Origin of the sequence: Shinella oryzae (assembly GCF_023038235.1) — a bacterium.
Classification (GTDB): domain Bacteria; phylum Pseudomonadota; class Alphaproteobacteria; order Rhizobiales; family Rhizobiaceae; genus Shinella; species Shinella sumterensis.
Window position 1 is genome coordinate 1,660,014 of sequence record NZ_CP081988.1, and the last position, 115,343, is coordinate 1,775,356.

The window sequence follows — 115,343 nt, forward strand, 5'->3', positions numbered from 1 at the left end:
CATTTCCTGGTAGATCTGCCGGCCCTCCGGTACGAGCGCTATGCCTCTGCGCGAAATCCGATTGGTGGGAAGCCTGGAAATGTCCTCGCCCTTGTGCAGGATCTTGCCGGCGGAGGCACGCGGTGCGCCGAAGATCGACGAAAGCAGCGTCGTCTTGCCAGCGCCGTTGGCGCCGATCAGGCTGACGATCTCGCCCTTGAAGATGTGGACATCCACATTCTTCAGGGCCTCGACAGGCCCGTAATGGGCGCGAACGCCAGAAAATTCGAGCAAGGGGGCTTCGCTCATGCCTCAACCTCTTCTTCGCTGACGCCGAGATAGGCGGCGATGACGGCAGGATCATTCGCCACATGCTCCGGAGTGCCCTCGGATATTACCTCGCCGTGGTCGAGCACGACGACGTGGTCGGAAATTCGCATGACCAACCCCATGTCGTGCTCGATGACGAGCACCGTCTGACCATGCTGCTTGCACAGCCGCTGAATGACCTCGGAAAGATCATGGGTTTCCGACGGGTTGAGCCCGGCGGCCGGTTCGTCAAGGCAGATGAGGCGCGGTCCCGTGCACATGGCGCGCGCGATCTCGAGACGGCGTTGACGCCCATAGGGCAATTCGCCCGCAAGCCGGTTGGCATCATCGATAAGGTTCATCTCGCCAAGCCAGTGGTAGGCGCGGTCGACGGCCTCGCGCTCGGCCCGGCGGAAGGCCGGCGTTCGGAAGACACCGTTGACGAGGTTGTTGGACGTCACGAGATGCTGGGCGACCAGCAGGTTTTCGACGACCGACATTTCCTTGAAAAGACGGATATTCTGGAAGGTGCGGGCGATTCCGGCGCGGGTCACGAGATGCGAGCCGCCGGTGACCGGTCTGGTAATCAGCGTACCGATATCCTGCTGTCCCGCGGGCCCATCGAGCAGTATCTGGCCCTCGCTGGCGCGATAGAAGCCGGTGATGCAGTTGAACATCGTAGTTTTGCCGGCGCCGTTCGGGCCGATCAGGGCCGTGACACTGCCCAGCGCGACGGAGAAGCTGACATTGCGGTTTGCGACGATGCCGCCGAAGCGCATGGTCACGTTGCGAACATCCAGGACCGGCGCGTTCATCGTGCAACCTCCGGGCTCACGGACAGTGGCGCCGTGTCGCCCCTCGGCGCGGTGCTCGGGAAGAAGGCCGGGCGCCTGACGCGGACAAGACCACGGGGCTTCCAGATCATCATCACCACCATCAGCACGCCGAAGATCAGTACGCGGTACTCGGCAAAATCGCGCAACAATTCCGGCAGAATGGTGAGGACGAGGGCTGCAGCGATGACGCCGACCGTCGAACCCAGGCCGCCGAGCACGACGATCGCAAGGATCAGCGCGGATTCGAAGAAGGTGAAGGATGTGGGGTTCACGAACCCCTGGTGAACGGCGAAGAAGACGCCGGCCAACCCGCCCGTCGATGCGCCAAGCATGAAGGCGGTGAGTTTTGTGAAGACGTGGTTCACGCCCAGCGAGCGACAAGCGATCTCGTCCTCGCGCAGCGCTTCCCACATGCGGCCCAGCGGCATTACGCGCAGGCGCTCAACGGCGTAGATGACGAGGCAGACGACGACAAACAGGACGAGATAAATGAACGAGAACTTGTAGTCGGCGCTGTAGGCTATACCGAAATAATCATGCAGCGGCACGCCGCCTTGCTTGGCCGTACGGGTAAACTCCAGGCCGAGGACGGTCGGGGGCGGGACCGATGCGCCGTTCGGGCCACCGGTGAACTCCAGCCAATTGTTGAGAACGAGGCGGATGATCTCGCCGAAACCGAGCGTGACGATGGCGAGATAGTCGCCGTGCATCTTCAGGACCGGGAAGGCGAGGATCATGCCGCAGAGGCCGGCCAGGAAGGGGGCGATGATCAGCGCGCTCCAAAAGCCGATGCCGAGATACTGGTAGCCCAGCGCAAGCAGGTAAGCGCCGACGGCATAAAAGGCGACGAAACCCAGATCGAGCAGGCCGGCAAGCCCGACGACGATGTTGAGACCAAGGCCGAGCAGGCAATAGATCAGAGCAAGGATTGCGATCCCCAGGAAGTACTTGTCGGCGAAGAAGGGGAGTGCAAGACCGGCCGCGAAAAGCAGCGCGAGAATCAGGACTGGCGATTTTTCGTTGCCGGTCATGACGGTCACACCGCCGCCGTTGCGGGCTGCGCTGCCGGCAAGCTTGCGGCCGAAAGATGTGATTCCCACGATGGAGAGCACAACGCGCCCAACCGTAACAAGAGCGGCAAGCAGGACGGCGCGCACAAGCTCGTTGCGGAAGCCGAACCCTTCCAGCACGAGACCTGAGATCGGCGCGAAGAGTATCAACGAAACGGTGAAGGTTAGAAGCGCTTGTTTGGCGAGGGTGAGGATGCGGTTCGTTTCCATCTTCGTGTCCTCACACTTTCTGGATTTCCGGCCGGCCAAGCAGGCCATAGGGGCGGAAGAACAGGAGAACGATGAGGAGTGCGAAGGCGAAGACGTCCTTGTAATCTGTGCTGACATAGCCGGCGAACAGCGCTTCCGTCAGGCCAAGCAGCACGCCGCCGAGCACGGCGCCTGGCAACGAGCCGATGCCGCCCAGCACAGCCGCAGTGAAGGCCTTGATCCCCATGACAAAGCCGATGAAGAAATTGAAAGAACCGTAGTTGAACGTAACAAGCACACCGCCGACGGCAGCCGTCGCGGCGCCGATGACGAAGACGGTGGAGATGATGCGATCTGTGTTGACGCCGAGCACGGCCGAGATGCGGATGTTCTGCTGGACCGCACGGCACTCGCGGCCGATCCGCGTGTAATTGATGACATAGGTCAGGATCCCCATGGCGATCAGTGAGGCGAAGAGGATTACGGTCTGCATGTAGGTGATCTGGGCGAAGTGGACGCCGTCACCGAAGCGGAACACGCCGCTGATAAGCGTAGGAACGCCCTGATCGCGCGCTCCTTGAGCAATCTGCACATAGCTTTGCAGCATCAGCGAGATGCCGATAGCCGAGATCAAGGGTGCGAGCTTGGTGGATCCGCGTAACGGCCGATAGGCGACGCGCTCGATGGCCCAGCCGTACACAGCGGTGATGGCGCAGGTGATGACCAGCACCGAGATCAGTGCGAAGGGCACGGACTGCACGCCGAAGAAGGTGAGGACGGCAAGCGCGATCGCGGCGATGTAGGCCGAGACCATGTAGACGTCACCATGGGCGAAGTTAATCATGCGGATAACGCCATAGACCATGGTGTAACCGACGGCGATCAGGCCATATATTGTGCCGAGCGTGATGCCGTTGAACAATTGCTGGACGAGGATGTAGGCATCCATACGCGGACCCCCTGAAAATAGGCGCGGAGAGCCGACCGGACGATAGCCCGGCCGGTATGAGCGGATCGCCCTTACTTCACAAGAACGGGGGTTCCCTTGTCGTCGAAGTTATAGAAGACGAACTTGAAGTCCTTGATATCGCCCTTCTCGTCCCAGCTGATCTTGCCGATGGCGGAATCGACCGTGTTGGCGCGCAGCCAGGAGGCCTGGGCATCGAGGTCTTCGCCGGCCTTCAGCGCTGCGACGACAGCCTGGGCATTGGCATAGCCGTAGAGCACATAGTTGGCGGGCGTGACACCGGCCTTGGTCAGTGCGTCCTGCACGCCCTTGGTCGAAGGGTCGGCGAGCGGGTCCGGGGTCGCGGAGTAATAGACATCCTTCAGGTTGGCCGGTCCGCCGGCGGCCGCGACCAGTTCGGCCTGGGCGAAGGCATCGCCGGTCACGAAGACCACGTCGACGCCCTGTTCCTTCAACTGGCGTACCAGCGGGCCGCCCTCCGGAATGAGGCCACCGAAATAGACGGCATTCGCGCCGGTGCTCTTGATCTTGGTAACGAGTGCGTTGAAATCGCGTTCGCCGCGCGTCAGGCCTTCATAAAGGACCGGCTCTACGCCGCGCTCTTCCATGGTCTTCTTGACGGCGTCGACGAGGCCCTGACCATAGGTGTCCTTGTCATGGATGAGGGCGATCTTGTCGCGCTTCAGCGTGTCGAGGATGAAACCGGCAGCGACGACGGCCTGCTGGTCGTCACGGCCGCAGCCACGGAACAGGTTGCCGAAGCCGCGGTCGGTCACGGTGGGATTGGTCGAGGACGGCGTCATTTCGAGGATGCCGGCGTCGTTGTAGATTTCGGAGGCCGGGATCGTGCTTGACGAGCAGAAATGGCCGATCACCGCCTGTACCTTGTCCTGGTCAACGAAGCGGTTTGCGACGGCCACAGCCTGTTTGGGTTCGCAGGCGTCGTCGCCCTTCACAAGCTCGACCTGCTTGCCGTTGATGCCGCCTGCGGCGTTCACCTCGTTCACATAGGTGGAAACGCCATTATAGACCTGCTCACCAAAAGTGGCGTTGGCGCCCGTATAAGGACCGGCGACGCCGATCTTGATGGTGTCGGCTGCAAAGGCCGGCGCAAGGAACAGGGAGGAGGCGATGGCGGTCGCCGCCAGGAACGTCGAAATCCGTGTCATGTGTGGGCTTCCCTCTGGTTAAGCCATGATCTCTTCACTGGGATGCGGTTCGTTCCGCATATCTTGTGATTGCAGGGGCAAATGCCGGCTTTCGGCCTGCGTCACCCCTGGAGGGCGGGATAACAGGAGACAGTGATGTGCCCATCCCGGTCTGCGCTCCACGCGCTTGTCGTGTGGAGACCGCTTTCAAGTTTCTTCGCCACTGCGGAGAGTATATGGCTGCCCCGCAGGCGGACCTGCGTAAGAAATTCCGTCAATCGACAAGCTGTCCTTGACGAAGTGGGGGCAATCAGGAGGCCGGAACGGCGCACAGAAATGCGGGTGATCCCGCGACGGCGAGCCGTGCGGCGGGATGGTTCGTCAAAGGACGTCTTGTCCTTTGATCGGCAGGGAAGGGGTCATGCCTTGGCCGTGGCGCCCGCAGGCTCTGCGAGCCGGGCCCGGTAGCGGTTGAGGCTTTCTTCCAGGTGGGCAGAGAGCGCCTGTTTCGCCGTCTTGGCGTCGCCTTGCGTTATCGCCGCGAGGATCGCGGCATGCTCCTTGTTGATCTTCTTCAGATAGGCATTGTAGGAGCGGCCGGACTGGCTGTGCTTGAGAACGAGATCGAAATTGATCTCGCCCATGACCGCCTCCAGAAAACGCGGGAAATGCGGGTTGCGCGTTGCTTTGGCGATGGCGAGGTGGAATTCGAAATCGGCGCGCGCCTCGACCTCGGCATCATCCGTATCGAGGTTTTCGATATTGTCAAAGGCGCGGGCGATCTCGGCCAGCGCCTCGGGCGTACGGCGCTGGGCGGCAAGCGCCACCGATTGCATCTCCACGCCGAGCCGCAGCTCCAGGATCTGCATGGCCGAGCGGATATCGTCGATGCGGCTGATTTCGAAATTCAGTGTTCTGGCGTCCTTCTCCGTCACGTAGGCGCCGGCGCCCTGGCGGGTGATGACGCGGCCCGCGACCTTCAGCGAGGTCAGGGCCTCTCGGATGACGGTGCGCGAAACGCCAAATTCCTCGCAGAGCTGCGCGCTTGACGGGATTTTTTCGCCCGGAGCATACAGTCCGGAATCGATACGCTCGGTCAGCTTGGCGACGACGATTTCACCGAGATTGCCGCGCTGCGTGATAACCGACATTCCGATACAGCCTCTGCCCTTAATCTTCTAATTTGTCACACATCATACGTCCCATCTCTCTTCAGGGGAAGGGTTCGGGGCCTGGAGGGCGGTGAGGATGGTCTGAAGGGGATGGGGAAGCTTCACCCCGTCCATCAGCTTAACCTGCGACCGGCAGGAATATCCCGTCGCCATCACCAGATCGACCCGACCTGGTGCGGCCAGCGCGGGCTTCCAGCTCATGGCATAGAGAGTTTCGGAAAGCGCGCGGTTGCGGACCTCGTGGCCGAAGGTGCCCGCCATGCCACAGCAGCCGACGTCGTCCACAACGAGCTCGATGCCGAGTTTATCGAAAATCGTCTTCCACTGGCCAACGGCCGCCGGTGCATTGGTGCGCTCCGTGCAATGGGCCATCAGGTGGATGCGCCTGCGCTGCCCGACCGCACCAGAGGGAAGGCGGTCGAGGATGGTGGTCAGCCATTCCTGCGGCAGCAGGACACGTCCCTTCATTCCGGTGCCGGAATACTCGCTGCGAAAGGTGAGGGTCATCGACGGATCAATGCCGACCAGCGGCACGCCGGCTTCCGCCAGCCCGTCAATGGCCGCAGCGGTGCGGCGGGCCACTTTCTCGAAGGCGCCGAGATAGCCATGCACATGCAGCGCCTTGCCATTGACCAGCGGCGGCGCGATGAGGGGAGCCAGTCCGAGCAGCCGCGCCACTTCCAAAGCATCGAGAAGCACCTGTGGGTCGAAATGCTCGGTGAAGGCATCCGGCACGAAGATGACGGTCTTGGCCCGCTCCCTTTCACCGAGGCGTGCGAGCAGGCCCCGCGTAGCGACGGGCACGTTTTGGGCCGCAAGTTTTCGGCGCAGCGATAGGGGTGGAAGAAGGGGCAGTGCGGTGAGGCCTGCGCGCCGCATAACGGCCTGGCCTATCTGGGATCCGGTAACGGCATTGTAGAATGGCCGCATCCGCGCCATCAGCGGCAGAGTGCTTTCGATGCCGGCGACCAGCGGGTCCTTTAGTGGCCGCAGGTAGCGCCCATAATAGAGCGCGAGGAACTTGGAGCGGAAGGCTGGAACACTCACTTTGACGGGACATTGCCCCGCACATGCCTTGCAAGCGAGGCAGTTGTCCATTGCCGCGCGCACTTCGTGGGAAAAATCCTCGCGATTGGCGGGACTGATGCTGTTCCACAGGCGGCGTACGATGCCAAACGGGTGTCGCCGAGTGGCCTCGCGGCGCGCGTCGACACCCTTTTCGGCAAGGCGCCGCAGCCATTCGCGCATCAGAGAGGCGCGTCCTTTCGGCGAGAATCGCCGGTCGCGCGTCCCCTTGTAGGACGGGCACATAAGGCTGTCCGCGTCGAAATCGAAGCAGGCGCCGTTACCATTGCAATAGGCCGCATTGTCGAAGGCCGCGCGGATGTCGTTGCCGATGTCACGGTCAAGCGAGCCCCGCAGTTGGACGGCGTCAATCTTCGGCAGACTGCGGCCGGCGAGCGCGACGATCTTGCCAGGATTGAGCTGCCCGAGCGGATCGAAGGCCGCCTTGATCTCCTGCAGGCGCGGATAAAGAGGTCCGAAGAATTCAGGCACATATTCCGAGCGCATGCCCTTGCCGTGTTCCCCCCAAAGCACGCCACCATATTTGCGCGTCAACGCCACGACGGTATCGCTGATGCGGCGCACCAGCACGGTGTGTTCGGGGCGGGTGAGATCAAGCGCCGGGCGCACATGAAGCACCCCGGCATCGACATGGCCGAACATGCCATAGGTGAGGCCGTCTTGATCGAGCGCCGCCCGGAACTCGCGGATATAGGCGGCGAGGTTTTCCGGTGGAACAGCGGTATCCTCGACGAAGGGCACCGGCCGCACCGGCCCCTCGACATTGCCGAGCAGGCCGACCGACCGCTTTCGCATCGTCCAAACTGCCTCGATTTCGGTTTTTCCTTGAGTAACCGTAAAACCTCTACGGCCAGCAAAGGGACGGTCTTGGAGGGCTGCCGTCACGCCGGAAAGCTTTTCGGCAAGTTCCTCGGACGTATCTGCCAGGATCTCCGTGATGTTGATGCCGTTGGCCGGTCCGTCAGCATCGTCGGGGAAAAAGGCGGCGATGTGCGGCCAGACGATATCGCCCTTGGCCAGCCGCAGCAATGTTTCATCGATCGTCTCAACCGAGGCGACACCGAGTGTGACGAGATTGCGGGCATCCTCCAGTGCCGCGTTGAAATTGTCGTATCTGATGTTGACGAGCGCGGCATGCGCCGGGATCGGCAGCAGGTTTAGTTCCGCCTCGGCGATCATCGCCAGCGTGCCCTCCGACCCGCAGAGCACCGCGTTCAGATCGAAAAGGCCGTCGTCGCGCCACAGATGGGCGAGGTCGTAGCCCGTCATGAAGCGATTGAGTTTCGGGAAGGTGCGCTCGATCTCGGCGCGATCGTCGTTGGCGATCCGAGCGAGGGTGCGGTGGATATCGCCAATCCGGTCACGCCGCGCCTGGAGCGCGCGCAATTCCTCTTCGCGTACCGGTCGGGAGAGGAAGTCGGTTCCGTCGGCCAGCACCACGCGCAGGCCAAGTACATGATTGCTGGTCTTGCCATAAAGGCAGGAGCCCTGGCCACAGGCATCGGTCGAGATCATGCCGCCGATCGTCGCCCGGTTGGAGGTCGAAAGCTCGGGTGCGAAGAACAAGCCATGCGGCGCCAGCGCCTTGTTGAGCTGGTCCTTGACGACGCCTGCCTCCACCCTTGCGATGCGGCGTACCGGGTCGATCTCCAGGATACGGTTCATATGCCGCGAACAATCGACAATGATGCCCGATGTCAGTGACTGGCCGTTCGTTCCGGTTCCGCCGCCGCGCGGGGCGATGCTGATATCGGCGAATTCCGGTCGGGCGAGAGACTTGGCTATGCTCTTGAGATCGTTGGTATTCCTTGGGAAAATGATGGCTGCCGGCTCCACCTGATAGATGGAATTGTCTGTAGCGAAGACCGTGCGCTCCGCCGGCGTTCGGCCGATCTCACCTTCGAGGCCCATGCCCGCGAGATGCGCGAGGAAGGCAGCAGCGGGTGAAGCGTCAGGGCGGGCTGCGGCAAGGCGAGGGATCATCTCGACATCCAAAAGGGGCTTGTGCTTCGTCTGAGTTGGCATATAAGTGATAACATGCCAATACGGCCACGCAACCCAAATCCCTGAGGTCCGAACATGAAGAGCCAGTCTGTTGTCATCGTCGGTGGCGCCTCGGGGCTCGGGCTCGTGACTGCCAGGTTGATGGTCGACCGCGGTGCTGCGAAGATCGGGCTCATCGATCGCAACGAGGCACTACTTGCCTCGTCTGCTGCGGAACTTGAAGCGATGGGTGCAGAGGTTGCGACCGCGGTCGCCGACATTTCCCGCGCCGAGACGGCGCATGGGGGCTTCGACGCGGTGGCGAAGAAGCTCGGCCGCATCCATGCGCTGGTCAACAGCGCGGCGATCTATCCGCGCAAGCCGATCCTCGAGATTTCCGACGACGACTGGGATCTCGAAAACGCCATCAACGTCAAGGGAACCTATCACATGATGGTGGCAGCGGTGCGCCATATGCGCCAATTCGTCAATGCGCCCGAGGTGACCGGTCGCATCGTCAATGTAACCTCGGTCGATGCCTTCAAGGCCCATCCGCAGAACGCCCATTACGCGGCCACCAAGGCTGCCGTCGTCAGCCTCACTAAATCCTTCGCGCAGGAATGTGCCGCAGACCAGATCCTGGTGAACTCGGTAGCGCCGGCCGGCTTCGCGACCGATCGCGCCAAGGAGCTCGGTTTCCTGCCGGAACTCGCCAAGGCGAGCGCGCTCGGCCGTGCCGCGGAACCCGTTGAGATGGCCGAGTGGATCGTCATGATGGCTTCCAGCCGCAACACCTATGCCACCGGCGAGAATGTCGTGATCAGCGGGGGCTACATCTATGTCTGACGCCTATCGTGTCGCCGTCGTCACCGGCGCCACCAGTGGCATCGGCAAGGCCATTGTGCCCATGCTGCGTGCTCGTGGCCTCACCGTCTATGCCGTCGGCCGTAATGAAGCGCAGCTTGCTGCGCTGGCAGCGGCAACCGGTGCTGTTCCCATTCAGGCCGATGTGCGCGACACCGCGCAAATCGCAGAAGCACTCAATGGCGTCGACGTCGACATCCTCGTCAACAATGCTGGGATTCTTTCGACCCGCGCGGCGTTCCAGGAGATTGATCCCGCCGAGATCGACGCGATGATCGACGTCAACTTGAAGGCGCCGCTGCATCTGACGCGCATCATGCTGCCGGATATGGTGGCGCGCAGGCGCGGCCACCTCATCTATATCGGCTCAAGCGGAGGCCAGGCGCCCTATCCGGGCATGGGTGCCTATGGCGCCTCGAAGGCCGGACTCAGCCTGTTCTGCGACAACCTGCGTTGCGACCTGCTCGGCACCTCCGTACGGGTAAGCGAGATCGTGCCGGGCCGCGTTCAGACCGACCTCTACCGAACATCGATTGCCGACAACCAGGCGCAGGCCCAGCTTTATGACGGCTACCGACCGATCCAGCCGGAACATATCGCGCGCATCGTCAATGATGTTATTGACCTTCCGGTCTATGTCGATGTCGCCCGCGTCGAAGTCTTCCCTACGGACCAAGCGACAGGCGGTGGTACAATGGTTAAATTTGAGGCACAGTGATGTCAGCGGGAGGAGCGGGCATGACCAGCAGGGCGTCTGAGGAACAGTGTCGGCCGGACCTCTTGCGGAACTATCGTCCCGTAGCTATCCGCTCTGTCGTCGCGGCGCATGCGATGATCCCGAAGCCGCGGCCGGAGGTTCATGCGGAACCGCCGGCATCCACGTCTGGCTTCAACCTTCCGCCCGGCTTTCATAATCCCGCCGAGGACTGACGTTTCATGGCATTCCCAAAGCCCCGGCTTGGCTTCATTGGTACCGGAACGATCACCGAAGCAATTGTGACGGGGCTCGTCTCAGGCGAGGAGCCGGCACCCGAAATTATCGTATCGCCTCGCTCCGCAAAAACCGCCGCGCATCTCGCAACGCTCTCGTCGCAGGTAAACGTGGCTGCCGACAACCAGCATGTGCTTGATGCCGCGGATATGCTCTTCCTTGCGGTCCGGCCTGATGTCGCCGAGGAGGTCGTGCGCGCCCTCCGCTTCCGTCCCAGCCAGCAAGTCGTCAGCCTGATTGCGACGATCGATCATGCAACCCTGCGCGAGATGATCGGCGTTCCCGTCAATCTCGTGCGTGCGGTGCCGCTGCCGTTCGTTGCGAGCCGCAGCGGCGTCACGACGATATTCCCGCCAGACCCGGACGTCGAAGCCTTCTTTTCTTCATTGGGAACGGCCGTCGCCTGCAAGACCATCGAGGAGTTCGACGTGCTCGCCGCGGCAAGCGCGCTGATGGGCTCTTATTTCGGCATCATGGACCACGTGGTCGGTTGGATGCAGTCAAACGGCCTGCCGCAGGAAAGTGCGCGAAAATATCTCGCACAGCATTTTCTGAGCCTCTCAACGGTCGCGTTTCGCGATCCATTGACGCCTCTGGTAGATCTCCGCCACGAGTATTCCACCAAGGGCGGACTGAATGAGCAAATGTTCGCGCAGTTCCGGGATAGTGGTGGTCTCGCTGCCCTGTCACGCGCGCTCGATGTAGTCTTGACCCGAATCCAAGCGCGCTGAGATTGGTTCGCCAAATTTCAAGCGATGAACGGCGGGCGCGGAACCGAAGTGCTTCACGTGCATCGGAAGGTTGGATAGGCGGGCACTCGGCCGCCATTGCCGTCGGGCCTGTTCGCTCTAACTCGAGATGGCGCAAACAGCGACAGCGCTGGTCGCGGGATCACTTGCCAATCGGCACCGCGATGAAACGCCGGTCCGTGCCCTCAAAGCCCATTGAATAAACCGAAACGATAGCGACCATACCAGCCGTCAAATCGGGAGAGAAGGAGGCGAGGCTATCGAATGGCGTAACGACCGCATAAAGCCTATACCCACGCGGGCAGCCACGGCTCTCTGGCACCGCTGAGTCGCGATAAACCTCGCTGGCCTTACCATTGACGGTCAAGGAAAGTGAAAAACCCGATACATGCTCCTCGCCCCATGCCGCGCATTTGGGCGGATCGACACCGTCCTCGATTGCCGACAGCGTGAGCTCATAGTCCTGCTCGGGATCAGCCATTTCGTGCCCGGGTCTGCCAAAGCGCAAACTGCGCACGTTGACGCCGAGTGCGCCATCCGCATTGAGGGCGGCAATATCGACAGGCTCGCCAATGTCGAGCTCGTTGAGTAGCGGCTGGGCTTGCGCGCGCACAGCGCCCAATGTCGAGGCAATGGTGCTCGCATCATTCTCGCCTACCACATGGAACGGCGCGCCCTTTACCCAGCTTTTCGTGTTGAGGTCGAGTACGTACAAATTGGCATACGCAAACCCCGAACCATCCTGGATGCCGAATTCCTCGTAGGCAAAATAGGAGCCGTTGGTAGAATAACCGATAAAGTCGATCCCGGCCCTGTCTCCGGCTGTGGCTGGCGCCATGAACAAGACCAGCAAAATGCCGGCAAGCTTGCAAATGTTGAACATCAATCCTGTACTCTACCGGACCACGAGCGGAAAATTAGGATGAAAACTGGAAACGGGCAAGCGGCAACACGCACCGGCGGCCGATAGCCGGCATTGTCGCGGCGGTGCCTTGCATGCGGAACCGGAAGAAATGCCTATGGGCCACTTCCGGTGGGCGGATTACGCCGGTCACCGGGCATGCGGATAGAGGGGATCTTTCAATTTGCTCCGCACGGTCGATATAAGCGATTCTCTCACGGTGGACGTCGCCGCAAACGGAATATCCAGATTAAGACTGTGGTCGATACGGCTTAGAATCAGCTCGTAATCTTGGTCCTGCCTACCGTTCACGATAAACCAGCTTACCCATTCCTGTATGGCTTCAAGATCGCTGCCGACCCCGTGGTCGCGAAGAACGAGCGCGCCGCTTATCGACCATTCCTGCTGGAGGTAGCCGATATAGTCATCGGTAGGCTCCATCCATAATCTCCTGTCTTCAGTTGCCCTGCGAGAAAGCTTGGTCCCCAGGGGATTGTCAATTATTGGCCAATTACTTTGTCTCCAGGCATTGAGATCATTTCCGTCGGCCGCTTTTGGTCACGAGGTACCCCAGGTTTCGCGGGTTGTCGTCTGGATCATAGCTTTCGCGGCCGCCAAGCCAATATACCTTACGGACTGTTCGGGACGCGGTCTTCTTTCAGCGGTTTTGCGCGGGACGTAAACCCAAACCTGCGAGCGGGTTGGTTATGACACGTTGCGGCAAGAGGATATTGAACAATGTATATTTTATGGTAATGGTGCGATGCCCGCTCGCAGAATGCGATCGGGAACTGGCCCTGACCGTTGGAAACGAAGATGATGTCCCGTATTGGAAAAGCCGCATTTCTTGGTTCTGTTATGCTTGTCTCGATTTTTGGCACGGCACATGCCGCGTCGAATTCCGGCGCGGTTAACATCCCCGATCCGGCTCCCGGATATGTGCTCGCAGACATCTGGGGGGAAAAGGGTGACGGCTCGGCGTCCTATGCGCTCGCGAACGCGAATGGCAGCAGCGATATCGTCAGTCTCTGGTACAACTATCACTTCGAGATTGCGGGCACGCCGTACTATACCGGCTTTACTGTTCTCGAACCGGGGGAGGGCAGTTCCGAGGAGGGATTGCTGTTTGGCCAGGCGACATATCGGCTCGACACGGATGGCGGAAAGTCCTTTTGGACGCTTTTCCATGGTCAGAACGACGTTGGTGAACTGCCCGGAGTGACGAAGGCGGAACAGGTCGACGACACCCGCGATCCGGTCCAGTACGTGACATCCAATCAGCACGTGGTGCTGGCCATCCCGACGACAATTTTTGAAGCCGGTGAAACGATCAACAATTTCACCATCTTCTCGTTCGACCCCGAGAAGAACGATCGCGGAGATTACAAGGGATGGGAGTATCTCGGTTCTGTGGCAGCCGGGGGAGAAAACAGCGCAAATTGCGGCGATGATCTCCCAACCCCTTGCGTCTCCAGTACCGGGAAGCTTTCCTTCGCTCCGCCGGTGTCCGGGACCATGCCGGTCATCCGCGTGGATATGAGCGGGACGCAGGTGGAGGGGCCCGGCAAGACCAAGACGCTGGGTGCCAACGATGCCGTGGACTATACATTCGATGAGAATACCCGGCAGTATCAACAGCCCGCCGGAAACTGAGTGACCGGGAACGCATCGCCAATCATCAGAACTGGTTCCGGGGCATTTGTTCCAGCCAATTTACGACATGTGACATGCGGTTCGTCGAGGTGCCACGTGTCAAGACCGCTTCCATGCCCGGACATGGTCAGGGCATGTCGGCTGGATCTCTGCATTCAGACGGGGCGAAGACGATGATTCCGTCAGATGTTGAAGGTGGGAGCAAATGGTGAACTCTGACGGTCCTCTGCAAAAATTCGCTGGAGTGAAGCTTGCCGGGACGGGAAGAGCCTTGCCGACGCGAGCAGTCTCGTCAGCGGAACTCGACCGATTGCACGGTTTCGATCCCGGTTATCTGCAGTCGGTCACAGGCGTGGCGAAGCGCTATGTTTGCGAGGCTGAAGACCAGATCGAGCTCGGCAGGCAGGCTGCGGTCAAGGCGCTGGATGCGGCCGGCTTGCGCCCGCAAGATCTCGACATGATCATTTGCGCTAGCGCCGTTCCCTACCAACCCATTCCAGCGACTGCACCTGCAATCCAGCGAGCGCTCGGCATTGACGACGGAACGTGCTTTGCCACCGATGTGAACAGCACCTGTCTCAGTTTTCCGGTCGCCTTGAACTTCGCATCCGGCCTGCTTCAGGGTGGGGTCTACAACAACATTCTGATCGTTTCATCCGAGATCGCCTCGCGGGCACTTCCCTGGAAGGAGGCCCCCGCCGTGGCAGGATTGTTTGGAGACGGCGCGGCGGCGGCGGTCCTAAAGCGTGATGACAAGGCAGGCATCGTGGCGTCGCGTTTCACCACGCTGTCGTCCGGCTTCGAGGCCTGCGGCCTTGCATCCGGCGGCACGCGGTTTGATTTTCATAAGGAATTCGAACTCTTTTCAAAGCACAGTCTGTTCATGATGGACGGAAAGGAGCTTTTTCGCCTGACGGCAAGGGATTTCGGGGCTTTTGTCGATCGGCTTCTGGCGACTGCAGACACAGGCAAGGATGAGATCGATCGCGTGATCGCCCATCAGGCAAGTCCAGGCGCCCTCGCACATATGACGCGGCTATGCGCGTTCAGGCAGGAGCAGGTCATCGATATCTCTGCGGAGGTCGGCAACCAGGTCGCGGCATCCATTCCGTTCGTTCTGGACTACGCTTTTGAGCACGATCTGGTGCGCGAGGGAGACAGGATAATGATGCTTGGAACCTCCGCCGGAGTCTCTTTCGGCGGCCTTGTGATGGATCTCTAGTTCATGAGCCGCTACCTCGTCACGGGAGCCACCGGATTTCTCGGCGGAGCGATCGTCCGTCGCCTGCGCGAGGACAGAGAACACGTCATCGCCATGGGACGGAACAGGAACAAGCTCGACGCGCTTCCGCTTGAAAACCAAAAACGCAGGGTTTCGCTGGACCTTGCGACCATGGACCCGATCGAACTCGCAGCGACGATAGGCGGCCTGGATTGCATCATTCATTGCGCCGGGCTGTCCTCTCCGTGGGGACGCAGATCCGAATTCGAATATTCCAATATTCGCGCGACCGAAAAGATCATTGCGGTGGCGAAAGCGTGCGGCGTTCGCCATTTTATTCATGTCTCAACGCCGGCGATTTATTTTCGCTTTCGAGATCAATGGAACGTCGCCGAAGACTGCACATTGCCGCGGCCCGTGAATGAATATGCCCGCAGTAAAGCCCTTGCGGAGCGTCTCGTCCTCGAAAGCGGTATCCCCTCTACAATTGTCCGTCCTCGCGGATTTTACGGCCGAGGCGACACCTCTTTGCTTCCAAGGCTGATAAGCGCGGCGAAAGCGGCTCCCTTGCCTCGGTTCCGCGATGGTCGGGCGGCAACCGATATCACCCATGTCGATGACGTCGTAGATGCCATCATGACGATCGCCAGAAGAAGAGAAGACGCGGTCGGGGAAATCTTCAACGTGTCAGGTGGTGAAGCAATCTCCATCGAACACATTGTCGAGCGGGCCGCCCGCGCGAGTGGCGTGGTGCCCGTCTGGCGGAACTTGCCGCTCGTTCCCGCCCGGTTGGCTGTGCGAACGGGTGAATTTCTTGCGAGCCTGAAGCCAACACGACCCGAGCCTCGCGTCACATCCTACTCCTTAGGGATTTTTGCGTTCTCGCAGACGCTGGACCTATCCAGGATCAATCGGCGTTTGCAGTGGAGGCCGGGCATCTCGTGGGAGGAGGGCTTTGCCCGGACGTTCCCCGGCAAAGCGATGGATCGGAGGAAAGGGTGATGTCGCCACTGTCTCCACGGTTTTTTACCACATCGTTTCTGCCCGTCCGTGAGCGCCTCGTCCTGAAAGGAGGCCGATGGCGTAAGACCGATCTGCGTGTGCGTGTGGGTTACTTCCACCATGAAACAACGGGGCACAGCCTGATTGACACCGGCTATTTCAACGCCGGGACCCTGCAAGGATTAAAAAAATCGGCGTTCCTTGAGATTTATCGGGCGCTGCTGAGTCCTTCCACGCTTGCCAACGACCGTTTGTCTATCGGCCTGGCGCGCTTTGGCGTTACCACAAAACAGATACAAACGATCCTCATCACTCATTTTCACGCGGATCACATCGGTCGGCTGCATGATTTTCCGGACGCGAAGATCATGTGCTCCCGAAAAGCCTGGACCATCTACAGGAGCAATTCACGCATCAAGAATGCCTTGTCAGGTGTTTTCGATGTTCTCGTCCCGGACGATATCGACAAACGCCTTGCCTTCTTCGAGGATCACCCCGTTGCCAATGCACCGGGGGCGCTTGGGAACGGCTATGACCTTCTCGAAGATGGTTCGCTGCTTGCGATCGATCTTCCGGGGCATGCGGCGGGCCATGTGGGGTTTTGCTTTCCACGACTGCCGGTTCCTCTCTTCTACGCGACGGATAGCCAGTGGCTTATCAAGGCAATCCTTGAAAACCGTGCGCCCGGATTTCCTGCAAGTCTTGTCGGTGCTGACCGCGAAGCCCTCCGATCAAGCATGAGGAAAGTCGAGGCCTTCGTCAAAGATGGCGGGGAGGTGATGCTGTGTCACGACCCGAATGGCCACCCCTATGATCTCGACGCGGAACTGGAGGCGCGATCATGAGCCTTGCCGCCGCACTGCAATCTTACCTTAGGACAAGATCTATCAGCCGATTTATCGGCAGGCGTTCCGACTTCCGAGCCTGGCAGGCAAGACGGCTTGAGCAATGGCTGCGGAACGACATCCACAGGGTCGAAGCATTTCGGGCCTTCGCCGGCAGCACTCCAACTCTTGAAGACATACCGCTTATGGAAAAGTCAGTCCTCATGGCGGACTTTTCCCGATACAACGTTCCCCGGATTACCAATGAGCAGGGCTGGCGCGCTTTCGAGGGAGATCGTCGGATCGGCGATCTCATTGCCGGCGCCAGCACCGGAACGAGTGGCAACCGTGGCCTGTTCGTTATCTCGCAGGCGGAGCGTTTTGCCTGGCTGGGTGCGATCCTGGCGAAGGCGTTGCCGGATTTTTGGCGTCATCGGGACCGGATAGCGGTTTTGCTGCCAATCGATACACCTCTCTATACGAGCGCCAATCGCACCCGCATCCTCACATTGCGCTTCTTCAATACCAGCGCGCCTCTCGCCGAACATCGATCCGATTTGCTCGCGTTTGATCCCACGGTTTTGATCGCACCGCCGCGGGTCCTCAGGCAGATCGCCGAGATGGATATGGGTATGGCTCCACGACGGGTCTTTTCCTGCGCTGAGAAGCTTGAGAGCTTCGACCGAGGGCTCATTGAAACGGCATTTCGCGTTCCCCTTCGGGAAATCTACATGGCGACCGAAGGGTTGCTCGCCGTCACATGCGCGCACGGCAGGCTTCATCTCGCCGAAGACTGCATGCACTTTGACTTCGAGGAGAAAGCGGGCGGTCTCTCTGTGCCGATCATCAGCGATTTCAGCCGGAGAACGCAGATCATGGCCCGATATCGGTTGAACGACCTGGTGCGCCTGAGCTCTCATGCATGTCCGTGCGGATCTCCGCTTCAGGTGGTCGATGAAATAGTCGGCCGCGAAGATGATATCTTTTATCTGGGTGGCGATGGTGAGCGCCTGGTTGAGCTCACGCCGGATATCCTGCGGAACGCCATTGTCGATTCGGACCGATGCATTCTCGATTTCAAACTTGTGCAAACAGGTCGAAACAATCTGATATTGCATCTGCCAGCCGCCGTGCCTGCGTTGGTGCGTGAAATGGCGCACGAGAATCTGGGCTTGCTGCTCCAAAGGCACATGATCGCGCGGACCGATATCCAAATGACGGATCTGATTCCTGAGCCGGGCAAAAAACTCAGGCGCGTTACGCGGCAATGGCGTCCGAGCGACGGCGACCCGCGGCGCTGGTCTTAAAAAGAAAGGCATGGAAGCCATGGGATTTTTTCAAAATCTCAATTTCTCATCTGCAAACGAAGACGGTGAAACGGAACTCAGGGCCCTCGCCGGCGCGAGAAGGATCGTATGCCTGACGGGGTCTGGCACACGGCCTCTCGACATGCTGCTATCGTCGGCAGAGGAGGTGGTGGCGCTCGATATCAACCCGGTCCAGAATGCGCTGCTGGAGTTGAAAATCGTGGCGATCCGCAGCCTCGAGTACGAAGATCTTCTGGCATTTCTCGGCATTGCAAAGAGTACGTCGCGCCTTTCGGTCTATCATGAGCTAAGGCTAGCGTTGTCGTCCGCTAGCCAGATGATCTGGGACCAGAAACGGCAGATGATCAAAGCGGGCATATGGCATGCGGGCAAGTGGGAAAAGCTGTTGCTTTGGAACTCACGTTTTCTCAAACTCTTGCGAGGACGCGATATTCAGCAACTGATGCGGGCCCCGGATTTGGAAACACAGGCCCGTCTGTGGGAGGCGAAGTTCGCCAATAGCAAATTGCAAACCGCGCTGGAAATGATCGGTCGCGACTGGATATGGCGATGGGTGATGCGCGAGCCCGCCGGCGAATTTCTGCCGCCGCCGCAAGAAGTGGGCAAGCGGCTGAATGACGACTTCAGCAGAGCAGCCCGAACCTTCCTTTTTCGTGAAAGCGATTTCGCGGCGCTCATTTTCAATGGCCGGCATGATGCCGATGGTGCCTTGCCCGTTCATTTACGCCGAGAAAACTACGACTTGCTCAGAAGTCGGCTCGGGAGCCTGCGGATCGTCGAAGGCGGCTTGGCGGATCTTCCGAATTTGCACCTTGGGCAGTTTGATGGTTTTTCTCTTTCCGATTTCGGCTCATACAGCAATCGCGAATTTTATGAGAAATGCTGGAAAGGGATCCTGGCTGTTGCAGCGCCGGAGGCCCGATACTGTGAGCGGATTTTCATGAACGATCTGCCGCTGCCATTCGAGACGGTAAGCATCGACGGGCCGTTTTCAGCCGCGTTGTCTTCGTCCGACAAGGCCATCATCTATCGCATCCGCACCGGACAGATTCATGGTGCCGGCGATGGTTGACGAGTGCCGAAACGAGATGGCGCGGCGTTACGTTTCGGCATTCGCAGGGGCCGGCTCCGGCGCCTATATCCGCAATCTGAGGACAATTGTCACATGTCATCAGTGGGGCGGTGCCTTGCTGCCGATGACGATCAACGACGGTGAACCTCAGGACACGTTCGTTTGCTCGCCTTGGGTCGGCTACATCGATTACACGAGGGAGGAGCTTTCACGCTTTCCGAACCCAGCGCTCGTTCCGGCACTGAAAGCGGTTATCGCTTGCGTCGCCAAAGTGCTGAAGTTTGCCGAGATCGACAAGATCGTTCATATCAACAACTGGATGATGTCGACGAACCTTCTGCCCAGTCTCGACTGTAATCTTGTCTCAGCTGAGACAAGGGAACTCACCTTGCGGTTCCCGAACCATTTTCTTGCAATCCGGTCATTGACCGGGCGGCGGCATCGACCGCTCATGATGTCGCTTGAGGCTGAAGGCTGGGTGCTTCTTCCCAGCCGCCAGATTTTCATCGCCGACGATATCGGTTACCAGATGACGCGGCGGCGTGACCTGAAGCGGGATGAAGCGTTGTGGAAACGTTCTTCGTTCCGTTACGAGGAGTTGGAGACCATCGGTCAACGGGATGCCGAACGCGTCGCAGAGCTCTACGCGATGCTGTATCTTGAGAAATACTCCTTTCTGAACCCAGCCTACACGGCCGATTTCATCATGATGAGCCACGAGATCGGTATGATCCGATATCTTGTCCATAGGGATCAGGATGGCCTGATCCAGAGTTTTGTCGGTCTTCACAGGCTTGGCGGCGACGCAACTGTGCCACTGATGGGCTACAACACCGCGCGTGAACAAGAGGCCGGCCTCTATCGGTTGGGCTTTCACGCCGGCACCCGGTGCGCTGCGCAGCAGGGGCTGAGTCTCAACATGTCGTCGGGCGCCACGGGCTTCAAGATGTCTCGGGGAGCGTCAGCCGAAATAGAGTATACCGCTTTCTATTTCAGGCACCTGCCTTGGGTCCGTCGTATTCCGATGCGGGTTCTGGCCGCGGTTGCGCACGGCATTGGTATACCTATGCTGAAGAAGTATCAGTTATAACAGCGTCGACGGAGCGCTGACGTGGCTGGCCGCCAGCGACCGGCGCCAACGAAAAGCATGAGCATGATTGTGCTCGTTTGTCGGCCGCAATCGGACGGCTGTTCGAAGCGGATCAACGCTCGCACAACCGTCGCATTCAGCGAAATGATCTTGAAAATCCTGCGAGCGGACGCGCCGTTTCGCCGGATGTGTAAGCAGGGGCAATTCGCGCATCCGCCAACCTGTTGCGATCCTATCGGCGGCCTATTTTCTAGTCTGAAAATACACCCCGGAAAATCGCCCGTTGAACCCGCAATAAGGTGGGCTAGCGGCATCCTTCGATGGCGGGATCTCGTCGAGGCCCAGTGTTGCCCCGCCGCGCGAAGCAGTAATGGTCCATGCGCCATCGTCGGTTTCAACAGCGATTTTAGCCTCACCATTGACAAGAGGGCCTTCACCTCCGGCTTCGCAGAGCCAGCGGGCGCTTTGCGGATCGGCAGCATTGCCATCGAATGTCACACGGTTTTCAGGCGATTCGTCGAGGGTGACGGTGCCGGCAGCGTTCTCCCACCGGCCGGATAGTCCCGAAGCGGGACGAGCGACGATGGATTCGAGAAACTTCGCACGGAACTGAAGTGAGTCGGATATGTCGTCCTTCTCGACCCTACCATCCCTCGCTTCCGTCGCAAGTTCTTGAGCAGTGTTAAACCAGCGTTGATCGCTTCTGAGTGCCTTGGCGCTTTCGGGATCCAACTCCTTTAGCAGACGGCTGTAGGCCGTCGCGACGCGCGTATCTAAAGCATGCAAATCGGGATCGGCGCAGATCGCTTTTTCGATCGGGGTTTGCGCCTTTTTACAGTTGATCCCTTCCGCGCTGGCCGAGGATGCGAGGCCTCCGGCGGCGATCATCAAAATAACAGGAAAATAAATCCGCTTCCCCATACTCGTTGCGTCTCCTTGAAACGACCCACCGTGATTTTCGTCATGCCGGGCGCGATATTTCGCGGTCGGCCCGGCCCATATCTTCATCTTCGGCCAACTGGCGTAACGTTGCGTGTGGTCGAAGGCGAGCGCCTCCTTGTGTCAGTCTTTGCCCTTGCTTTCGTCGTTTGGCATATCTTCATATGTTTCGAGGGTGAAACCCTGCGTGCTGGTCCCCGTCAGCTGTCCACCCTTGCAAACATAACGGCGGCGATCATAGCTGTAGTCGTTCCTGATCTTCCGCTCCTGGGGAAGCTCGGTTTTAGATAGCCAGCCGTACTGGACGTCATAGGTGACCAGCTGAGGGCCTTCCACGACCGGTTTATGTGTGAGCACGACTTGCTGCCGATCGGCGGACGCTTGCGGCTTTGCGGCTTCGGCGAGATCGTTCCGATAGATGCTGTCCAGAAGGTTATGGCACGCGTCGATGTTGGGAAGCGTCTTTTCCATAAAAATTGTGGGCGGCAACTGCCCGCTGGCATGGGCGGCTTCCGCACCGAGCATCGCGAGCCAAAAAATGAGAATGGCTGATCTGAAAGAGCCCGGCGATATCGCTGCTGAAAACTTCATATCGCAGGCGATTAGCACGATTGTGAACGGCGTTCAATTGTCGTCTTGGTTTTCTCGTGCTATGAGTGCTTATGGGAAGACGTTCTGATCATTCTAGGTCGGAAATCGCGCAGATGTTGATTTCCGAAGGACACAAACACATGGCCGAAGTCGGTTTCATGCGGTTTTCCGCGCGCGAGGTTTCGAAGCGCATCGGCTATTCGATAGGCACACTCTACAATGTCTTCGGCACCTATGATCATTTCATAGCGGCCGTGAATACACGGACTTTCGAGCAGTGGGCGAATGAACTGCGATACGCGCTCGCAGACTGCGAGGGCGACAGGATCCAGTGTCTGGTGGAGAACTACTTTTCCTTTGCAAGGAATAACCGAAACTTGTGGCGCGCGATCTATGAGCATCACATTCCCGATGATTTCGTGATGCCGGAGGAGCAGGGTGCACAACGCGCCAAGCTGACGGAGGTTGTGGTGCAGGAAGTTGCCAACGCCTTGCCTCCGGCGAGGAAGAACATGGCGCCGCGCCTGGCGCGTTCATTGATCGCCACGGTCCACGGCCACTGTACCTTCGATCTCAGCGGTAGTTTTTCGTTGATGGGGTTGGATGGGGCGGTCGAAATGGCACTGGAACGAGTGCGTGATTCCTTGAAGATGGCGGATGGCGTGAACAACGGTCACTGAGCTAAGATCTGGATTGAATGCCAAACAGATAATATCAACGCCGCTCTGCGTGTCGACGATTGGAAAAGGCGAAGGAAATGCTGCGTAGAATTTTTATCCTGATCTCACTTGTCAGTTTGGTCGGAACGGCGCATGCCAACGACGTGTATATATATGAACTCCTAAAGGAACCTGGTTACGCCCAAACGTGGAAGCGATTGTTGAAATCGGAAAGAAAGGTTCCGGGATGGTTGAGTGACGAAAACCGCTTCGTGGCCAATCCCGAAAAAAAGCAAACCGTAGGCTCCACGCAATACTCCATCAGCGTTGTTGCCAAGCAACATGCAACGAACGAAGGCGTGGCGGCGATCCTCTTCACTGAAGACGGACAGAAGGCATGGGCGAAGATTGTGGAAGAAGGAAGAAAGCCCCGCTACCTTGGTGCTCCGTCAAAAGAGCAGATCGACTTGCTGGATAAGGCTCTTGATGAATAGGTGGCCTGACGGACTGTAGCAATGATGACCGGCCCGGGACAGCGCAGAAGAGGAAGCGTCGCGGCAACAGTCCTGTGGAACGCTGACAAGACCCGTAGCGAACAGGAAATCTCTGATTTGTCTATTGCGTCCGAGCCTCTTGGACGGAAGCATGACGTTACGAAGCGGTTGTAATAAAATCCACCGATATCCAGATATCGGGCAGACAAGCCGACTTTTACTGACCTGAAGCTCTCGGTCGGAACCGAGACATCGCAAACTTCGTCCGCAAAGACTCGCGCCAGGACGCTGTTCTGCCCCTAAGAAGCCTCGGTGTTGCCGATCACAGTGTCAATCGGCTCGGAATGTTGACCCCTTATCGGCGTCCTGTATTCCGCGCCGAAACACAAGCAGCGGGCTGTTCCGTGCTTCCCGTGAATGCGCCTACGTGCTGGCGAAGGGACGACCGCCGCTCCCTGCGCAACCTATCTCTGATGCATCTCCCGAATGGGTCTATACCGGCAACAAGCTGCATCCGACGCAAAAGCCGGTCGAGGTGCTGGAGCCGCTTATCCGCACCTATTGCCCTGCGGGCGGGCTGGTACTTGATCCGTTCTGCGAGTCGGTTTCGACTTTGGTTGCGGCGAATGCGTGTCGGCGCGATTATCTCGGCATCGAGCTTGACGCCGGTCACGCTGCCATGGCGCGGGCGCGCATCCGCTATCCGTCGTGGCTACCTTGGGCCTACTCTTGCCCCTTGGCATCAAGAGCTGCAAGGTCGTCCTTGAGGCGTACCGGCAAATCCATTCTGTCATGGAGAAGGCTCATGACACCGAGATCGCCGTTATCCAGTTCCCGAAAGAAGATGTAATGGCGCTCGTACCGGCTGAAGTACGCCTTGCGCGTGATGTCGGACGGAACCGCCAGCTTTTGCGGGAGGCGACGCCAGATAAGGCGGTTTTCGCAGAGGCGCTGCAAATGTGCATGAAGTCCACGGATGTAGGTCTCCGCCTGCGCCTCGCCCCATGTGTCCAGGGTGTCGCGCCAGATTTTGTCTTGCGCGGCGTCGGCGCGGGGATAGAAGCGATAACCGGCCACAGTTAGCTGCGCTTGTTGCGGCGGATGACATCCTCGGCGGAAACGGCGATGAACTCGCTGTCATCCGCGCGCATGGCAGGAGCCAGTTCCCTTTGAAGGGCGTCCCATGCTTCATCGCGGGTTTGCAGGTCACGGCGGATCAGCGCGCGGATGTATTCGCTCGCGTTCTCATAGAGACCTTCATCCCCGATCTGCTGCTGGATGTGATCTTGCAGCGCGCCGCTGACCTTCACATGAATGCTGCCTGATGGCATGGCGCATACCCTTTCCTTGTCCATTAATTATGGGTACCGTGACAAATATTGTCAATATTCATCACGGCATGTGGCCCGTGTTGGGCCGATGAGCCTCCCACTCAAGCAGTCAGGCTTGAATGCGCAGCCGCTTTTTCACCGTCCTAAGGGCAGCCGCCGCTGCGTGCGTAACCGACGTCCGATGTATCATCCGAATGGAATCTATACCGAAAACAAGCTGCATCCCACGCAAAAAACGGTGGAGGTGCTGGAGCAGCTATCCGCACCTATTGCGCGGCTGTCGGACTGGTGCTTGACGCGTTCTGCGGGCTGGCGTCTTGAAGTTCTTGCAAAAAAATGTGCTATTTTCAGGAAGTGGCGTGCCACGGGGGTGAAATGCTTCCAGACCCCGGCGCAGTCCGCCGCTATTTGTGCCACAGACATTTCCCCAGGCGGCTCGTAGAAACTGCGTTCCACCGCGCGGTCGCTCTTTTAGCTTCTAATAAATGACAACCTCGGCTCTAGAAGTCGTAATGTCCTCACTCCTATAGTGTAAACTGGAAAAACGGCTCTGAACGCTATTCCGCTTAGATGACGCTGAAACCTTAGGGGTCAGCCCCTCGGCGCGCGGAAAAGACAACCCCTCCAGCCGAGGCTCCGCGCTGCGCTCGTGCGCCCGCACCAACCGGACCATTCCACGGCGGCGACATTCGTTCCCCATGTCATCGCCAGCGAGATAGGCAGGATGAGATAGAAGCGATGCGCCAGCACCGCTCCGAACTTCCATCCACGTTTCAGCAACGTCTTGGAGGTAATAGTGATCAGCACCGCGCCAACGCCGGCAGCGACGCTTGCCAACAGTCCGATCCATGCGTTTCGGCCGAATGATGCAAAGCCGCTTCCCTGCAGGGCGGCAAAGCCCAAAATGGCGCAGCCAACCAAAATACCGAAGCACACCACCACCCGCAGCGCTGGCGGCCGCTCGCCGGTCAGCGCCAGCGAGATCACGACGGCCAGGATAGGGCCGATACCGATCTCGATAGCGCCGACGATGGCCGGCTCTATCAGCTTCAGGGCTTAGAAGAAGCTCAGGAAGGTAAACGCCGTGGCAGCGTTGAGCAGTAGCAGCGGCGTCCATGCCTGTTCTCCGACGCCTTGGCGCGATAGGGTAAGGAAAAGTGCTGCGGTGAGCGAGAAGCTAATCAGGACGAAGAGAGGTGACGGAATATCCGAAAGCCATGTGCCGAACATCACCTTGCCTATTGCTTGTAGCAGGACGGCCAGAACGATCACGATACGGCCGAAGTTCGCTGAAAATGCTGTATTCATTCAAATCTCACCTTTGAGGGGTAGCCCTTACATGCAAAGGTGAGGCTTGTCTCGTCGTGTAAACCCTAAACGTCACGCGACATCCTCGTGAAGCCATGCTTAACTCGGTTTCAGCCGCCTAGTGATCAGAAGGGAGTTTTCCACCCTGCACACCCTTTCCATCGATGATGTTCTAGCCCTTCGAGACTTTCCGATTATCTGCGGGCCCCAGTTCGAGTTCGACCCGCATGGGACGAGACTGGCTTTTTGCGTTCCCAAGAGCCTCAAGGATGCCACCCGGTTCTTTCTGAGTGCCCTTGGCCGTGGCGAAGGCGAGCTCGGTATCCTCGACTTGGATACTTCCGAATATCGGTCCCTACCTGCCCCGGACAAACTCGGTGTCCTATCGCCAGTATGGTCTCCAGATGGATCAACAATTGCCGTAGCGGCTACTGACGGTTCGTTTATTCGGCCGGCCGTCATCGATGTGGCGTCTGGAAAGATGCGCGTATTGATCGAGCGCAACCTCCCTTTACCTGGCACCCGCACTTTCTTCCAATGGCTCGACAACAGCACACTTGCTTGTGAGCTAACGGGCAAGAACAGGCCTACCTTGTGGCTGGACATCGAAAAACGCGGCGCTGTCGCCAGCGCCAAGGCATGGGAAAAAGCGTGGGCAGGGCGAGAACCGACGGCAAGTCGACTCACCAGCGATCAACCGGCAGCCGAGTTCGAAACGATAGAGCTATGCTCCCTAAACGTTGAGACGGGTCAGTATGAAATCTTCTCGCGCGACAGTGACCTGCCGGCACGAATGGAGAGTTTCCGCGATCGTCCTGAACGAGAATTTCCCCCACGCTGCGTTGGTTTCGGAAAAATCGTTCCCCCCGAGAGCGTTCTCGTCGCCAGCCATCCCGAGACGGATCAGTCCATCTACCTCGTGCGATCCGATGATGCGACGCGTGTAATCAGACTCACCGCGGGGGAGGCGAGCACCGTCTTTGAGACGGACACGCATATGGGCGAAGTCATCCCCTCCCGAACACAGGTTCTGCCGTTTAAAACCTCGGCAGGGCAGGATGCAAAACTTCGATGTATTCTTCCGCCCGACTACAAGGAAGGGGAAAGGCGGCCTGCCGTTCTCTGGGTATATCCAGGTTTCACCGTTGGCGATGACCTCGCTCATCGGCAGCACCTCATCAATGAGCCTGGCTGCTTCAACCTGCATCTCCTTGCTGCGCATGGCTTCGTCGTCATCATTCCCAGTATGCCGGTCGAAGACGAGCGTCGTGGCGGCCGCGAACTGGCCGACTGTCTGATGGACTCTGCTCTTCCCGCTTGCGAAGCAGCCATCGACGCCGGTTACGTCGATCGCAAGCATGTCCATGTCGCGGGGCATAGTCTCGGTGGCTGGGCTGCGTTGATGCTTTTGACCAAGACGCCGTTTTTTCGATCTGGCATCGCCATGGCCGGCACAAGCAACCTGTTGTCTCTGACCGATGATGTTCGGTTTCGCTACGACTCAATACCGGACGACAGCCGACAAGCAGGGACGGCGGAAAACTACTATCTCACGGAGCCGCCGTGGAGAACGCCTGACCGGTACATCCGCAACAGCCCGCTGTTTTCGGTCGAGAACATTTCGGCGCCGGTACTCATGCTTCATGGCGATCAGGATTACGTGGAGATTGGCCAATCCGAACAGATGTTTGCCGCTTTAAGATTACTCGGGAGAAAAGCGGAGCTCGTGCGATATTGGGGAGAAGCGCACGTTTTCGAAAGCCCGGCCAATATCGAGGATGCATGGCGCCGTATATTGAGTTGGCTGGACCAGTCCAGTCCCGCACTGTCACTCTAGCTGATCGGACTCCGTTCAGCGCCGCGTAGTTTATTGCCAAGGAAATCCTACAGTCCGTCTGACAACCCTCGAAGCGGTTCCTGACAAGGTTTTTAAACCGACTGCGGGATTTCGCGACAAGGAGTATGCGCAATTTGAGATCAAAGAAGAAAATTCTCGATACTCACATTTCGGAGTTGATGAAGTCCGCTAGCGTACCGGGCCTGTCGATTTTCATTGCCGAAGGCGGATCGGAGGAGATTCGCGCCTTTGGAGTTCGAAGTATAGAGACGGGCGCGCTAGTTAACAGCGCCACCGTTTTCGAAGCCGCGTCCCTGAGCAAACCGGTCGTCGCACACGTTGCGCTCCAACTCGCGGATGATGGCAAGCTTGACCTGGATGAGCCGCTATCCCGACTTGCTGGCCCACTGGTGCCTCTCGATCCCGCTTCGGCAACCATCACAGCGCGGCATGTCCTCTCCCATACCACCGGACTACCAAACTGGCGTCACAGCGATGTTCCTCTGCGAACCTATTTCCCTCCCGGCTCTCGGTTCAGCTATTCCGGCGAGGGATTCGTGTACCTTCAGTCGGCTCTCGAAAGCCTGGCTGGCGATCCTCTCGACGTCATCGTTCGGAGGCGTGTTTTCGAGCCGCTTGGGATGAGAAGCTCAAGCTTCATCTGGCGAGACAGCTTCAATGACAATGCCGCCTTCGGCCACGATCGGGAGGGAAACATTGAAGACAAGTTCAAACCGGATCGGGCGAACGCGGCCTTCTCCCTCCACACGACAGCTGGAGACTATGGAAAGTTCGTCGTTGCAGCGATGGACGGGGCTTTGTTGTCGGAGAGGGCGGCTCGTCTATGGATGGAGCCACAGGTTCCAACACCAAATGGGCGGTTTGAAGCGTTGGAGAGCACCCCGCCGGACACGGAGACCGGAGTGTACTGGGGCTTAGGTTGGGGCTTGGAACCAGACGTGAAGACATTCTTCCACTGGGGCGCGAACCCAGGGATGACTTCTTTCGTTCTGGCGACGCCTGCAGGGCGGAACGCCTTCGTAGCATTCATGAACAGCGACCTGGGACTGAATATCGTTCCCGGCATCGTCGAACGCATCATGCCAGGTCAGCACCCTGCGCTTTCGTGGCTCGGGTTATCGCGGTAGCCCTCCAGAAAGATCTGAAATATCTTGCGGACAGCTCCGGCTTGTTTCGGAAAACCCGGCTGGCCATAGGGAGACATCCTTTCCCGGTTCGGATTGGAGCCGACCGGTACCGTGTCGCCCGATGGCCGTCAGCCGATTCCGATGCCGTAATCACGGGCCGGCGTCGATCTGAAGTCCGGAATTTTTTGTCCGTTCCGGTACCCGAGCGGTGCCAGCAGGTTTTCGCGGGCGGACGAAGCTGTTATCGCGACCATTGCAGTCAGCTCCCAACGTTAGGTTCGCTGTGTTACAACGGGTTTTTGCTCAGGCGCTTAAACGGGCAAATGCATTGCGGCACGCAAGGTATCGTTGATGCGCTCTTGCCAGCCCGGCCCGTCGGCCTGAAAATGGGCGAGAACATCGGCGTCGATTTTTAATGATACAAGCTCTTTAGTGTTAGGGATGGCTGGCCGCTCAACGGCCGGCGCTGCGGCCTTTCTTGCCGGTTTGAACAGGGCCTCGGCCGCATCTTTCGCACTGGACGGTCGCCGGGGTATTGCCATGGTCATATCCTCTTCGGTCATCGGTTTGAACAGTACAGCCCGTCAATTTCTTGTCTCCAGCCCAGCGAAAAGCACGTAGTTGCGACTGATAAACTGTTCGGGCACGCAATAAAGAGAGATTGCACATCGCAAAGAGGAATACCACCTAGTACCGAAATTCCGCAGTTGGGCAGACCGATCCGGAGCCTGCTCTGCCTTGGACAGGTTGGGGCGTGCCGTCATAGAGCGGCCGGTCGTGAGAGCGAATACCGCAGCAGCAAGATTCGAGTGGCAGGATTAACGACGCGACCATTCCGACTCTGCAGTCTGGTGCTTTGATCGATGCGAAACTAATAAATTCTCTCCAATGACCTGAAAATAGCAAACTCGGCTCCAACAATCGGGACCGGGTAATCTTCCCAACTGGCCCCTAACCACTGAGCGCGGCCGCGCAGCAATCCTGTGAAATGGGAAGTGGCCGCACAATAGAAGAGTTATCCCCCGAATTGAAGCAGCAGGCTCCTGACGCCACTTTGACATGCTCTTCACCATTTCTTGACAAGGCGGTGACAAATCCGCTGCGTTTACGGCGATCCACGTCAGTCTGGCGGAGAAGGGGAGCCCGAGACCAACAACAGCCAGCATCAAGTCCGCGGATCATCAAGCCGCGTCGAATGCTGAATTCGCGGATCGACGAGTATGCAAAAAGACGTCTCGCACTTACACTTTTCCCCATCGCTGAACGGCACCACGAAGCTCATCGGTATCTCGCCACCGGTCCCTCAGCCGTGACAGGTCCGCGCATCGTCTTCACAAGCACGTTGGCTCCCACGTGGCCATGGTTTTGCGCGCCGCACAAACCCTTGTTCGTCGTTATGAGTTCGTTGCGGGGCCACTGCCAAACGGCCTTCTGCGGAAGGATACACAGAAGTCCCGAGATCCCGCTTTCGCTTGGTATCGTTTTTGAAATCGCACTTACGGCGAGACCGCAGTTGACGATTACGCATACCGGCACACTGGTCGTTCTATTCACATAATAGCAATCTACAGCCAAAGAAAGGTCTAGCAATGAGTACGGTAACCATTGAAAAGTACGTGGAAGGACGGTGTGTCGAGACAATTAATCTTCCTGTCTCACCACTGCGTTTCCTAATGAAATTACTGCCTCACAAGGCCAAGTCTGAACTGCTTGAGTTTGGTCTAGACGTGGAACAGATTCTAGCAGCGAGTGTGCAATCGCCTTCCGAGTGCTGGTTGGACGTCGAGGAGAACAAGGTGCCGAAGCGAATTCGCGTGGTTCGCTACGCCTGAAGTGCCTCCGCGTATTGTCCAGAGTCACCAAGTATGACTGCGAGAACCACTTCAGAGACCGGCCTCGCGGAGGCAACCTACAAAGGGGCATTAATTGCCACTCCAGAGTGCCATTGGAGTGCGCGGAGAGGCAAGCTGCGATGACGATACTTGGCCCAACAGAATAGCCGGCTGATCATTTTTCGTCGACGTTCTCGTCGGCCGCTTCCCGAGGCCTTCGATGGGCCCCGCTGGCGACGAGGCTTTTTAAATTCTGGTGAACAGCCGTTGCCAGCCTTCGTGGAGGTTGCTGCGGGCCACGAACGCCGTGCGGCTTTCTCCACTCCACCGGATTGATGCATACGGCGAATGAAGCCGTTCGAGGGCGTGCTGGATTCTGCCATCCGCTCGTGGATTGGGATATCCGCGTTCGAGGAATCCACCATGTCCTCCGATCGATCGTCTTCGACTATGAATTGAATACCCCCAGCAGGTGATCGCGGAAAGCTCCGCTCGCATGCGACCGCCGCGATGACAGCGAGGTTGGCAACCTGGTCCGGCATGGGGCCTCAACATGAATGGCGTCGCCGGCACCAGCATTCGAGACTTTACTACGCTGGGTGCTCGTACTGGCTTCCTGCCAGCGCGCAGCCTGCTGGTTCACCGGCCAGAGGCTCGGAAAACGTCAAATTAAACAGCGGAGAGCTCGCGGCTTCGATTCTCGCGCGGTCTTCGAGGTCAATCAAGCGTGAGCCGATATTGTATAAACCGGAAATCAGAATCTACCCTGTCGCGCGAAGCCCCGATGCCAAGGGTGCCTTGTCGCACATTACCGGCCTGATCCAGGAGTTCCGAGCGAACGTCACTCTAGCCGACCCCGCTTTTGGGTTTTTGGTTTCACCAAGCCGATCGGGAACATTTCTGCTTGGTGGGAATTCGGCCGAATCAAAAATGGCTGGGAGACCGTTATGAATGGCGCAAACGAGAATGACAGGACTCTTATAACCGCAGGTGCCCTTGTCCTTGCTGGGCTGCTAACACTTGGCATCCCACCGTGGATTCTTTTTGGCATGTGACACAGCAGGTCTCCTACCCTATGAGCGTCGCTTACGGACAATCATCTTTTGGTGACTGACGACACACGTACCTGTTTCGCCTCAATAGCGACAATCGCTGGACGGAAGATTTTGAGACTCGACGATCCATGCGTGCATGGACTCATTTTGCTCCAGGGCGACGTCTGACGTCCGATTTGAACGTTGTTATCGAATAGGCATTGCTAATTTGGACCATCGCTATTTGCGGCTTCCGCTTCCATTTCTGCGATGTCCTGGAACCGGTCGGCGATGCGTGCGTGCGGGCGACCGCCGTCGGCTGCGGCGATCGCAATTACGATCTCGTCGGGATGTGGCGCATCGGCGATCTGGAAATTGGCGGTGAGGAAATGGGAGCGCTTGCCACTTTCGCTCTTGTGCATCATAGGCAAGGACAGCAATGCGCCGGGCGCGTTGCGCGTGTTGGCAAATTCCAGATAATTCGTGCCGCCAATTGCATGGCGAAAGGGATTGCCGAAACGCAGCGTGTGGATCATCGCAGAGGCATGCTCGATTTCGCCGTTAACGCCGACCGCGGCCGCCTTGCCGCACGCCTCGATTTGTTCGGCCGGCATTTGCGCCAGCAGCCGGCGGGTCATCTCCTCGCTCAATGGCCCAGTGATTTCGATGATGGCAGGCCGCAGGTTCTCGATAAAGCCCTTGCCGGCCCATGGATTTTTGATAACGGCGGCTACCACGATGATGTTCAGTGGACGCGGTGCGTCCTTGCCGCCCTCAATGTGAGTTTCCTCAAGAAAGGTGCAGATCTTTCTTATGCCGAGCGCCATGTCTTTTCCGCCATATGTTAAAAGGTCTCCCAACCTAGCGTGCAGCGGCGCGTGATCTTCCTATGGCCCAGAGGAAACAAACCAGTAGCGCTTCTACGAAAACTAGTAGAATTCTCGCGCGTGGCACCCCATTATTGCCTCCAAAATGGGAGCGCGTGGCCGGTTGGACCAGAAATCACGGATGCTATCGCTGCGCAACGTTGCCAGCCAGATCAACAGCGGCGGCGACTTGATAACTGTGCTCCAGCACCTAATTGTCGCGGCCTGCCGGCATGCGGACTGGGCGCTCGGCTCTATCATGGCTATCGATGCCGCGCATGGATACGCCCATGTCATCGTTCGGCATGATCCCACGCTTATCCAGCGCGATCTGCCCGACCGCTGGGAACTGGCAACCAGCCCCTCCCTAATAGCGCTGCAGCGAAACGAGCCGGTCTATCTGCGGGATGCGCGCGAAAGCGCAGAGTTTCCAGGCTATCGCAAGGAGGCGTTCGAGCGAGACTATCGCACCGTTCTGGTCATGCCGATGAACTGCGCCGACGCCGAGGGGCGGCCGATGGTGCTGAGCGTTATTGCCCGAACCATAACGGAGGTCACGGAAGAAGACCTCGCCTTTCTCGGAACGATCATTCATCTTGGCGCGATCGCGGTGGAAAAGCAGCACCGTCTCGCGACGGAGAAGCGCGCCTCTGAACGCTTGGACCGGGCGCTCACGGCGCATACCTCGCTGCTGGAACATGTGCTGAGTGACGGCTCGGTCTCTTCGCTCGCCGCCATGGTCGGCAGGTTGCTTCCAAACCCACTGATCGTCGTCGACTTCACCGTCAACCAGATCATCGCCGGCCGCTCGCCGCTGATAGCAGACTTTGACGATATTGCGTGGCAGGCCGTGGCCCCAACGGTCTTCGCCCGCACGCTTATCAAGGCAGCGCGCGATGCAGTGGAGCGCGGCACTCTCGACACGGCGACAATCTTGCTAAATGACGGCACGCGGCGGCTACGTGCTTCCGCACGCATCGAAGGCCTGACGGTCGATCGGCAGCTGGTCGGCGCGCTCGTTATCTTTCCCGGCGCAGTCGCTGAGGGCGAGCTGGACCAACTCATGCTCGATAGCGCCAAGTTTGCGCTCAGCGTGCAGATGATGCGTTCCTTCCTGCGCTTTCGTTTCGAGACCCGGACACAAAGCGAACTGTTTTTCGAGGTCGTTGAACGACGCTGGCGCGATGCAGGAGATATCACCCAGCGCGCTACGCGTCTCGGGCTTGATTTTTCCGCGCCCCAGCAAATGATCGTCATCGATTTTCCGGAGAAGGCGAAGGCTTTCGGCGGCGGTTCCGTCGACGTGGAGCACACCCTGTCACGCATCCTGCGGCAGGCTTCGCTGGAAGCCAGCCTCGTCGCCATTGATGGCGGCGTCGTTTGCCTTGTGCCGTATGAGGCGGGGCGACAGCAGGATGAGCGCATCACAAAACTCATGCGCCGCATGGCCGAGGAGCTTGGCCGCTATTTCGATGAGGCGCCGGTCATCGTCGCGGGAAACCGCTGCGCCGGGCTGGAAGGTTATCCCGCCGCATGGGAGCGTTGCAAACGGATGATCCGTATCGGCCGCTCATTCGGACTGACAGGCGCGCTCTCCACGCAGGATTTTGGGCCACTGCCTATGCTCGTTTCCGCCGCCGATGTGGGCGACGTGCGCAGTTTCGTTCGCGAAAGCATCGGCGCCATTGCCGAACACGACCGGGAGAACAGCACGCCCTATCTGGAAACGCTGTCGGCCTATCTTGAGGAAGGCTGCCGCGGCCAGGCCTGCGCCGACCGCCTCGGCCTGCATGTGACGACGCTGCGCTATCGGCTTTCACGCATCCAGGAGCTCTTCGGCATCGATGTCGAAACATCGGAAAGACGCTTTTCCGTCGAGCTCGCTCTACGTCTCTACGGTGTGATCGAAAACCACGCCGTGCGCGAACGCTGACCTTTCTCGAGCCCTCCTTCAAAGCGCAGCACAACTCTTCGCCACTCTCCTCTACTTAGGAGGAAGAAGCAACCGGCCGTCGGCGATAGCTTCTTTTCATGAACTGGATGGGAGGTCGTGATGGTTGAGCAAGCGGCAGCGCAGGATGCACCGATCGACCCGATCGCGTTGCGTCGAGCCTTCGGCACCTTCGTTACCGGGGTAACCGTCATCACCACGCTCGATGTTGAAGGCACGCCGCGCGGCATGACCGCAAACTCCTTCACCTCTGTGTCGCTCGATCCGCCGCTCCTTCTCGTCTGCGTCGCAAAGTCAGCGTCCAGTTATGCGGTCTTCAAGGCGGCCAACTGTTTTGCAGTCAACATCCTGCATGAGGGACAGGTCGACGTATCAGCCACGTTCGCGTCGAAGGCACAGGACAAGTTTCAGTCGGTCAATCACGACCGGGTCCACACGGGCGCGCCGGTTTTGACGGATAGCCTAACTTGGTTCGATTGCAGCCTTCACAGCGCGGTGGATGCTGGCGACCATGCGATTTTGATAGGCCAGGTGCGTGCCTTCGGTACGAGCCCCTCTGCGCCGCTCGGCTTTTGCCGCGGCCGTTATGCCAGCGTGAAGGACCCCTTGCCAACCGGATGGCTCGCCTCTCATGGCATGATTATCGGCTACCTCATTGAGGCAGGCGACAGCTTGCTCTTGCGCTCGGATGGTAAGGGTGGCTGGGTGTTGCCGTCGGCGCGCCGGCGAAAGGCGGACAGCCAGCTGGTCCTTGACGGCGGCGATGCGCTGCGCCTTGTGCCGGAGGAAACCTTTCTTTATTCCGTTTTCGACGTTGCCGACAGCGATCCCGGTTATCTCGTATACCGTGCGCGTCTAGCGGGTGAGGGGGCTGCGAGCAGTCTTCCCGCGGATCTTCGCTTTTTCCCAATCGATGACTTGCCCTACGACACGATCGCGACCCATGAACTACGCTCCATGCTGCGGCGCTACGGGCGCGAGCGGCTGGCGGGCCGCTTCGGCATCTACATGGATTCCGACGACGGCGGCCGCGTCGCGATGATCGACGGCGAAGCCCGCGCCTGGCTCCAGGCCTCCCAAGACCAAGGATAATGACATGAAGACGACAGTCAGCTCCATCGAGGGCTCCCGCCAGCTGCTGTTCATCGACGGCCGGTTCGTGGCCCCGAAGAACGGCAACTACATCCAGAGTTTCGATCCGACGACGGGCGCGACCTGGTATGAATTTGCCGAGGCAGATGCGGACGATGTCGAGGCGGCCGTCGCCGCTGCCAGTGCCGCCTTCCGCAATCCCGAATGGCGGCGCATGACGCAGACCGATCGCGGTGCGCTGGTGCGCCGTCTCGCCGAATTGGTGCGGGCCAATGCGGATGCGCTTGCCGAGATCGAGACGCGCGACAACGGCAAGCTTCTCAAGGAAACGCGGGCGCAGATGCGCGCTATGCCGGACAGCTACCACTACTTCGCCGGCATGGCCGACAAGTTGCAGGGCGACACGATCCCGATCAACCGCCTCGACACGCTGAACATCAACCTGCGCGAGCCGCTCGGCGTCATCGGCATGATCACGCCGTGGAATTCGCCGCTGATGCTGCTGACCGGAACGCTGGCGCCCTGCCTTGCGATCGGCAACACCATCGTCATCAAGCCTTCCGAACACGCGACGGCCTCGACGCTGGCGCTGGCCGAACTCATCCACGAGGCAGGTTTTCCTGCTGGCGTCGTCAATGTGGTGACGGGCACCGGCAAGAGCGCCGGCGAGGCCCTGACCCGCCATCCGGGCGTCGCGAAATATGTCTTCACAGGCAGCACCGCGACCGGCCGCCGCATCGCTGGCAATGCCGCGCAGAACCTTGTGCCATGCTCGATGGAATTGGGCGGCAAGTCGCCCCATGTCGTCTTCGGCGATGTTGACATCGATCATGCGGTGAACGGCGTCGTCTCTGGCGTCTTTGCCGCTGCGGGGCAGACCTGTGTCGCCGGTTCGCGTTGCTTCGTCGAGGCCAGAGTATACGACAGGTTCATCGAGGCGCTGGTCGCCCGCACCCAGCGCATTCGCGTGGGTCTTCCCACCGCTGACGACACAGATATCGGCCCGCTCGCGCTCGCCGACCAACTTTCCAAGGTCGAATCCTACGTCGCATCCGGCGTTGAAGAGGGCGCGAAGATCGCCGCTGGCGGACGGCGGCCGCAGGAGGACGGACTAGCGCCGGGCGGATGGTATTTTGAACCGACCGTCATGGTCGATGCCGATAATGACATGACCTTCATGCGCGACGAGCTGTTCGGCCCGGTGGTCGGGGTCATGCCCTTCCACGACGAGGCGGAGATGATCCGGCTCGCCAACGACACGCGCTACGGCCTCGCCTCGGGCATCTGGACGAAGGATATCGACCGCGCGCTGCGTTTTGCTAGCGGGATCGAGGCGGGCACCGTCTGGGTCAACACATATCGCTCTGCCTCCTTCATGTCGGCGAATGGCGGCTTCAAGGAAAGCGGCTACGGCCGGCGCGGCGGTTTCGAGGTGATGCATGAATTCTCGCGCCTAAAGAACGTGATCATCGACTATTCCGGCGCGATGCAGGACCCCTTCGTCATTCGCCTCAAGTAATAACTATCGAAAGGCAGAACCATGAAGTTCGCAGTCTCGCTCACGATGGAACGCTTCTCGCCTGAGGTGCCGATGGCGACGGTGAAGAACAACCTGCTGACGCTGGCCCGCATGGCGGACGAGGGCGGCTTCGAGATGCTATGGACCGCCGAGCATCACACGATCGAATGTACGATTTCGCCGAATCCGTTCCAGACGCTTGTCTGGCTGGCGCAGCATACCGAGCACCTGCGGCTCGGCACCTCGACGCTGGTGGCGCCCTACTGGGACCCAATCCGGCTGGCTGGCGAGTCGGCGCTTTGCGACCACCTTACGAACGGCAGGTTGGAATTCGGCATCGCGCGTGGCTCCTACCAATACGAGTTTGACCGGATGGCAGGCGGCATGCCGCAGCAGGAGGGCGTCGCCTATATGAAAGAGATCGTGCCGGCGGTGAGGAAGCTCTGGGAAGGCGATTACGCCCATGATGGGCACTATTGGAAGTTCCCTCTAGCCACCTCCGTGCCGAAACCCTTGCAGCAACCGCATCCGCGCATCTGGGTCGCCGCGCGCGATCCTGGAACCTTTGACTGGGCGATCGCCAATGGTGCCAGCATCCTGTCGACGCCTCTCTCGGCACCAGCCGCAGAAATCCAGATCCTTTCCGACAAATTCCATAAAGCGGTGGCCGACCACCCGGAGGTGCCACGCCCACGCTTCATGATGCAACGGCGCACATGCGTCTACGACCGGCCGGACGGCTGGGAAAAGGCCGTGCAACATAGCATGGATTATGGTCGGGCCTTCGAGAACCTGATGCAGAATGTCGGGACGGTGCAAAACGGCTTTCCGGAGGCGGTGCCGTATGAGGCGGTCAAGGGTAAGGATAACTACAATCCGGAGAATATCCGCAAGAACCTCATGTTCGGGACACCCGACGAGGTGATCGAGAAGCTGCTTGTCTTCGAAGCTGCGGGTGTCGACCAATATTGCCTCGGCCTCACCTTCAACCTGCCCTTCGAATTGCAAAAGCGTACGATCGAGCTTTTTGTGAAGGAGGTCATGCCGTTCTTTGCGGCGCGCGAAAACCACCGGAAACGGGCTGCCGCGGGGGGCTGATTATGGCAGAAGCACGAGAGCACACGGTCGGCGAGGTTACGCTCAACTATCGCATCGATGGCGATGGCGGTGAGCCTCTCGTCTGCATCCACGGTGTCGGCTCCTATCTGGAAGCATGGTCCGGCGTGGTGGAGCGGTTGAAGGACCGCTTCACGATCCTCACATTCGATCTGCGCGGTCACGGCAAGTCGAGCCGTGTCAACGGACGCTACGAGATCGACGACTTTGTGACCGAAACGTTGGCGCTTGCCGACAAGGCGGGATTTTCGACCTTCAATCTTGCGGGCTTTTCCCTGGGCGGACTAATCGCCCAGCGCCTCGCGCTGACACATCTGCCGCGTTTGCGCCGTCTCGTTTTGCTGTCAACGGTTGCGGGCCGTACGCTCGAGGAGCGGGAAGGCGTTCTGGCTCGCCTCGCGGCGCTTCAAACCGGAACGCCGGCGGACCATCACACGGCGTCGCTCTCGCGCTGGCTGACAGAACCGTTTCAGGAAAAACACCCCGACGTAATCGCTTGGCTGCGGGCGCGCGACGCGGAGAACGATCCGGCCTGCTACGCGGCCGCCTATAGAGTGCTGGCCGAGACGGATTTCGGCGGCTTCCTCGACCAAATCCGCTGCCCGACCTTGATCGCCACCGGCGAGGAGGATGTCGGCTCCAACCCGCGCATGGCCCGCTACATGCACGACCGCATCCCAGGCTCGCAGCTCGCCCTCTTTCCGGGTTTGCGCCATTCCATCCTCATCGAGGCGCCGGACGTCGTTGCAAAAACCATCAACGATTTCGTGTTGAACACAAAGGCGGCCTATGGATAAGACTTTGCGCAAAGACGGAGAAATTATGCGGCGGCGCGTGCTCGGCGATGAATATGTGGACAAGGCCAAGGCGGGCGCGGATGCCTTTTCCGCACCGTTGCAGGACCTGCTCAACGAATATTGCTGGGGTCTGGCGTGGACGAACGATGGCCTCGATCTCAAACAGCGCAGCCTCCTGAATCTCGGCATGCTCGCCGCCAGCAACCGCATGCATGAGTTCGGCATCCATTTTCGCGGCGCCATCCACAACGGCCTGTCGGACAGGGAACTACAGGCAGCGCTCATCCAAATTGCGATTTACTGCGGCGTACCGGCAGGCGTTGAGGCGTTTCGGGTCGCCCGCGCCGTTCGCGGGGAAATGGACGGGAAGGACAGGACTTGATTTCCGTCATTTCGATGAAGCCAGGGGCCACGTCCTGCTTGGGAACGCCGGAAGACGGAAAGGGCGATAAATCCCAACATGTCTACCATCGGCAGGGAGAGGAACCCGCGCCGTCGATAGAATCGAAAATTGACAGAGGGAACAAACATATGGTGAAGACATCTACACTCGCGGCGCTCGTCGCCTCTCTCTCCCTTTCGCTCGCCGCCGTTCCGGCACAGGCCGGCGCCGTTCTGGACCGAGTGCTCGCCGCCAAGACCCTGAAAGTTGCGACCGATGCCAACTGGGCACCGCAGTCCTTCGTCAATGACAAGAACGAGATGGACGGTTTCGACATTGACGTCGCCAAGGAGATCGGCAAGCACCTCGGCGTCTCCGTCGAATTTGTGACCCCTGGCTGGGACATCATCACGGCCGGCAAGTGGCAGGGCCGCTGGGATATGCATGTGGGGTCGATGACGCCGACGAAGGCGCGCGCCGAAATCTTTGATTTCCCGGCGGTCTATTATTACACGCCCGCAGCTGTAGCCGTGCACAAGGACAGCAAGGCAGAGAAGGTTTCCGATCTCGACGGCAAGGTCGTCGGTGTAACGGCAACGTCGACTTTCGAGGCCTATGCTAACCAGGACCTGACGCTGGATGCCGCCGGCGCACCGCCTTTCACCTATGAATTCAAGGCGGGTGAGGTGAAATCTTACGCTAACTCCACCACCGCTTTCGACGACCTGCGTCTGGGCGATGGAACGCGCCTTGACGCCGTCGTCTCGACGCTGCCGAGCATTCTCGATGCTGAGAAGGCCGGTTACCCGATCAAGCAGCTCGGCAAGCCGGTTTTCTTCGAGCCTCTTGCTGTTGCTGTCGAACATGGTGACAAGGAGCTGACCGAGAAGATCGCCGAGGCAGTGGATGCGATGCGCGCCGATGGCACGCTGAGCAAGCTGTCGGTCAAGTGGTACGGTGTCGACTACACGGTGACGCAGTAAAAGACCTATCCGTTCGCGCGCGCCCGCAATGCCGGGCCGCGCCTTACATTCAGGGAGCGGAGATGCTTTACCCGGATACCGTCGAGTCCGAAGTCCTAGTCCACAAGCCGTGGTTCGTTCTGGTGATTTTTGGGGCGGTCTTCGCCCTGTTCCTCGCCTTCGATCTCTCGGGGACGTCGATGGGCGAGCTGATGCGCCCGGTGATCGGCGAGCCTTTGGAAAGCGGCCTCTACGGCCGCTTTGCCATCGCCTTCGTCATTGCGGTCCTGTTCTGCCTGAACGTCGTCCTAATCGGCTTCGCGTCGCTGCGCGTGCAGATCACCATTGTCTGGCTTGAACTGCTGCTGCTGTTTCTTGCCTTCTTCAAGACGTTCAATCTCAGCCTGCCATTCATGGCCGAGAAACTGCCATTCCTCGTAACGCAGGGGCTCTTCACAACGATCTACGTTTCGGCGATTTCAATCGTCATCGCGTCCGCCATCGCCATCCTCGGTGCCGTAGCAAAGCTGTCCACAAACGGGTTCGCCTATGCGATCGCAAGCTTTTACACCTCGTTCTTCCGTGGTCTGCCGCTCTTGATGCAGGTCTACCTCATCTATCTCGGCCTGCCGCAGCTTGGCTTCATCATTGATGCGGTACCGGCCGGCATTCTCGCGCTGTCGCTTTGCTACGGCGCGTACATGACGGAGATTTTCCGCTCCGGCATCCAGAGCATCGACCGCGGCCAGTGGGAGGCCTCGCGTTCAATCGGGTTCGGTTTCGGGATCACTATGCGCAAGATAATCCTGCCGCAGGCGCTCCCTGTCATCATCCCGCCGACCGGAAACCAGTTTATCTCGATGCTGAAGGATAGTTCGCTCGTCTCGGTCATTGGCGTCTGGGAACTTATGTTCCTCGCGCGCACGCTTGGCCAGAAGTCGTTCCAGCACATGGAAATGCTGATCTCCGCCGCGATGCTCTATTGGGGCGTTTCGATCTGCCTCGAACTTATCCAGTCACGCATCGAGCGCCATTACGCGAGGAGCAAAGTCCGATGAGCCAAAAAATCATCGATGTCCGCAACGTCTCCAAGTGGTACGGCGCGTTCCGGGTGCTGACCGATGTGAACTTGACGGTCGAAAAAGGTGAGCGCATCGTCATCTGCGGCCCTTCTGGATCGGGAAAATCGACGCTGATCCGCTGCTTCAACCGGCTGGAAGCGCATCAGGAAGGCGACATCGTCGTCAACGGCATCCGCCTGCACGATAAGATGCGCAATGTTGGCGAAGTCCGCAAGAACGTCGGCATGGTTTTCCAGCACTTCAACCTCTTTCCGCACATGACCGTGCTGATGAACTGCATGGTCGGGCCGATGTGGATCAAGGGCATCTCGCAGGCAGATGCCCGCAAGACCGCGCTACAATTCCTGGAGCGCGTGCGCATTCCCGAGCAGGCGGACAAGTATCCCGTTCAGCTCTCCGGTGGCCAGCAGCAGCGCGTCGCTATCGCCCGCTCGCTCTGCATGCAGCCAGCTGTAATGCTGTTCGACGAGCCGACATCCGCACTCGATCCGGAAATGGTATCCGAAGTGCTGGAAACAATGACAAGTTTGGCACGGGAAGGCATGACCATGGTCTGCGTTACCCACGAGATGGCCTTCGCTCGCGCCGTCGCCGACCGGGTGATTTTCATGAATGCAGGCCAGATCGTCGAGCAGGGCAAGCCCAAGGACTTCTTCTCTAACCCTCAACATGAGCGAACAAGACTCTTTCTTAGCCAAATTCTAAAGCATTGAACGAGCGGACTGATCTGTGGAAACCCGCGCTCGGTATCAGCCTTATAACGTAGCGCTGGGCGGGACGGTACGTCCGGCCGGCGTACTGACTTCGTGGAGCCAGCGGCTTCGTTCTTCTAGTACATTTTGCCCTCTGCCGAATGCTGACCATGACGATCACTGTCGATGTGAACGAGTCGGTTTCAGGTTCGTTGGCCGCATTTCAGTTCGCACGACACGTTCAGTCTCTATAGCAAGAACGGGCAACCGGCCGGTGGTTGTGAAATCGAAGTGCGTGCGAAGATCTTTTTTGCGCACCTCCCGCCCCTGAATGACAGGGGGGTGCGGCGCAAGCAATCCATTGGCGCGTGGCATTTAGCTCCACGCCCGATTACGGTGGTAATTTCGCTCAGTAGCAAATTGCCCATGAAACCCGGTAGCCAAAGCGCGATGAGTTACGGCCAGATGCGCGACAGCCATTTGTATCTGCACGAATGCGCTGGACACCTCCGATGGGATTGGCCAATTAAGTGGGATGGGCATTCGCTGCTATAGCAAAATGCGCGACCGGCAATCTCGGCGGTCCCTGACAGATCGCACCCTCGATTGGCGGGGAGACGACGTTTTGTAGCCATCAAGATGGCAGATGCCACCTTGATGGCTTCTCCTTTCGGAGTTATATTCCTGCACAGAAAGGAACCGCTTCATGGTAACACCGCAACTATCCGTCCGCAGTTCAAAAGCGCGAGACCTGGCCCACAAGCTCGCCCGACGCGAAAATCGCACGATTGCCGACATAGTTGAGCGTGCGCTCGAAACTTATGAGGCCCGTGAAGCCGGACGTGAGCTTGCTGCGGATTTCTATCGCCGCCTGTCTTCGCAGTCGGGTACGGACATCGATCTCGATAGCGTCATCGATGAAAACCGGCTTGCGCACAAAGGTGTTGATCTTTGATCTTTCTCGATACGAATGTCGTGTCGGAGACATTGAAGAAAGCTCCGGATAGCGCCGTCATCGCATGGCTGGTTCGCCACGACGCGGAGTTGGCATTGCCAACGGTCGCAGTCGCCGAGATCGCCTTCGGGATTCAGAAGATCAGGCCTGATCAGCGCGCCGACCGCTTGGAGGAGGGGCTGGCGAGCTGGCGTCGCCGGTTCTCCGACAGGATGTTCGCCTTCACGGAGGAAGCCGCGCTGGCCTACGGCGACATCATGGGCGACGCTTCTCGGCAGGGGAGGGGGATGTCGGCTCCAGACGGAATGATCGCTGCGATCGCGAGGATCAATGGTGGTCGTTTGGCCACACGAAACCTCAAGGATTTCGAGACAATCGGACTCGAGCTGATTTCGCCTTGGGAATTCTGAAAAAGGGATCGGGGCCTATAACAAACGGGCCGCTCTTCCGCTTCGTCGCGTTGTTTTCTAGTAGCTTGACACCTGTTGGGAAGGAGGATTTCTCTACTGCTCCATGGCTCCCGGAAGCCGCATACTAGGGTTGGCCCGCTTCTGTCAGGTAACCGTACCTCACAACCGTGTGCTGAGAAGCCCCTGCGTTCGGTCCTGCCATCCCCGCGTGATTCTCTCGAAGCGCATTGACCGACTGCGGATCGAGCGCCGCCCCCAGCCAGGCATTGAGCGCCTCGGCTGGAGAGATCGCGTCGGCATGTTGCCGTATCATCGTTGAAGGCTCTCAGCTAAGGTGAATGCGTTGGAGTGCCTCGGTGTGAAAAGTACTGCGCGGGCGTGCTGCCCAAGGACTTCTTGAACATCGTTATGAACGCGTTGACCGACTCGTATCCCAGTTTCGCGGCTACATTCTGTACCGTTTCTCCGCTGGCCAGTTCGCGCAGCGCGACGACAAGGTGGAGTTGTTGCCGCCAGCGTCCGAATGTAAGTCCCGTCTCGCGGATCAGCAGGCGGGCCAATGATCTGTCGCTCATCGCGACCTTCTTAGCCCAATCGCTCAATGTGCGGCGATCTGAAGGCTCGATCGTCAGAGCGTCTGCCATTGCCTGTATTTTCGGATGGCTGGAAATCGGCAAGTTGAACCGCTCATGCGGCATCTGCGCAAGTTCATCAAGGATCACCCGTGCGATCCGGGCGGCGTGGCTATCGGGGAGATAATCCGCGCGTTCACCGGCAAGCCGTTCCACCATCTCTCGGATCATTGGGGAGACCGACAGGGTGCAGCTGTTTGCAGGCAGTTTCGCAGACCCCGGTTCCACGAAAAGATAATTGAGCCGAGCGTTCACGGTCGCGCGCGCACTGTGCGGAACACCACCCGGAATCCATACACCGCAATTGGGAGGCACGATCCAGATTTCATTGCCCGCAGTGCATGTGACGGCTCCGTGCAAGGCGAGAATCAACTGCCCCTTGCGATGAACGTGCAGAGGCACCTCCGCCTCATGATCGGTGAAGTCAAGCTTGTGAGCGACAGCGGGCAAAAAGGTAAGGTCCGGATCGAAGACGGAAACGGCAGATCGCGAAAGGGACATGCAAATGGCCATTTTTAGGGATTTTATGTCATAATACCGAATTTATTTGCCTTTGCAAATCGATCAAAACTGGCGGCATGATTACCGCATCACCCCGAAATTCCCTCTCAAACAACGTCGCCAACGCCTTGCTGCAAGCTGGAACGGCCTTCCTGCGCAAGCCCAGCACCAAAGCGGATGCGGATGCGATCATCTTCTCAGTGAAGAGCTTCGCTGCCGCAATGCTGGCCTACTACATTTCCCTGCGGATCGGGCTTCCCAAGCCGTTCTGGGCCATCATTACGGTCTACATCGTCTCGCAGACGTCCGCCGGGGCGTCTTTCAGTCGTGGTGTCTACCGCTTGGCGGGGACGCTCGTCGGCGCGATCGCGACAGTCGTGATCGTACCAAATTTCGTCAACGATCCGATGATGTGCAGCGCCGTGATTGCGGGCTGGATCGGCCTCTGCCTGTTCTTCTCGATTCTGGATCGCACACCACGGGCTTATGCCTTCGTTCTTGCCGGCTATACCGCAAGCCTGATTGGTTTTCCGAGCGTGCTCGATCCAGGTTCGATTTTCGAGACGGCGTCGGTCCGCGTCCAGGAAATCTCGATTGGGATACTATGTGCGGTCGTGATCCATCGCTACATCCTGCCAAAACGCATGACCCCCCAGCTTACTGGAAAGTTATCGGCCACGCTGCGGGACGCCCGCCGGCTGGCGGGCCATGCGCTGAATGGGACTTCGGGAGAAACCCACGAGGGCCGCCACCAACTCGCAGCGGACCTGCTCGTTATCCAGGGCCTTGCCGCGCATCTACCCTATGATCCGGCACCAACGCCGCCGCGCAAGATACTGCAACTTATCCATGACCGGCTTGCCCGTTTGATGGTACTCGCGGCTGAGATCGAAGACCGGGTCGACGCCCTTCGCTTAGGCGACGGCCATGCGAGCGCTGAGTTGATCGCCCTGATCGCTGAAATCGGCGCCTGGGCAGCAAACGCCGAGACGAGAGACCGGGAGGTAGCCGCGGCCCAACTCATCAGGCACGGACGATCGGTCCAAAAGCGTCTTGGCGCCGACGCTGCAATGTTCCGCGACAGGCTTTCAGCCAACCTAGCCGGCCATCTCGCCGAAATGGTCGGTCTGCTACAGGACTGCGACAGGCTGGAGCGGAACATCGCAGCAAACGGAGGATTGCGCGATGCTACGTGGCTTCATGGACCGAAGCAGGCGATGGGCTATGTCTATCACCGCGATGCCTGGATGGCGGGTCGCGCTGCGCTCGGCGCCATTGTGGGCATTCTCGTCGGCTGCGCCTTCTGGATCTGGTCGGCTTGGCCGGAGGGGGGAATGGCCGTTTCAATTCTTGGCGTATGCTGCGCCCTATTCGGCAATTTCGATGCGCCAGCGGCCTTCGTCGTCAAATATCTTTGCGGCTCGATCTATGGGGTGGTGATCAGCCTCATCTACAGTTTTATTATCCTGCCCCAGGTCACGGACTTTCGGATTCTTGTCGCGGTGCTTGCCCCGGCGTTCCTGTTCGCCGGATCTTTGCAGGCACGCCTTCCAACAACATTCATGGCGCTCGGCATGACGCTGACCGTTCCGATCCTCTCGGCCCTTGGCCCTTACTACAGCGGCGACTTCACCATGTCACTCAACAGCGTTATCGCGCTGTTTGCGGCGGTCGGCTTTGGCGCGGTGAGCATGTCCCTGTTCCAGACCGTGCCGGTCGATGGAGCGATTAGCCGCTTGCTTCGCTTGAGCCGCCGGGATGTTGGCCGACGCGCGCTTGGCGCTGCACCCAACGAAGCGCGCTGGACAAGCCTCATGATCGATCGGACAGCTTTGTTGCTGCCTCGGTTGCGGCTGACCGGAAAAGTCTATCCGGATGTGCTCGACGAAATGTTGCATCATCTTCGCACCGGGCACGTTACTGGTCAGCTTCGCAAGGCGATCCCGCAGATCAAGGGCGACGCCGGCGTCGAGCTGAGAGAAATTCTATCAATCATCGCCAAGCGCGTCGGTGGCAGGAAGTCGTCAACGACAGCTTGCCTTATCGACCTCGGTCAGCGGATCGAAACCCTGATCAAGAAGATGGCAGGCAGCGCGCTCAGAAACCGCCTGCAGATTGTTGATCTGCTCATCGACCTGCGGTTCGCGCTTGACGCACAAGCATACGGGAGGAGCACGACGGATGATCGTTGATCTCAATGTCGGAGGGGTCCTGATACCCGGCCTCGTCGTGCTCGCGTTCGTCGCGCTGGTTGCCGCCACGGCAACGCTCCGTATACTCGCCGCCACGGGTCTCGATCGCCTGTTCGCGTATCGGCCGCTGCTCGAACTCGCCACCTTTGTCGTCATCTACGGTCTGCTCGTGCAGTACCTGCCATCGATCGGACTCCTGCCTTGAAACCTGTTCTATCCCTGCTTGGGCGCTATGCCCTGACCCTTTGCCTCGTCGTCACCTCCGCCATCGTTGCGCTGACGGCGTGGCGCCATTACGAACGGACACCTTGGACCCGCGACGGGCGAGTTGGCGTCGATGTCGTACAAGTAGCGCCGGAAGTCTCCGGCACGGTGAGCGCCGTTTCCGTGGTCGATAATCAATATGTGCGGCGGGGCGATATCCTTTACGAGATCGACCCCGAGCGGCTGAGGTTAGCGGTGTCATTGGCCGAAGCTGAGGTGGAAGCCAAGCGACAGGAAATGATCGTTCTGCAGGCAACAGCGCGGCGGCACAGCCAGCTCGAGGAGGTGGTCTCCAAGGAGGCGGCCCAGCAATCGAGAGGCGCTGCTGCGGTCGCCAGCGCCGCCTATCTGTCAGCGGTGGCGGCGGTCGACCTGGCCAAGCTCGACCTTGCCCGCTCGACTGTCCGCGCGCCGGTGGACGGCTATGTCACCAACCTGAGGCTTCGGCCCGGCGATTACGCAACGGCTGGTGTGACGAAAGTCGCCCTCCTGGACGCCGCCAGTTTCTGGATCACTGGCTACTTCGAAGAGACGAAGATTCGGCAGATTCATGTCGGTGACCAGACACGCATCATGCTGATGGGCTTTGATCAGCCCATCACTGGTCGTGTCAAAAGCTTCGGTCGGGGGATCGAGAACAGCAACGATGCGCCCGGTCATCTTGGCCTGCCCAATGTGGCCGCGACATTTTCCTGGGTTCGGCTTGCCCAGCGCATACCGGTGCGCATCCAGATCGATCAGGTGCCGCCCGGTGTTGAACTCGCGGCGGGTATGACGGCAACAGTCGAGATACTCACCTCAAATGTTGAGGCCGGACCGAGCAAACGGCCGTGATGGCCATATCACTTTGGCAATCGCCGGATAAACTTCGAACATTTTTGAGGGCGATTATTGTAGCTCATCCCAGACCGGGTCAAGAATGGCGGCGTCCTAATCCGGACCAAGTGGTGTTTCGAGAGGACGAGAGGAGCGTCGTGGGCGCCCGACCTCACTCAACCTTTCCACGGTGATCATCACGACTAGAAATTGCATTCTGAGCAGATCTTGGCTACTCTCTGCATTGTGCTTTGGAGGGGACGATGTCAAAGGCCAACGATAACGCAGACACGGAACTTTTCACTGCGGCTAGGGATCTCGTGCGTCGAAACTTTCGTGAAGGAAAAACCGCCGCCGAGGCTAGGGACGCGTTCGAACGTCTCTACATGGAAAGGATTGCCCCGCAACAAAGCGGGCGAGCGATAACTCGTGAGGCGGACGACGAAAAATCGGACACTCCGCCCTAAGCCCGATCGATACCTTTCAAAAGATTCCCGATACCCGCCGCAAGAGGTTTGACGCGGAACAGATTCCATGGAACTTTGCAGGACATCGTTCAGACCCCTGCAAAAGAAAGTCGGGCAAATGCCGCACCGCACAAAAAGTGAAGCTCAAGCGCGGCTTGCGTTGGGGGTGGCTCGGGTCTCTGCTCTTCAAGGAGATGATGCGAGGGCATCACTTGAGAAGATGAAACAGCATCTTGCCGTGGTCGATGCCCTCGAGAACTCCTGTGGAGACGCTCTGCAGAAGCCTGATCCCGTCCCTACTTCCGATGACGCCGCATCTTCGTAGGGTCCCTGCGAAGGTCGGCTGCATGCATGTAAGCCACTTCGATAAAGTGCGCGAGCATCCAGTCGTACTCCTTGGCATGATCTCTTAACTGCCCGAGAAGTGCGCTGGCGTAATCGATGTTCTCCTGTGGTGTCGGAACCATGATAGGCTCCTTCGCCGGCTTAGCTTGCATGACTCCCATTTGAAGGGACTCTCCCGATTCCGGTAGCTCCGGCTGAGGGACTTGCAATTGTACGACCGTATTATCCATCAATAAGTCCTCCTATATGACAATTGCTGCAACCCTACGTTAGCGCTGCTATAGATTTGATCAATTCTAATTAATTAATGATGAATAATTGCACGCGATTTTAGAGGAGGAGGTGTCAATGCAACCATCTCACGTAGCGTGAGGCGTGCGAACCAAGGTGGTAGAGTCTGGTGTGTGCAGGGTATCGGTCTGGATGGCGCGTCCTCTATAGGTCACCTCTCCTCCGACTAGGGGCTGTTTCCGTCATCGCGTAGGTTCGCGGTTGGTTCGGCCACCATGCGGAGCAAAGACACAAGCTCTCACACCTGCCTCGGCCGAATGACCGCGGACCAAGCGCAACCTCTAATCAATGCTTGCATGCTGGTCGTTCAGCCCGTATCCGACGCAAAACCGCCAAGAAATATGACAGGCTCGCCAAATATGGCCCCAGACTTCCTCGTCACCCATTCGGGTGGCTTTCACGCAGATGAATTGTTGTCCAGTGTGATCCTGACAAGGCTTTTTCCACACGCCCATCTCGTTAGGAGCAGGGCGCCAGAGTGGATTAGCCCCGCGCCGGACAGGATCATCTATGATGTTGGCGGCGACTATGACGCGGCATCGCGGATTTTTGATCATCATCAGCGTGCTGCACCGATGCGCGACGATGGCCAGCCGTTCAGTTCCTTCGGTTTGATTTGGCGTCACTTCGGCCAACACTACCTGAATGCAATGGCTGTCCCGGCTTTGGATATCGACGCTCTTCATACAGCATTCGATGTCGATTTCGTGCTGCCTGTCGACCTTATGGACAATGGCGCGCTTGCTCCCTCAGCGGCAGGAGCACTCGCCAAGCTCACGCTGCCTGTCTTGCTCGAGACGCTGAAGCCAGCCTTTGACGATGGCCGTCCCGATGCCGACGATCGCGCTTTCGATGAAGCTTTATCCATAGCGCGCAGTCTCGTAGAGGCGACCATTCGGCAAAAGGCCGCCAACCTACGCTCCGAATCGATCGTGCTTCGTGCGATCGCGGCCGCTGACCGCGGTCATATATTGGAGCTCCCAATGGGAATGCCCTTCCGGCCTGCGATCGTGAAGGCTGGCGCAGACCATCTTTTGTTTGTCGTCCACCCTCGCGAGAGCGACTGGTGCGTCACAGGGATCCGGCAATCGGACGCCGGGTTCGAGTTGCGCGCCGATCTTCCGGCGGCCTGGGCGGGATTGACCGGCACTGACCTCGAGATGGCAAGTGGCGTCATAGGTGCAACCTTCTGTCACAATGGGCGGTTCATTGCTGCGGCCAAGACCCGCGAGGCAGTGCTTGAGATGGCGCATATCGCGGTGTCGTCTGTGATTGGCCCGGATAGCGACGGCGGGCGTCTGTGAAATCGCGGTGAGGAGCCGGGTTTGATCACGCTGCAGAAGCCGCGTCTTCCATCTTGTTTTCTCCTGGCAGGTATGACTGATAAGCAGCCTTCCTCGCGGCTCGAGCCCGCTCGCAGCAGATCGGCAGCTTCTATGGCTTGCGGAATGGCTGGAGCTGGGCTCAGAAGCCTGGTTCAACCGGCTGACGCCGCACGACGGCAGATCGGGTTAGCTGCGCCACCGCCTCGGCATTGCAGCAATCCCGTCGATGACCTCGAGAGACCCTGAACGGTTGAGCGTATGTATGCGTCGATGGGGCCAGTCGCCGCTGGTGCAGACGGCACTCGGTTCACCAAAGCGCACGGTCTCGCTATCGAGTTCCAGCAGGTGTGCCACGCCAAGGCCACCACCGTAACCGTGCGTCCCGTCTTGAACAGGAAGCAAAAGGCGGCCGGCGGCATCCCGCTGAATGGCTCCACCTGGGCGTGCGCGGCGCCGGTCGATAAGGATCGGGTTGAGGTGGTGTGGGCGCCACGGTCCGAGTAGGCGGGGCGCCTGGAAAACCACCAGCGTGTCGGAGGTGCTGCCAAAGCCATCTCGATCGGTGGCGAAGAGCCATAGGCTTCCGTTGTGCTCAAGCAGGGTGGCATCGGAAATTTCGCCCTCGATAAGGACAGCGTCCGGCTGCCATGCGTCTGGAAAGCTCAAAGCACGGTACAGCGTCAGCTTGCCGCTGGCGCTTGCCTCAGGAAGCATCCAGATCGCGCCATCGCGAGCAAAGACCTGCGGATAGGAGAGATGATGCGGCTCGTCGAGGACGACTCGCGGGGCTTGTAGGCTCCCGTCATCCCTGAACTCGGCAACCGAAATCACCGCTTTTCTATCCGCTTGAACATAGTCCTCAACGAAGATCTGGGGCCGCCCTTGCCAATGGAAGGCAAAGGGATCCGCATAGAAGCGCCCCGGAGTATCAGGAACCGCTGTCCAACCCGTGCCAAGCCGCCCGCTCTCCGCAACACCTGGACCATCGTTGAACCTGTAACCAACCCGCCAATGGGCATGATGAAATCGAGCCCGTCGTACCGCTTCACGACCAAGACGTGGTAGCGCCCGGGTCACATAAGGGAGAAGAAAACCGGCGTTGGAACGTTCGACATTCGATTTCTCGGCAAGAGGCGCCAGTCGGTCCTCGGTGAAGGCGCGAACGACCGACAAAAGCAGCGTCACCGCGCGCGCGAGTATGTCCTCGAGTCCAAGCGATGTCGCCTCGCGACGGTCTATCATCGGGAACGCGCGGTCAACGATCGTTTGGCCATCCAAAATGGCTTCAATGAATGGAAGGGCACCGGTAGCGATAGCGTTTGCGGTATTCACACCGAGCACTGCACCGGCGCATCTGAGCGTGATGGTCGGAACGTCGGAACCTGATGAGCCGTCGGTAAGGACAAGCCGCAGCATTGGAGCCCGATGTCGAATGCGTGCCGGTAGCGGCTCGACCATCGCTGTAAGGCATGGGTCCCGTCTGCCAAACACTCGTCGCTCTAAAGCCAGAACGGTGTCGGCCAAACTGAAGGCTTCAATGGATGCTCTATCATAGCCAACCGCGACGTCATATCCCTCCGCGTCGAGCCGCTGGATTACCTTCTGTTGCCAAAAGCGCTGTGCTCGCTCAGGAATGACGACATCTATGCTGAGTGGGCGTCCTCTCATGCGTCACGGACCGAACATGACGAATTCGGTGTAGGCGAGGTCACCCGGGAGCGCTGGATTTGGACCCTTATAGTATTTCGGGCCGATTCCAGCAAAATAGCGACCGACCAGCCCCGGAACAGGCGCGTTGGCATCGAGCAGGCACAGCACGCGCCCTTGACGCAGAAGGTATCGACCGAGCGCGCCGGCGCACTTGCTGAGTTCCTCAGCGGACCGGCAATAGATGACCTGGCTGCATGGAACGATGCCACGCAACACGCGCCGCGATTTGAAAACGAATGGATAGGCTGTTTCACCTTGGACGCACATCAGTGCATCGCAGCCGAGATGCGCATGGTCAAGCAAGACCTCGCGCTCGCCTGGAGACAGGAAATCCAGTTCGGGGCTCGCGGAACGCGCCATGACAACCTTCATAGGCGAGCTAGCCAGGCTCAGCGCGGGGAAGAACGCCTGTTGCCCGCCAACGAAGCGCTGGAAGCGCAGCCCCTCGGTCACCTTGAGCGTTACCGGTGCCGGTGTAATGCTGAGAAACGTCACCTCACGGCAGCGCATTGCGGTCATGATCAGTTTGCCCGCATAGGCGCGAAAGCGTTCATCTACGGCCCAGCTTGAAAGGTTGCACCGAATGGGCTGTCCCTCCAGAGCCGGTTGGCGGAAGAAAAATGTCAGCATTACCCCAACGATATTCCCTTCGCTAGCAAGGCAGTAGCCATATTGGGGGAAGTCCCTGAGAACGGGCCGGGCCTTCATGCGTTCGAGCACTTTCTCCCAGTGCCTGCGGGGCCGCTCTGGGAAACCGCGCCTCAGACAGTCGACCACACCTCGCCAATCCTCTTCTTCGATCCGACGGCAAACAAGACCTTGAGGAAGTGCGCCCAGTATTCCCACGAAACCGCTCCCAACCATATGACAGCAAGAGTAGATAATGCATCATAGGGTTGTATTAATCGTTAACGGAGACCTATTGAGGCTTGCAAGCAGACGCGTTGGCCGTGGCAGGCGCTATGGAGATGGCACTAACCGCGGCTTGCGAAAATCCAGTTGAGTGCTGTCGAGCGAGTAAGATGCGAACGCCCGGTATCTCCACATCAAAAGCGCGATCCTGCGCTATCTGCGCGCGGTCGTGACATTCCCAGACTGCTTTGCAGCAAGTTGTTAAGGGGCGTCCGCGGCCATGGCGACGGCGCGCAGATCGCCACATCGATCAGTCTGGAGAACCCTCGGTTGCCTTTTTCAGGACTTTTCAAGCTCGTCCATAGTGAAGGGTTTTGATAGCTGAAATGCATCGACAATTCCTGAAGAGGTTCTTGCACTGTCGTCCCCGCTCGCAAACACGATTTGGATCGTTGGCCAGCGATCCCGGAGCTGCTTGGCCAGATCGGTCCCTGACATGCCGGGCAGACCGACATCGGTGATCAGCACATCGATTGTATGCGTCGTGAGAACCGCGAGCGCGTTTTGGGCCGAAAGCACCTCATGAACGTTATGGCCGAGTTCGCCCACTATATCCACGGCGGACATTAAGATCTAAGGCTCATCCTCGACGATAAGTATTCTGGAAGCATTGGCCTGAGGCGCCTGCGCTTCGGGTCTTTGGCCCTGATCTTACATTCGCTGCGCCGCTATCTGGTTCTGCCGCGCGTTGCTAGCACATGACGTATCTTGGGGGCGAGTGCTTCGCGCGTGTAGGGCTTCGACAGCAGCTCGACGCCGGCATCAAGCCTGCCGCCAGCCTACCTCGGACGTCGTCCCAGATTTCGGCGTACAAAACTTCCGTTGGCACGGTGAGGGCATTTGGATGCTTGTTTCCGAGCGTCGGACGATATGCATCGTTGTAGAAGAACCCAATGTCAGGCCCCCCGAGCCACATTTCGAACTTCGACGTCGGCAAGAGGCGCAGGGCCGCTTTCAAACCTTCTGGCCATTTTCTCGGTGTGCCAAGAGAGCTTCGTGACCAGTCGTGCTGGCGCATCATTTGCGCCATCTCACTGTCATCAACAAATATTTCCCTGTAGCTCTCCGAAATTACCAATACCATTCCCCCCCAGCAGAATATTGCAGGACCCACTTAGGTCTTTCATAATGCTTGTCCAGCCCGCTGGTTCAGATGACGAGCCTGTCTTTGGTATTGGACAGAGCAAATCAAGACCAGTCATTGGCGTCGTTTTAAGACAGTGGATACACGCCAGACCGGAACATCCTTCGCACAAATGTCTTCCTGCTCCAGATAAATAAGGAGCTTGTCATGAAGACTGTCACAATGGCCATCGTGGCCGCCGGCCTGGCATTGACACACACCTATTCCGCCGCCGCGAGTGAAGAGCAGTTCCTCACGTCGCTTAAAGGTCAGTACGAAGGGACGGGTCAAGTGCGGCTGCGTACCAACAAGGGCCCAATCAACGTGTCGTGTAGCTTCCGCTCCACCACGACTTCAAGCACCCTATCCCTAAATGGAAAATGTCGCGGACTTGTCGTCGTTTCACGCACGATAAAAGCTGACTTGACGAGCAAGGCCGGTGCTTACCGAGGATCGTACATTGGCGCGGGCTCCGGGCCGGCTACCTTGGCGGGAAAAAGAAGCGGAAAGGCGTTGAACCTCACTATTCGGTGGGCGAAGGAGATCAACGGAGACCGCCAGGCGCGGCTCTCGGTTGCTAAATCCGGATCGCGCGGGCTCACCCTAACGACAACCGATTTGGATCCGACCACGGGCAAAGCGGTCGTCACAAGCAAAATCGTCCTCCAGCGCAAGTAGGGATGGCTTCAAAGCCTACACGCGCCAATCACGTGAATTAAGCGTGGTTCGCCCATGATCATATATGGTTCGTTTTTGCCGACCCTCCGTATCCTTTGTGAAAAGGGGTCTGGAACAACTATGCTTTACAACGGGTTCATCTCCACATGCGGGTGCCAGCAGCGCAAAGCGTATCGAGGTCGAAGATGGCGGCTGACAAGCTTTCAACCTACAAGAAAAAGCGCGATTTCAAGCAGACGCAGGAACCCAGCGGCTCGACAACCGTCAAGCGGTCGAACAGGCTCCGTTTCGTTATCCAGAAACACGATGCCACGCGCCTTCATTACGATCTCCGCCTTGAACTCGACGGCGTCTTCAAATCCTGGGCGGTGACGAAAGGGCCGTCGCTTGATCCAAACGACAAACGGCTGGCCGTCGAGGTCGAGGACCATCCGCTCGACTATGGCGATTTCGAAGGCACGATCCCAAAGGGCCAATATGGCGGCGGGACGGTGATGTTGTGGGATCGCGGATACTGGGAACCCGAAGGTAAGATGTCGCCTGAGGACGCTTTGCAGAAGGGTGACTTGAAGTTCGTACTGCACGGCAAACGCCTTCACGGCAGCTTCGTACTCGTGCGTATGCGTCACGACCGCAACGGCGGAAAGCGAACCAACTGGCTGTTGATCAAGCACCATGACGAGCACGGTGTCGACGAGAATGGCGCCGCCATCTTAGAAGAGAACATGTCCTCCGTCGCTTCGGGGCGAACGATGGAACAAATCGCTGGCGGCAAGGGACGAAAGCCGACGCCGTTTATGACGGCGAGCGCCGACGTCGGGGCAGATGCCATCTGGGACAGCAAGCACGGTCTCGCCGCCGATGAGCGCAAGAAGAAGGCTCGCACGACAGTCGCGCGTTCCGCCACCGCCGAAATGCCGGGCTTTATCCCGCCGCAACTTTGCGAAACGAGAGAGCGTCCGCCAGCGGACGACACCTGGCTGCACGAGATCAAATTCGACGGTTATAGAATCCAGATGCGCATTGCAGACGGTGCGGTGACTCTCAAAACGCGTAAGGGGTTGGACTGGACTTCAAAATATCCCGAGATCGCAAAAGCCGCGGCCGCGCTTCCCGACTGCATCATCGACGGCGAGATCTGCGCGCTCGATGATAATGGCGCTCCTGACTTCGCAGCGCTACAGGCGGCATTGTCGGAAGGCGCTACAAGCAATTTGGTGTATTTCGCATTCGACCTCTTGTTCGACGGTGGCGAGGATCTGCGGGGCATAGGTGTGGCAGACCGCAAGAGCCGGCTGCAGACCCTGCTTGCTGATGCCACCGACGAACCGCGTCTGCGCTTCGTCGAGCACTTCGAGACCGGCGGTGATGCGGTGTTGCGCTCCGCATGCAAGCTTTTGCTTGAAGGCATCGTTTCGAAACAGGCAGATGCGGCATACCAGTCAGGTCGTGCAAGCACATGGACAAAGTCAAAATGCCGGGCCGGCCACGAGGTTGTTATCGGTGGCTACGCCCAGACCAGCGGCAAGTTTCGGTCGCTTCTGGTCGGTGTCAATCGCGGCGAACATTTTGTCTATGTTGGGCGGGTGGGCACCGGATATGGTGCCAAGACGATCGAAACATTGCTGCCGAAGTTGAAGGCAGTGGAAGCGGAGGCCTCTCCCTTCACAGGCATTGGCGCGCCGAAGAAGGCAAAGGAGCTGGTCTGGCTCAGACCCGAACTGGTCGCGGAGATCGAGTTCGCTGGCTGGACCGCCGATGGCTTGGTCCGACAAGCGGCATTCAAGGGTCTGCGGGAGGATAAGCCAGCCGCGGAGGTGGAGGCCGAAAAGCCGGCGTCTCCGGTCAAGACCGAGACGCTGGAGCCGGCGAAAGCTACAAGGTCAAAGCCCACGCGCCGGAAGGGCACCAAGGCCGACGTCATGGGCGTGCTCATCTCCAATCCGGACAAGCCCTTGTGGCCCGACGCCGGCGGCGACGGACAGCCCGTCACGAAGGAGGATCTCGCGCGGTATTACGAAGCTGTCGGCTCTTGGCTTATCGACCACGTCAAGGGACGGCCATGTTCCATCATTCGCGCGCCTGATGGGACCGCGGGCGAACAGTTCTTTCAAAGGCACGCCATGCCGGGGACGTCGAACCTGTTGGAATTGGTCAAGGTCTCCGGCGACAAGAAGCCCTATCTCCAGGTTGACCGCGTCGAAGGCCTCCTCGCCATCGCCCAGATCGGTGGGGTGGAATTGCATCCGTGGAACTGCGAGCCCGGAGAGCCTGAGGTCCCGGGACGGCTGGTGTTCGACCTCGACCCGGGCCCGGACGTGCCCTTCTCGGCCGTTGTTACGGCCGCGCGCGAGATGCGCGACCGGCTGGACGACCTGGGGCTCATCAGCTTTTGCAAAACGACGGGCGGCAAGGGTCTGCATGTCGTAACACCACTTGCCGTTAGTGTCCGCAAGCCACTCTCATGGGCTGAAGCCAAAGCCTTTGCGCACGACGTCTGCCAGGAGATGGCGCGCGACAATCCCGATGCCTACCTCATCAAAATGACCAAGAGCCTGCGGGAAGGCCGCATCTTCCTCGACTATCTGCGCAACGATCGCATGGCAACGGCCGTAGCGCTGCTCTCGCCACGAGCACGGCCGGGCGCCACCGTATCGATGCCGCTGACCTGGACGCAGGTGAGATCCGATCTCGATCCCAAGCGGTTTACCCTGCGCAGCGTGCCGGCGTTTCTGTCAAAGAGGAGCGCGTGGGAGGATTACTTAGACGGCCAACGACCGCTGGAACAAGCCATCAAGCGGCTGAACAAGCAGAAGGCAGCGTGATGATCCTTGAACGTTCGCGTATCCAGATCAGTTCGAACCAATGAAAACGCAGACCCTCTCAATCGAGCACATGGCGCGCCTTCGGCGAATACGCGGACTGGCGCGGCTCATGGACACCGCGCTGCGGATTCCGGGCACGCGCTTCGCGTTCGGCGCGGACTCGGTTATCGGCCTGATACCAGGTGTGGGTGACTTCGCGGCTGCAGCCGTCAGCCTGATCATCATAAATGAAGCGCGCCGGCTCGGCGTCCCTTACGCCAAACTGGTAAAGATGCTGGTAAATGTCGGGTTCGATACAGTCTGTGGTAGCGTGCCGCTGTTTGGCGATGTGTTCGACGCCTACTTTAAATCCAACCGACGCAATCTGCGGCTGGTAATGGAACACTTCGGTCTCGATCATGCCGATCTTGATCGATAGAAAGCAGGTGTATGCCCCGTTATGATGCGCACCGATAGTCCGATCGTCGCTCAGGAGACGGCTCTTCAGCGATTCCGCGACCTGCCGCCGGTCGGGCCGCACGAACTTGTCGGCCTGTGGAGGGGGCGGGGTATCCCATCTGGCCATCCCCTCGACGGCGTGCTGGAAAATCTTGGCTGGTTCGGTAAGAGGTTCACCTCGGAACTGCGCGCGGATGCGCTGCTGTTCCAATCGGGAGAGCGACGCCTGGTCGCAATGGATGCCAAATGGATTTCTCTTCGATTGGCACTTCGTTTTCACGCTCTCGGTAGAACGCGGGTCGTCGGAAATCTATTCTCCAATCTCCATCGTCGCCTGCGGGCGAATGGTCCGATCGCCTCCGTAAGAATGCTCCCCTTCAACGGGAAGACCAGCGCGGCCATGGTCTACGATGCACAGCCCATCGTTGACCACTTCCGGCGGATCGACGGCCAGCATCTGATGGGCGCAATGGCGATTAGCGGGCACAATCAGCTATACTTCTTCGAACTGAAGCGCGTCGGCGAGCCCGCGTAATCGTCGTATGGCCCTTGAATTCACTCACGGCTTCTTGTCGCGCACCGCGCGCAGCCCGTTTCAGCTCGCAGATTTGTCACCGACGTCGAAGACCGCTGCATTGTCCTGCGCCTCGCGGAGACCCTTGTAAGACGCATGCCGCAGGTTTTCGTCATCCGTCCACCCGCGAAACTCGATCTCGGCGATCAGCGTCGGTTTCGCGAAGACATAGCTTTTGCCCTTTAAAGGTATGACTGGCCTGCTGATCTTCAGTTTATCGAGCGTCTTGCGCAAGTACTCGGCATCGGCCGTCTTAAATCCCGTCCCGACCGAACCGACCGAGACCCAGTCATCGCCCCTACGGGCGGCAAGCAACAGACTGCCAACCCCGCCGCGGGCGGATTTGGAACGCTCATATCCGACGATCATGAAGCTCTCGCTCTGAACACATTTGATCTTAACCCAATCGCCCGTCCTTCCGGCGCGATATGGCCGGTCGCGCTGCTTGGCGATGATGCCCTCTAGCCCCACCGAGCAGGCATTCGCCAGCAACTGGCCGCCATCGCCATGGACTTCTTCCGACAGCTGCACCGCGCCGACGGCGCCGTCGAGAAAATCCTCCAGCAGGTGCCGGCGAACGGAAAGCTCCGTCCGGGTCAAATCATGGCCATCGAAATAGAGGAGATCGAAAGCGAAGAAGACTGCCTCGGTGGATTCCCGCTTGCCGCCGCGGCCGCCGAGAGAACGTTGCAGCGCCCCGAAGTCCGAATGGCCTTCCCGGTTGAGCACCACCGCCTCACCGTCGAGGATCGCTGTCCCGACGCCGAGTTTTGTTGCTGCGTCGGCGATTCCGGGAAAGCGATGCGTCCAATCGTGGCCGCCGCGCGTTATGATCCGCACGGCCTTGGGCTCGATATGGATTGCGAGGGATACCCGTCCCACTTGATCTCGTAAAGCCAGTCAGATCCCTCCGGAGGCCCACGACGTAGCAGCGCCAGGCACGGCTCGACACGCTCGGGCATCGGATCAAACGGTAGGTTTGGTTGCTCGGGATCCCGTCGGCGAATGGCGCGCGACTGAAGCGTCGCGCTGGACTCATCAAGCAGAGGAATGGTTGATCTGCGCTTTTTCATTGATTTTAGCCACGTGTTTGACTGAGACCGTAGATAGTATTGTCCGTAAAGGTTTCAGTATGCGTGGATCACTTTTTTACCGCGCCATTGCCAGCCGGTGTCGTAGCCCTTCAAATTGGCCCTTGATGAGGCTTATGAGGCTCTGCGCCGTGCGCTTGCGAGCTCTTCTTCGGCCCGATAGCGGGAACGATCATTCGTCATCCACACGCTGCGTGAGCGATGCGACCAGATGACGGATCGGTCTCGATCGTAACGCGCGCGCTGGTGTAGTCCTGTTGGACGGGCTGACCTGGAGCGATCTGGCGCACGATAGTCGCACCGGTCAAGCGCATCGCGTCGGCGTCGGAAATCCTCAATGCACCCACCAGGCGCATGGCAGCAATGCCATCACAGGTACCTGACGCCTGCACGCGCCCCGGTTTTTCCGTCGCGCAGCCCGCAACTGCTAGGAGCGCGGCGATGATCGTTAGGGATGGTCTTGGTCGATCAACGCGCATCACAACAGCTTTCGGATACGTGCTGGCTATTTTGGAGAAATAAGAGCACGTTAATGAGCGCATTCGTTCGCATAGTAGAGACGAACAGACGCTTCGATATCTGAGCGGTGACGGTCCGCGTCGTAGGTTGGGCTTTGAAACGTCTCAAAAAGGTATTTGGCTAGATCTTCGCGCGCTTCTGGGAGGTCCGGGAACCAGCTTTGCGCAGTGATCTCATCATAGATCGACTGCAGTGCGTCCAGTTCCTCTGGCTGGAAAGCCCCCTGTCGGGGATGACTGTTCATGGTCGAGCCCTCGTGCCTGGGGCGGGAGCGGATCAACACTCGCAAATGCGGCGCCGGTATCAATTTCCACCCACAGCAGCACTGTACGCTCTCGCGCTCAAGAGTCCATCCTGCTAAATGTGGCCTTCGCTCACGCGTCGGGGCGGACCGGACATCGCTGCTAGACACTTAAACACGCGCGCCGGCGGTCTCGCATCAACTTACGCGTCTGTCGTTTTGAGTACGCGCGATCAGGCGTGAAGCGATCAACCAACCTGTTCTACCGAGAGGGACCCCGGCGAAAGAGGCCTGATCAGGGATTTCGCCTGGACAGAGCTATCAAGCCAATCGGCCCAACTACTCCGTTCGAGGATCACAATCTGACGATCATGATAGGGCGCCACATCAGGGCCCGGCTCCATCGTCAGCATCGTGAAGGCTTGTCCGACACCGTCCGTCTCGCGCCAGATACCGGCAATGGCGAAAAGGGGCTCACCGATCCTGCGAAACAGCCACTTGTCCTTGCGCTTCTTCTTCGGATCCCCCGGTTTTGTGAATTCATAGAAGCCATCGGCGACGATGAGGCACCGGTTGGATGTGAATTCGCGGCCCTCGGAGCGAAAATTGTAGACCGGCTTGTTGGTCGGGCTCGGCCAGCTCCACCTTCGCTGGATCAGCTCGCCCATTCCGCGCTCGCCCTCGACGCCGCGGATGATCGGCGCCGTGTCGGTGACCTTGATGTCCTCGCGCGCCTCGATATTGGGGCGACCCTCGGGAAAGCGAATCTTGATCTTGAGCTGCTCAAATTCCGCGATAACCGAGGTAAGTTCGACCGTCAGGCGATAATCGTTGCACATGGCGCCTCCGATTGACCAATGCCATACCTGGCAAGGTAGGGCGCCAGGCGTGCATTTCGACCTGCAGGGATTAAATCTGTAGCTCAAGCTGGTCCGCATCGGCTTCCTCGTCGCCATTGAAGGACGAGAGCGTTACACCGAGCAGGCGGATGGCTTTTGGCGTGGGGAACAACGCCTGGAGGAGCGATTGGCTTATGGCTTCGAGATCCTTTAAGCTGCCGATCGGCGTCAAAGACGTCCTGCTGCGGGTGACGATCTGGAAGTCGGCATATTTGACCTTCAGTGTCACCGTCCGCCCATGGAGGCTCTTTCCATCGCAGTGCCGCCAAACCTTGGCGGCAAGCGGCGAAATTTCCGCGCGCGCGGCGTCGAGATCGAAGATATCGACCGTGAAGGTGTCCTCGGCGCCGACCGACTTGCGTGGTCGATCCGGTTGGACAGGCCGGTTATCGATGCCGCGGGAGATGTTGTGATACCAGGCACCCGACTTGCCGAAATGCTCCTGTAGCCAGGGCAGGGATTTCGCTTTGAGATCCGCACCGGTCAGTATGCCAAGCCTTTCCATCTTCGCGGCGGTCGATGGCCCCACGCCGTGGAATTTCTTAACGGCCAGCGCCTCGACGAAAGCCGGCCCGTTACGGGGGGTAATGACCGCTTGGCCGTTCGGCTTGTTGAGATCCGACGCCATCTTGGCGAGGAACTTGCAGTAGGAGATGCCGGCTGAGGCATTGAGGCCGGTGACGTCTTTGATACGTGCGCGGATCATGGCGGCGATCTCAGTCGCAATCGGAATGTCCTGCTTGTTGCTCGTGACGTCAAGATAGGCCTCGTCAAGTGACAAGGGTTCGATCAGGTCGGTATGCTCCGTGAAAATCTCGCGGATTTGGCCGGACACGGCACGGTAGACGTCGAAGCGCGGCGACACGAAAATCAAGTCGGGGCAGCGGCGTTTGGCCGTCACCGACGGTAGTGCGGATCGCACGCCGTAGGCCCGCGCCTCATAGCTTGCAGCGGCCACGACCCCGCGCGCCGCCGAGCCGCCGACGGCAACCGGCTTTCCCCGCAGCTCGGGATTATCGCGCTGCTCGACAGACGCATAGAAGGCGTCCATGTCGACATGGATGATCTTCCGCGCCTGTTGGGCTGGGTCCACGCTCATCTCACGTCCACATGGAGCGCATACGGGCGCCGACATCGATGCGGATCTGCCTTGCGCTTCGCTCACTGGCCGCGGCCGACACCGTCGGCCAGGTCGTCGTCTCGAAATATTGCAGCAGCGTCGCTGGTATGAAGCGCGTCCGGGAGGCATAGACGTGCCTGTCCCCGTGGGCGTTCTGGCCATGCGTGAAGAAGCGCTGCGGCGTGATCAGGGTAAGGTTGTCGCGCGCTCGCGTCATGCCGACATAAAGCAGCCGGCGCTCCTCTTCGAGTTCGGCGGTCGTGCCCACACCGAGATCGGATGGAATGCAGCCATCGACGACGTTGAGCATGAACACAGCGCGCCACTCCTGTCCCTTGGCCGAATGGATCGTCGAGAGGATCAGGTAATCCTCGTCGAGCAGCGGCACGCCAGCCTGGTCGCTGGTGGCGTCTGGTGGATCAAGGGTCAGTTCGGTCAAGAACCGTTCACGGCTGGCATAGCCGCTGGCGATTTGCTCGAGCTGGACGAGATCTTCCTTTCGGGTATCGGCATCCTCGTGGATGCGGTCGAGATGAGGTTCATACCACATCCGCACCGTGCCGATCTCCGCCGGCCAGCCGGCCTCGGCCTTTCTGAGCGCCGTGACGAGCGTGATGAAGGCGGGCCAGTCATCGCCGGTCTTGGGCGGGGGTGGAACCTCGGCCAGCGACTGCAACGGCTCGGGGTCGGCCGCGATCGTGTCGAGGATCCTACCGGCCGTTTGCGGTCCAATGCCAGGCAGCAGCTTCAGCACACGGAAACCCGCAACGCGGTCGCGTGGGTTCTGCGCAAATCGCATGACCGCCAATATGTCCTTGACGTGCGCGGCGTCGAGAAATTTAAGACCACCGAATTTGACGAAGGGAATGTTTCTCCGTGTGAGCTCGATTTCGAGCGCGCTGCTATGGCTGGAGGTGCGAAACAGCACGGCCTGCTGCTTCAAGGTGAGGCCGATCTCGCGGTTTGCGAGCACCTGCTCGACGATATAGGCGGCTTGGTCGATCTCATCCTTGACCGTGACGAGCATCGGGCGCTGCTCCGACGCGCGGTCGGTCCAGAGGTTTTTCGTATAGCGCTCACGTGCCAGCTCGATGACGGCATTGGCGGCGGCCAGAATGGGCTGGGTCGAGCGATAATTGCGGTCGAGCGTGATGACGTCTGCGGGCTTCGGCGAAAATTCGTGCGGGAAATCGAGGATGTTGCGGATGGTTGCCGCGCGGAAAGAATAGATCGACTGCGCGTCGTCGCCAACGACGGTCAAGCCACGGCCGCCGGGCGCCAGAGACATCAGGATCGACGCTTGGAGGCGGTTTGTATCCTGGTATTCATCGACGAGGATGTGGTCAAATCGATTTCCGACATCCTCGCCTAATTCCGGCTCGGAAACCATCTGCGCCCAATAGAGCAGCAAGTCATCGTAATCCAGGACGTTCTGTGCTTGCTTGGCCTCAACGTAGGCGGCGAAGAGCTGCTTGAGCTCATCTTCCCATTCAAGCACCCAGGGATAGAAGGATTTGAGGACCTCCTTGATCGACACCTGCGAATTGACCACCCGCGAGTAGATCGAGATGCACGTGCCCTTGGTCGGAAACCGGCTTTGCTTAGCGGAAAAGCCCAGTTCATGCCGGACGAGATTTATGAGATCAGCGGAGTCTTCACGGTCATGGATCGTGAAATCGACGCTCAAGCCGATCTGCTCGGCATACATCCGCAACAGCCGCGCGCCGATCCCGTGAAACGTTCCGGCCCAGGCCAAAGCGTCCGTCATAACGGCGGCGTTGTCGCCGAGCACCTGCCGGCAGATGCGCTGCACCCGCCGCGCCATCTCCGACGCCGCGCGCCGCGAAAAGGTCATCAGCAGAATGCGGCGTGGATCGGCGCCGTTGACGATCAGATGCGCGACGCGGTGAGCCAACGTGTTGGTCTTGCCGCTTCCTGCGCCAGCGATAATAAGGAGAGGGCCACCGATTGATTGGTCAGGCGCTCCTACGCCGTGCTCAACCGCATTGCGCTGCCGGTCGTTCAGTTTCTCGAGATAGGCTGCGGTCATCTTGCCGAACAGTCCAATGAAAATCTCCCAGGTCTTTCGTCTCGGCTCAGCAGCTTCCGATTTCGCGCGAACAAAAAAGGAACATAGCAGATCAAGCGCTAGCTGAGAACCCCGGAAAGCAAAACCTGCTCATGATGACGTTGGGTTTCCTTTGAACCAATTTCCGCCCTTTGAAGATCGGGCCATGTCTTGCGCAAGCGCTCTCGCGAGTATGCCGCGGCCGTTCAATGTGACCGCCCCGTCCACAACTCGACCTTCTAATCTTCCAGGTTTTGTTCGGCGCCGGCAACAGCCTGGCCAAAGGCGTTGAGCTCTTCTCGTTGATCTACGTTCAGATATAAATCGCTGATCACCGGTGCGTGAGATCGCCCGTGAGCCCGTCGACTTGTGGAACAGAATCTGATGAGTGGGCGTTTCAGACAGCGCCGAGGTTACAATGTTTTTCGTTCTGGCTTTGACAGTTTCGCTCGCCACGACGCAGCCGACGGTCGATGAGCTGCAATCTGATTTCGATGCAGCGCACCTTTGCCCTGGGACTGTCAATGGCCGTGAAGTCTGGGAGGGTGAAAAGGCATTCTTCATCTCCTCCTATACAAAAGAGGCGGCTCAGTTGGATCCAGGCCTTGCCGGTGCAGATGCGGTCCTTCGTGATGACAACGCGCCTGACGTTATTCTCGAGTTCGAGGCTGCGTGTTCGTCGTAGCTCGAAAGGACTGGCGATTACGCGCCAATCCTCCTGGATAGAACTTCAGTCAAACGCGAACGTTGCCGTCTATCCGAAACGCCGTGTCATGCCGCGGCTAGAATTTGATGGTTTTCGCGCTTTACCGCGCTGCACCAGTCTCGATTGCCGCCCGCGCCGCGGCCGGCGAGATCTCACTCAGCAGTCGGGGATCTAACGGCGATGGAATGATGTATTCGCGCCCGAAAGACAGATCCTTGCCGTGAATATGTTTGACGCTCTCCGGAACGGGCTCGCGTGCAAGAAGCCCCTGCTGGCGCAGAGATCTCGATTATGCTCCTTTTTGGACCCTATCCGGTCCAAGTATAAGCTCCACAAGGCGGACAACGGTACAGCAGATAATCTGTCACCGAAGGCCAGGGTCCGCAGTCCCGCAAAGTCATTCAACCTTACCGTAGCGCACGCTTTGACCTCGATCCCTACGATCATGCCGTCATCGCGTTGCAGGAGGATATCCACCTCGTGCATCTGCTGATCCCGAAAATGATAAGGTGTCACACGCAGGCCTGAAGCGTCCATGAGCTTTAAGACTTCCGCGAACACAAAGCTTTCCACAAGCGCACTTAACGCTCCGCGATCCGCCTTTACCGTCGTAGTTTTCCTTCGTTCGGTTCCAAAGCCATTCTATCGACCGCAACGACATGTCAAGCCCGCGCGGTGTGCTGCGCCCGAAGGCTTCGGGTCTCGACGTGATCGTCCGCCGGTCGATCAGACAATGGCTATCCGGGATGAAAGGTGTTCTCTTGCCTCCGGGTGGGGCGAACAAAAGAATGAGCATCCCTAAGGAGGTGACAAAAGTTTGGCTGATTTCTGCGGCTAAACCGGCCGGAAATGCCTGGTGGATTATCGGGTATAATCGGGTATAATCGGGTATGGAATCGGATATTTGGACGATCCGTTTATGAGGGAACTAAAAATCAATCTACCCCAAGACCTTGTCAAACTCATAGCGGAAATCGATGAGTTTAAGGGCAGATGGGATGCGTTGAAAACGCTCTCTCCCGATCGGCTTGATGCATTGCGCAAAGTCGCGACCGTCGAGAGCGTCGGCTCCTCGACCCGTATCGAAGGAGCGAAGCTTTCCGATGCTCAAGTCGAAGAGCTTCTTTCCAATATACGGATGCAATCTTTCAACACGCGCGACGAGCAGGAAGTCGCGGGCTACGCCGAGGCCATGGACCTGGTTGTTGATTTGCACTGAGAGCTGACCCGGGATTTGCGCCGAGAAGTGACCCGCCTTAGGTATCGTCCGTCGTGGTTGGGGTGGTCAAGTTCCTGCGTTTCTCCTTCGTCGTTTTGGGCTCATGGGCCGAACTGTTTTTGAAGCGGAAGCTGTCGTTGCCGGTTTCGAGGATGTGGCAATGATGTGTGAGGCGGTCGAGCAGCGCGGTGGTCATCTTGGCATCGCCAAACACGCTGGCCCATTCGCTGAAGCTCAGGTTGGTGGTGATGATGACGCTGGTGTGCTCGTAGAGCTTGCTTAGTAGATGGAAGAGCATCGCACCGCCTGAAGCACTGAATGGCAGGTAGCCCAGCTCGTCGAGGATGACGAGATCGGAGTGTGCCAGGCGGTTGGCGATCTGGCCTGCACGACCTTGGGACTTCTCCTGCTCAAGCGCGTTGACCAGTTCCACGGTTGAGAAGAACCGAACCCGCTTGTGATGATGTTCGATGGCCTGGACGCCGATGGCCGTGGCAATATGCGTCTTGCCCGTGCCGGGACCGCCGACCAGGACGATGTTGTTGGCGTCGTCGAGGAAGTCGCAGCGATGAAGCTGACGGACCAGTGCCTCGTTGATCTCGCTGCTGGTGAAGTCGAAGCCGTTCAGATCACGATAGGCTGGAAAGCGTGCCGTCTTGAGCTGGTAGGCCGTCGATCGCACTTCACGTTCCGCGGTCTCAGCCTTGAGGAGCTGCGATAGGATCGGGATGGCAGCCTCGAACGCCGGCGATCCCTGCTCGGTGAGTTCGCCAACGGCCTGGGCCATGCCGTGCATCTTCAGTTGCCGCAGCATGATGACGACAGCGCCGCTTGCCGGATTATGACGCATGGCGAACCTCCGTCTTTCTCAGCGCATCGTAACGTTCGACATTCGCCTTGGGCTCATTGGTGAGCGTCAAGGCCTGAGGCGCGTCGATGGTGGGCGGTGTGAAGGATTTGCCGTCGACGAGGCGATGCAGCAGGTTCAGCACATGCGTCTTGGTCGGAACGCCGGACTTCAGCGCCATGTCCACGGCCGACAACACGGCCTGTTCGTCATGCTGGAGAACAAGGGCCAGGATATCGACCATCTCGCGGTCGCCACCCGGCTTCTTCAGGAGATATTGCTGCAAGGCCCGGAATGCCTCCGGTAGCTCAACGAATGGAGCGCCATTGCGAAGAGCACCGGGCTTGCGCTGCACCACCGCCAGATAGTGCCGCCAGTCGTAAATGGTCTGTCCTGGCCGATCGTGAGAACGGTCGATCACGCGGCGATGCTCGCACACGATCTGCCCCTCCGCTGCGACGACGACACGATCCGGGTAAACCCGCAGGCTCACCGGTCGATTGGCGAAGGATGCCGGGACGCTGTAGCGATTGCGCTCCAGATGGACGAGGCAGGTTGGCGTGACCCGCTTTGTATACTCGACGAAGCCGTCGAACAGGCGGGTAACAGGCATCAGCGCCAGAGCTTCCTCAGCCCAGATGTCAGCAATGGTGCCGCGCATCTGTCCGTGTGGGGTCTTTGCCCAGAACTCCTTGCATCGACGCTCCAGCCAGTCGTTCAGGGCATCCAATGATGGAAACCGTGGAACAGGTTGGAAGAAGCGATGACGCGCATCCTGAACATTCTTCTCGACCTGTCCTTTCTCCCAGCCGGACGCGGGATTGCAGAACTCGGGCTCGAACACATAGTGACTGGCCATTGCCAGGAAACGGACATTGACGTCGCGCTCCTTGCCACGGCCGACCTTGTCGATCGCCGTGCGCATGTTGTCGTAGATACCGCGGCCGGGAATGCCGCCAAACACGCGGAATGCATGATTGTGGGCATCGAACAGCATCTCATGCGTCTGAAGGAGATAGGCCCGAACAATGAAGGCACGGCTATAGCTTAGCTTCGTATGTGCGACCTGCAGCTTGGTGCGCTCGTTGCCGATAATGGCCCAGTCTTCCGACCAGTCGAACTGGAACGCTTCGCCTGGTTCGAAGGCCAGAGGCACGAACGTTCCGCGCCCTGTCGTCTGGAATTCCCTCTGCCGGTCTGACTTCCATTCCCGGGCAAAGGCTGCAACGCGGCAATAGGAGCCGTCGTAACCGAGGCTCACCAGGTCGGCATGAAGTTGCTTCAGGGTGCGCTTCTGCTTGCGGCCCTTCTTCGATTCCGTCTTCAGCCAGGCCGACAGCCGATCCGCGAAAGGATCAAGCTTGCTCGGTCGCTCCGGGACCTTGAACTTCGGCTCCACGCCGTCCAGGCGCAGGTATTTGCGGACGGTGTTCCGGGACAGGCCGCTCCTGCGGCAAATCTCCCGGATCGATAGATGCTCTCGAAAATGCCAGCGTCGTATTACGCTCAGTAACGCCATGTCGATCACTCCAGAGCCCCCGCTGAAACCTCGCGAGGGATGATTGAAACATGGGTCAAATCTCAGTGATAATTTCCCGCAATCCCGGGTCAGCTCTCAGTGCAAATCAACACCGCGTAGTGCGGATCGAGCGTCATCAGCTTCATCTGTGTTCCGACACGAAGATCCTCAGCCTGGGCAATGCCCGCGAGAAGCGCTACCGGGGCAGTTGTGGCGAGCGCGGCGGCGAGCGTGAACGAACGGAATTGGTGCATGGATGCCATTATGGTGTTCCCTCCTGGATGTTTTTCTGGCTACCTGAGACAGGTAAGGGTGTGTGAAACACGCGAATCGCTGTTCACGGAGCAGGGGCGTACTGCTCCGTGACGGGGCGCGTGCGGGTTCGGTCGCTGAAGTGGCGCTTCGGCCTAGGGGCTAACGCGGCAGCGACGTGATGAGGATGGAAAGGTTTCTATTGATGATTGCAGGCAAAGTTCTGCTATTCTCAGAATCAGCCATGATCCGAGCTCCTACCAGCTTGATTGTGGTCAGGCGTCAGCCGATGCTCCAACATCGGGTGACGCCGCCTAAACATGAAGTCAGGCAAATCACCTCTACCAAACAATAATAAGATGATCAATTTGAAATCACATGATGACGGCAAAATCACAGGAGCGCAGATTCGTGCTGCTCGCGCGCTGATCAGATGGAGCGCGAAGGAACTCGCTCTCGCCGCGGGAGTCGGGGTGGCGACGATAAGTCGAGCAGAGGTGGAAGCGGGAAGGACGACGTTAACTGCGGCGAATTTAAAAGCAATCAAGTCGGCACTTGAGAGCGCTGGCGTCGAATTCATCGCTGAGAACGGCGGCGGCGCCGGCGTTCGCTTCAAGAAGCCGTCCTGATCCGTTAGTTCGAGCTCAAACGGCTCCCGGCGGAGTGCGGTGTAGCCCCCGAATTAGGCGTTTGCACAGAGGGTACTCAAGCGTTGGGAAAGTCCCGGGAACCGTCTGGACCATCAGACGGTCATGACTGAGCCGCGGCCGACCGCCGAGCTGAGAAGGCACAGATAGTCGAACCGGACGGGAGGGGCGATGGCTATGACGCAGCGAATCTCTCCGCTATCAACTACGCCGCTATCGACGCACTGCTCAACCGGTCAAGGCTGCAATCAAGAGTTACTAACGGCGAGCCGCGCTAGCGGTGATATGCATGCCGAAAGAGAAACCGTCAGTCTACGATCTCAACTGTGATAAGGAAGCATGGCTCGTCGAAGGGCGCGACTTTTCGAGCTGAACAAGAATATGCCGGCGGCGCTGCAAGCGATATTCGCACATTGACTTTTGGCGCCTCCGAATCGGTATGGAGGAATGCGAACGGCTGGAACTGACGAAAACGACGTCGGACTGAGGACTGGAGGGCGGCGGACATCATTAATGCTGCCGCCGTTGGTCTAGCTGCTGAGGGCGAAACCGCCGGTCCATCCGAGATGGCTTGCAACATGCTCGACTGACCCCGCAGGCCCCGCTTGTTGGAGGTCGACCACGGCTGAGGACGAGGAAGCTCCGGCATGCGCAATTGTGCAGTTGTCTTCAAGATATCTGATAATGCAAGATTATCGGACGTCTTTGTTAGGCGATACCCCGTGCGGTTCCTGAGGAAAAGCGCCGGCTTAAGCGCACGTAAATCTTGGAATTTTCGTATCAGATCCTGCGTATAGGAGGCCCAAGAAACTGTCAGCTGCCAAGCTTGAACGTGTTGTACGAGCTTGAGACAAAAGAAACGGAGCGCCTCACTCGTGCCCTATCTGATTGATATCGTGCGATAATATCGCCCAATCAAGAGGCGGCTTTGGCAGCCATTCCACGGCGTCTGTCATACCAGACTCAAGGCCTGTCGGTGGTAAATTGGCCTTCCAATCGCTTAGAAAGTCCGCGGCAGCAAATTCGCTTTAAATGATTTCGCTTAACGTGCTCATACGCAGCGCCAGACGCTCATACTTAGCGCACCGCGTCGCAACCTAAGATTACTCTTTACTCAACCTAAAGAAAAACACAGGCTCGGGTTATGAAAACATCTCTATGTGCGTTCGTGACACTTTTTACTTTGTGCTTGTGCCCTGTGTCGGGGAAATGCGAGGTAATATACGAACTAAAAACCGGCGCAAGGACCGATCCCGAGAGGTTTGCGCACAGAATGTTCGCGTCACAAACGATCAGTCCCGTCATGCTATACTGCTATGTTGACAGCAAAATTTCAAAAGAATGGACCAAAAATTGCAGAGAGGCACTTGCTCTTATCAACGAATTTTCGAGGAAGACGGGAACCGGTCCTGTTAATCAAAATGACTGGACGACCCTCACCCGCGTTGTGACAAAACTATATAGAATTGTCACGAAGGAGGAATAATAATGTCACTTTCAGGGTTTCTAGCGAGTTAAACGTGGGACCCCTCCACTTCATCAAGCGCTGTTTGCTGGCAGCCGCTTGATACCGCCGATAGTCGGTCGCCCCCGAAATGATCACCCGGCGTACCCAGTCGAGGATTTCCTCCCGCTTGCTGAAGGGCAAGCTGCTGAAATCATCGGGAAGATGCCAAGCAATCCGGCGCCGCTCCGCCGGGGTGATGTCGCTCAGGTCGTGGCCGTGCAGGGAGCGGGCCTGGTGCGGGAGCTTTGCCTTGAAGTATCCCGCCGGCAGACGGTATCGCCGTTCAATGCGGGCGAGGATGTCGTAGTTGGCGACGGACCGCGGCACCCGCTCGCCCTGGATCCAAGACAACAAGGTCTTGTCGTCAAACGTCTCGCCTAGGCGGACAACGGCGCGATAGAGCTGCCAGTAGCTCTCGCCGAAACGGCGCATCTGATACACCAGAGCATCCTGAAATGCAGCGGGGTCGGTGCTCGCCTCGAACAATGGCTCCTGAAACGGCGAGATGTGTTTCGGCTCTGGTCCTCGTTCCACGAAAGCAGGTTGAGCGCGAAGGGCATCATCGCCAACCTGCGCCTTTCTGGTCGCGGGCGCGGCTTCCCCGGCTTCCTGCTGGTCGGGTCCGCGGGATCGGAGAGTCCGTCTTGAACAGACGTCGTCCACAACGGGTCGGGCACCAAGCCATCGCATGATCGCATCCAGGGCGATGCAGATCTGCTTCTTGAGGTCTCCGGTCAGTTCTTTACCGAGGCGGCAAGCGTGTGCGATCTCTGTCCAGTCGAAACGACCATTCAGAAGGGGAGGGATCATACGGTGCGCGATGAGTTTGGCGAGATAAGCCTCGATGGTGTTCGTCGAACGCTTCGAGGCAATTGGCGCGATGCGCAGTTCGCAGAATTTCGAGATCTTGCGCTGAAATTGACGTGATGAAAGGTCTGGTTTGGACATGCTCGCATTCCCGTTCGCTTGACATCAATGCCGAGGGCGAGCGGAAATAGGGGGTGACATTTAACAAAAAATGTACCGCAGCCGGCGCGATGAAAAGGGCGACATCGCTATGGAACGACATATCAGCCCCGGGACGAACAGCCCCGTCGCATGCGTCTCGGAGCGCAGAGGTAGCATTCTCTGCAGTATTAGTTCCGAGGAGGAATGAGAAAATTGATGTGGTTCGTAAAGAATCTTGAAGATTAAAATATACAACCGGGTGGCAAAGTTTTATTTCTCTATTTATAAGCCTAGGAGGCGTATTGTAACTATCGATAAGCAGTAGTTATCGATGGTAGAAAGCCCGCCTGTGAAGCATACCCAGTTAGGAACCCTAACTTATAGATAGAGTTCCTTTAGCAAATCGTTTACCATGATTTCAATGTCTTACGATGTCACAAAATTGCCCATCCAGAGCCTGCTCAAGCCTGTTTCCGAGGCTGGAACCGCGCTCACCCGTCTCGACGAGCGTGTTTTGCGCTCGGAGGTGGGAAGCGGCTTCCTCGAACGCCAAAATTTCGCCGATGCCTGCGCTTCCCTCTGGATCGACGGAGAGCTCGTCCACCTCGAGGACCTCGTCCTGCACGATGCCAGCCACGACATCCGCACCCCGACCCACGAACTGACCATCGCCCGCGACGTCCTGCGCACCCGCCGGCGGATCGCGGCGCAGCCACCTGGCTGGGCGCTCAGTCCGGACGGCCTCCGCAGCCTGCGCGGGCACAATGTTGTTGCCAGCGCGCCTGCACCATCTATCGGCGGCGGCGCCGCCGAGAGCGAAGCCGCCGAGGCGCATTCCGATGCGCTCGAAGAAGGGGAGGGGGCGCAAATCGATGACGGCGCCAGCGCACTCGACGCCCAGCTCGCCGCTATCGATGCGGTGCTGGCACGTTCGGAGGCCGTGTTGAAGAGGGCGGCCGCGCCGACCCTAACAGCCCGAGATCGCGATCCACTCGTCTATGATCTCGACTGGGACGAGGACGCGCGGCTGGAGGAATGGCGCGCTGTTCTGCGCCAGGCCGAAAATCTGCCGTCGGTGCTGCAGGCGATTGTCGCCCTCGATGCCTGGAACACCCTCGAGGTGCTGCAACACGCGCCCTGGCTCGGCCGGCACCTCGCTGCCTCGATCCTGCGCCAGGCCGGCGTCACCACCGGCGCCCATCTCGCCGCCATCAATCTCGGCCTGAAAACCATCCCCGTCGATCGGCGCCGGCATCGCAGCCGCGACGTTCGGTTGCTGGCCATTGCCGACGGGCTGATCGCGGCCGCCGAGATCGGGCTGAAAGAGCATGACCGGCTGGCGCTCGCGCGAAAAATGATGGAGCGCAAATTGTCGGGAAGGCGAACATCCTCAAAACTGCCGGCGCTCGTGGACCTCGTCATGGCCACACCGCTCGTTCATGCCGGGACGGTCACCAAAGCGCTCGGCGTCACACCGCAGGCGGCGCGGCGGATCGTGACGGAGCTGGGCCTGCGCGAGATGACCGGGAGGGGGAGGTTTCGGGCGTGGGGAGTCATGTGAAATTTGAAGTGCTCGATCATTCGTTTCGGTAGAATTCGCTCCGGCGCTCAGCAGGTTGCAATTTGTGCAACCGAGGAATAGTGCGGGCAAGGGATCTTCAATCTCAAAAATTGGGCTAGCGGAAACTTGGTGAGGGGAGAATACCTTGCTCGATTACCTCAAAGCAGGGCTGAACGTCACGCTGATCGTGGGTGAGAACGGCGCGGGGAAAAGCCGCCTTCTCCGCGAAATAGCGATCAGGGAGCGCTGGCAGCGAAAAGTGTTTGCGATAAGCAATACCGTCTATGATCGCTTCGTAAATCTGCGTGGAATCGAGCGGATCTCAGCGAATTCCGGTAGAAATCTCCCTCAGAGGATTTTGAAGCGAGCCATCGTCAACGCGATGAGCGAGGGACCAATCCGACTTCGTGCCTTGTCTGAAACTTTGAGGTATTGCGGATACGACCCAAGGATCGGCCTTAAAGTTGTCTTCAGAGCAGCAAAAGTCTCAGATGATGGAGAAACGCAAATAGCCGTGACACCAGAGCAAATCCTGTCGGTTATCAGGGCTGACATCACCTTCACCTTGGACGATAATCTCTCGATAGACGACTTGGGCTACTTGCTGCCGCTTTTGATGAACACCGATAACCTTGGGAGTGACGGTCTCTGGTGGCTGGACTTCGGTGATTCCTATAGCCTATCGAGAAGTAATCAGGCTGCGCAGATTCTTGCGTGGGAACCGCACCTGCGATCTGCAGGCTATCTGGTTCGTGTCGAATTGTTTCTCTCAAAGAAGGAGTGGGGTACCATCCCGATTCATGAAGCCAGCTCTGGCCAGCTAACGCTTATCGCTTGCTTGGCGTTTCTGAATGCTTCAGTCACTGACGAAGCGATCGTCTTGATCGACGAGCCCGAGAATAGCCTTCATCCACGATGGCAGCGCGAGTACGTCGAGCGGCTCCTTGTGGTTTTGTCCTATCGACAACCGAATATTGTCATCGCGACGCATGCACCCATCATCGTTTCCGGGGCGCAGTTGCTCGATGACGTGAGCGCCGAAGTGCTCCGCCTTACGAGCAGCGGCCTGACCGACGTGACCCCGAGCCTTCGACCGGGTGAGAAGGCAAGTCTGGAGGAAACGCTGTTCGAATCGTTTGGCACCGTCACGCCAGCGAACAGGTTCGTCAGCGAAAGCCTTTCTCGTGAATTCTCGAAGTTAAGGGCAGGGACTACTACAGCTGTCGAAGTCGCAGCGCTGGTCGATCTTCTCCGTGACGGCAGTTTCGACCCGCAGCAGATGTCTTTCCTAGACCGTGTCGTAGAGTTGGCGAGAACCGTCGAGGCCGACCGCAACAACTTTGGGGTCGATGGTGCCTGACGCTTATTTACCCGCGCTCACCGACCTTGAACTGAGTGACGACGAAGTATCTGCGATCGAGACAGCGCTACAGCACACCGACCCATGGGCGCATGAGGATGCCGCGCTAACTGCGGTTCGCGCTCATCTCGAGAGCGCGAAACAGAAACTCATTGAACACCATATGGCTCGGCACAAGGAGACGTGCTGCTATTGTCGCACTTTGATGGGCGGAGGTGGTCGATTTGTACGAGACCGCGAACATATCTTGCCTAAGGGGCGATATCGAACGCTGAGCTATCACTCGAGCAACCTCTCCGCATCATGCAAACGCTGTAATATGGAGTACAAAGGCGAGAAGATCAGCTTCGTGGTTGACCCTGACACCGTCCTCGACGACCATGAAAACCCGGATCGATATCTTATTATCCATCCAAACTTCGATCGCTACGAGAGCCACATTAGGCGGCGGTCGGTCCAGGATGGCTTGAGTTATATCGTCTCATACGCCTTGCGACCCGACGATGCGAAGGCACAATACACCTTCGAATTTTTCGGTTTGGCAAAACTCGAAAAGGAATCTTTCGATGAGGCGCAGGGTCTTTTCTGGTCATCGGAGGCCGATGATAGCCTCGAGGGCGCGTTTCCGGACCGGATTTGATACCGCCCCGCCTTTGACATTTCGAAAATCAGCATGACAGCGCTGATGCGGCCGGCTTTAGACGCCGGTATCGCACTCACGCGTCTGGACGAGCGCATCGCCCGTTCACCGGTCGGGCAGGGTTGGATTGAACGGACCCACTTTGCCGACGCCTGCGCGTCGCTCTGGATTGAGGGTGAACTCGTTCATCTCGAGGGCCTGTGTCGAATTTGCGCAGAAACGCAGCTTGAAGATCACTGTCTGGGAGCAGTTCGCGGCCGTGGCCATTCTGTTTCGCCTCCCACAATCGCGCGTTGAGGGGGGAGGAATCGTTCGCGTCTCGAGTTACCCTGGGACCAAATCGAGGCCGCTAATTGGGTGCCGGTTTCACAAGTGGAGCCGGCGGGGTTGACGTGGGATTTATCACGACCGGAAGCTCGCCTACCAAAAGCATCGAGCTTTCTCCTTTCTTTGATGATCGCAACTGGTGAACGCTTGACCGCAGGTCCCCCGCCAATTGGGAGACAGACCGTCGTGGACCCTCGGTTCGCATTCTCTTGAAATGCGCCCAGGAACACCACACGGCTTGCTGGTCGTGATTGTCAAAGCCGGTGATGCGGGCATGATAGCGGCCGAGCACGAAAAGATGGACCGTGGGCGACTTCGGGCTTTGGAAGCCAAGCCTGCCAACCAGCTCGCCGACGCCATTTTGCGTGAGCCACGAAAGCACGACATCAATCCAGCGATTGCTCTCATTCACTAGATTCTGGCCCGTACTCCGCCGGACGCGATTGTCCAGGCTGACCGGTTGCTGCCATTTGAGCTGGAAAATCGCGAGCTCGTTGGTTTTGGTGTCGAGGGTCGCGAAGTCGATGTCGGTGGCTACCTTGCCATCGAGGCGGAGTTTCAGGTTGCCGGTATTTCGCTGCCACCGCGGACCTGCGTAGAGTTGCTCGAGTTCGCCAACCCATCTGGCTTCCCGATTGTTGGCAATACGGAACCAGTCACTCTCGTACCGCGCGCGCAAGTCCGTGAGAAGAAATTGAAACGGGTTTATATCAAGCCCATAGACTGGAAGGATGAATGTTTCCGAGGAAGCTTGGACGACAGGTGCCCACGCCGCTTCACTTCTTGATGTGTGGACATCCAAGTTTTCGCCCGACAAAATCAGGGAGTCGAGGATCTCGCTAATCTCTCTTGTATCAGCGTCCATGTAGGCCGAGACAGATTCAATAAAGTATGTGCGGTTTGCGTAAGTCGTGAGCAGGTTTCGCATATCCGCCGATCGACTGCGGGCTCGCAGCATCGCAGCGAATGCTATATGTTTTTGCGACCGCGCCGAGAGTGCCTCGAGCACTGAAACATATCTCGAGAAAGGGCGCCCTCCGATGACATCGTCGGGTCCGACAAGATCCTGACTCTGCATGCGCTTCAGGTAAAGGCGTGCCCATTCAGAGAAATAATCATCGATGTCTTTCGTCGTCGAATACGAGACCTTCCAGCCCCCGACCAGTTCGACGCAACGCTCCATGTGGCGTGCCATCTTCCGATGGCGTTGCTCCAGCCTTCGTTCATGACCGCGATTGTTCCATGTAGCGACACTGCTTGCCCATTGTAGACCGTTCCAACCGATTTCCTCGTCGAAATACGAGGGTGCGTGGTCGCTGAGGATCAAGACGTCCGTGTCCGCATCATCATCTGGACGTGAGTGACGACGCAACTCTCCTTTTATAATTCCTTCGCGTAGCCATGCTTCGTAGCGTTCCCCGATCTCCAGCATCGCGCACTCAAAAAGCAGATCGTCGCACTTCTCTTGATTGGCTTGCCTCGATGGAAAATCCTTGAAAGGCTGCGCTTGTAGCGTGGGAGGCAAAACACTTCGAAGTGCCTTGTTGACCCCCCAGGTCGACAGCTTGCGATAGTGATCCTCTTCGGCGGCAAGTTTTCTTGACGGTTCCATCAGGTTCGTCATGAAGAGATCGTCGAGGGCTCTTAGAACTTCGTAGGTGATGACCTCGGACTGACGGGCATAGGGCTGGACTTTCGAGCGTTGATCGTCGAGGGCCGCACGAAGCGCGTAGAGCGCTTCGCTGCCTTGCTCGGAATTTGCCACTGCCAGGTTTCTCCCCAATCTTGAGATTCCGTGGACACCCCCCCTTCACGGCCGGAAATCCGATTGCGGAAAAGGGTGCTGGAGCTTGCGTCGAATGTCGACCCTATTTCGATTTTGCGGCCAAGCGCATCCGCAAGTCTTGGCTCAAGACGCCAGCCGTCGACAAGGCCTTTGCAGGGGTGTCGACGTCGCACTCCCAAACTGTGATGACGTGCCATCCGTCTTCCTCGAGCTGCTTCTGAACCCGCTTGTCGCGGTCCACGTTTCGATTGAACTTCTCGACCCAGAACTCAGTGTTCGACTTTGGCATCGTAGCGACCTTGCATCCGGGATGGCGATGCCAAAAGCAGCCATGGACGAATATGACGCAGCGGTACTTGGCCAGCACCAAGTCAGGCTTGCCCGGCAAGCCGGTCTTATGCACGCGAAATCGAAAGCCAAGGCCATGGAGGGCCTTGCGAAGGGCGATCTCGGGCTTCGTGTCCCGTGATCGGATCCGCGACATTCGTTCCGAACGCTGCGCGGGCGTCAGCGTGTCTACCATGGCTTCATTCTTTCTCGATCAGGGCCCTCGCTTGCAGTTCGAAGAATGGCAAGCCCCTGACGATCTCTCCCGGCACGTCGAAGGACTTATATAGGCATTGATGAACCTTCAGGGACTTGACGCGCTCGGCCATGTCTGCCGCGCCTCCAGTGAGGCCCAGCGCCGACAATTCCGCCGGGGTGACATTGGGGACCTTGTGGATGAACCATGTCAGGAGCGGCTCTCGGTAGTCGGTGGCGTTGACCTTGAAATGGCGAAGGTACTGGGATGCGAGGATGACTCCCGTGCCGAACTCGCGGCCTTGCAGAAGCAGCTTCCGCAAGACGTCGAATTCGTAGCGCATGATGTTGTCGGCCTCGTCGACCAGTAGATAGGAATCAACAGCACGAAGCTGTGGATCCTCGCCCACAAAGGGTCGTTTTGGCACTCGGAGCATGTTCTCGTAGAACATGTTGAGCATGATCGCCACGAGCATGTTCTTGCTACGATCATCTTGTCCAAGGGCATCCAGCGACACGACGACCACGCCGTCCAAGAATTGGTCGAATGGGACGGCGTCGCTGGCATCTGGAACGAAGATTTCCATGTCGATCAGGTCGTCGATGATGGCCATCGGCGAATCCGACTTGCCATCTAGCAGGTCTGCATAGGCCGTGTGCACGTCGCGCAGGGTCGGTGGCTTGGCCGTCGGTGCGGACTCGTATGCGGTACGCACGGCACGCTTCAGCTTGTCGCGCTGCACGGGTCCAATACCGGTGTAGATCTTGTCCAGCACGTCGGCAAAGAATCGGAACCGGTCCAGCCATGGGGCTGCAACGTCGCCAAGCCCGCTCGTGTCGAACAGGTTCAACGGCAGGCGATGCGGTTTCACGACTCGCGCTCCGGTCGCCTGGACGAAATCCGGGCTGCTATAGTCACGCTTGTAGTCGAAGATGAGGAATCGGGGGCGGATCCCGCGATTGTTGGATGTCGAGCTCGATATTTGCAGGATGAGTGACTTCAGGAGCTGCGTCTTGCCTGTCCCGAGGTCGCCAACCACGCCCATGTTCAACTGGTTCAGCCTGGTATCGGAGATGTTCAACTGGATATCGCCCGGCCTGAATGTATCGACTGTCGAACCGATGGAAAGAATAACCCCGCGAGATGCCTCGCTCGACGCAGGGGCAGGCTCGACATCGACATCCAAGGCGATTGCGGTCGTGGTCGCATCCACGCTAGGCGCTTGCCCATCTTCGATGGGTTCGTGCTGCTTGGGGGCTTCGCCAGCGCTGCTGACTTTCGTCACATCTCCTGGCAATGGCTTGGCGAGGTCTGGAAGGAAGCCCCAGTGGCCGACCCTTTCTCGGACTCCGGCGTAGAAACCAGCGGGATCGCCCGCGACCACGAGGCCAGCGTCGGCGTTTCCGATCGTGACCGTCTCCTCGAACCCGTCCTCGTCGCGGTCGCGCACGCCACTGCGCGGACTATCGTCGACGATGATGAGACGGCCGCGTTGGTCGACCGAGACACAAGGCTCTGGACCAAGGATGGCAGTGGCTATCCGCTCATGGATCGCCGACCATTGGGCTTCGCGTCCTGTTACGTCGGGATGCTGGCTATAGACCCGCATGCCGAAACCGATGATCGACAGCAACAAGTGCTGGAAGCCAAGCGCCCACGCGGCAGCCTGTCCCTCGTGGGGCAGCATGGTGGCGAGGAGCCGCGAGAAGGCCTTGGCCTGTTCTAGCGCATCGCCAACCTCGGAGGCTGGGAACGTTGATCCCAAGCGGCACTTCACCTCGACTGGTGTAAGGTGGATGCGAGCCCGCTCGCCCGACAACCTCACGCCAATCACGAGCAAGTCCGGTCGAGAGAGCGAGATATCCTTCCTGTCCTTGCCCAGCGACTTGGCAAGATCTGCGAAATAACCGCGGAAGGGATCGACGGGCACGATAATGGACACATTCACGTCTTCGCCATCGCCATCGATCACGGGAAGCAGGCTTCCCTCGAGCGAGGCCTGGCGGAACCGATCTTGAAGCAGCCTTACGGCAACGAAAAGCCCAAGGTCTCCAGTAGCGCCGTGGTTGTCGCTTGAAAGTCCACGGATCGTCGGTATTCCCCTACGCGCGATCTCGAGGAGAAGTTGCTGCACTTGGTCACCGTCGATGCTGGCGCATGAGGGCAGTCGTGCCAGGACCTTTGCGAGGGCCTCGCGATCAGCCTGCTTGACCTTCGAGAGAAGGTAGTAGCCGTTCGTGTCGCCCGCGCGATGGGAATAGGACGGCATGTCGTAGTCCCAAAGGTATGCATTCTCCAGCCATCCACCCAGGAAGCAGGCTGGATCGATCGCCGAGGAAGAGGCGGCGACGTATTCGGCGTTGCGAGATTCCAGCATGTCGCGCACGACATTCACGTTGGGGGCAAAGCGCAATCCCGAACGCCGCTCGCCGAGGTTCTCGACCGTTGCCATGCAAGCTGCAACCTTGTCGGCGAGCACGGCGCCCGAACGGACCGGCTGCAGGGACTGTCGCGTCTCGCTCAAGAATGCGCCGGGAAGCTGGCGGCGTATGCGATGGCGCAGCAAGCCGCCATGCCCGAGCGGCGATCGGCCAGCGACTGCGGCCGCGCTTGGCTCCGACATGTCCAGCTGGGCTATAATGCCGAGGTCAGGCGTGGCACGGGCAGGCTGTCCATCGAACCACCTAACGCTGTTCCTTGTATCCTCCGATAGGTTGGCAATCGTCGCGTCGTCCGGGCGTGAACCGACGCCACGATGGTCATAGATATCGACCAGGCGTGGGCCTGCAGCGTGCCGTGGCGTCCTTCCATGGCCATCGCGATACCTATTTGAGCACCACTCGACGAGGCCCTCATTGCATGCGTCCGTGGTCCCGCCGGCACTTTCCACGACCACACCCACGACCGGCTTCGCGGCCAGGAGGCCGGATACGTCATCCAAGGCGCGACCTACCTGGGCGGCGCTAAAGCCCACCGAAATGCCACCGACGGAAATACCAAATGCGTCGCCAAACGGTGCAGCCTTCGATCTCGCAGGAAGCCGGCCCAGGCGATCACCATTCCACAAGACGGACCAGTAGTCGGTCCCGTTCTCGACCGCTAAGTAGTCTACTCGTTCTATGCCGCCAGGAGATCGAAGTGAAAGCGTGAGGATGTCAGGCACGCAGTCCGGGTCTAGGACACTCGCCGCGGGGCATGGCTTGCCCAGCGTGTCGGCCTCGTGCAACACCCCTTGCGCCAATGCCTGCCAAGCCAGCCGCAACGGATGCAGTGGAGAAAGGATCACGGCGTCCGGAATGCGTGCCAAGGTGCGACGATCGTCCTCCAGCGTGGTGACGATGGCCGCATCCACCCAGCACGCGACGTCAGGCGACGCAATCAGCCATGCCAAGTAGGCGTCAACGTACCTTTCGACAAGCGAACGAAACTCCTCGTCGTCGTGCAGCCACTTGCCGAACGCCGCTGCCTCTGCGAGGCCGGTCTGGTCGCCGGTGCCTCTGATGCGGGCCGCGATCTGCCCGCGTGCCTCGATGAAGCCAGTGGGTGGCTGGAACTCGATTGCATCGGGCCGGGGATCATGGAGGAATCGACCACCAGAGTAGACCGGGCCAGTGCCTGAGCCCCAGGGCTTCTGCACCCATGCGTCCACGTAGTCATCGGCAAGCACGATCGGAAGGAATGACTTGGCGACGGCATCCTCGGCAAGCATCCAATCCTGGAGGTTTGCGGAACGGGCGCTCCGGTTGAGCTGTACCACCGGCTTTGCGTCAGACGGATCTACGAGGCGGCGATTGACGCGGATCAACCGCTCGAACTCGCTCCTGCAACCCTGTTCGACTACGTCCTCGACGGAAATGAAAAGGCGGCAGGTTTCCCGGTAGACGGACCCGTCTACTGATTCGCGCTCGAAGCCTATGTCGAGCTGGTAGTTCGTCTCGGCCTCCACCTCCACTTGGTGATGGCCGGTCTTCACGAGTCGAACTGGCAACTTGTCGACCGCGTCCACGCGCTCCTGCACGTCGTCGCCCGTTCCTTCCGCGAATGGTTCCAAGCGGATGCCGGGTGCCGTAAACACTAGTATTTCGTACCGTCCGCCCCCAGGCACGACCATGCTGGTCTCGAACCCTGGCGCACCCCGTTGCCCACGTGGCGGCTTGCGCGGGGGGGTAAGCTTGCGTGCTAGCCGGCATGCCACGAATATTCCCGGCTGCCAGCTCGAAAGCGAGATCACCTTGATCGAACCTGGCTTGAAGCCAAGGGCCGACGCGGCATACCGCATGGGAGACTTGTGCTGTGGTAGCGCTTCGTCCACGAGGGTGGCGCTTCCGTCGGCTATTGACACCTGGCCGATCTCGGTGCCCTTAGGCCCTCGCTCGATCGACAGGACCGTGCCGGTTGCCCCGGGCCCGACTGCCTCGAAAGCCAACTTTACGGCGCTCTCGACTACGATCGGCATGCCCTTGCCGAGGTGGACGAGCGGGTTCGTGCAACTGATGCGGATGTCGCCCTGGGCACCAGCATCCTCCGCCAAGAGCTCGTTCCACTTCTCGACCGTCAGCGCAAGCCACCAAGCGGTGGCAACAGGCAGCTCCAGGCCGTTGCCCGGCGCATAATAGCTTGCCGTGGCGCGCTCGAACGCCGTCGGCAGGTCGCAAGCGCTCCTCAGGTGCACGAGGAACGTGTCGAGGTGGTCTTGGTCCTCTTGCACTGCGTTGTCCTTGGCACGCCGAATCCCCGCGCCGAAGCCGTCGGACATGGAGTCGGCGACCTTCTCGAGCACGGCAAGCTGTTCGCGCGCTGCCAGGCTGCCATCAACTTGCGGCGGCACGCCGCAGGCGAGACTGATTCTGGTCCCGGGTGCGAGGTCGATGTTAGAGGCGGCTGCCTCGAACAAGCGAGACAGGACGCGCCACGCATTGGCACGTTGCGTGCGTTCGGGATCGAGTTCGTCGGCGGCCGCGGCCGCGCGTCCCACAAGGACGCGAGCCTCCTCTCGCTGGGCTTGGTCGTGCAGGCCACATCGAGCGATCCCTTCTCGCACGAGGTCCTGTACGAACTCGTCGGCCCACCAGTCCTCGAATGGCACGTTTCCGCCATTGTTGAGCGCTGCGACACCAAATTCATCCGTCGTGGAAGTGACGGAGCGCATGCTGTGCTGGCCGGGCGGGACGAGGGCCAGGAATGTCGGCTGGGAAGGCGAGTTCCGAAGGTTGAGCAGGTGCGTGTCGTCGCACCGGCCGGAGGCCCCTGGTTGGGGGTTTGCTTCGCCGGGCAGCAATCGCGGCAGGAGCAAGAGCACCGGCACCACCGTAGACGACCTTTCGAGCAACTCGAACACGCTCGACATCAGTTCTGGCGGAGGACCATGGAAGATCAAGCGAACCTCGGTGTCCCCTGAAAGCGCTTGCCTCAGCTTGTCATTGACTAAGTCGTGTATGCTGGACGATAGGTGGTTCATGCGGTTGCCTGCTTCACGGCCGGAAAGGGAGGCACGAGCAACATCCCGCTCTCGGCGTCGGGGCTATCGAGGACGATGCCGAGCATCCGCAGCTGATGGCCAAGGTCATTTGTTGCTATGTCACGATGGTCGACCGAAACTCCATAGGCGGCCAAGTGCTGCGACAACCGGCGTACGGATCGCGGACCGCTCGCGCCAGCGAGGGAGCAATGGACCAACGCAAGGATGGCAACTGGACCCATCCCGACCACCCACGGGGCGCCGTTCCCAGCACCGCGCTTCCTGAGCACGAACCCCTGGTCATATCCCCTCAGCACTGGGCTCGCGGCCTGTCTTTGTCCAAGGACATGGCGAGCGAATTCCATGATGTTGGAACCGATCCCCTTCTTGCAGAGGAGCGTACGCGTCTCGCGCTCCGAAACGTCCGCGAGGATGTCTCGCAGGCCCTGCGCTGCCAGCGAGCCTGCGCCGCTGCGCACCCGATGGCACAATTCCAGGACGTCTGCTGCCGTTGAAAGGCTGCTCGCAGCGCCTTGGATGTTGTCCAATGCCCAAAGCGTCGCATTGAGGCCCAAGCGGGCTTGGAGGAAGGCTGACGCCCTGTCCTTCATGCCCGGGAGCGCGCGATCTCCGTAGGATAGGAACTGGAACGACCTTGGGAAGACCAACGCCCTGGTCTCGACGATGTCGGTTGGCCCGCCGCCATCGAGCGCGCCCCGCACGCAATTCCATATCCTGGAATGGACCTCGCAAATCCAGGTCACGTGGGCGACAGCTGCAAGCCTGAGGACTGACTCTAGCAAGCTCGTCCACTGCCGGCGGGTCATAGTAGGCTTCGCAGCTATTACCGCCTCCAAGTCACGGGCAAAACGCCTTGCTGGATAGGCCAGGTCCTTTTGGTCACCCGCGTCGAGCGTGAATCGCTCGTTCGCTGGGAGTATTTCCCAGTCAGGCCCCGAGGCCCAAGCCTTAATCTCGGCCTGCAGGAACCGGGCGAAGATATCGTCGTCATCGACGACGGCGAGCGCCTCGAAAAGAGCTTGCCACGTCGCCTCGGCCTCCGATTGGTCGCTGGAGCCAAGCCAAATCATCCTCCTAACCAGTGCGCCTGCCGGCCAAGAGTTGGCACTAAGCCGGGCCGAGCCAGAAAAGGCCGCGGCCTGGGGTACCAAGGGTATAACCTGGACGAAACGCTTCGAGGACTGGTTGGGAAGCTTCGGGCTTTCCAGTACCGAGTGCAGCAGCATGTGGAACGCGTCGGGCTCGAGTACAGCTTCCCCGGGCTTCCTGGTCCGGTCTCGATGCCATTGCACTTGCCTGTCGATTTCCCGACCGCGCTGGGGAACTGTTCGTTCGGTAACGCCCTCGAGGCCGACATGCCTGTATAGGGATGAAAGAAGGACTTCCGAGCTAGCGTATTCGGGGGCAGGCGACATCGCCAGCCCGCTTTCTTGATAAGCAGGGTGCGACGTGCGCCACGGCTCTTCGCGAAACCTTGCCAGCGTCATCGACCTGCTCCGTCCTTGCGGACGCCGAAACCACTCCGCCGCTGCACAACCGTTGCGTCGGCCGCCCCGATATGAATCCTTGCCCGCTCGAGCAGGTCGCCATCCCGCACGATTGGCCCGGCAAGGCGAGCCCTAGTCGTGTCGAGGAGTGCAAGGACGGTTCGCGGGAGGGAGGCAACCGACATGCCGTCCTCGAGTTCCCTCACGGCCTTGAAAAGTTCGTACGTGAGCGCGATCGGCTGGCTCGACCGGCCGTCGCCAACCTTCAGGAAAGGTATGGGCGATGCCGGGCGCCCGCTTGCGTTGGCGTGGAGGGGGCGCACGGACCTAGATGGGACGACCAGCGTTGCGCGACGGCCCAACGGCGGCAGTGGCTGTCCGAAGGTCGTCGTCAACGAGATCTCGAAGTCCTGGTTATTGTTCAACAGAAGCTCGACCTCGTGCGCTATTTCGTAGAGGCCTTCGCCCTCGGCATCTTCAATGAGCCCTTGGAAATCAGAAAGGATGGGTGACCCAAGGACTGCGCCTGTCCTTGTGCATAGCGCTCGCCGAACCAGCCGACAGGCGAAGTCGCGCATGAACCTTTGCACGTTCGTCGCAGATAATGGCCGACGGCGTCGCAACCGCGGGTTCGATAGTTCGGCGTCCAGACGCGCTAGCCTATCTAGGAGGTCAACCTCGGGTTTCGTCAGTATATGTAGCTTGCGTACGAAGTCGAGGCCCTCGATCACGGATCGACTGAACCGGACGTCTACTTCGCGAAGCGCAAAGCGCGTACTGCGTGACGGCTGGACTTCGGTCTCGGGGGCAGCCAGCGCCGGATCAAGCAGTTCCGCGAAACCCTCCAATACGTCGCCAATCATGCTGGGCAAGTAAGGTGCGCGCCGCGAGGACAGGAACCAGTACAGCCCCATTGCCGTATTATCGTCGTCGAGCCCGAGTTCCTTGACGTCACGCAACAGGGCTGGCCCCGCCTCGCGCTCCCATCGATGGAAAAGTGCATGCTGGTACTGCGCCGCCACGAGGTGGAATATCGCGGCGGAGGTCTCGCGGGACGGTCTTCCACCGCGGCGAGCCGTCTCGTCGAGGTCCACCATCCGCGCAGCCCACCCACATGGATCAAGTCCCGCATCGCGGGGAGATACCCTGTGGCCAGCCAGCAGATAGGAGGCCATCGAGAACAGGTCCCTGAAGCTCCAGCGCTTGCCGCTGGCGACCTCGTACCATCGTAGCATTCGCAGCAGCGAGCCTTCTTCGCGTTCCCTCGCCAGCCGCTCTCGGCTTCCACAGAAGGGGCACGACGGCCCTGCAGCGCAGCTGCCGGCTGGTGGCCATCGACTTTCGTCCAACGCATGGCGCAGCAAGGAACGGGCAGGGACCTCGCCACCAAGGGTCGGGGGCAGAAGCAGCGACTCCGCGTCCATTGGCCATGCCGCCACCGTCGGGAATGCCTCGAGCGGCCAGCAAGACGGTGCATCTGGCGCGAGGCTCACCGCGCGGGTAACGGCCTCCAGAAGCTGGCGGGATTGGTCGATGCCGCGATCGATCGCGTCAATGAGGGCATCGTCCAGAACACCCCTATTGACGCAGCAAAGATAGACTTCGGTATCCGGCGCCGACCGCATGGCCTCCAGTTCGTCGAGCAACAGCCGGGCTGCAGGCAGGCCCTTGGCATCGAGGACAGCAGAGGCGTCCTGCACGATCGAGATCGCCAATTGGCGCTTGGGCATCGCGTGGGCGCCCGCATCGACGCGAACCAAGCGCGGGACGAAGCCTTCGCCCGTCGGCAGGAAGGATCTTGCAAGGTCGCTCACGAGGTCGCCATTAGCCCCGAGCGCCTCGTCCAGCCATCCAACTGTTGATTCTATTGCTTCGGTCTTCCCGTTGCCCGGACCGCCGACCAGCATCAATATCCGCGGGGCACTCCCCGGGGCTTGCGCCAGCTTGCTGGCCCAATCCGCGAGCCTGTGCAGGAGGTTGGTCTCGAAGACGCCCTCGCCAGGCCTGCCGCTGCTCGGGTCGAAGAGTCGACGGACGCCCCCCGAGCGATTACCCGCCCAGTTGACCAATTGTCCTGGATAAGACGCCTTCCCCTCCAACTCCACGTCCGTCCCGCCTTAGCCCGTTGCCAAAGCAGGTTGCACGATTGGCTTGGCGGCATCGCGCTGGGCGAAGGACACTTCGTCCAAGAGGCGAGCGAGTGCGTGGCCGATTGCCCGGGCAAGCAGCGGTGGAACGGCATTTCCAACCTGGGTATAGCGCGGGCATTCCTTCGTCCGGCGATTGCCGCCAGTGGTGTACTTGCCCTTGAAGGCAAACCAGTCGGGAAAGGATTGCAGCCTTGCGTATTCCCGCACCGTCAGGATCCGGGGCTCGCTGTAGTGCAAGATGTCGTCGGGAAGCGTCGTGACCGTCGGCGCGGGTTCGTCCCCTGACATTGGATAGATCCGGTGCTTCTTCAACCCATAGGTCTGCCGGCTTGCATCGTCCATCCTGACACCCTTGCGGCATTCCTTGAGGATGCTTCCAAAGCGGCCGCGGACTTCGTCGGTGTGCCGAGCGAGCCTCATGCTGTCCATCGGGCCTTCGTGGCCGCCATGCATCAGTTCTTGGTAAGGCGTCCTGGGGCCTTCGTAGGTCGCTTCGAGGAACCGCTTTGGTGATTCAGGATCCAGGCAATCGACGAGGGGGCGACTGGCGGTCTCGAGGTCGGAAATCGCATCCAATGCTGTTACAACCGGCGCCAACCCGAGGAAGTCCAACTGCTCGACCCGCTCTTCTTCGAGCAGCTTGAATGCACGACGGATGCCGCCGTCCAGCCAGCTGCAAAGATCCTTGCGGACACCGATCGCGATCAGGCGCGACCTTTTTTGCGGCACTCCGAACTCGGAGGAATTAACCAGCATCGCGTCCACATGGTACCCGGCCGAAGACAGGCTCTCGACAAGCTTGTCGTAGAAAGACACCTTGCGGGCAGCCGGATCCACCGGCTGCAGGTCGACGACGTTTCGTCGTGCGTGCGCGACGCGCATTCCAGGGACGTTCTCGATGACGAGGGCGCGTGGCTGCAGGGCCTCGACGACCTCCACGTATTTCTTGAAGAGTAGGTTGCGAGGGTCGTCTTCGTTCCGGCGGCCAGCAAAACTGAAGCCCTGGCATGGAGGACCGCCAGCCAGCACGTCGATCGTGCCGCGCAGCTTTACGAGGTCGTTGCCATGAAGCTCCAGCAGCTCCTCGATGTCCCATGCCTTTTTCTCCAGCCAGTCCGGCCAGTCAAAGCGAGCGTCTGCTCCCTGCCGGTCCAGGAGATTGGCGGCGAACGTCCGGAATGCCATCTCGTCGCGCTCTACCGCGAACCTTCCCCTCATGCCGGCCAGCGCCAGCCCTAGCGAGAGGCCACCGCACCCAGAGAACAAGTCGGCGAACACATATTTTTTTTTCATGGGAAGAACCCAACCTCTAGTGGTCTCGCAAGTCAATAGGCAAGACCGTCATTCAAATGTCTTTTGAGCCGCCCGGCCGCCGGAGCGCAGCGACGGAGGCTTTACTGGCGCTGTCCCGTCCCTCCCGGAGAGGGATCGCAGGTTCGTGCAGTGTCTTGTCATGGTGGAAAGCAAGTTTGCTTTGCAACTTGTAAAGAAATCGGATTCTATAGCGTATTGTAAGTTGTTAAAGCAACTTGCATGGGGAAGGGGAACCGAGGTGGCGATCTCGTACAAGGATTGCAACTCAGCGCTTAACAACGTGTTTTTCGATGGGCGGCATGCGGGACAGCCAGTCTACCTGACGCTCGACAACGACATGCGCGATGAAGTTGCGGGGCAACTTGGCGTAGAACCCGGTTCCGTCGAGGAGGCAATCTGCCGCCGCGTCGGCAACTGGCTGGAACGTCGTGGCAATCCTTACGACACGATGCTCGATGCCGTGGAGCTTTGGAAAAGGGCGGGGATGAAATCCCAGCCGTATTTCACGGCGGTGTTGTTTTGCCTCTCCCATGCGGCCACGATCATGGCCGCGGAAGGAGAGTTCGCGGCGAGTAACTACTACGTCCGACTATCGCAGGTGACAGGCATCGAGAAGCAGCGGTTGTCTCAACATGGCAACGCGACCGACCTGTTTTGGAATGCACTTCGCGACTGGCTCTTGCTCAACAACTTCAGCCTCGGCAAGCCCACCGCGGTCGCCGCCACGACGTGGAAGTACGTCGGCAAGGCCATATCCCAAGCCGTGGTCCGGGCCAGCGACCGTGAACTGTTCCAGGACCTCTTCGAACGCTATGGGTTTTCAGGAAGCGAAAGCATCTCCCTGAAGGAGATGGAGTTCTACCTGTCCCACTGGATCGTCGGCAGCAAGGCCAACTCCAGGCTCCGGGGTGCGTGGGGAAGTGTCGAGCTGCGGGAACGCGTCGTAGAGGCCGCCTTGGCACAGCTCTCGAAGTGGAGCAGGGGAGACACGGGAACGACGGCTGGAACGCTGGCCTCGGCTGGAAACATGAGGCTCTCGCTTCTCGCGAATTTCGTCCAGAGGTTCCCGAGGCAAGCCTTGGAGCTTCATCTTGGGCGAATGGCAGCCGACGATTCCGCTGGTCCCTTCCAAATGGGAGGAGAATCTTCCGAGTTCTTCCTGGCAAGCGATCGGTTTGGGGGATACTCGACGCTGTCTCCTTCTCCGCTCGGGCGCGGGATAGGCTCTCGCTTCCATCTTGTCGGCGCAGTTCCGGGGTTGCGACCCCTGGACTGGCAGCCACGGCTGGTAATCCCCTTGGTCAGGTCCACGCAGGAGAACCTTTGGGCAGAAGTCGCCAAGGTATCGTTCGGAGCCCCCCACGTAGTCCTCGTGCGCGACGCTCACGGGCTCCCGAGCAAGGTGGAGTCCTATCTCGCAGCCGCGGCGATGAAGATGCCAGAGAAGGCCTCGCCCGCTGAATTGCCTGGCCTTCCGCCTGGCTGGATACTGTACAAGGACGTCCAGGTCCGGCAACCCGACCGGGTTCCTGGCGACGATTTAGAATGCCTCGTGCCGTGGTCCAACGACGGCGTGCTCTCCGTCAGCGGAGGAATCCAGCTCCTGCCGGGCTTTTATCACGCGTCCAAGCCCGTTTCCGTCCACTTCCTCTCAAGCACAGGACCGACGCGGATCGAGGCTTGGACCAATGGCGCGCCCCCCAGGTTACTCTGCCATGTCGAGGCCGCCGGCAACGAATGCGAAGCCAAGCTCGACGCCGCAGAGCTTGGGTTCTCTGACGGCATTACCCTCAGGGCGTTCCAGGGCGGGAAGGAAGCTGCTACCTGCGAAGCCTATTTCAGGGACGCCGACGCGCCGCGCCCACTCAATCGCGAAGGCAAGGGACGCCTGGCATATGCGTCCGTGGTTTCGGCGACGCCTGCCCGGGCAAGCGTCAGCGAGGGGATGGTAAGCGGGATGGAGTCCGGAGAGCAGGTGCCACCGGTTGCGTGGTCGCCGATCGATGCGCCGGGCATGCTGCCAGTAGGCTCGCACGAGGAGGAACAACAACCAGTCGCCGGAGCCTCGCCCGTACACCGCGCCTCGTCGGAAACATGCATTGAGCGAGGCTACCACTATTGGATTTGCGAAACACTGCCGCCCGGGCGTCCCCGCAACACACCTCTGGAGCAACGGTGCAAGGGGTGTGGAACGATGATCGTGATGCTGCATAGAGGAACGGCGCAAGCCACCGGCGCGCTCCCGGTCCTGCCCATCCCGATCAGCAGGATCAGCCAAGCCAAGCCTACAAGGGAAGATCCAATCGACGCCGATGGCTTCCTCGATGCACTTTGCTTCCTTGGAAGCGGGAGTTGGGGTAGGTTTCAGGCGCTCTCTGGACTCGGCAACGAACCGACCTCGACATCGCCTCGTCAGGTTGCACAGGACCTATCCTTGCTTGGGTTCCTAGACCTCGAGTTGATCGCCGGCTCCAACGCAGTCAAGTCATGGTGCGTGCCTAGGACCTCGGTCAATTTCGTGGACGACCGCAAGGCATTCCTCTCTGGCTTTCGATCGCCACGCCTCGTCGAGGCAATCATGCACGCGACGCAGGAAAGTGGTGGACGTGCCTACCAGGAAAACCTGGCCGGGCGCCCGCAAGCGATCTGGCTGGAAGCGATCGACATCATGTCGGCCAAGGCTGCATTCCGCGGGATTGTCGATCCACTGGGACGCGGCATCGCTGTCCTCCAGCACCCGGGTAGCCTGCTGGCAGGTGCCTTCGCGAGCCTGGATGGCATCTCCTCGATCCTCCGGACCGTCTCGATTGGCAGGCCAGCTGGCCTGCAATCGTTCGACGTCCGCAATGCTCGCTGGCGGGACGCGCGGCTCGCCTCGCACCCTGGTGCCTATCGTTGGAACGAAGGCTACCAGCAATACGCCTACGTTGCCCCGGGCGGCTCGGCCTGGGCGGGACCTTACCAGATCGTCAAGGTACTCGCTGCCAGGGACGAGGGAACGGCACTTTGGCAGTACGACAAGCTGCGGCGTACATTCCGCGCCACGCTTGGATGCGATCCACCGGGCCTCCTTGGTCGAGCACTCGTTGCCTCGACCGGCTACCTGCCATCAATCGAGCAGGGCACCGTCTCATACGCAAACATCACCCCCAACGTTGCATCCAGCGTGCTGGCCGCGATTTATACGGAGAATCTTGATGAAGGCCATCATCGACGAAGCCAATCCGGCTAGCGTCTTCGACTATGTCCGCGATGCGTACCTGCGATACTATGACAGCGCCTTCTGGATGCGCGACCAAGCCGTAATGGAAGAACGACGATCCATATTGCTTGCCGACGGCGTCATGACACGCGAGCCCCTTCTTGAAGCTGTTCCACAGTATCCCTCGACCGACCCGATCGCCGAGGCTTGCGCAAGGGCACGGTTGGATCCATTCGTGGGCAACAACCTGGCGAGGGTGATTTTTGGGGAGGCCGACATCAGCCTCAGGCGGCATCAGGCGCAATCACTTATCACGGCGATCGCCGGGGATGCCAATGGCAATCGCAATGTCGTCGTCACGTCCGGGACCGGATCTGGCAAGACCGAAAGCTTCCTTCTTCCGGTGGTCGCATCCATCATGCAGGAACGCGTGCACGACGCAGGAAACGGCGAGGTGCATCGTTGGTGGAGGTCGGACCTGGCCAACGACAAGACGGAATGGGACCACTCGCGCTCCAGGCTCGACGGCACGGTGCAGCCTGCGGTGCGTGCACTCGTCCTCTATCCCACCAACGCGCTCGTCGAGGACCAGATATCCCGGCTTCGGCAGGCTGCAATCCGCGCGCTGCCATTGTTCGGCAAGCCCCTCTTCTACTTTGGGCGCTACACTGGCGCGACCCTTGGCGGGACCTTCACGCCGCCATCCCCGCTCCGGTCCACGGATCGCTCGACGATCAACGAGGTCGGAAGGGAAGTCCTCAAGATCGAAGCCGAGGTCGGCGCAATTCGCGCTCAAATGACCAAGCGGGGAATGCCCGAGAAGGAAATCATCGAGACCTGCAGCCAATTCCAGGACCCTTCCATCGGAGAGATGCTCACTCGCTGGGACATGATCGCGGCCCCGCCGGACATCCTCATCACCAACACCAGCATGATGAACATCATGCTGATGCGCTCCGAGGAAGCGCCAATCTTCGAGCAGACGCGGGCATGGTTGCAGTCCGATGCCCGGAACACGTTTACGCTTGTCGTGGACGAGTTGCATTCATATCGAGGCACGCAGGGGACGGAAGTGGCGCTCGTCGTGCGCAACATGCTCGATCGCCTCGGCCTTGCGCCGAACTCCAGCCAACTTAGGTGCATCGCGACTAGCGCCTCGCTCGATGGCGACTCGGGCCGAGAGTACCTGGAACAGTTCTTCGGTGTGGACCGGAAGACCTTTTCCATCTTCCCGGGCGATCCCCTTGGCTTCTCCGTTACCCTGCCAATCGACCGAGGGCTTTTGTCCTCCTTCGGCCCCGACCTCGTCCAAGGGGGCGAGCGGGCGCTTGCCGCGGCCACTGAAGTATCCAAGTCGTTCTCTCCACGCGAGGCTATCGCGACAGCCTGCGCGATCGCCGGCCGCTCCGTCGCGATCGATCCAACAACGGGCGAAAAGCGTGACGTGGTGCGTCCTGCCCCGTTGGGCGACGTTTCCGCGGTGCTTTTCGGCGACGAGGATGCCCGGGACGAGCTGACTGCCTTGCTCGTCGCGGCAAAGCTCGAGGATCGAGGCACCTACGAGAAGCCCAAGCCTACATTCCGCTCGCACATGTTCCTACGTCAAGTGCAGGGCATGTGGGCGTGCTCGAATCCGGAATGCAACGAGATCGAGAATCGCTTCAAGTCCGCTCGACGCCAATTCGGAAGGCTGTTCAGGTCGCCCGCGATGAAATGCGGCTGCGGCGGCCAGGTGCTCGAGCTCCTCTATTGCTATGATTGCGGGGAGGCCTTCCTGGGGGGATACGTCGTTCCGACCACCGACCCCATGCTGGCAAGCTTCACCTTTCTCGAGGCGACCCGTGCCGGGGAAGGCGATGGCAAGGCAAGCCAAGTAAACGAGCGCACCATCGACGAATATCGCTGGTACTGGCCTGGTGGCATCTTGCCGCGCAAGCCGTCATGGGAACACGCGTCGCCTTCTGGCAAGCCAGTCCGGATGCAGTTCCAAAGGGGAACCTTCAATCCCTTTTCGGGTCTTCTCAATAATGATACGACTCCTGGCACGGGGCTGATCTTCTTTCCGCCCGCCACCGGCCTTTCGCCTGGCGAGACCATTGCCGCGCTGCCCGAGGTCTGCCCTTGCTGCTTGTCCAGCAAGAAGGCCATCAATGCCCAGCAGGAAAACCGGCGTGCCTTTTTTGCAGGAGTGGTCAAGAGCCCGGTGAGGGGGTTGAGGACGGGCTTGAATGTCACGACCCAGCTCGTGGCCGACCGTGCCATGTTTGCCACCGGTGATGGCAGCCAATCGGAAAAGATGATCGCGTTCACGGACAGCAGGGACGACGCGGCGGACCTTGCAGCGGGCATCGAGCTCAACCACTATCGCGACCTCGTCCGGCAACTGGTACATTCCAGTCTTGAGCCCAAGACCATCCCCACCAGCGTAGAATTGTTGCAGCATGTCGGTAGCGATCCCACCGGCGACCCAGCCCTGAAGGCGATCCTAGACGCCGCCGAGCAAGCAACCCCTGGCATCTTCACTGCAGTCAAGCTTGAAAAGTTCGGCGTTGCAGATGGCGAACACAAGGCATTGATCGCAAGGCATGACGACAGGGTCGGCAGTCCGCGTGTTGGTTGGCCGACCTTGCTCGAGGTCATGGCGACGAAGCTCGTCGCCCTTGGCCAAAATCCAGCCGGCCCTCGCGCAAGTCGCGCCACTGACAGCGGGGAGGAAGGCGGGACGCCGTGGTGGAAGTTCTTCAACCCACCCTTGCCGGGCGAGTGGGAGCCTGCCGCCCCAGATGTTGCCCAGGCCCGCCGTCGCGACTACATGGAGTACTTTGCCGGGGAGGTCGCGGTTTCCCTGTTCGACAGGGCGGGCCGAGACTTGGAATCGATGGCGACGGCCTCGATAGAGGTCGAGGGGCGCCACGGCGCGCGGCTTGGCATGGACGACGAGATCGCGAACGGCGTCCTCGCGAACATAGTGCGGATCATCGGGCACGCACGCTACCTGGCAGGCGAGAAGTCCCGGGGGGCGACCTCGATCCCCAAGATCGCGAGGAGCTACATCGAAAAGGTTTCGAGGCTTTCCAACAGGGACCCGGAAGAACTTGGCAGGTCGATTTCGGAGTACCTGCAGGAAAGGGGGGTCATCAACCCAAACTGGTTGTTGCAGGTAACCAACCACTCGACACTTCCGCTCGCCCTTGTCCCGAGAGGCAAGCGAAACCTTCATCGCTGCGACACGTGTTCGCGGCGCACGATGTTGCTCCCCGTGAAGGCATGCACGACGCCCCATTGCGAATCAACCAGCTTTTCTGTCGTCGAGAACCCTTCACAGGACTACTATAGCTGGGTGTCGAGGGAGCCCGTGCATCGACTTGCCGCGGCCGAACTCACCGGCCAAACAAAGCCGATGTCGAAGCAGCGCAATAGGCAGCGGCTGTTCAAGGGCACTGGCTTCCTTGATGGGGAGTCATCGCTCGTGCAAGGAATTGACGCGCTGTCCGTTACGACGACCATGGAGGTAGGCGTCGACATCGGCTCCCTGAAGCTGGTCATGATGGCAAACATGCCGCCACAGCGCTTCAACTACCAACAGCGGGTTGGCCGCGCCGGTCGTGCAGGCCAGGCCTTTTCCTACGCGGTGACCATCTCGCGCGGGGCAGCCCACGATGACTTCTACTTCAACAACCCCGAGAGGATGACCGGGGACCTCCCTCCACAACCAAAGCTGGACCTGTCGCGGCCGGAAATCGTTAGGCGCGTGGTTGCTTCCGAGAGCTTGCGCCGCGCCTTCAAGAGCTTGGATCCTGGTCCTAGGCGTAACGTTGACAGCATCCATGGAACGTTTGGACGGAAAGCGGAGTGGGGGCCGCTCTATCGCGGGCCAGTCGATGCCTGGCTGTCGACTTCCCCGGAGGTGGAGGACATCGTCCTGCGGCTGCTCGCGCGCGCTCCGATCGAGGATAGGGCGGATGAGCTTGTCCAGTACGTGCGAACAACCCTGGTTCCGGCCATAGACGAGGCCACGGGCAACACGCGGTTCATCCAAGAGGAGCTCAGCCATCTCCTCGCGGTCGCCGGGATACTTCCGATGTTTGGGTTCCCCACCCAGGTCCGGAGCCTTTTCCACGACAAGGGCAAGCCGTCGAAGCTAGAAGAGGTCGTCGTTAGCGACAGGCCGCTTGACCATGCTGTATGGGCGTTCTCTCCTGGTTCGGAGATCCCCAAGGACAAGCAGCTGAATACCGCGATTGGATTCGTCCTCAGGCGAGATGGTCCGAACGGTGTCACGAACGATCCCCAGCCGCTCGGCCGACCGACGACCTACACCCGATGCGAGGAAGTCATGTGTGCAACGATAGCAGCCGGCGGACACAATCAATGCGTGACTTGCGGCGGGGCATCGGTGGCGTTTCCCCTTTACCAGCCGAAGGGGTTCCTAGGAGCCTACCGCAGGCGAGACTACGATGGGGAGAGACAGCGTGGTCCTGCACTGCCTCCGCCCGTCCGGGCATTCGAGCAAGAGTTTGGCGACGAGGGTTGCGGTCCGATGAAGATCGCATTCCGGCCCGGGCCAGTCGCGGTTGTCAACGACAACGGTGGGCGGCTGTTCGAGTTCTTCCAGCATACAAGCGAGCGCGTGGTGGTGCGGGACGCCGCGCTCTATCGGGACGAATCGCCACCAATCGACGCCAATGCCTCTACCGCCCCCTACCTTGACAGGGGAGCGATCGGCGCAGTCTTCACGACCGAGGTATTGAGCTTCTTCATCGATGGCGCCCAAGGGGTCGGCCGCTTGGGAGTTCTCGACACGCGCAATCAACCAGCCGCGCGCGCGGCGCTCGCGTCATATGCGGAATTGGTCAAGCTATCGCTTGCAACGGCGCTCGACATCGATCCTTCCGAATTCAGGGTCGGCCGGCAGGCCCTGCGAAGGGCCGACTGCGAGACCGAGCAAGTGTTCGTAGCAGATGCGCTCGAGAATGGCGCTGGCTACGCACGCTGGGCCTCGGACCCCTTGAACCTGGAGCGCGCCATCCGTGGGTTCCATGACGCGGTGGCGCCGAAATGGCAGGCAACGGGACATTCGCATGACTGCGACCGGTCATGCCCGGACTGCCTTCGAAACTATGGCAATCGCTTCAGCCATGGAATCCTGGATTGGCGCCTCGCGCTTGACGTCGCGGACCTCGTCCTTGGGATGCCCCTGCCACTGGAACGATGGATCGAGGATAGCGAGTTGAAGTCTGTCTTGTCCTTCTCCAGGTTTTGCGCGGATGCGGGCATGCAGGTGCAGCATGGGCATGCGGGCGGCCTAAGCTACGTAAGCAGCGGGAAAAAGGCGCTCGTCCTGGGCCATCCGCTCTGGCATACGGAGCCGGGCTACCTCCAGCCGCAGCAAATACAGGCACGCGACGAATTGAGGCTGGACGGCGTCGAGGCAGTTTTCGTCGATTCCAGGGACTTCTCTACCCGCATGGCGAACTACTACTTGAGGCTACAGGCGTGATTGAAGTGATCGGAGTACCTGGTAGCTCGGAATACCAGGCCGCGCTCTTGATCCGCGATGCCCTGACGAAGACGTGGCGAGGGATCGATACTTCGCCTGCAGGGGAGGAGCATGTCAAGATCGCTGCGAGCGTCAAGCTGTCGGGCCAAAAGGTTAGCGACATCGACGTCGTGGTAGCCGGCCTCTTTCGCACCAAGCGCTACCTAGTCCCAAGGTCGAACGCCAAGGACGTTGATGGAAACTCGATCGTTGGCGCAAAGGTTCGCGTCAGGTCGTTCGTGGTTGCGGTCGAGGTGAAGGAACACTCCTCGGACCGCATGCGCATCGAGGCCGGTGGCATCAATGTCAAGTATGCTGGCGGATGGAAGAGTGCGACCCAGCAGAACGATGACCAGGCGCACGCGCTCAAGGGACACTTTCAAGACACGACACGTTCAAGCCCCTGGGTCTACCGGTGCGTCGCATTGCTTGGTATCCCCGAGCTTCCGCGAACTCGAGGAATCCAGCAACCGAACGCCGGTGCAGTGGCTTCGCTTTTCGACGGGCTCGAGTTCTTGATGGCCGCAGCGACCGTACTCGGCATCCGCAAGATAAATGGCGAGCACGCGATCAGTTCCGGGAATGAAGAGCTCATGGAACAAGTCCTTTCGGATGGCCTTTTCCAACAGCTGAGGCCGTCCTCGCTTGATAGGAGGCGAATGGATCGGATCGCATCCCGTCCCGAAGTAGCTCGTCAATTGGGTAGCCTGCTTGGGAAGCAGCGCGTCCACCTGCGCGGCCATGGAGGCACTGGAAAGACTATCCTGTTGTTGCAAGCCGCATACGAGGCTTTCCTCGATCGTGGCGTGCGGTCGGTCATACTAACGTACAACACCGCTCTTGCAGCCGATATTCAACGGACGATTGCCCTCATGGGCATCCCTAGTGACGGGGATGCGGGGGGCATTACAGTTCGCACCGTGATGTCCTTCATGTATTCCTGGCTGGACAAGCTCGGACTAGGCAGGGAGGGCGACATCGAGTTAAGCAAGTACGAGGAGGAATGCCGCGAGGCGAACGAATACTTTGAAAGTGGAGCGGCTGGGCCCGAGGAAGTTGCCAGGATCAGGAAGGAGCACCATTCCGAACTTGGCTTCGACGCGGTTCTCGTTGACGAGGCCCAGGACTGGCCCCAGTCCGAGGCCGACCTTCTTGCAACGCTGTATGGTGGTAGTGCAATCGCCTTGGCTGACGGCTTTTCCCAGCTCGTTCGCGGCAAGGCCACGGATTGGAAGTCCTCCGTGATCGGAGAGCCGCGGGATGGCGAGCGTAGCCTGCGCGATGGCCTTCGCATGAAGGCTAGCCTCGCGAAGTTCGCGAACGCCCTGGCAGACGAAGCCGGTCTGCAGTGGAAGCTCTCCCCGAGCACAGAAGCTCCAGGAGGAAGGGTGATCATCCGGATTGGAAGGTATGCCCAGATGGATGACCTGCAGCGCGATGTCCTCGCTTCCGCGATAATGGACGGGAACATGCCCGTGGATCTCCTGCACTGCGTGCCTCCGTCCGAAGTCAAGTCGAATGGCCTCCATCGAAGTAGCGCGCTCGCTGAATCCTTCTACCGAAAAGGCTGGATGGCATGGGATGCAGTCGACGAGCTGACCCGACGCAATTTCCCACGGTCGAGCGAGGCCTTGAGGGTCGTGCAATATGAATCCTGCAGGGGCTTGGAGGGTTGGATCACGGTCCTGGACGGCCTCGACGAAGCGTGGCAGCTGGCGCGCAACTCCATAAAGACGCTTCAGTCCGCGGAACATCTTCCAGCGGAGGCGGCAGACGCCGCGGCCTGGCTGAGGACGATGATCCCTCTAACCCGGCCGATCGATACGCTTGTCATAACGCTGAGGGACCGTGACAGTCGCATGGGCCAGGTCATCTCCAACGTTGCGGCTAGGCTTCCTGATATTGTTGAAATTCAACATTGAGCCTGTTTATTTGGGCCACATGCTCGCGACCGGCATTGCCGCGCAAATCAGGAGAAGGACATTGGTCGGTTACCACCGTGGAACGGAGGAGCTTCGCGAAAGGGCTGTCGAGGCCCTTCGGCTGCACGGGGGTGCCTTGCAAAACCATGAACTAGCGGCCATTGCATTGCGAGAAGGCTGGTCCATCCACCATGAAAAGATGTGGGGCACGCACGGGTTGTTGAACACCCTCCGCGAGGAGGGCCGCGTCGTGAAGGTCGCGCGTGGCAGGTACGCGCTGGCGGATAGCCCAGAAGCGCGTAATGGTGGCTGGAGCCTGGCTCGGAAGAGGATCCTCAATACAACGAAAGGCACGGTCGCAAATAGCGGAAAGACCGTTGCCCGGCACCTTAAGATCAAGCACCTCAAGGCAGTCGACCTCTTGCATGCGCTGGATCTGCTCGCGGAGCGGCAAGGCTATCGTTGTGCACAAACAAGGGTGCCGTTTGATGAGTCCAATCGCGACCTAAAGGCAAGCCTCGATAGGATCGACAGCGATGGTCACTACGACGATGGTTCTCTCGATGATGGGGCGAACAACCTGCAGCTGGTAACGCATTGGTACAACATGGCCAAGGGCACACGCCGTGATTCTGAGATGATCCAATTGCTTAGGATACATACGAATTTCTAGCCGCGTTCGCCAACTTTCCACTCACGAGGGTGCCGCATGCCGTTGGGACGAGGTCTGCATCATGGCAACCTTCGTCCAAGGGACCATTGCCCGTTCGCTATCGAGGTTGCCTTTCGTCTGCAAAAGATAGATTCAGCGTCTCCTGCAACTTGCCTAGCGTCTCATCCTTTCGAAAGCGAATTCCGGACACCATGAAGCTGACACTGCTACCGCCCGAGTAGAGGGATAAGGGTCAGCTAGGATTTTATTCTTCGCAGGCCCGCGTCTGTCTTTCGCTTTTAGACTTGTGATCTCACCGGGCGCTATTTTCTCATCTGGCCCCGAATGACTTGGAATACCGGCCGAGTATGACAAGATCGTACTCGATTGGTGGCTGATTGCGCATTCTAGGGCCAGAGCGCCACAGTAGCCCTTCCGGTAAAGGAAGGGCGGGGAGAAGATTGAGTGCGATCTAATGATGAAGCGACCGTCAGGACTATGTAAGAAAGCTACGCTTGGTCGGCATGCCGCCCGCCAACCCATTCACAGAGGAGTTCGCCGTTGAACATATTGCTGGAAGCCAAGCTCGAATTACTCAAAGCTTATGAGACGATGGTCAACAAGGGAATGTGGGTAACCTGGCCTGACGGAAACCAATATTTCGTAATAAGACCGGAGCATTTCCGCGAGTTGTTGGAGCCGAGCGAACGTGTGGACGAAGCCGAAGACCGACTAGAAGCAGGCAGGCGAGCGAGGATGGCGCCCGTTTTGCCGCTGTGATGATCTAGCGAGGAAGGAGCAGGGCAGGAGGAAATATTGAGCTTCATTTCGCCACGGTCTGATCCTCCGGTGAATCAGTAGAAGCATCATCTTCAACAGCTGAAAATGTGAGTCAGAGCCAATTCTCAATGGAAATGAGGACGCAGGGTTCTAAGCGGAACTGAGGGGATTGCTCTTATTATCTGACATCATCACGTGCGTCGGTGCGATGAGCGCAAAGGACGGTCGGTGGGTCTATACCGCTGGCCTTGTCCTGGTGCGGCATAAACCTGGTTTTGCAAAGGGCGTAATGTTCTTCAAGATAGGGGATGAAACTGGCCCGGCGAACATAGTTGTGTGGCCGAGCCTGTTTGAAAAGCGTCGACGCGTCGTGCTCGGTCGGTCGACGATAGCGATCAATGGCCGGATTCAACGGGAAGGGGAGGTCATACATCTCGTTGCCCAGCAGCTGTTCGACCTCTCAGGCGACCTCGTTGGTCTTTCCGATCGCGATGAGGAATTCAAGCTGCCAACCGGCCGCGGCGATGAGTTTGCTCATGGTGGCGTGCCTGATCCACGAGATCAACCTAAGCAAGTGGCGCGTCCGCGCGACGTGTTCGACAGAGACCTTCTCATCGATACGTTGAAGATCAAGGCGCGGAATTTTCATTTAAATTCAGCACTTCAATCGCGGGTCGACAGTTCTGATCCCATCAAGAGCTCGAATTCGACGGCTGCTTTCTCAGAAAGTCGAGAAACGCACGCATACCCGTGCCGAGGTGGCGGTGTCTGGGATAGTAAAGGCAGAGGCCAGGATAGGGCGGCGTCCACTCGGCTAACGCCTGCCGGAGTCTCCCGTCCGCAAGTGCTTCCTCGGCCATCCATCGCGTGACATAGGCGAGGCCGCAGTCGTCCAGAGCCGCGGCCACAAGAAGTCGGGACTGGTCGATCACGAGGTTGCCGGTCGTCGCCACGACGACATCCTCGCCGCGGCGCTGGAACTCCCAGCGATAAATCGACCCGCCCGCCATGCGGAGCTGGATGCACTGGTGAAGCGAGAGATCCGACGGACTTTCGAGAAGCGGCGCATTGTCGAGATAGGCGGGCGATGCCACCACGATGTGCTGCTGGTCTGGACCGATCGGGATTGCGACCATCTCGCCGGGGACGAGTTCCGCCGCGCGGATGCCGCAGTCGAAACCTTCTTCGGCGATATCGACCAGTCGCCCTTCGGACCGGATTTCGAAGCGCATTGCCGGCTGCAGCTTCATGAAGCGCGTCAACAGCGGCATCAGCACCTGCTCGGCGGCGTTGGCGTCGCAGTTGATCCGTACAAGCCCGGACGGCGAGGCGGCCTGGTCGTGAAGCTCCTCGACCGCCATTCCGATTTCGCTGAGAGCTGGCATGAGCCGCTCCGCAAGTCTCCGCCCAGGCTCCGTCAGCGAGACGTTCCTCGTCGAACGGTGGAAGAGCTTCACTTTGAGACGTCTCTCCAGTCCGGCGACTGCGTGGCTCAACGCCGACGCCGTCTGGCCCAGAACTCGGGACGCAGCGCGAAAACCTCCGTGCTCGGCCACGGCAAGGAAGGCCGCTAGCTCGCCAGGAGGGAGCAAGCCCACTGTTCGAATTATCTCATCATTGCGTGTAACGGTGGTCATCTAGTTCATGAATGCCATGCGCTTATCTTCGGGACAAGTCGATTACTGAAGGAGTACGACCATGACTTTACCGATACCGTTCGGCTTTTCATCTACGGCCGCCGACATTCTGGAAGGCGTCGACCTCGCTGGCCGGAACGTCATCGTAACCGGTGGCGCCGCTGGCATCGGGCTGGAGACGAGCCGAGCTCTTGCCGCCGCAGGCGCGGCCGTGACCATTGCAGCTCGGCGTCCGGACGAGGCCGAGGAGGCAGTCGCTGAGCTGAAAAAGAGTATGCCCGAGGCTCGGCTGCGTGTTCGCCGGCTCGACCTCTCCGATCTTTCTTCCGTCCAGGAATTTGCTGAGAACTGGAACGACCCTCTGCACGTCCTCGTCAACAATGCGGGCGTCATGGCCATTCCGGAAATCCAGCGGACTGCGGAAGGACGGGAGATGCAGTTCGCCACGAACTATCTGGGGCATTTCGCACTCACGCTAGCGCTGCGACGGCATCTAGCCAAGGCAAATGGTGCCCGTGTCGTTTCCGTCGCCTCGACTGGCAACCTGTTCGCGCCCGTGTTCTGGGACGATCCGGACTTCCGCTTCATTCCATACGATCCGCTGCTTGGCTATGGGCAATCGAAGACAGCCTGCGTCCTGCTGTCCGTTGGGATCACCCAGAACTGGGTTAGCGACGGGATAGCGTCCAACGCGCTCAATCCCGGAGCGATTGCCACGGGGCTTCAGAAGCACACGGGAGGCCTGCGAACCCCCGAGCATTTGCGCAAGACAATAGAGCAGGGGGCAGCCACGTCAGTGCTGCTGGCGGGTTCGCCGCTCGTCGAAGGCATTTCCGGTAGATATTTCGACGATTGCCAGGAGGCCTCGGTCGTTGTCGAGCGAGGATCTGGGCCCTTCAAAGGCGTGGCGAGATACGCCGTTGATGAGGACAACGCGGTCCGCCTCTGGGAGATCGCGACGCGGTTGCTGGGATTGCCTCTGTGAGCGGAACACCCTGTCGACCTGTCCGGACCGGCAGGGTGCTCGTCGAGCGATGACCGGACGCTGATCAGGCCTTGGTCGCCACCGGAAGCCGGAATGGCGCGCCCAAGCGGTTGAAGGCGTTCATCGCGGCGATCGTGATCGTCAGATCGACGAGATCCTTCGGTTCGAAGGCTGACGCGGCTGCGGCATAAGCCTCGTCCGAGGCGTGGGTCTGGCTGACGTTGGTCACCTCCTCGGCCCAGGCGAGAGCGGCCCGTTCCTGATCGTTGAACAGCTGGGGCACTTCGTCCCAGACCGGAACAAGCGTGATCTTATCGACGGACATCGTCTTGCGCAGATCGCGACTATGCATGTCGATGCAATGGGCGCAGCCGTTGATCTGCGACACGCGCAGGAAGACGAGATGAATCAGCTCTTCAGGCAGGTTCGTCTTCTTGGTGACGTAGTGATGGACGCCGAAGAGTGCCTTTGCGCCGTCGGGGGCGACTTCGGACCAGTTCATGCGGGTCATATCGTTTTCCTTTCTCGTGGACACGGTTCTCCGTTCGCCGGGTAAACCGTCGTTGCTTGTGCAGTAGTTGAGGAGGTAGGTCTGGTAGCTAGCGCTACGGCTTGCGCGGCGTCGTCAGGGCGTCGTCATCGGTGTCGACGACGAAGACGGCGAGGAGCTTCGCCGGCTCGGTCTTGCTGGCGTTGGCGCTGACGTCGTGATGGTCGCCCGGCAGCTCGGTAAAGTTCTGACCGGCGATGAAGGTCTTCGTCTCGCCACCGTTCACGGCGCTCAGGATCGCGCCTTCGAGAACCGTCGCATAGATCAAGGCGGATTTTGCGTGCGTATGGGCGGAACTGTAGCCGCCGGGGCCGTACTCGACGAGCACGCCCTTGACGCTCTTGCCTGGAACGTCCGGGAGGGGATGCTCGTAAACCAGCGTCACCTTTGCGTCCTTCGTGTCGTACGCAAGTCCAGGCTTGACGACGTCATGAGCGGAAGCTGTGGCCAGAGCGACCGCAAGTGCCGTAGCGGCATAGAAGATGGTCTTCATGATGTGCCTCTCTGCCTATGCCTTGAGCCATTCTGTGAGAGTGATCCGGCCCTTGATGTAGTCTCCGCCGGGAACCAGTGAGCCTGCGACAACGGGAGCGCCGAAGTAGTCGACGGCCTCGTCGGCTTTGACCGGACGAGCGTCGCCCCTGGCATCAAGATAAGTCCGGATGAAAGATTCGAACGGTCCCCGTTCAGGTCCGGCAAGGTCGACGGTTCCGTTCCTCGGCTCGCCGAGCGCGGCCTCCACCAGAGCAGCGGCGACGTCGTCGGCCGCGATCGGCTGGAAGTCGGTATCCGGCACTTTCACCGCGCCGTCCGCCGCATAAGCGCCGGCCAGGGTCTCGATGAACTCATGGAACTGCGTCGCGCGGACGATGGTGTACCCTTGGCCCGACGCCGCGACGGTCTCCTCCTGCGCCAGCTTGCCGGCCATGTAGGGATTGGCCGCGAGCTGATCGGCGTTGACAATGGAAAGGACGACGTGGTGGCGTACGCCCGCGGCCTTTTCTGCGATCGTCAGGTTGCTGCTCGACGTTCCAAAGAAGTCGGTTATCACAGTCTTGTCGAACGACATCATGTTGGAAACGTCGATGACGGCGTCGGCGCCTGCTAGCGCATCGGCCAGTCCTTCGCCTGTGTAGGCATTGATCCCGTTGCGGGAGCTTGCGACGACGGCTTCGTGGCCGGCATCCCGCAGCAACTTCACTGCCTTCGAGCCGATCAGGCCCGTGCCGCCGATGACGACGACCTTCTTCATCTTGGTCATGGTGATTTCTCCTATGACGAGGCGCGATTGCCCGTCTTGCGTTCGTGGAGTTCAAGGTAGGCGCATCCTCGGGCGGCGATACCACCGTCGTCGGCTGCACCAAGGTCCGCCAGAAGGTGCGCAACGGACACCTTGGCGAGTTCTGCGCGGTAGGCTTTCTCGGCTTTCAGCATCGCGGCGTTGATCTTGCAGGGTTTTTTGAAATAGCGCTGCGGAAGAGGGTTCGGCCCTCGCTGGCGGATTTCGGCGCACCGGAAGGCGGGCGCCGGTCCCTCGACCGCGAGGACGATATCAAGGAGGCTGATTTCGCTTGGGGCCTTGGCCAGCCTGTAGCCGCCTTTCGGCCCTGGTGTCGTCGCGACGATGCCCGCGCCAGACAGCGCCTGCAGGTGCTTCAGCAGATAGCTCGTCGACACGCCGTGGAGTTCGGCCAGTGCTGCCGCCGATAGCACGCCGTCTTCCGACAGTCCCGCCAGGAATGCCGTGCAGTGTATGGCCTGCTCAACGCCTTCGCTCAGTTTCATCTTGCATCTCCTAATCATGGATATAAAATGTCTATGATTGTGATCGGAGTCAACCCGTGATCACATCAAGTGCTCGAAATTCCGAATTTGAGATCAGAAAACGGAGTTTCGACCCCTTGATGCCTCGCCATAGTCAGGACGCTCGCAGGGGCAGAACAACAACGAAGGACATTTAATGACTACCAAGCTCGCACTCTCCTCGACGCCGGAAGGTATCGTCCCGGCGCTCCTTGCACACCTGAACTCGCTCGACGTTGACACCATGCTCGGTTTCTACGACCCGGAAGGATTGATCGTAGACGCCGCAGGGGTCGCTCACGTCGGCAGGGAGGCGATCGGCAGGGAGCTCTCCAAGTACTTCAGCCTCGGCCTTCAGATGTCGATCACGCAGCGTCACCTGTTCGTGGCGGGCGACATCGCGTCCCTCATTCTCGATTGGTCGTATATCGGCACGGCGCGGGACGGCACGGAGATCAACATGGGGGCGACCGCAACCGACATCGCCCGCCGCGGCCCCGACGGTCTGTGGCGCTACCTGATCGACAACCCTTTCGGCTCGATGCAGAGGAGCGCCAGCTGATGACGGAAGCCGCGGAAGTATTGAACGAAGCGACAACGCTCGCATTCCGCGGCGTCCTCACAACCGGCGTCTATTGCAGGGTGACTTGCATCTCCCGTCCTCCCCGGCCAGAGAACATGCGCTGGTTTGGGTGCGTCTCCGACGCACAAAGAGCAGGCTTTCGACCGTGCCTGCGATGCCGTCCCAATGATGAGGAATTCGCAAGGAGGAATGCCGATCTGGTGGCTGAGGCGTGCAGGCTGATTGATGCCGGAGACAGCTCGCCGACCGTCGCGGCGCTCGCGCATGCGCTCGGCGTCAGTGAAGGGCACTTCCACCGAACGTTCCGTGCACACACTGGAATGACCCCGCGAGCATACATGCTCGAGAGGAGGGCTCAACTCGTCCGGGAAGGACTAAAACCGGGCAGGACCATTACATCGACGTTCTATGACGCAGGATACGGTTCCAGTGGACGATTCTACGCGGTATGCAGCCGCGCGCTCGGAATGGCTCCGGCAGACTACAGGGCGGGCGGGCGCAGGGAAACGCTGCACTTTGCAGTCGGCCAGACATCGCTTGGTGCGATCCTGGTTGCATCGAGCGCCAAGGGCGTTGCGGCAATTCTCCTTGGGGATGATCCTGCCGCCCTCTTGACAGATCTTCAGGATCGATTTCCAAACGCGAACTTTGTCGGAGGGGACGAACGATACGAGGACACCGTCGCCAAGGTTGTTGGAATGGTTGAGCGCCCAGAGGTCGGCTTCGACTTGCCGCTCGACCTGCGTGGGACTACCTTCCAGCGTCGCGTCTGGCTTGCGTTGCGAGATATTTCTCCGGGCGAGATCATCAGCTATGAAGATCTTGCAGCTAGGGTTGGATATCCGAAGGCCGGTAAGGCTGTGGCTAGCGCCTGCGCGAGCAATCCACTCGCCATCGCTATTCCCTGCCACCGTGTTGTGAGAAAAGATGGAGCGTCATTCCGCTATACCTGGGGAATCGAGCGGAAGGCTGAGCTGCTGCGAAGAGAGGGACGACATTAAATTGAAATCATGTTCTCGCACAACTGCGCCGCGGTGGTTGACCCGATTGTGGAGTGCTGCTGCCGAGCGAAACGGCTAATCGGTTACACCAGACCGTCTTGCTCCACCGGCTCGCCAGATTTCGATACGATTGAAGATCCGTAGGGCTCACGTGACAGGATGATGAGCGCATCGTTTGGTAGTGGGCGGGCGAGTTGCTTTGCTTCCTCCCAAGGTGCTCGCATCCAGACGTCGGTTTCCTCTTTCGTCAGCAGCAGAACAGGCATGGCCTTTTCGTGGATTGGCTTCACAAGATCGTTCGGATCCGTGGTCAGGAAGCCATAGAGATCGTCCGTGGTCATTCCATCCTTCACCTTGCGGACGCTTTTCCATTGCGGCACGTGGATACCGGCGAAGAACATCAGCGATTTTGCCTCGTCGCGCGCAAACCATGCATTGGGCACATTGCCACCGTCCTGTTTGCTCGCGGGATCCGGCTCGGCGAAGCTTGTGACCGGGACAAGACACCTGTGCTCGACGCCGAACCACCGCGTCCAGTGAGGCAGGTTGAGCTTTCGCACATTGGTCACACCACGGTCCGGCTCCGTGCGAATGAGTTCGTTGATATCGACGGCTTTGCCCTTGGCCTTCAGTCTATCCGCTCGAGCTTCGGCGGCCTTCTTCTGGACGAAGATCGGCGAGGGCAGGCCCCATCGCGCATGCACAAGCTGCTTCTTGCCATCGGCAGTGTTGCGGACGATCGGCCCCATCTGGTCGGGGTTCATCTGGTAGGCCGGCATTAGGTTGATCAGGCTCTCAGCATCCTGGGCCCATTTCGAGACCCAGTCCTTGTCTTCCATGCGATAAAGGTTGCACATGGCAGCAATTCCTCCGCTTCCACCGAAGGCAGTTCGTCACCGCATCCTGCCTGCTTCACTAATCGAGCTTGTAAACGTCGGCATTGTCTTGCCGTTCCCGCAAGCCCTTGTAGGAAGCATGCCGCAATTTGCGGTCTCCGGTCCAGGCGCGGAGCTCGATCTCGGCGATCAAGGTCGGCGCGACCCAGACGATGTCTGCCTTTCCGGCATAGGGAACTGGCGGCTGCTTTCGCTTCCAGCGCAACTTGTCCAACATCTTGCGCAACCTGGTCATCTCGGCTTCTTTGAAGCCTGTGCCGACGTTCCCGACATGGACGAACTGGTCGCCACGATAGGCGGCAAGCACCAGCGATGCGAAGCCGCCCGGCGATGCGGTGGATGGCTCATAGCCGATAACCATGAACGCTTCGCTTTGCACGCATTTCACCTTGACCCAGTCGCCGGTGCGGCCCGAACGATAGGGCTGATCGAGGTGCTTGCCGACGATGCCTTCGAGGCCAAGGCCGCACACATGTTCGAGGAGGACGTTTGCGTCGGCATCGATGGTTTCCGACAGGCGGATGGCGCCATCTTTGCCGTTCAGCGTGTCCTCAAGAAGATGGCGGCGCGATCGGTACTCGACGCTGCGTAAATCGTGACCATCGAGGTAGATAAGATCGAAGGCGTAGAGGATGGCATCAGACGCACGACGGCCAGCGGCTTTGCCGGAAGCGCCCAACGATTTCTGCAGCAGCCCGAAGTCCGGCCGCCCTTCCTCATCAAGCACCACCGCCTCGCCATCGATGATCATTGTCGCGGGCCCAAGCCCCCGGGCAGCCTCTGCGATATCAGGAAACCGATGTGTCCAGTCGTGGCCGCCGCGGGTGAGGATGCGGACGCCTGTCGGCTCAATATGAACGGTCAGCCGGTAGCCATCCCACTTCAGCTCCCAGCTCCACTGATCACCGTTGGGCGGATGCGCCTTCAGCTCAGCGAGCGCCGGCTCGACGCGGTCAGGCATCGGATCGAACAGAAGCTGTGGCTGTGCCGGATTGCGCTTCCGCCGCGGCTTTGAGCGGATCGGGGCTTCGGTATCACGAAGGAGCGGTTTTGATCTCGGGGGCTTCGTCATTGGGAGAGTTCAGCACAAAACTCTTAAAAACATTGCCACGCCGTGCATTCATCCCCGCTATTCACCGAGCGCGTGCACCATCATCCGAAGGCCTGCAAAATTCTTTTTCCCGTACACCCTTGATTCCTCTTCGAATCTTCAGGATCGCTAATGCTGGGATAATATTCCTCGCTTGACTCTTGACTGCCGTAAGAACAAACAATGAACAGATAGCCGCGCGACATGACGTCGAAACCGCCAACACGACCTTGAAGGGAGCCGTGAACGATGACCGCTGCCCGCCAGAGGGTGATCTGCGGCTTGCGAGATCGCATCGCCGCAATGGAGGGCGTGTCGGACAGACGCGCCGGCTGTCTGCCCTTCGGTGTCCCCGAGATCGATGCGGCCCTGCCTGGCGGGGGTCTAGCCTATGGGGCGCTGCATGAGTTCGCGGGTGGGGGTTCGGGTACGGTCGATGGCGCGGCGGCCGCGCTTTTCGTTGCCGGAATAGCCGCCCGGACAAAGGGGCAGGTGGCGTGGTGCCTGACGAGACCCGACCTTTTCATGCCTGCTCTGACCCAGGTTGGCCTTCATCCGGACCGTGTCGTGTTCGTCGAGGGGGACAAAGAGGAGGACGTCCTGTCGAGCATGGAGGAGTGCCTCTCATTTGGAGGCCTCGGCGTGGTCGTCGGCGAACTGGTGCGGCTGCCGATGACGGCGTCGCGACGTCTCCAGCTTGTCGCCGAAAAGACCGGAACCATGGCCATCGCCGTTCGGCGCTGGAGACGACAAACGGAGGCGAATGATTTTGGACAGCCGACGGCTTCGACCACAAGATGGCGTGTCAGCGTCATGCCGTCCGAGGAGCTGCCGGTACCGGGGGTAGGCAGACCTCAATGGTTTCTCGAATTGATGCGCGTGAAAGCGGGTGAGTGTGCTGAGTTTCTCGTGAGAGCGTGTGATGACCAGGGTCGTATCCATCTATCTTCCGGATCTGCCGACGGATCGCATTCGTCGGGCCGATCCCTCCATTCCGCCTGAGCAGGCCATTGCCGTGATTGCCAGGTCAGGGTCGAAGCGATGGGTCTCTGCCGCCGACGCGGCGGCCCGGAAGGCGGGGGTGAGGCCAGGAATGCCGGCTGCGAAAGCCCAAGCGATCTTCCGCGACTTGATGATGGTTGAGGCTGACGCTTCGGCCGACGCCGCAGCGCTGCAACGGATCACCCTTTGGGCATTGACCGTCTATTCGCCGATCGTCGCCGTCGACGGGATCGATGGCATCGTCATGGATACCGAGGGCGCCGACCATCTGCAGGGCGGCGAGCTGCCGATGGTGACAAAAATAGCCAACCAGTGCCGGGCAAAGAAGCTCAGTGCCCGCGTCGCCGTTGCCGACACCTGGGGCGCGGCCCATGCCTGCGCGCGGGCGATCAACAGGGAGACCGTTATCGTCCCAAAGGGCGGCACGGTGCGCGCCGTCGAGAAGCTTCCGCTTTCGCTGCTGCGGCTTCCGGAGAAGATCGTCGCTGATCTGAGGACGCTGGGCTTCCAGACGATCGGTGAACTGGCGAATACGGCCCGCGCACCGCTGGCGCTGCGCTTCGGCCCCGAGATCGGTCGCCGCCTCGACCAGATGTTTGGCCGCATGTCCGAACCGATCGAGCCCGTGCGGGCGCCAGAATGGATCGAAGTCTCGCGGTCGTTCGCCGAGCCTATCGGTGCGGCTGAGACGATCAACAAATATGTTGGAAGGCTGGTCACTCAGCTTGTCGGAGAACTCCAGCGACGCGGCCTCGGCGTGCGCCGCACGGACCTGATCGTCGACAAGGTCGACGGTACCAGGCAGGCCATTCGCGCAGGCACCGCCAAGCCCGCCCGCGATGTCGCATGGTTGACCAAGCTGTTTCGGGACAGAACGGAAAAGATCGAGCCGGGCTTTGGCATCGAGAAGCTGACGCTCGCCGCCGTCATGTCCGAGACACTGGACGAGGAACAGCGTTCGTCCCCATTGGTTGCGGATGAGACGACGGACATCACGCCCCTTATCGATGTCCTTGGAAACCGGGGCCAGCGGGTCTACCGCCTGGCGCCCGTCGCATCGGATGTGCCTGAGCGCAGCGTGCGACGTGTCGCCGCCACCTCCGAGCCGGTCGGCGCGATCTGGACGCATCACTGGCAACGGCCTGTGCGGCTGCTCCACCGGCCCGATGCTATCTCGGCGATCGCTTTGATGCCCGATTACCCGCCACGTAGCATCACATGGCGCGGCCGTCGGCACAATGTGGTGCGGGCCGATGGACCGGAACGCATATTCGGGGAGTGGTGGATGCGCGACAGCGAGTTCGACGCTGTCCGAGATTATTACGTCATTGAGAACCAGGCGGGCGAGCGCTTCTGGATTTTTCGTTCGGGTGACGGCGTCGATCCCGAGACAGGCGACCGGCAATGGTACATGCACGGGATCTTCGCATGAGCTACGCCGAGCTGCAGGTCACGACGCACTTCTCCTTTCTGCGTGGCGCATCTTCAGCGCAGGAGCTGTTCGAGACCGCCAAGATCCTGGGGATCGAGGCGCTCGGCGTCGTCGATCGGAATTCGCTGGCAGGCATCGTCCGGGCGCTGGAAGCATCCCGCGCCACCGGTCTGCGCCTGGTTGTTGGCTGTCGTCTCGATCTGGCGGATGGCATGTCGTTGCTTGTCTATCCGATGGATCGCCCTGCCTATTCGCGCCTGACGCGCCTCATTACGCTCGGCAAATCGCGCGGCGGCAAGAATAACTGTATCCTGCATTGGGACGATATCGTCGCTTACTCCGAGGGCATGATCGGCATTCTGGTGCCGGATCTGCCGGATGCCACCTGTGCCGCGCAGCTCCGAAAAATGGCTGAGCTGTTTGGCGATCGCGCTTACGTGTCGCTCTGTCTGCGCCGGCGACCGAACGACCAGTTGCGCCTGCATGAGATGTCCAATATGGCGAGCCGGTTCAAAGTCAAAACCGTCGTCACCAATGACGTGCTGTTTCATGAGCCGGGCCGCCGGCAATTGCAGGACATCGTCACCTGCATCAGGCACAACACCACGATCGACGATGTCGGTTTCGAGCGGGAGAGGCATGCGGATCGTTATCTGAAGCCACCGGAGGAGATGGAGCGGCTATTTCCGCAATATCGCGAGGCCTTGGCGCGAACCCTGGAAATCGTGCGTCGCTGCAAATTCTCGCTTGAGGAGCTGACCTACCAATACCCGGAGGAAGCCATCGTGCCGGGCAAGGATGCCCAGGCGTCGCTCGAGCATTATGTCTGGGAATGCGCGCCCGATCGTTATCCGGAAGGCCTGCCACCGGATGTTCTAAAGACCGTTCGACACGAGCTCGATCTCATCCGCACGATGAAATACGCCCCGTATTTCCTGACCGTGTTTTCGATCGTGCGCTTTGCCAGAAGCCAGGGCATTCTCTGTCAGGGCCGGGGATCGGCGGCCAACAGCGCTGTCTGCTATATCCTTGGCATAACGTCGATCGACCCCTCAACCAATGATCTCCTCTTCGAGCGTTTCGTCAGCCAGGAAAGAGACGAGCCGCCGGACATCGATGTCGACTTCGAGCACGAACGGCGCGAGGAGGTCATCCAGTGGATCTATAAGACCTATACGAAAGACAAGACGGCACTCTGCGCGACCGTCACCCGTTACCGGGCCAAGGGCGCAATCCGCGATGTCGGCAAGGCGCTCGGCCTGCCTGAAGATGTCATCAAGGCGCTGTCATCCGGCATGTGGTCCTGGTCGGAAGAGGTTCCCGACCGAAACATCAGGGAACTCAATCTCAACCCGGACGACCGGCGCTTAGCGCTCACCCTGAAACTCGCGCAGCAGCTGATGGGCGCGCCTCGCCATCTCGGTCAGCACCCCGGCGGCTTTGTCCTCACCCATGACCGGCTCGATGACCTCGTGCCGATCGAGCCGGCGACGATGAAAGACCGGCAGATTATCGAATGGGACAAGGACGACGTCGAGGCACTGAAATTCATGAAGGTGGACGTCTTGGCGCTCGGGATGCTGACCTGCATGGCCAAGGCTTTTGATCTCATCCGCGAACACAAGGGCCAGCACCTTGATCTCTCGAAGATCGAACAGGAGGATGCGGCGACCTATGCGATGATCCGCAAGGCTGACACGCTCGGCACCTTTCAGATCGAAAGCCGTGCGCAGATGGCGATGCTACCGCGCCTCAAACCCCGCACCTTCTACGATCTCGTCGTGCAGGTGGCGATCGTGCGTCCCGGTCCGATCCAGGGCGACATGGTGCATCCCTATCTGAGAAGGCGTGAGGGGAAGGAGGACGTCGTTTATCCAACGCCGGAGCTTGAGGCAGTCCTCGGCAAGACGCTCGGTGTGCCGCTGTTTCAGGAAAGCGCCATGCGCGTTGCCATGGTCTGTGCCGGCTTTACCGGTGGTGAGGCCGACCAGCTGCGCAAGTCCATGGCGACCTTCAAGTTTACCGGCGGCGTCTCGCGCTTCAAGGACAAGCTGGTGTCAGGCATGGTCAAGAACGGATATTCGCCCGAGTTCGCCGAAAAGACCTTTTCGCAGTTGGAAGGCTTTGGCTCGTACGGCTTTCCGGAAAGCCATGCGGCCTCATTTGCGTTGATCGCCTACGCTTCGAACTACATCAAGTGCCATTACCCCGACGTGTTTTGTGCAGCCCTTCTCAACAGCCAGCCAATGGGCTTTTATGCGCCGGCCCAGATCGTCGGGGACGCTATCAAGCATGGCGTCGAGGTGCGGCCGGTCTGCGTCAACCGCTCGCGCTGGGACTGCACGCTGGAAAAGATCGGAAGTAGCGATCGGCATGCTGTACGGCTCGGCTTCCGGCAGGTAAAGGCGCTGGCGGTCGCCGATGCCGCACGGACCGTTGCAGCGCGCATGGACAGTCCCTTCGTCTCTGTCGATGACATGTGGCGCCGGTCGAGTGTTCCGACTGAAGCGCTTGTCCAGCTGGCAGAGGCCGATGCCTTCCTGTCATCGCTTAAACTCGAACGCCGAGATGCCCTTTGGGCGATCAAGGCGTTGCGCGACGAGCCTTTGCCCTTGTTCGCAGCCGCAGCCGAACGCGAGATGGCAGCCATTGCCGAGCAACTGGAGCCGGAGGTCGCGCTTCGGCAGATGACGGATGGGCACAACGTCATAGAGGATTACAGCCACATCGGGCTGACTTTGCGCCAGCATCCGGTCGCCTTTCTGCGCAAGGACCTGTCGGCACGCAATATCATCACCTGTGCCGAGGCGATGAATGCTCGGGATGGCCGATGGGTTTACACCGCTGGACTCGTGCTGGTGCGGCAGAAGCCGGGATCCGCCAAAGGTGTCATGTTCATCACCATTGAGGACGAGACGGGTCCTGCCAACGTCGTCGTCTGGCCAACCCTGTTCGAGAAGCGCCGACGCATCGTGCTGGGATCCTCAATGATGGCGATCAACGGCCGCATCCAGCGAGAAGGGGAGGTGGTCCATCTCGTCGCCCAGCAACTCTTCGATCTCTCAGGCGATCTGGTTGGCCTTGCTGATCGGGACACGGAGTTCAGGCTGCCGGCTGGTCGCGGCGATGAATTTGCCCATGGCGGCGGCGGGCCGGATTCACGCGACAGGCCGAAGCCGGTCGTCCCGCGGGACATGTTCACGCCCGATCTTCATATCGATACACTGAAGGTGAAGAGCCGGAATTTTCATTAAGCGATTTAGGTAAGTGTGTAGTCGGAGGCCCTATTGCTTCCAAGCGTTGTTACTTCTCAGCGGCCAACTCGCTGAAATTCTTGATGTTGACCGAGGCGTCGGGAAACTTCGCCGTAATCTCCAGCGTGCCACCTAAAGCTTCGATATAGCGTCGCAGATTGCTGACATAAATATCGGCGCGCTGCTCCAGCTTTGCGACCGCCGGCTGCTTCACATGGAGTGCGCGTGCCACATCCTGCTGAGTTTTTTCACGGGCCACGCGCAGTTCGTGCAGCGCCAT

93 protein-coding genes and 7 pseudogenes (2 of these 100 cut by a window edge) are annotated in these 115,343 nt (G+C 59.5%); 54 read left to right on the forward strand and 46 right to left on the reverse strand.

Going from position 1 to position 115,343, the window contains the following annotated elements; translation table 11 throughout:
• The 7 genes from K6301_RS23920 to ydiJ all read right to left on the reverse strand — a co-directional run.
• Window positions 1–288, reverse strand: the 5' end (the start) of a protein-coding gene (locus K6301_RS23920; RefSeq protein WP_247221323.1) for an ABC transporter ATP-binding protein. The gene continues 432 nt to the left of window position 1, outside the view; only the first 288 of its 720 coding nucleotides appear in the window; its start codon is at window positions 286–288; the stop codon falls past the left edge of the window.
• Window positions 285–1,103 carry an ABC transporter ATP-binding protein gene (locus tag K6301_RS23925; RefSeq protein ID WP_247221324.1) on the reverse strand — a complete coding sequence of 273 codons (819 nt, stop codon included), beginning with the start codon at window positions 1,101–1,103 and terminating at the stop codon, window positions 285–287. The genes K6301_RS23920 and K6301_RS23925 overlap by 4 nt, the downstream gene beginning before the upstream one ends.
• Window positions 1,100–2,404: a high-affinity branched-chain amino acid ABC transporter permease LivM gene (gene livM / locus K6301_RS23930; RefSeq protein WP_247221325.1), complete on the reverse strand. Its 1,305-nt coding sequence runs from the start codon at window positions 2,402–2,404 to the stop codon at window positions 1,100–1,102. The genes K6301_RS23925 and livM overlap by 4 nt, the downstream gene beginning before the upstream one ends.
• Before the next feature lie 10 nt (window positions 2,405–2,414).
• Window positions 2,415–3,332, reverse strand: a complete 918-nt coding sequence (locus K6301_RS23935) for an ABC transporter permease subunit (protein WP_247221326.1) — start codon at window positions 3,330–3,332, stop codon at window positions 2,415–2,417.
• 71 nt (window positions 3,333–3,403) lie between these two features.
• Entirely contained in the window at window positions 3,404–4,519 is a 1,116-nt protein-coding gene (locus K6301_RS23940) for an ABC transporter substrate-binding protein (protein ID WP_247221327.1), read from the reverse strand.
• A gap of 398 nt (window positions 4,520–4,917) precedes the next feature.
• Window positions 4,918–5,649 (reverse strand): FadR/GntR family transcriptional regulator, encoded by a 732-nt coding sequence (locus tag K6301_RS23945; RefSeq protein ID WP_247221329.1) that lies wholly within the window; start codon window positions 5,647–5,649, stop codon window positions 4,918–4,920.
• A 42-nt stretch (window positions 5,650–5,691) separates the two neighbouring features.
• A complete protein-coding gene (gene ydiJ, locus K6301_RS23950; protein WP_247221330.1) occupies window positions 5,692–8,739 on the reverse strand; it encodes a D-2-hydroxyglutarate dehydrogenase YdiJ in 3,048 nt (1,015 codons plus the stop codon).
• A 96-nt stretch (window positions 8,740–8,835) separates the two neighbouring features.
• Here ydiJ and K6301_RS23955 point away from each other — a divergent pair, with 96 nt between their 5' ends.
• The 3 genes from K6301_RS23955 to K6301_RS23965 all read left to right on the forward strand — a co-directional run bounded on the left by K6301_RS23955 (window position 8,836) and on the right by K6301_RS23965 (window position 11,325).
• Complete coding sequence (locus K6301_RS23955; RefSeq protein ID WP_247221331.1) at window positions 8,836–9,585, forward strand: SDR family NAD(P)-dependent oxidoreductase; 750 nt, start codon at window positions 8,836–8,838, stop codon at window positions 9,583–9,585.
• Complete coding sequence (locus K6301_RS23960; RefSeq protein WP_247221332.1) at window positions 9,578–10,321, forward strand: SDR family oxidoreductase; 744 nt, start codon at window positions 9,578–9,580, stop codon at window positions 10,319–10,321. The genes K6301_RS23955 and K6301_RS23960 overlap by 8 nt, the downstream gene beginning before the upstream one ends.
• A 218-nt stretch (window positions 10,322–10,539) precedes the next feature.
• A complete protein-coding gene (locus K6301_RS23965) occupies window positions 10,540–11,325 on the forward strand; it encodes a pyrroline-5-carboxylate reductase (protein ID WP_247221333.1) in 786 nt (261 codons plus the stop codon).
• A 160-nt stretch (window positions 11,326–11,485) separates the two neighbouring features.
• On the opposite strand, the gene K6301_RS23970 is transcribed toward K6301_RS23965, so the two are convergent.
• Together K6301_RS23970 and K6301_RS23975 are read right to left on the reverse strand one after the other, a co-directional pair.
• Window positions 11,486–12,226: a DUF2259 domain-containing protein gene (locus K6301_RS23970; RefSeq protein WP_247222508.1), complete on the reverse strand. Its 741-nt coding sequence runs from the start codon at window positions 12,224–12,226 to the stop codon at window positions 11,486–11,488.
• A 168-nt stretch (window positions 12,227–12,394) separates the two neighbouring features.
• A complete protein-coding gene (locus K6301_RS23975; protein ID WP_247221334.1) occupies window positions 12,395–12,685 on the reverse strand; it encodes a hypothetical protein in 291 nt (96 codons plus the stop codon).
• A gap of 375 nt (window positions 12,686–13,060) precedes the next feature.
• Here K6301_RS23975 and K6301_RS23980 point away from each other — a divergent pair, with 375 nt between their 5' ends.
• The 7 genes from K6301_RS23980 (at window position 13,061) to K6301_RS24010 (ending at window position 20,435) form a co-directional block, all read left to right on the forward strand.
• On the forward strand, window positions 13,061–13,897 hold the full coding sequence (locus K6301_RS23980) for a hypothetical protein (protein ID WP_247221335.1): 837 nt from the start codon (window positions 13,061–13,063) through the stop codon (window positions 13,895–13,897).
• Window positions 13,898–14,102: 205 nt separating this feature from the next.
• Complete coding sequence (locus K6301_RS23985; RefSeq protein WP_247221336.1) at window positions 14,103–15,119, forward strand: 3-oxoacyl-ACP synthase III family protein; 1,017 nt, start codon at window positions 14,103–14,105, stop codon at window positions 15,117–15,119.
• A gap of 3 nt (window positions 15,120–15,122) precedes the next feature.
• Entirely contained in the window at window positions 15,123–16,121 is a 999-nt protein-coding gene (locus K6301_RS23990) for an NAD-dependent epimerase/dehydratase family protein (RefSeq protein WP_247221338.1), read from the forward strand.
• On the forward strand, window positions 16,121–16,966 hold the full coding sequence (locus tag K6301_RS23995; RefSeq protein ID WP_247221339.1) for an MBL fold metallo-hydrolase: 846 nt from the start codon (window positions 16,121–16,123) through the stop codon (window positions 16,964–16,966). The genes K6301_RS23990 and K6301_RS23995 overlap by 1 nt, the downstream gene beginning before the upstream one ends.
• On the forward strand, window positions 16,963–18,252 hold the full coding sequence (locus K6301_RS24000) for a F390 synthetase-related protein (RefSeq protein WP_247221340.1): 1,290 nt from the start codon (window positions 16,963–16,965) through the stop codon (window positions 18,250–18,252). The genes K6301_RS23995 and K6301_RS24000 overlap by 4 nt, the downstream gene beginning before the upstream one ends.
• Before the next feature lie 10 nt (window positions 18,253–18,262).
• Window positions 18,263–19,345: a DUF3419 family protein gene (locus K6301_RS24005; protein ID WP_247221341.1), complete on the forward strand. Its 1,083-nt coding sequence runs from the start codon at window positions 18,263–18,265 to the stop codon at window positions 19,343–19,345.
• Entirely contained in the window at window positions 19,326–20,435 is a 1,110-nt protein-coding gene (locus K6301_RS24010; protein ID WP_247221342.1) for a hypothetical protein, read from the forward strand. The genes K6301_RS24005 and K6301_RS24010 overlap by 20 nt, the downstream gene beginning before the upstream one ends.
• Before the next feature lie 243 nt (window positions 20,436–20,678).
• Here the strand turns inward: K6301_RS24010 and K6301_RS24015 are convergent, their stop codons facing one another.
• On the reverse strand, window positions 20,679–21,356 hold the full coding sequence (locus K6301_RS24015) for a lysozyme inhibitor LprI family protein (protein ID WP_247221343.1): 678 nt from the start codon (window positions 21,354–21,356) through the stop codon (window positions 20,679–20,681).
• A gap of 141 nt (window positions 21,357–21,497) precedes the next feature.
• Window positions 21,498–21,965 (reverse strand): hypothetical protein, encoded by a 468-nt coding sequence (locus K6301_RS24020; protein WP_247221344.1) that lies wholly within the window; start codon window positions 21,963–21,965, stop codon window positions 21,498–21,500.
• Between the two features lie 140 nt (window positions 21,966–22,105).
• Here K6301_RS24020 and K6301_RS24025 point away from each other — a divergent pair, with 140 nt between their 5' ends.
• From K6301_RS24025 to K6301_RS25050, 3 genes and pseudogenes are all read left to right on the forward strand, one after another.
• Window positions 22,106–22,645, forward strand: a complete 540-nt coding sequence (locus tag K6301_RS24025) for a TetR/AcrR family transcriptional regulator (RefSeq protein ID WP_247221345.1) — start codon at window positions 22,106–22,108, stop codon at window positions 22,643–22,645.
• 77 nt (window positions 22,646–22,722) lie between these two features.
• Window positions 22,723–23,118, forward strand: a complete 396-nt coding sequence (locus K6301_RS24030) for an Ivy family c-type lysozyme inhibitor (RefSeq protein ID WP_247221346.1) — start codon at window positions 22,723–22,725, stop codon at window positions 23,116–23,118.
• A 427-nt stretch (window positions 23,119–23,545) separates the two neighbouring features.
• A pseudogene (locus K6301_RS25050) lies at window positions 23,546–23,791 on the forward strand (DNA methyltransferase); the annotation flags it as partial.
• Window positions 23,792–23,841: 50 nt separating this feature from the next.
• On the opposite strand, the gene K6301_RS24040 reads toward K6301_RS25050, so the two are convergent.
• Window positions 23,842–24,195, reverse strand: a complete 354-nt coding sequence (locus K6301_RS24040) for a type II toxin-antitoxin system RelE/ParE family toxin (protein ID WP_247221347.1) — start codon at window positions 24,193–24,195, stop codon at window positions 23,842–23,844.
• Window positions 24,196–24,197: 2 nt separating this feature from the next.
• Window positions 24,198–24,449 (reverse strand): ribbon-helix-helix domain-containing protein, encoded by a 252-nt coding sequence (locus K6301_RS24045; RefSeq protein WP_247221348.1) that lies wholly within the window; start codon window positions 24,447–24,449, stop codon window positions 24,198–24,200.
• On the opposite strand from K6301_RS24045, the gene K6301_RS24050 reads away from it, so the two are divergent.
• Window positions 24,448–24,891 (forward strand): hypothetical protein, encoded by a 444-nt coding sequence (locus tag K6301_RS24050; RefSeq protein ID WP_247221349.1) that lies wholly within the window; start codon window positions 24,448–24,450, stop codon window positions 24,889–24,891. The two genes, K6301_RS24045 and K6301_RS24050, sit on opposite strands and share 2 nt — an antisense overlap.
• A gap of 149 nt (window positions 24,892–25,040) precedes the next feature.
• On the opposite strand, the gene K6301_RS24055 is transcribed toward K6301_RS24050, so the two are convergent.
• Both K6301_RS24055 and K6301_RS24060 read right to left on the reverse strand, forming a co-directional pair.
• The gene (locus K6301_RS24055; RefSeq protein ID WP_247221350.1) at window positions 25,041–25,436 is read right to left on the reverse strand and encodes a hypothetical protein; all 396 of its coding nucleotides are present in this window, start codon (window positions 25,434–25,436) and stop codon (window positions 25,041–25,043) included.
• Window positions 25,437–25,505: 69 nt separating this feature from the next.
• The gene (locus K6301_RS24060; RefSeq protein ID WP_247221352.1) at window positions 25,506–25,757 is read right to left on the reverse strand and encodes a hypothetical protein; all 252 of its coding nucleotides are present in this window, start codon (window positions 25,755–25,757) and stop codon (window positions 25,506–25,508) included.
• 481 nt (window positions 25,758–26,238) lie between these two features.
• On the opposite strand from K6301_RS24060, the gene K6301_RS24065 reads away from it, so the two are divergent.
• A complete protein-coding gene (locus K6301_RS24065) occupies window positions 26,239–27,594 on the forward strand; it encodes an alpha/beta hydrolase family protein (protein ID WP_247221353.1) in 1,356 nt (451 codons plus the stop codon).
• A 125-nt stretch (window positions 27,595–27,719) separates the two neighbouring features.
• The gene (locus K6301_RS24070; protein WP_247221354.1) at window positions 27,720–28,742 is read left to right on the forward strand and encodes a serine hydrolase domain-containing protein; all 1,023 of its coding nucleotides are present in this window, start codon (window positions 27,720–27,722) and stop codon (window positions 28,740–28,742) included.
• A 311-nt stretch (window positions 28,743–29,053) separates the two neighbouring features.
• On the opposite strand, the gene K6301_RS24075 is transcribed toward K6301_RS24070, so the two are convergent.
• Together K6301_RS24075 and K6301_RS24080 are read right to left on the reverse strand one after the other, a co-directional pair.
• Entirely contained in the window at window positions 29,054–29,284 is a 231-nt protein-coding gene (locus K6301_RS24075; protein WP_247221356.1) for a BrnA antitoxin family protein, read from the reverse strand.
• Window positions 29,285–31,832: 2,548 nt separating this feature from the next.
• Window positions 31,833–32,435, reverse strand: coding sequence for an amino acid synthesis family protein (locus K6301_RS24080; protein ID WP_247221357.1), 603 nt, complete (start codon window positions 32,433–32,435; stop codon window positions 31,833–31,835).
• Window positions 32,436–32,598: 163 nt separating this feature from the next.
• Between K6301_RS24080 and K6301_RS24085 the strand changes: the two genes are divergently transcribed.
• The 11 genes from K6301_RS24085 to K6301_RS24135 all read left to right on the forward strand — a co-directional run bounded on the left by K6301_RS24085 (window position 32,599) and on the right by K6301_RS24135 (window position 43,432).
• Entirely contained in the window at window positions 32,599–34,407 is a 1,809-nt protein-coding gene (locus K6301_RS24085) for a helix-turn-helix domain-containing protein (protein ID WP_247221358.1), read from the forward strand.
• Between the two features lie 120 nt (window positions 34,408–34,527).
• Complete coding sequence (locus tag K6301_RS24090) at window positions 34,528–35,517, forward strand: flavin reductase (RefSeq protein WP_247221359.1); 990 nt, start codon at window positions 34,528–34,530, stop codon at window positions 35,515–35,517.
• 4 nt (window positions 35,518–35,521) lie between these two features.
• Window positions 35,522–37,036: an aldehyde dehydrogenase gene (locus tag K6301_RS24095; protein ID WP_247221360.1), complete on the forward strand. Its 1,515-nt coding sequence runs from the start codon at window positions 35,522–35,524 to the stop codon at window positions 37,034–37,036.
• A gap of 21 nt (window positions 37,037–37,057) precedes the next feature.
• Window positions 37,058–38,134 (forward strand): LLM class flavin-dependent oxidoreductase, encoded by a 1,077-nt coding sequence (locus tag K6301_RS24100; RefSeq protein WP_247221361.1) that lies wholly within the window; start codon window positions 37,058–37,060, stop codon window positions 38,132–38,134.
• A gap of 2 nt (window positions 38,135–38,136) precedes the next feature.
• Window positions 38,137–38,949: an alpha/beta fold hydrolase gene (locus tag K6301_RS24105; protein WP_247221362.1), complete on the forward strand. Its 813-nt coding sequence runs from the start codon at window positions 38,137–38,139 to the stop codon at window positions 38,947–38,949.
• Window positions 38,942–39,331: a carboxymuconolactone decarboxylase family protein gene (locus tag K6301_RS24110; protein WP_247221363.1), complete on the forward strand. Its 390-nt coding sequence runs from the start codon at window positions 38,942–38,944 to the stop codon at window positions 39,329–39,331. The genes K6301_RS24105 and K6301_RS24110 overlap by 8 nt, the downstream gene beginning before the upstream one ends.
• Window positions 39,332–39,480: 149 nt before the next feature.
• Window positions 39,481–40,314 carry a transporter substrate-binding domain-containing protein gene (locus tag K6301_RS24115; RefSeq protein WP_247221365.1) on the forward strand — a complete coding sequence of 278 codons (834 nt, stop codon included), beginning with the start codon at window positions 39,481–39,483 and terminating at the stop codon, window positions 40,312–40,314.
• A 62-nt stretch (window positions 40,315–40,376) separates the two neighbouring features.
• Entirely contained in the window at window positions 40,377–41,351 is a 975-nt protein-coding gene (locus K6301_RS24120) for an amino acid ABC transporter permease (protein ID WP_247221366.1), read from the forward strand.
• A complete protein-coding gene (locus K6301_RS24125) occupies window positions 41,348–42,088 on the forward strand; it encodes an amino acid ABC transporter ATP-binding protein (RefSeq protein WP_281505890.1) in 741 nt (246 codons plus the stop codon). The genes K6301_RS24120 and K6301_RS24125 overlap by 4 nt, the downstream gene beginning before the upstream one ends.
• A 685-nt stretch (window positions 42,089–42,773) precedes the next feature.
• A complete protein-coding gene (locus K6301_RS24130; RefSeq protein ID WP_247221367.1) occupies window positions 42,774–43,022 on the forward strand; it encodes a type II toxin-antitoxin system VapB family antitoxin in 249 nt (82 codons plus the stop codon).
• Entirely contained in the window at window positions 43,019–43,432 is a 414-nt protein-coding gene (locus tag K6301_RS24135) for a type II toxin-antitoxin system VapC family toxin (protein WP_247221368.1), read from the forward strand. Before K6301_RS24130 ends, K6301_RS24135 begins: the two co-directional genes overlap by 4 nt.
• Before the next feature lie 329 nt (window positions 43,433–43,761).
• Here K6301_RS24135 and K6301_RS24140 read toward each other — a convergent pair whose 3' ends face one another.
• Window positions 43,762–44,565, reverse strand: a complete 804-nt coding sequence (locus K6301_RS24140; protein ID WP_247221369.1) for an AraC family transcriptional regulator — start codon at window positions 44,563–44,565, stop codon at window positions 43,762–43,764.
• 77 nt (window positions 44,566–44,642) lie between these two features.
• Here K6301_RS24140 and K6301_RS24145 point away from each other — a divergent pair, with 77 nt between their 5' ends.
• The 4 genes from K6301_RS24145 to K6301_RS24160 all read left to right on the forward strand — a co-directional run bounded on the left by K6301_RS24145 (window position 44,643) and on the right by K6301_RS24160 (window position 50,244).
• Window positions 44,643–46,757, forward strand: a complete 2,115-nt coding sequence (locus K6301_RS24145; protein ID WP_247221370.1) for an FUSC family protein — start codon at window positions 44,643–44,645, stop codon at window positions 46,755–46,757.
• Complete coding sequence (locus tag K6301_RS24150) at window positions 46,747–46,962, forward strand: DUF1656 domain-containing protein (protein ID WP_247221371.1); 216 nt, start codon at window positions 46,747–46,749, stop codon at window positions 46,960–46,962. Before K6301_RS24145 ends, K6301_RS24150 begins: the two co-directional genes overlap by 11 nt.
• On the forward strand, window positions 46,959–47,855 hold the full coding sequence (locus K6301_RS24155) for an efflux RND transporter periplasmic adaptor subunit (RefSeq protein ID WP_247221373.1): 897 nt from the start codon (window positions 46,959–46,961) through the stop codon (window positions 47,853–47,855). The genes K6301_RS24150 and K6301_RS24155 overlap by 4 nt, the downstream gene beginning before the upstream one ends.
• A 1,444-nt stretch (window positions 47,856–49,299) precedes the next feature.
• Window positions 49,300–50,244: an MYG1 family protein gene (locus tag K6301_RS24160; RefSeq protein WP_247221374.1), complete on the forward strand. Its 945-nt coding sequence runs from the start codon at window positions 49,300–49,302 to the stop codon at window positions 50,242–50,244.
• Between the two features lie 207 nt (window positions 50,245–50,451).
• Here K6301_RS24160 and K6301_RS24165 read toward each other — a convergent pair whose 3' ends face one another.
• From K6301_RS24165 to K6301_RS24175, 3 genes are all read right to left on the reverse strand, one after another.
• Window positions 50,452–51,681 (reverse strand): glucosamine inositolphosphorylceramide transferase family protein, encoded by a 1,230-nt coding sequence (locus K6301_RS24165; protein ID WP_247221375.1) that lies wholly within the window; start codon window positions 51,679–51,681, stop codon window positions 50,452–50,454.
• A 255-nt stretch (window positions 51,682–51,936) separates the two neighbouring features.
• Complete coding sequence (locus K6301_RS24170) at window positions 51,937–52,821, reverse strand: hypothetical protein (RefSeq protein ID WP_247221376.1); 885 nt, start codon at window positions 52,819–52,821, stop codon at window positions 51,937–51,939.
• Window positions 52,822–53,166: 345 nt separating this feature from the next.
• Window positions 53,167–53,454, reverse strand: a complete 288-nt coding sequence (locus K6301_RS24175) for a response regulator (protein ID WP_247221377.1) — start codon at window positions 53,452–53,454, stop codon at window positions 53,167–53,169.
• Window positions 53,455–54,178: 724 nt separating this feature from the next.
• Between K6301_RS24175 and K6301_RS24180 the strand changes: the two genes are divergently transcribed.
• The 4 genes from K6301_RS24180 to K6301_RS24195 all read left to right on the forward strand — a co-directional run bounded on the left by K6301_RS24180 (window position 54,179) and on the right by K6301_RS24195 (window position 58,486).
• Window positions 54,179–54,688, forward strand: coding sequence for a hypothetical protein (locus K6301_RS24180; protein ID WP_247221378.1), 510 nt, complete (start codon window positions 54,179–54,181; stop codon window positions 54,686–54,688).
• 185 nt (window positions 54,689–54,873) lie between these two features.
• Window positions 54,874–57,513, forward strand: coding sequence for a DNA ligase D (ligD, locus tag K6301_RS24185; protein WP_247221379.1), 2,640 nt, complete (start codon window positions 54,874–54,876; stop codon window positions 57,511–57,513).
• A gap of 40 nt (window positions 57,514–57,553) precedes the next feature.
• The gene (locus tag K6301_RS24190) at window positions 57,554–57,931 is read left to right on the forward strand and encodes a DUF4112 domain-containing protein (protein ID WP_247221380.1); all 378 of its coding nucleotides are present in this window, start codon (window positions 57,554–57,556) and stop codon (window positions 57,929–57,931) included.
• A 24-nt stretch (window positions 57,932–57,955) separates the two neighbouring features.
• A complete protein-coding gene (locus K6301_RS24195; RefSeq protein WP_247222510.1) occupies window positions 57,956–58,486 on the forward strand; it encodes a DUF4334 domain-containing protein in 531 nt (176 codons plus the stop codon).
• Between the two features lie 60 nt (window positions 58,487–58,546).
• On the opposite strand, the pseudogene ligD (K6301_RS24200) reads toward K6301_RS24195, so the two are convergent.
• From ligD (K6301_RS24200) to K6301_RS24225, 6 genes and pseudogenes are all read right to left on the reverse strand, one after another.
• Window positions 58,547–59,598, reverse strand: a pseudogene (gene ligD, locus K6301_RS24200) (non-homologous end-joining DNA ligase).
• Between the two features lie 197 nt (window positions 59,599–59,795).
• Entirely contained in the window at window positions 59,796–60,158 is a 363-nt protein-coding gene (locus K6301_RS25055) for an I78 family peptidase inhibitor (protein ID WP_343298953.1), read from the reverse strand.
• Complete coding sequence (locus K6301_RS24210) at window positions 60,146–60,379, reverse strand: hypothetical protein (RefSeq protein WP_247221381.1); 234 nt, start codon at window positions 60,377–60,379, stop codon at window positions 60,146–60,148. Before K6301_RS24210 ends, K6301_RS25055 begins: the two co-directional genes overlap by 13 nt.
• 245 nt (window positions 60,380–60,624) lie before the next feature.
• Window positions 60,625–61,215 (reverse strand): SOS response-associated peptidase, encoded by a 591-nt coding sequence (locus tag K6301_RS24215; protein WP_247221382.1) that lies wholly within the window; start codon window positions 61,213–61,215, stop codon window positions 60,625–60,627.
• Between the two features lie 70 nt (window positions 61,216–61,285).
• Window positions 61,286–62,374, reverse strand: coding sequence for a DNA polymerase IV (gene dinB / locus K6301_RS24220; RefSeq protein ID WP_247222513.1), 1,089 nt, complete (start codon window positions 62,372–62,374; stop codon window positions 61,286–61,288).
• Window position 62,375: 1 nt separating this feature from the next.
• Window positions 62,376–64,445, reverse strand: coding sequence for an ATP-dependent helicase (locus tag K6301_RS24225; protein ID WP_247221384.1), 2,070 nt, complete (start codon window positions 64,443–64,445; stop codon window positions 62,376–62,378).
• A gap of 436 nt (window positions 64,446–64,881) precedes the next feature.
• On the opposite strand from K6301_RS24225, the gene K6301_RS24230 reads away from it, so the two are divergent.
• Window positions 64,882–65,148 carry a hypothetical protein gene (locus K6301_RS24230; RefSeq protein WP_247221385.1) on the forward strand — a complete coding sequence of 89 codons (267 nt, stop codon included), beginning with the start codon at window positions 64,882–64,884 and terminating at the stop codon, window positions 65,146–65,148.
• A gap of 348 nt (window positions 65,149–65,496) precedes the next feature.
• On the opposite strand, the pseudogene K6301_RS24235 reads toward K6301_RS24230, so the two are convergent.
• Window positions 65,497–65,775, reverse strand: a pseudogene (locus K6301_RS24235) (DUF4143 domain-containing protein); the annotation flags it as partial.
• 313 nt (window positions 65,776–66,088) lie between these two features.
• Between K6301_RS24235 and K6301_RS24240 the strand changes: the two are divergent.
• Window positions 66,089–66,373 (forward strand): annotated as a pseudogene (locus K6301_RS24240) (Fic family protein); the annotation flags it as partial.
• 52 nt (window positions 66,374–66,425) lie between these two features.
• Here K6301_RS24240 and istB read toward each other — a convergent pair.
• From istB to K6301_RS24255, 3 genes are all read right to left on the reverse strand, one after another.
• A complete protein-coding gene (gene istB, locus K6301_RS24245; RefSeq protein WP_220360291.1) occupies window positions 66,426–67,238 on the reverse strand; it encodes an IS21-like element helper ATPase IstB in 813 nt (270 codons plus the stop codon).
• Window positions 67,228–68,754 carry an IS21 family transposase gene (istA, locus tag K6301_RS24250; RefSeq protein ID WP_220360292.1) on the reverse strand — a complete coding sequence of 509 codons (1,527 nt, stop codon included), beginning with the start codon at window positions 68,752–68,754 and terminating at the stop codon, window positions 67,228–67,230. The genes istB and istA overlap by 11 nt, the downstream gene beginning before the upstream one ends.
• 89 nt (window positions 68,755–68,843) lie before the next feature.
• Window positions 68,844–69,017 (reverse strand): hypothetical protein, encoded by a 174-nt coding sequence (locus tag K6301_RS24255; protein ID WP_247221386.1) that lies wholly within the window; start codon window positions 69,015–69,017, stop codon window positions 68,844–68,846.
• 348 nt (window positions 69,018–69,365) lie between these two features.
• Here K6301_RS24255 and K6301_RS24260 point away from each other — a divergent pair, with 348 nt between their 5' ends.
• Window positions 69,366–69,635 carry a helix-turn-helix domain-containing protein gene (locus K6301_RS24260; RefSeq protein WP_247221387.1) on the forward strand — a complete coding sequence of 90 codons (270 nt, stop codon included), beginning with the start codon at window positions 69,366–69,368 and terminating at the stop codon, window positions 69,633–69,635.
• 1,534 nt (window positions 69,636–71,169) lie between these two features.
• Here K6301_RS24260 and K6301_RS24265 read toward each other — a convergent pair.
• Window positions 71,170–72,108 (reverse strand): annotated as a pseudogene (locus tag K6301_RS24265) (hypothetical protein); the annotation flags it as partial.
• 412 nt (window positions 72,109–72,520) lie between these two features.
• Here K6301_RS24265 and K6301_RS24270 point away from each other — a divergent pair.
• The 4 genes and pseudogenes from K6301_RS24270 to K6301_RS25140 all read left to right on the forward strand — a co-directional run.
• Window positions 72,521–73,669, forward strand: coding sequence for an RHE_PE00001 family protein (locus K6301_RS24270; protein WP_247221388.1), 1,149 nt, complete (start codon window positions 72,521–72,523; stop codon window positions 73,667–73,669).
• Between the two features lie 145 nt (window positions 73,670–73,814).
• Window positions 73,815–75,029 (forward strand): AAA family ATPase, encoded by a 1,215-nt coding sequence (locus K6301_RS24275; protein WP_247221389.1) that lies wholly within the window; start codon window positions 73,815–73,817, stop codon window positions 75,027–75,029.
• The gene (locus tag K6301_RS24280) at window positions 75,022–75,669 is read left to right on the forward strand and encodes an HNH endonuclease (RefSeq protein WP_247221390.1); all 648 of its coding nucleotides are present in this window, start codon (window positions 75,022–75,024) and stop codon (window positions 75,667–75,669) included. The genes K6301_RS24275 and K6301_RS24280 overlap by 8 nt, the downstream gene beginning before the upstream one ends.
• Window positions 75,670–75,702: 33 nt before the next feature.
• Window positions 75,703–75,870: pseudogene (locus K6301_RS25140) on the forward strand (RHE_PE00001 family protein); the annotation flags it as partial.
• Between the two features lie 148 nt (window positions 75,871–76,018).
• Here K6301_RS25140 and K6301_RS24290 read toward each other — a convergent pair.
• The 6 genes from K6301_RS24290 to K6301_RS24315 form a co-directional block, all read right to left on the reverse strand.
• The gene (locus K6301_RS24290) at window positions 76,019–77,761 is read right to left on the reverse strand and encodes a hypothetical protein (RefSeq protein ID WP_247221391.1); all 1,743 of its coding nucleotides are present in this window, start codon (window positions 77,759–77,761) and stop codon (window positions 76,019–76,021) included.
• Between the two features lie 103 nt (window positions 77,762–77,864).
• Window positions 77,865–78,305, reverse strand: coding sequence for a very short patch repair endonuclease (locus K6301_RS24295; protein ID WP_247221393.1), 441 nt, complete (start codon window positions 78,303–78,305; stop codon window positions 77,865–77,867).
• A gap of 4 nt (window positions 78,306–78,309) precedes the next feature.
• Entirely contained in the window at window positions 78,310–83,763 is a 5,454-nt protein-coding gene (locus tag K6301_RS24300) for an ATP-binding protein (protein ID WP_247221394.1), read from the reverse strand.
• Window positions 83,760–85,271, reverse strand: coding sequence for a hypothetical protein (locus K6301_RS24305; RefSeq protein ID WP_247221395.1), 1,512 nt, complete (start codon window positions 85,269–85,271; stop codon window positions 83,760–83,762). The genes K6301_RS24300 and K6301_RS24305 overlap by 4 nt, the downstream gene beginning before the upstream one ends.
• The gene (locus tag K6301_RS24310) at window positions 85,268–87,178 is read right to left on the reverse strand and encodes a hypothetical protein (protein WP_247221396.1); all 1,911 of its coding nucleotides are present in this window, start codon (window positions 87,176–87,178) and stop codon (window positions 85,268–85,270) included. Before K6301_RS24310 ends, K6301_RS24305 begins: the two co-directional genes overlap by 4 nt.
• A gap of 210 nt (window positions 87,179–87,388) precedes the next feature.
• Window positions 87,389–88,714, reverse strand: coding sequence for a DNA cytosine methyltransferase (locus K6301_RS24315; protein ID WP_247221397.1), 1,326 nt, complete (start codon window positions 88,712–88,714; stop codon window positions 87,389–87,391).
• Between the two features lie 160 nt (window positions 88,715–88,874).
• Here K6301_RS24315 and K6301_RS24320 point away from each other — a divergent pair, with 160 nt between their 5' ends.
• The 6 genes and pseudogenes from K6301_RS24320 to K6301_RS24345 all read left to right on the forward strand — a co-directional run.
• Window positions 88,875–91,967 carry a hypothetical protein gene (locus K6301_RS24320; RefSeq protein ID WP_247221398.1) on the forward strand — a complete coding sequence of 1,031 codons (3,093 nt, stop codon included), beginning with the start codon at window positions 88,875–88,877 and terminating at the stop codon, window positions 91,965–91,967.
• Window positions 91,933–97,437 carry a DEAD/DEAH box helicase gene (locus K6301_RS24325; protein ID WP_247221400.1) on the forward strand — a complete coding sequence of 1,835 codons (5,505 nt, stop codon included), beginning with the start codon at window positions 91,933–91,935 and terminating at the stop codon, window positions 97,435–97,437. Before K6301_RS24320 ends, K6301_RS24325 begins: the two co-directional genes overlap by 35 nt.
• Entirely contained in the window at window positions 97,434–99,398 is a 1,965-nt protein-coding gene (locus tag K6301_RS24330; protein WP_247221402.1) for a DEAD/DEAH box helicase, read from the forward strand. The genes K6301_RS24325 and K6301_RS24330 overlap by 4 nt, the downstream gene beginning before the upstream one ends.
• Window positions 99,379–100,071 (forward strand): hypothetical protein, encoded by a 693-nt coding sequence (locus K6301_RS24335; protein WP_247221403.1) that lies wholly within the window; start codon window positions 99,379–99,381, stop codon window positions 100,069–100,071. Before K6301_RS24330 ends, K6301_RS24335 begins: the two co-directional genes overlap by 20 nt.
• 540 nt (window positions 100,072–100,611) lie before the next feature.
• A complete protein-coding gene (locus K6301_RS24340) occupies window positions 100,612–100,830 on the forward strand; it encodes a hypothetical protein (RefSeq protein WP_247221405.1) in 219 nt (72 codons plus the stop codon).
• A 154-nt stretch (window positions 100,831–100,984) separates the two neighbouring features.
• Window positions 100,985–101,479: pseudogene (locus K6301_RS24345) on the forward strand (OB-fold nucleic acid binding domain-containing protein); the annotation flags it as partial.
• Between the two features lie 43 nt (window positions 101,480–101,522).
• Here the strand turns inward: K6301_RS24345 and K6301_RS24350 are convergent.
• Entirely contained in the window at window positions 101,523–102,467 is a 945-nt protein-coding gene (locus K6301_RS24350; RefSeq protein ID WP_247221406.1) for a LysR family transcriptional regulator, read from the reverse strand.
• A 61-nt stretch (window positions 102,468–102,528) separates the two neighbouring features.
• Here K6301_RS24350 and K6301_RS24355 point away from each other — a divergent pair, with 61 nt between their 5' ends.
• On the forward strand, window positions 102,529–103,452 hold the full coding sequence (locus tag K6301_RS24355; protein WP_247221407.1) for an SDR family NAD(P)-dependent oxidoreductase: 924 nt from the start codon (window positions 102,529–102,531) through the stop codon (window positions 103,450–103,452).
• A gap of 64 nt (window positions 103,453–103,516) precedes the next feature.
• Here K6301_RS24355 and K6301_RS24360 read toward each other — a convergent pair whose 3' ends face one another.
• The 4 genes from K6301_RS24360 to K6301_RS24375 all read right to left on the reverse strand — a co-directional run bounded on the left by K6301_RS24360 (window position 103,517) and on the right by K6301_RS24375 (window position 105,787).
• Window positions 103,517–103,963, reverse strand: a complete 447-nt coding sequence (locus K6301_RS24360) for a carboxymuconolactone decarboxylase family protein (RefSeq protein ID WP_022557092.1) — start codon at window positions 103,961–103,963, stop codon at window positions 103,517–103,519.
• Between the two features lie 94 nt (window positions 103,964–104,057).
• Window positions 104,058–104,495, reverse strand: a complete 438-nt coding sequence (locus K6301_RS24365; protein ID WP_247221408.1) for a cupin domain-containing protein — start codon at window positions 104,493–104,495, stop codon at window positions 104,058–104,060.
• 15 nt (window positions 104,496–104,510) lie between these two features.
• The gene (locus K6301_RS24370; RefSeq protein WP_247221409.1) at window positions 104,511–105,263 is read right to left on the reverse strand and encodes an SDR family oxidoreductase; all 753 of its coding nucleotides are present in this window, start codon (window positions 105,261–105,263) and stop codon (window positions 104,511–104,513) included.
• An 11-nt stretch (window positions 105,264–105,274) separates the two neighbouring features.
• Window positions 105,275–105,787: an RrF2 family transcriptional regulator gene (locus K6301_RS24375; protein WP_247221410.1), complete on the reverse strand. Its 513-nt coding sequence runs from the start codon at window positions 105,785–105,787 to the stop codon at window positions 105,275–105,277.
• A gap of 175 nt (window positions 105,788–105,962) precedes the next feature.
• Here K6301_RS24375 and K6301_RS24380 point away from each other — a divergent pair, with 175 nt between their 5' ends.
• Window positions 105,963–106,367: a YybH family protein gene (locus K6301_RS24380; RefSeq protein WP_052686827.1), complete on the forward strand. Its 405-nt coding sequence runs from the start codon at window positions 105,963–105,965 to the stop codon at window positions 106,365–106,367.
• Window positions 106,367–107,389: a bifunctional DNA-binding transcriptional regulator/O6-methylguanine-DNA methyltransferase Ada gene (gene ada / locus K6301_RS24385; RefSeq protein WP_247221411.1), complete on the forward strand. Its 1,023-nt coding sequence runs from the start codon at window positions 106,367–106,369 to the stop codon at window positions 107,387–107,389. The genes K6301_RS24380 and ada overlap by 1 nt, the downstream gene beginning before the upstream one ends.
• Window positions 107,390–107,472: 83 nt before the next feature.
• Here the strand turns inward: ada and K6301_RS24390 are convergent, their stop codons facing one another.
• On the reverse strand, window positions 107,473–108,246 hold the full coding sequence (locus tag K6301_RS24390; RefSeq protein ID WP_247221413.1) for an SOS response-associated peptidase family protein: 774 nt from the start codon (window positions 108,244–108,246) through the stop codon (window positions 107,473–107,475).
• A 58-nt stretch (window positions 108,247–108,304) separates the two neighbouring features.
• Window positions 108,305–109,357, reverse strand: coding sequence for a non-homologous end-joining DNA ligase (gene ligD / locus K6301_RS24395; protein ID WP_247221414.1), 1,053 nt, complete (start codon window positions 109,355–109,357; stop codon window positions 108,305–108,307).
• A gap of 267 nt (window positions 109,358–109,624) precedes the next feature.
• On the opposite strand from ligD (K6301_RS24395), the gene K6301_RS24400 reads away from it, so the two are divergent.
• The 3 genes from K6301_RS24400 to K6301_RS24410 are packed head-to-tail and all read left to right on the forward strand — an operon-like array spanning window position 109,625 to window position 115,063.
• Complete coding sequence (locus tag K6301_RS24400; RefSeq protein WP_247221415.1) at window positions 109,625–110,377, forward strand: ImuA family protein; 753 nt, start codon at window positions 109,625–109,627, stop codon at window positions 110,375–110,377.
• A complete protein-coding gene (locus tag K6301_RS24405; protein WP_247221416.1) occupies window positions 110,298–111,809 on the forward strand; it encodes a Y-family DNA polymerase in 1,512 nt (503 codons plus the stop codon). The genes K6301_RS24400 and K6301_RS24405 overlap by 80 nt, the downstream gene beginning before the upstream one ends.
• Window positions 111,806–115,063, forward strand: coding sequence for an error-prone DNA polymerase (locus tag K6301_RS24410; protein WP_247221417.1), 3,258 nt, complete (start codon window positions 111,806–111,808; stop codon window positions 115,061–115,063). The genes K6301_RS24405 and K6301_RS24410 overlap by 4 nt, the downstream gene beginning before the upstream one ends.
• A gap of 49 nt (window positions 115,064–115,112) precedes the next feature.
• Here K6301_RS24410 and K6301_RS24415 read toward each other — a convergent pair whose 3' ends face one another.
• Window positions 115,113–115,343, reverse strand: the 3' portion of a protein-coding gene (locus K6301_RS24415) for an XRE family transcriptional regulator (RefSeq protein ID WP_247221419.1). It continues 96 nt past the right edge of the window; the window shows 231 of its 327 coding nt (coding positions 97–327); its start codon lies beyond the right edge, outside the window; its stop codon occupies window positions 115,113–115,115.

Coding starts and splice junctions, on each gene's coding strand:
- K6301_RS23925 (WP_247221324.1), bottom strand. CDS start 1,103: ATGAACGCGCCGGTCCTGGATGTTCGCAACGTGACCATGCGCTTCGGC.
- livM (WP_247221325.1), bottom strand. CDS start 2,404: ATGGAAACGAACCGCATCCTCACCCTCGCCAAACAAGCGCTTCTAACC.
- K6301_RS23935 (WP_247221326.1), bottom strand. CDS start 3,332: ATGGATGCCTACATCCTCGTCCAGCAATTGTTCAACGGCATCACGCTC.
- K6301_RS23940 (WP_247221327.1), bottom strand. CDS start 4,519: ATGACACGGATTTCGACGTTCCTGGCGGCGACCGCCATCGCCTCCTCC.
- K6301_RS23945 (WP_247221329.1), bottom strand. CDS start 5,649: ATGTCGGTTATCACGCAGCGCGGCAATCTCGGTGAAATCGTCGTCGCC.
- ydiJ (WP_247221330.1), bottom strand. CDS start 8,739: ATGATCCCTCGCCTTGCCGCAGCCCGCCCTGACGCTTCACCCGCTGCT.
- K6301_RS23955 (WP_247221331.1), top strand. CDS start 8,836: ATGAAGAGCCAGTCTGTTGTCATCGTCGGTGGCGCCTCGGGGCTCGGG.
- K6301_RS23960 (WP_247221332.1), top strand. CDS start 9,578: ATGTCTGACGCCTATCGTGTCGCCGTCGTCACCGGCGCCACCAGTGGC.
- K6301_RS23965 (WP_247221333.1), top strand. CDS start 10,540: ATGGCATTCCCAAAGCCCCGGCTTGGCTTCATTGGTACCGGAACGATC.
- K6301_RS23970 (WP_247222508.1), bottom strand. CDS start 12,226: ATGTTCAACATTTGCAAGCTTGCCGGCATTTTGCTGGTCTTGTTCATG.
- K6301_RS23975 (WP_247221334.1), bottom strand. CDS start 12,685: ATGGAGCCTACCGATGACTATATCGGCTACCTCCAGCAGGAATGGTCG.
- K6301_RS23980 (WP_247221335.1), top strand. CDS start 13,061: ATGATGTCCCGTATTGGAAAAGCCGCATTTCTTGGTTCTGTTATGCTT.
- K6301_RS23985 (WP_247221336.1), top strand. CDS start 14,103: ATGGTGAACTCTGACGGTCCTCTGCAAAAATTCGCTGGAGTGAAGCTT.
- K6301_RS23990 (WP_247221338.1), top strand. CDS start 15,123: ATGAGCCGCTACCTCGTCACGGGAGCCACCGGATTTCTCGGCGGAGCG.
- K6301_RS23995 (WP_247221339.1), top strand. CDS start 16,121: ATGTCGCCACTGTCTCCACGGTTTTTTACCACATCGTTTCTGCCCGTC.
- K6301_RS24000 (WP_247221340.1), top strand. CDS start 16,963: ATGAGCCTTGCCGCCGCACTGCAATCTTACCTTAGGACAAGATCTATC.
- K6301_RS24005 (WP_247221341.1), top strand. CDS start 18,263: ATGGAAGCCATGGGATTTTTTCAAAATCTCAATTTCTCATCTGCAAAC.
- K6301_RS24010 (WP_247221342.1), top strand. CDS start 19,326: ATGGTGCCGGCGATGGTTGACGAGTGCCGAAACGAGATGGCGCGGCGT.
- K6301_RS24015 (WP_247221343.1), bottom strand. CDS start 21,356: ATGGGGAAGCGGATTTATTTTCCTGTTATTTTGATGATCGCCGCCGGA.
- K6301_RS24020 (WP_247221344.1), bottom strand. CDS start 21,965: ATGAAGTTTTCAGCAGCGATATCGCCGGGCTCTTTCAGATCAGCCATT.
- K6301_RS24025 (WP_247221345.1), top strand. CDS start 22,106: ATGGCCGAAGTCGGTTTCATGCGGTTTTCCGCGCGCGAGGTTTCGAAG.
- K6301_RS24030 (WP_247221346.1), top strand. CDS start 22,723: ATGCTGCGTAGAATTTTTATCCTGATCTCACTTGTCAGTTTGGTCGGA.
- K6301_RS24050 (WP_247221349.1), top strand. CDS start 24,448: ATGGCGCATACCCTTTCCTTGTCCATTAATTATGGGTACCGTGACAAA.
- K6301_RS24045 (WP_247221348.1), bottom strand. CDS start 24,449: ATGCCATCAGGCAGCATTCATGTGAAGGTCAGCGGCGCGCTGCAAGAT.
- K6301_RS24060 (WP_247221352.1), bottom strand. CDS start 25,757: ATGAATACAGCATTTTCAGCGAACTTCGGCCGTATCGTGATCGTTCTG.
- K6301_RS24065 (WP_247221353.1), top strand. CDS start 26,239: ATGCGCGTATTGATCGAGCGCAACCTCCCTTTACCTGGCACCCGCACT.
- K6301_RS24070 (WP_247221354.1), top strand. CDS start 27,720: ATGCGCAATTTGAGATCAAAGAAGAAAATTCTCGATACTCACATTTCG.
- K6301_RS24075 (WP_247221356.1), bottom strand. CDS start 29,284: ATGGCAATACCCCGGCGACCGTCCAGTGCGAAAGATGCGGCCGAGGCC.
- K6301_RS24080 (WP_247221357.1), bottom strand. CDS start 32,435: ATGGCGCTCGGCATAAGAAAGATCTGCACCTTTCTTGAGGAAACTCAC.
- K6301_RS24090 (WP_247221359.1), top strand. CDS start 34,528: ATGGTTGAGCAAGCGGCAGCGCAGGATGCACCGATCGACCCGATCGCG.
- K6301_RS24095 (WP_247221360.1), top strand. CDS start 35,522: ATGAAGACGACAGTCAGCTCCATCGAGGGCTCCCGCCAGCTGCTGTTC.
- K6301_RS24100 (WP_247221361.1), top strand. CDS start 37,058: ATGAAGTTCGCAGTCTCGCTCACGATGGAACGCTTCTCGCCTGAGGTG.
- K6301_RS24105 (WP_247221362.1), top strand. CDS start 38,137: ATGGCAGAAGCACGAGAGCACACGGTCGGCGAGGTTACGCTCAACTAT.
- K6301_RS24110 (WP_247221363.1), top strand. CDS start 38,942: ATGGATAAGACTTTGCGCAAAGACGGAGAAATTATGCGGCGGCGCGTG.
- K6301_RS24115 (WP_247221365.1), top strand. CDS start 39,481: ATGGTGAAGACATCTACACTCGCGGCGCTCGTCGCCTCTCTCTCCCTT.
- K6301_RS24120 (WP_247221366.1), top strand. CDS start 40,377: ATGCTTTACCCGGATACCGTCGAGTCCGAAGTCCTAGTCCACAAGCCG.
- K6301_RS24125 (WP_281505890.1), top strand. CDS start 41,348: ATGAGCCAAAAAATCATCGATGTCCGCAACGTCTCCAAGTGGTACGGC.
- K6301_RS24130 (WP_247221367.1), top strand. CDS start 42,774: ATGGTAACACCGCAACTATCCGTCCGCAGTTCAAAAGCGCGAGACCTG.
- K6301_RS24140 (WP_247221369.1), bottom strand. CDS start 44,565: ATGTCCCTTTCGCGATCTGCCGTTTCCGTCTTCGATCCGGACCTTACC.
- K6301_RS24145 (WP_247221370.1), top strand. CDS start 44,643: ATGATTACCGCATCACCCCGAAATTCCCTCTCAAACAACGTCGCCAAC.
- K6301_RS24150 (WP_247221371.1), top strand. CDS start 46,747: ATGATCGTTGATCTCAATGTCGGAGGGGTCCTGATACCCGGCCTCGTC.
- K6301_RS24160 (WP_247221374.1), top strand. CDS start 49,300: ATGGCCCCAGACTTCCTCGTCACCCATTCGGGTGGCTTTCACGCAGAT.
- K6301_RS24165 (WP_247221375.1), bottom strand. CDS start 51,681: ATGCTGCGGCTTGTCCTTACCGACGGCTCATCAGGTTCCGACGTTCCG.
- K6301_RS24175 (WP_247221377.1), bottom strand. CDS start 53,454: ATGTCCGCCGTGGATATAGTGGGCGAACTCGGCCATAACGTTCATGAG.
- K6301_RS24180 (WP_247221378.1), top strand. CDS start 54,179: ATGAAGACTGTCACAATGGCCATCGTGGCCGCCGGCCTGGCATTGACA.
- ligD (WP_247221379.1), top strand. CDS start 54,874: ATGGCGGCTGACAAGCTTTCAACCTACAAGAAAAAGCGCGATTTCAAG.
- K6301_RS24190 (WP_247221380.1), top strand. CDS start 57,554: ATGAAAACGCAGACCCTCTCAATCGAGCACATGGCGCGCCTTCGGCGA.
- K6301_RS24195 (WP_247222510.1), top strand. CDS start 57,956: ATGCGCACCGATAGTCCGATCGTCGCTCAGGAGACGGCTCTTCAGCGA.
- K6301_RS25055 (WP_343298953.1), bottom strand. CDS start 60,158: ATGCGCTCATTAACGTGCTCTTATTTCTCCAAAATAGCCAGCACGTAT.
- K6301_RS24210 (WP_247221381.1), bottom strand. CDS start 60,379: ATGAACAGTCATCCCCGACAGGGGGCTTTCCAGCCAGAGGAACTGGAC.
- K6301_RS24215 (WP_247221382.1), bottom strand. CDS start 61,215: ATGTGCAACGATTATCGCCTGACGGTCGAACTTACCTCGGTTATCGCG.
- dinB (WP_247222513.1), bottom strand. CDS start 62,374: ATGAGCGTGGACCCAGCCCAACAGGCGCGGAAGATCATCCATGTCGAC.
- K6301_RS24225 (WP_247221384.1), bottom strand. CDS start 64,445: ATGACCGCAGCCTATCTCGAGAAACTGAACGACCGGCAGCGCAATGCG.
- K6301_RS24230 (WP_247221385.1), top strand. CDS start 64,882: ATGTTTTTCGTTCTGGCTTTGACAGTTTCGCTCGCCACGACGCAGCCG.
- istB (WP_220360291.1), bottom strand. CDS start 67,238: ATGCGTCATAATCCGGCAAGCGGCGCTGTCGTCATCATGCTGCGGCAA.
- istA (WP_220360292.1), bottom strand. CDS start 68,754: ATGGCGTTACTGAGCGTAATACGACGCTGGCATTTTCGAGAGCATCTA.
- K6301_RS24255 (WP_247221386.1), bottom strand. CDS start 69,017: ATGGCATCCATGCACCAATTCCGTTCGTTCACGCTCGCCGCCGCGCTC.
- K6301_RS24260 (WP_247221387.1), top strand. CDS start 69,366: ATGATCAATTTGAAATCACATGATGACGGCAAAATCACAGGAGCGCAG.
- K6301_RS24270 (WP_247221388.1), top strand. CDS start 72,521: ATGATTTCAATGTCTTACGATGTCACAAAATTGCCCATCCAGAGCCTG.
- K6301_RS24295 (WP_247221393.1), bottom strand. CDS start 78,305: ATGGTAGACACGCTGACGCCCGCGCAGCGTTCGGAACGAATGTCGCGG.
- K6301_RS24300 (WP_247221394.1), bottom strand. CDS start 83,763: ATGAACCACCTATCGTCCAGCATACACGACTTAGTCAATGACAAGCTG.
- K6301_RS24305 (WP_247221395.1), bottom strand. CDS start 85,271: ATGACGCTGGCAAGGTTTCGCGAAGAGCCGTGGCGCACGTCGCACCCT.
- K6301_RS24310 (WP_247221396.1), bottom strand. CDS start 87,178: ATGCTGGTCGGCGGTCCGGGCAACGGGAAGACCGAAGCAATAGAATCA.
- K6301_RS24315 (WP_247221397.1), bottom strand. CDS start 88,714: ATGAAAAAAAAATATGTGTTCGCCGACTTGTTCTCTGGGTGCGGTGGC.
- K6301_RS24320 (WP_247221398.1), top strand. CDS start 88,875: ATGGTGGAAAGCAAGTTTGCTTTGCAACTTGTAAAGAAATCGGATTCT.
- K6301_RS24325 (WP_247221400.1), top strand. CDS start 91,933: ATGAAGGCCATCATCGACGAAGCCAATCCGGCTAGCGTCTTCGACTAT.
- K6301_RS24350 (WP_247221406.1), bottom strand. CDS start 102,467: ATGACCACCGTTACACGCAATGATGAGATAATTCGAACAGTGGGCTTG.
- K6301_RS24355 (WP_247221407.1), top strand. CDS start 102,529: ATGACTTTACCGATACCGTTCGGCTTTTCATCTACGGCCGCCGACATT.
- K6301_RS24360 (WP_022557092.1), bottom strand. CDS start 103,963: ATGACCCGCATGAACTGGTCCGAAGTCGCCCCCGACGGCGCAAAGGCA.
- K6301_RS24365 (WP_247221408.1), bottom strand. CDS start 104,495: ATGAAGACCATCTTCTATGCCGCTACGGCACTTGCGGTCGCTCTGGCC.
- K6301_RS24370 (WP_247221409.1), bottom strand. CDS start 105,263: ATGACCAAGATGAAGAAGGTCGTCGTCATCGGCGGCACGGGCCTGATC.
- K6301_RS24375 (WP_247221410.1), bottom strand. CDS start 105,787: ATGAAACTGAGCGAAGGCGTTGAGCAGGCCATACACTGCACGGCATTC.
- K6301_RS24380 (WP_052686827.1), top strand. CDS start 105,963: ATGACTACCAAGCTCGCACTCTCCTCGACGCCGGAAGGTATCGTCCCG.
- ada (WP_247221411.1), top strand. CDS start 106,367: ATGACGGAAGCCGCGGAAGTATTGAACGAAGCGACAACGCTCGCATTC.
- K6301_RS24390 (WP_247221413.1), bottom strand. CDS start 108,246: ATGTGCAACCTTTATCGCATGGAAGACAAGGACTGGGTCTCGAAATGG.
- ligD (WP_247221414.1), bottom strand. CDS start 109,357: ATGACGAAGCCCCCGAGATCAAAACCGCTCCTTCGTGATACCGAAGCC.
- K6301_RS24400 (WP_247221415.1), top strand. CDS start 109,625: ATGACCGCTGCCCGCCAGAGGGTGATCTGCGGCTTGCGAGATCGCATC.
- K6301_RS24405 (WP_247221416.1), top strand. CDS start 110,298: ATGACCAGGGTCGTATCCATCTATCTTCCGGATCTGCCGACGGATCGC.
- K6301_RS24410 (WP_247221417.1), top strand. CDS start 111,806: ATGAGCTACGCCGAGCTGCAGGTCACGACGCACTTCTCCTTTCTGCGT.